This is a genomic window from Enterobacter sp. UPMP2052 (assembly GCF_053709675.1).
In genome coordinates this window covers 576,717-692,059 of record NZ_JBSKJR010000001.1, presented here as the reverse complement: position 1 = coordinate 692,059, position 115,343 = coordinate 576,717, and the positions used below count along the sequence as shown (strand labels likewise).

General features: G+C 53.2%; 105 protein-coding genes and 1 pseudogene (2 of these 106 cut by a window edge). 40 read left to right on the top strand and 66 right to left on the bottom strand.

What is annotated here, in order from left to right:
- Positions 1–458, bottom strand: partial view of a protein-serine/threonine phosphatase gene (pphA, locus tag ACWKX3_RS03140; RefSeq protein ID WP_454541251.1) — the 5' portion only. 187 nt of this gene lie to the left of the window's left edge; the window shows 458 of its 645 coding nt (coding positions 1–458); it begins with the start codon at positions 456–458; the stop codon falls past the left edge of the window.
- 169 nt (positions 459–627) lie between these two features.
- Between pphA and ACWKX3_RS03135 the strand changes: the two genes are divergently transcribed.
- Positions 628–1,569 carry a VirK/YbjX family protein gene (locus ACWKX3_RS03135; RefSeq protein WP_058610200.1) on the top strand — a complete coding sequence of 314 codons (942 nt, stop codon included), beginning with the start codon at positions 628–630 and terminating at the stop codon, positions 1,567–1,569.
- Positions 1,570–1,976: 407 nt separating this feature from the next.
- Here ACWKX3_RS03135 and ACWKX3_RS03130 read toward each other — a convergent pair whose 3' ends face one another.
- Genes ACWKX3_RS03130 through yobA form a run of 3 tightly spaced genes read right to left on the bottom strand, consistent with a single transcriptional unit; the run spans position 1,977 to position 3,572 of the window.
- Positions 1,977–2,315: a YebY family protein gene (locus ACWKX3_RS03130; protein ID WP_153688203.1), complete on the bottom strand. Its 339-nt coding sequence runs from the start codon at positions 2,313–2,315 to the stop codon at positions 1,977–1,979.
- Positions 2,316–2,329: 14 nt separating this feature from the next.
- A complete protein-coding gene (gene copD / locus ACWKX3_RS03125; protein WP_454541250.1) occupies positions 2,330–3,199 on the bottom strand; it encodes a copper homeostasis membrane protein CopD in 870 nt (289 codons plus the stop codon).
- A 1-nt stretch (position 3,200) separates the two neighbouring features.
- Positions 3,201–3,572 (bottom strand): CopC domain-containing protein YobA, encoded by a 372-nt coding sequence (gene yobA / locus ACWKX3_RS03120; RefSeq protein WP_368747387.1) that lies wholly within the window; start codon positions 3,570–3,572, stop codon positions 3,201–3,203.
- A 137-nt stretch (positions 3,573–3,709) separates the two neighbouring features.
- Between yobA and ACWKX3_RS03115 the strand changes: the two genes are divergently transcribed.
- The 3 genes from ACWKX3_RS03115 (at position 3,710) to exoX (ending at position 5,387) form a co-directional block, all read left to right on the top strand.
- Positions 3,710–3,940 (top strand): DNA polymerase III subunit theta, encoded by a 231-nt coding sequence (locus ACWKX3_RS03115; protein ID WP_006176029.1) that lies wholly within the window; start codon positions 3,710–3,712, stop codon positions 3,938–3,940.
- Positions 3,941–4,050: 110 nt separating this feature from the next.
- Complete coding sequence (locus ACWKX3_RS03110; RefSeq protein ID WP_088208266.1) at positions 4,051–4,701, top strand: carbon-nitrogen hydrolase family protein; 651 nt, start codon at positions 4,051–4,053, stop codon at positions 4,699–4,701.
- A gap of 23 nt (positions 4,702–4,724) precedes the next feature.
- Positions 4,725–5,387, top strand: coding sequence for an exodeoxyribonuclease X (gene exoX / locus ACWKX3_RS03105; RefSeq protein WP_454541249.1), 663 nt, complete (start codon positions 4,725–4,727; stop codon positions 5,385–5,387).
- Here the strand turns inward: exoX and ptrB are convergent.
- Positions 5,384–7,444 (bottom strand): oligopeptidase B, encoded by a 2,061-nt coding sequence (gene ptrB / locus ACWKX3_RS03100; protein WP_101737470.1) that lies wholly within the window; start codon positions 7,442–7,444, stop codon positions 5,384–5,386. The genes exoX and ptrB overlap by 4 nt on opposite strands.
- Positions 7,445–7,531: 87 nt before the next feature.
- Positions 7,532–8,188, bottom strand: coding sequence for a tellurite resistance TerB family protein (locus ACWKX3_RS03095; protein WP_058610195.1), 657 nt, complete (start codon positions 8,186–8,188; stop codon positions 7,532–7,534).
- Between the two features lie 171 nt (positions 8,189–8,359).
- Here ACWKX3_RS03095 and purT point away from each other — a divergent pair, with 171 nt between their 5' ends.
- The gene (gene purT, locus ACWKX3_RS03090; RefSeq protein ID WP_454541248.1) at positions 8,360–9,538 is read left to right on the top strand and encodes a formate-dependent phosphoribosylglycinamide formyltransferase; all 1,179 of its coding nucleotides are present in this window, start codon (positions 8,360–8,362) and stop codon (positions 9,536–9,538) included.
- A 41-nt stretch (positions 9,539–9,579) separates the two neighbouring features.
- On the opposite strand, the gene kdgA is transcribed toward purT, so the two are convergent.
- The 3 genes from kdgA to zwf all read right to left on the bottom strand — a co-directional run bounded on the left by kdgA (position 9,580) and on the right by zwf (position 13,781).
- Positions 9,580–10,221: a bifunctional 4-hydroxy-2-oxoglutarate aldolase/2-dehydro-3-deoxy-phosphogluconate aldolase gene (gene kdgA, locus ACWKX3_RS03085; protein ID WP_006176036.1), complete on the bottom strand. Its 642-nt coding sequence runs from the start codon at positions 10,219–10,221 to the stop codon at positions 9,580–9,582.
- A gap of 39 nt (positions 10,222–10,260) precedes the next feature.
- Positions 10,261–12,072 (bottom strand): phosphogluconate dehydratase, encoded by a 1,812-nt coding sequence (gene edd / locus ACWKX3_RS03080; protein WP_006176037.1) that lies wholly within the window; start codon positions 12,070–12,072, stop codon positions 10,261–10,263.
- 233 nt (positions 12,073–12,305) lie between these two features.
- The gene (zwf, locus tag ACWKX3_RS03075; RefSeq protein ID WP_006176038.1) at positions 12,306–13,781 is read right to left on the bottom strand and encodes a glucose-6-phosphate dehydrogenase; all 1,476 of its coding nucleotides are present in this window, start codon (positions 13,779–13,781) and stop codon (positions 12,306–12,308) included.
- 358 nt (positions 13,782–14,139) lie between these two features.
- Here zwf and ACWKX3_RS03070 point away from each other — a divergent pair, with 358 nt between their 5' ends.
- The gene (locus tag ACWKX3_RS03070) at positions 14,140–15,009 is read left to right on the top strand and encodes a MurR/RpiR family transcriptional regulator (protein WP_006176039.1); all 870 of its coding nucleotides are present in this window, start codon (positions 14,140–14,142) and stop codon (positions 15,007–15,009) included.
- 122 nt (positions 15,010–15,131) lie between these two features.
- Entirely contained in the window at positions 15,132–16,574 is a 1,443-nt protein-coding gene (gene pyk / locus ACWKX3_RS03065) for a pyruvate kinase (protein WP_006176040.1), read from the top strand.
- 59 nt (positions 16,575–16,633) lie between these two features.
- Here pyk and lpxM read toward each other — a convergent pair whose 3' ends face one another.
- From lpxM to znuA, 3 genes are all read right to left on the bottom strand, one after another.
- Positions 16,634–17,605, bottom strand: a complete 972-nt coding sequence (gene lpxM, locus ACWKX3_RS03060) for a lauroyl-Kdo(2)-lipid IV(A) myristoyltransferase (RefSeq protein ID WP_058610194.1) — start codon at positions 17,603–17,605, stop codon at positions 16,634–16,636.
- Between the two features lie 118 nt (positions 17,606–17,723).
- Positions 17,724–19,043 (bottom strand): murein DD-endopeptidase MepM, encoded by a 1,320-nt coding sequence (mepM, locus tag ACWKX3_RS03055; protein ID WP_042320057.1) that lies wholly within the window; start codon positions 19,041–19,043, stop codon positions 17,724–17,726.
- Positions 19,044–19,058: 15 nt separating this feature from the next.
- Positions 19,059–20,003, bottom strand: a complete 945-nt coding sequence (znuA, locus tag ACWKX3_RS03050) for a zinc ABC transporter substrate-binding protein ZnuA (protein ID WP_454541247.1) — start codon at positions 20,001–20,003, stop codon at positions 19,059–19,061.
- 77 nt (positions 20,004–20,080) lie between these two features.
- Between znuA and znuC the strand changes: the two genes are divergently transcribed.
- Both znuC and znuB read left to right on the top strand, forming a co-directional pair.
- The gene (gene znuC, locus ACWKX3_RS03045) at positions 20,081–20,836 is read left to right on the top strand and encodes a zinc ABC transporter ATP-binding protein ZnuC (protein WP_006176044.1); all 756 of its coding nucleotides are present in this window, start codon (positions 20,081–20,083) and stop codon (positions 20,834–20,836) included.
- Positions 20,833–21,618, top strand: coding sequence for a zinc ABC transporter permease subunit ZnuB (gene znuB, locus ACWKX3_RS03040; RefSeq protein WP_006176045.1), 786 nt, complete (start codon positions 20,833–20,835; stop codon positions 21,616–21,618). The genes znuC and znuB overlap by 4 nt, the downstream gene beginning before the upstream one ends.
- A 94-nt stretch (positions 21,619–21,712) precedes the next feature.
- Here znuB and ruvB read toward each other — a convergent pair whose 3' ends face one another.
- The 6 genes from ruvB to aspS all read right to left on the bottom strand — a co-directional run bounded on the left by ruvB (position 21,713) and on the right by aspS (position 27,091).
- Positions 21,713–22,723 carry a Holliday junction branch migration DNA helicase RuvB gene (ruvB, locus tag ACWKX3_RS03035; protein WP_454541246.1) on the bottom strand — a complete coding sequence of 337 codons (1,011 nt, stop codon included), beginning with the start codon at positions 22,721–22,723 and terminating at the stop codon, positions 21,713–21,715.
- Positions 22,724–22,731: 8 nt separating this feature from the next.
- Positions 22,732–23,343 carry a Holliday junction branch migration protein RuvA gene (gene ruvA / locus ACWKX3_RS03030; protein WP_006176047.1) on the bottom strand — a complete coding sequence of 204 codons (612 nt, stop codon included), beginning with the start codon at positions 23,341–23,343 and terminating at the stop codon, positions 22,732–22,734.
- 203 nt (positions 23,344–23,546) lie between these two features.
- The gene (gene ruvC, locus ACWKX3_RS03025; protein ID WP_006176048.1) at positions 23,547–24,068 is read right to left on the bottom strand and encodes a crossover junction endodeoxyribonuclease RuvC; all 522 of its coding nucleotides are present in this window, start codon (positions 24,066–24,068) and stop codon (positions 23,547–23,549) included.
- Between the two features lie 37 nt (positions 24,069–24,105).
- Positions 24,106–24,846 carry a YebC/PmpR family DNA-binding transcriptional regulator gene (locus ACWKX3_RS03020; RefSeq protein WP_006176049.1) on the bottom strand — a complete coding sequence of 247 codons (741 nt, stop codon included), beginning with the start codon at positions 24,844–24,846 and terminating at the stop codon, positions 24,106–24,108.
- A gap of 27 nt (positions 24,847–24,873) precedes the next feature.
- A complete protein-coding gene (nudB, locus tag ACWKX3_RS03015) occupies positions 24,874–25,317 on the bottom strand; it encodes a dihydroneopterin triphosphate diphosphatase (protein WP_006176050.1) in 444 nt (147 codons plus the stop codon).
- A 1-nt stretch (position 25,318) separates the two neighbouring features.
- Positions 25,319–27,091, bottom strand: a complete 1,773-nt coding sequence (gene aspS / locus ACWKX3_RS03010) for an aspartate--tRNA ligase (RefSeq protein ID WP_006176051.1) — start codon at positions 27,089–27,091, stop codon at positions 25,319–25,321.
- Positions 27,092–27,355: 264 nt separating this feature from the next.
- Here aspS and ACWKX3_RS03005 point away from each other — a divergent pair, with 264 nt between their 5' ends.
- Genes ACWKX3_RS03005 through cmoB form a run of 5 tightly spaced genes read left to right on the top strand, consistent with a single transcriptional unit; the run spans position 27,356 to position 30,936 of the window.
- Positions 27,356–27,922: a hydrolase gene (locus ACWKX3_RS03005; RefSeq protein ID WP_101737464.1), complete on the top strand. Its 567-nt coding sequence runs from the start codon at positions 27,356–27,358 to the stop codon at positions 27,920–27,922.
- Positions 27,919–28,737, top strand: a complete 819-nt coding sequence (locus ACWKX3_RS03000; protein WP_058610189.1) for a DUF72 domain-containing protein — start codon at positions 27,919–27,921, stop codon at positions 28,735–28,737. The genes ACWKX3_RS03005 and ACWKX3_RS03000 overlap by 4 nt, the downstream gene beginning before the upstream one ends.
- 51 nt (positions 28,738–28,788) lie before the next feature.
- The gene (locus ACWKX3_RS02995) at positions 28,789–29,184 is read left to right on the top strand and encodes an MAPEG family protein (protein WP_006176055.1); all 396 of its coding nucleotides are present in this window, start codon (positions 28,789–28,791) and stop codon (positions 29,182–29,184) included.
- Positions 29,185–29,224: 40 nt separating this feature from the next.
- Positions 29,225–29,968 carry a carboxy-S-adenosyl-L-methionine synthase CmoA gene (gene cmoA, locus ACWKX3_RS02990; protein ID WP_006176056.1) on the top strand — a complete coding sequence of 248 codons (744 nt, stop codon included), beginning with the start codon at positions 29,225–29,227 and terminating at the stop codon, positions 29,966–29,968.
- A complete protein-coding gene (gene cmoB / locus ACWKX3_RS02985) occupies positions 29,965–30,936 on the top strand; it encodes a tRNA 5-methoxyuridine(34)/uridine 5-oxyacetic acid(34) synthase CmoB (protein WP_006176057.1) in 972 nt (323 codons plus the stop codon). The genes cmoA and cmoB overlap by 4 nt, the downstream gene beginning before the upstream one ends.
- 194 nt (positions 30,937–31,130) lie before the next feature.
- On the opposite strand, the gene cutC is transcribed toward cmoB, so the two are convergent.
- Positions 31,131–31,874: a copper homeostasis protein CutC gene (gene cutC / locus ACWKX3_RS02980; RefSeq protein ID WP_006176059.1), complete on the bottom strand. Its 744-nt coding sequence runs from the start codon at positions 31,872–31,874 to the stop codon at positions 31,131–31,133.
- Positions 31,875–31,943: 69 nt separating this feature from the next.
- The gene (locus tag ACWKX3_RS02975; protein ID WP_454541245.1) at positions 31,944–32,513 is read right to left on the bottom strand and encodes a VOC family protein; all 570 of its coding nucleotides are present in this window, start codon (positions 32,511–32,513) and stop codon (positions 31,944–31,946) included.
- 239 nt (positions 32,514–32,752) lie between these two features.
- Here ACWKX3_RS02975 and argS point away from each other — a divergent pair, with 239 nt between their 5' ends.
- Positions 32,753–34,486 carry an arginine--tRNA ligase gene (gene argS, locus ACWKX3_RS02970; protein ID WP_454541244.1) on the top strand — a complete coding sequence of 578 codons (1,734 nt, stop codon included), beginning with the start codon at positions 32,753–32,755 and terminating at the stop codon, positions 34,484–34,486.
- A 122-nt stretch (positions 34,487–34,608) separates the two neighbouring features.
- Positions 34,609–35,931, top strand: coding sequence for an IS4 family transposase (locus ACWKX3_RS02965; RefSeq protein WP_454541243.1), 1,323 nt, complete (start codon positions 34,609–34,611; stop codon positions 35,929–35,931).
- 32 nt (positions 35,932–35,963) lie between these two features.
- On the opposite strand, the gene bglB is transcribed toward ACWKX3_RS02965, so the two are convergent.
- The 5 genes from bglB to flhB all read right to left on the bottom strand — a co-directional run bounded on the left by bglB (position 35,964) and on the right by flhB (position 42,564).
- Complete coding sequence (gene bglB / locus ACWKX3_RS02960; RefSeq protein WP_454541242.1) at positions 35,964–37,103, bottom strand: beta-galactosidase BglB; 1,140 nt, start codon at positions 37,101–37,103, stop codon at positions 35,964–35,966.
- Between the two features lie 4 nt (positions 37,104–37,107).
- On the bottom strand, positions 37,108–38,691 hold the full coding sequence (locus tag ACWKX3_RS02955) for an MFS transporter (RefSeq protein ID WP_006176064.1): 1,584 nt from the start codon (positions 38,689–38,691) through the stop codon (positions 37,108–37,110).
- A gap of 261 nt (positions 38,692–38,952) precedes the next feature.
- A complete protein-coding gene (flhE, locus tag ACWKX3_RS02950; protein ID WP_236346240.1) occupies positions 38,953–39,345 on the bottom strand; it encodes a flagellar protein FlhE in 393 nt (130 codons plus the stop codon).
- On the bottom strand, positions 39,345–41,423 hold the full coding sequence (gene flhA, locus ACWKX3_RS02945) for a flagellar biosynthesis protein FlhA (RefSeq protein ID WP_006176067.1): 2,079 nt from the start codon (positions 41,421–41,423) through the stop codon (positions 39,345–39,347). Before flhA ends, flhE begins: the two co-directional genes overlap by 1 nt.
- Entirely contained in the window at positions 41,416–42,564 is a 1,149-nt protein-coding gene (flhB, locus tag ACWKX3_RS02940) for a flagellar biosynthesis protein FlhB (protein WP_006176068.1), read from the bottom strand. The genes flhA and flhB overlap by 8 nt, the downstream gene beginning before the upstream one ends.
- 236 nt (positions 42,565–42,800) lie before the next feature.
- Here flhB and dgt point away from each other — a divergent pair, with 236 nt between their 5' ends.
- Positions 42,801–44,249, top strand: coding sequence for a dGTP triphosphohydrolase (gene dgt / locus ACWKX3_RS02935; protein ID WP_454541241.1), 1,449 nt, complete (start codon positions 42,801–42,803; stop codon positions 44,247–44,249).
- On the top strand, positions 44,212–44,964 hold the full coding sequence (locus ACWKX3_RS02930; RefSeq protein WP_199862048.1) for a hypothetical protein: 753 nt from the start codon (positions 44,212–44,214) through the stop codon (positions 44,962–44,964). Before dgt ends, ACWKX3_RS02930 begins: the two co-directional genes overlap by 38 nt.
- Positions 44,965–45,004: 40 nt before the next feature.
- On the opposite strand, the gene cheZ is transcribed toward ACWKX3_RS02930, so the two are convergent.
- From cheZ to ACWKX3_RS02875, 11 genes are all read right to left on the bottom strand, one after another.
- Positions 45,005–45,649 carry a protein phosphatase CheZ gene (cheZ, locus tag ACWKX3_RS02925; protein WP_042320066.1) on the bottom strand — a complete coding sequence of 215 codons (645 nt, stop codon included), beginning with the start codon at positions 45,647–45,649 and terminating at the stop codon, positions 45,005–45,007.
- A 10-nt stretch (positions 45,650–45,659) separates the two neighbouring features.
- Positions 45,660–46,049 (bottom strand): chemotaxis response regulator CheY, encoded by a 390-nt coding sequence (gene cheY / locus ACWKX3_RS02920; RefSeq protein ID WP_006176072.1) that lies wholly within the window; start codon positions 46,047–46,049, stop codon positions 45,660–45,662.
- Positions 46,050–46,065: 16 nt separating this feature from the next.
- Positions 46,066–47,115, bottom strand: a complete 1,050-nt coding sequence (locus tag ACWKX3_RS02915) for a protein-glutamate methylesterase/protein-glutamine glutaminase (RefSeq protein ID WP_006176073.1) — start codon at positions 47,113–47,115, stop codon at positions 46,066–46,068.
- Positions 47,112–47,978 (bottom strand): protein-glutamate O-methyltransferase CheR, encoded by an 867-nt coding sequence (cheR, locus tag ACWKX3_RS02910; protein ID WP_058610181.1) that lies wholly within the window; start codon positions 47,976–47,978, stop codon positions 47,112–47,114. The genes ACWKX3_RS02915 and cheR overlap by 4 nt, the downstream gene beginning before the upstream one ends.
- Before the next feature lie 19 nt (positions 47,979–47,997).
- On the bottom strand, positions 47,998–49,605 hold the full coding sequence (tap, locus tag ACWKX3_RS02905) for a methyl-accepting chemotaxis protein IV (protein WP_454541240.1): 1,608 nt from the start codon (positions 49,603–49,605) through the stop codon (positions 47,998–48,000).
- A gap of 44 nt (positions 49,606–49,649) precedes the next feature.
- The gene (gene tar, locus ACWKX3_RS02900) at positions 49,650–51,317 is read right to left on the bottom strand and encodes a methyl-accepting chemotaxis protein II (RefSeq protein WP_454541239.1); all 1,668 of its coding nucleotides are present in this window, start codon (positions 51,315–51,317) and stop codon (positions 49,650–49,652) included.
- An 83-nt stretch (positions 51,318–51,400) separates the two neighbouring features.
- Positions 51,401–52,363, bottom strand: a complete 963-nt coding sequence (locus tag ACWKX3_RS02895; protein WP_042320074.1) for a Csu type fimbrial protein — start codon at positions 52,361–52,363, stop codon at positions 51,401–51,403.
- Positions 52,360–54,744, bottom strand: coding sequence for a fimbria/pilus outer membrane usher protein (locus ACWKX3_RS02890; protein WP_454541238.1), 2,385 nt, complete (start codon positions 54,742–54,744; stop codon positions 52,360–52,362). Before ACWKX3_RS02890 ends, ACWKX3_RS02895 begins: the two co-directional genes overlap by 4 nt.
- Positions 54,720–55,481, bottom strand: coding sequence for a fimbrial biogenesis chaperone (locus ACWKX3_RS02885; RefSeq protein ID WP_102890620.1), 762 nt, complete (start codon positions 55,479–55,481; stop codon positions 54,720–54,722). Before ACWKX3_RS02885 ends, ACWKX3_RS02890 begins: the two co-directional genes overlap by 25 nt.
- Positions 55,482–55,497: 16 nt before the next feature.
- Positions 55,498–56,046 carry a Csu type fimbrial protein gene (locus tag ACWKX3_RS02880; protein WP_006176080.1) on the bottom strand — a complete coding sequence of 183 codons (549 nt, stop codon included), beginning with the start codon at positions 56,044–56,046 and terminating at the stop codon, positions 55,498–55,500.
- A 12-nt stretch (positions 56,047–56,058) separates the two neighbouring features.
- The gene (locus tag ACWKX3_RS02875; protein ID WP_006176081.1) at positions 56,059–56,631 is read right to left on the bottom strand and encodes a Csu type fimbrial protein; all 573 of its coding nucleotides are present in this window, start codon (positions 56,629–56,631) and stop codon (positions 56,059–56,061) included.
- A gap of 427 nt (positions 56,632–57,058) precedes the next feature.
- Here ACWKX3_RS02875 and ACWKX3_RS02870 point away from each other — a divergent pair, with 427 nt between their 5' ends.
- Positions 57,059–58,318: a dicarboxylate/amino acid:cation symporter gene (locus ACWKX3_RS02870; RefSeq protein WP_236346230.1), complete on the top strand. Its 1,260-nt coding sequence runs from the start codon at positions 57,059–57,061 to the stop codon at positions 58,316–58,318.
- A gap of 62 nt (positions 58,319–58,380) precedes the next feature.
- Here the strand turns inward: ACWKX3_RS02870 and cheW are convergent.
- The 6 genes and pseudogenes from cheW to flhD all read right to left on the bottom strand — a co-directional run.
- A pseudogene (gene cheW, locus ACWKX3_RS02865) lies at positions 58,381–58,881 on the bottom strand (chemotaxis protein CheW); the annotation flags it as partial.
- Positions 58,882–58,900: 19 nt separating this feature from the next.
- Complete coding sequence (gene cheA, locus ACWKX3_RS02860) at positions 58,901–60,931, bottom strand: chemotaxis protein CheA (RefSeq protein WP_101737454.1); 2,031 nt, start codon at positions 60,929–60,931, stop codon at positions 58,901–58,903.
- A 4-nt stretch (positions 60,932–60,935) separates the two neighbouring features.
- Positions 60,936–61,865 carry a flagellar motor protein MotB gene (motB, locus tag ACWKX3_RS02855; protein WP_006176085.1) on the bottom strand — a complete coding sequence of 310 codons (930 nt, stop codon included), beginning with the start codon at positions 61,863–61,865 and terminating at the stop codon, positions 60,936–60,938.
- Positions 61,862–62,749 carry a flagellar motor stator protein MotA gene (gene motA, locus ACWKX3_RS02850; protein ID WP_008500417.1) on the bottom strand — a complete coding sequence of 296 codons (888 nt, stop codon included), beginning with the start codon at positions 62,747–62,749 and terminating at the stop codon, positions 61,862–61,864. Before motA ends, motB begins: the two co-directional genes overlap by 4 nt.
- Before the next feature lie 122 nt (positions 62,750–62,871).
- Positions 62,872–63,450, bottom strand: coding sequence for a flagellar transcriptional regulator FlhC (flhC, locus tag ACWKX3_RS02845; protein WP_006176087.1), 579 nt, complete (start codon positions 63,448–63,450; stop codon positions 62,872–62,874).
- A 3-nt stretch (positions 63,451–63,453) separates the two neighbouring features.
- On the bottom strand, positions 63,454–63,804 hold the full coding sequence (flhD, locus tag ACWKX3_RS02840; RefSeq protein ID WP_042320082.1) for a flagellar transcriptional regulator FlhD: 351 nt from the start codon (positions 63,802–63,804) through the stop codon (positions 63,454–63,456).
- An 802-nt stretch (positions 63,805–64,606) separates the two neighbouring features.
- Between flhD and uspC the strand changes: the two genes are divergently transcribed.
- Positions 64,607–65,035 (top strand): universal stress protein UspC, encoded by a 429-nt coding sequence (gene uspC, locus ACWKX3_RS02835; RefSeq protein WP_006176089.1) that lies wholly within the window; start codon positions 64,607–64,609, stop codon positions 65,033–65,035.
- A gap of 15 nt (positions 65,036–65,050) precedes the next feature.
- Here the strand turns inward: uspC and otsA are convergent, their stop codons facing one another.
- The 6 genes from otsA to ACWKX3_RS02805 all read right to left on the bottom strand — a co-directional run bounded on the left by otsA (position 65,051) and on the right by ACWKX3_RS02805 (position 71,875).
- Positions 65,051–66,475, bottom strand: a complete 1,425-nt coding sequence (otsA, locus tag ACWKX3_RS02830) for an alpha,alpha-trehalose-phosphate synthase (RefSeq protein ID WP_006176090.1) — start codon at positions 66,473–66,475, stop codon at positions 65,051–65,053.
- Positions 66,450–67,253: a trehalose-phosphatase gene (gene otsB, locus ACWKX3_RS02825; RefSeq protein WP_006176091.1), complete on the bottom strand. Its 804-nt coding sequence runs from the start codon at positions 67,251–67,253 to the stop codon at positions 66,450–66,452. The genes otsA and otsB overlap by 26 nt, the downstream gene beginning before the upstream one ends.
- 176 nt (positions 67,254–67,429) lie before the next feature.
- Entirely contained in the window at positions 67,430–68,410 is a 981-nt protein-coding gene (gene araH, locus ACWKX3_RS02820) for an arabinose ABC transporter permease AraH (RefSeq protein WP_042320084.1), read from the bottom strand.
- A 14-nt stretch (positions 68,411–68,424) separates the two neighbouring features.
- The gene (gene araG, locus ACWKX3_RS02815; protein ID WP_137848867.1) at positions 68,425–69,939 is read right to left on the bottom strand and encodes an L-arabinose ABC transporter ATP-binding protein AraG; all 1,515 of its coding nucleotides are present in this window, start codon (positions 69,937–69,939) and stop codon (positions 68,425–68,427) included.
- A 71-nt stretch (positions 69,940–70,010) separates the two neighbouring features.
- Positions 70,011–71,000 (bottom strand): arabinose ABC transporter substrate-binding protein AraF, encoded by a 990-nt coding sequence (gene araF / locus ACWKX3_RS02810; RefSeq protein ID WP_006176094.1) that lies wholly within the window; start codon positions 70,998–71,000, stop codon positions 70,011–70,013.
- A 317-nt stretch (positions 71,001–71,317) separates the two neighbouring features.
- Entirely contained in the window at positions 71,318–71,875 is a 558-nt protein-coding gene (locus ACWKX3_RS02805; protein ID WP_058610172.1) for a DJ-1/PfpI family protein, read from the bottom strand.
- A gap of 518 nt (positions 71,876–72,393) precedes the next feature.
- Between ACWKX3_RS02805 and ACWKX3_RS02800 the strand changes: the two genes are divergently transcribed.
- Both ACWKX3_RS02800 and ACWKX3_RS02795 read left to right on the top strand, forming a co-directional pair.
- Positions 72,394–72,897, top strand: coding sequence for a non-heme ferritin-like protein (locus tag ACWKX3_RS02800; RefSeq protein ID WP_042320087.1), 504 nt, complete (start codon positions 72,394–72,396; stop codon positions 72,895–72,897).
- A 156-nt stretch (positions 72,898–73,053) separates the two neighbouring features.
- The gene (locus tag ACWKX3_RS02795; protein ID WP_454541237.1) at positions 73,054–74,397 is read left to right on the top strand and encodes an anaerobic C4-dicarboxylate transporter; all 1,344 of its coding nucleotides are present in this window, start codon (positions 73,054–73,056) and stop codon (positions 74,395–74,397) included.
- 81 nt (positions 74,398–74,478) lie between these two features.
- On the opposite strand, the gene ACWKX3_RS02790 is transcribed toward ACWKX3_RS02795, so the two are convergent.
- Entirely contained in the window at positions 74,479–74,730 is a 252-nt protein-coding gene (locus ACWKX3_RS02790) for a DUF2766 family protein (protein ID WP_006176098.1), read from the bottom strand.
- A 105-nt stretch (positions 74,731–74,835) separates the two neighbouring features.
- A complete protein-coding gene (gene azuC, locus ACWKX3_RS02785) occupies positions 74,836–74,919 on the bottom strand; it encodes a stress response protein AzuC (protein WP_014832437.1) in 84 nt (27 codons plus the stop codon).
- A 212-nt stretch (positions 74,920–75,131) separates the two neighbouring features.
- Between azuC and ACWKX3_RS02780 the strand changes: the two genes are divergently transcribed.
- Positions 75,132–76,556: an MFS transporter gene (locus ACWKX3_RS02780; protein WP_454541236.1), complete on the top strand. Its 1,425-nt coding sequence runs from the start codon at positions 75,132–75,134 to the stop codon at positions 76,554–76,556.
- A 37-nt stretch (positions 76,557–76,593) separates the two neighbouring features.
- Here the strand turns inward: ACWKX3_RS02780 and ACWKX3_RS02775 are convergent, their stop codons facing one another.
- Positions 76,594–77,232 (bottom strand): RpiB/LacA/LacB family sugar-phosphate isomerase, encoded by a 639-nt coding sequence (locus ACWKX3_RS02775; RefSeq protein ID WP_006176101.1) that lies wholly within the window; start codon positions 77,230–77,232, stop codon positions 76,594–76,596.
- Between the two features lie 247 nt (positions 77,233–77,479).
- Here ACWKX3_RS02775 and ACWKX3_RS02770 point away from each other — a divergent pair, with 247 nt between their 5' ends.
- The 3 genes from ACWKX3_RS02770 (at position 77,480) to ftnA (ending at position 80,781) form a co-directional block, all read left to right on the top strand.
- Positions 77,480–79,636, top strand: a complete 2,157-nt coding sequence (locus tag ACWKX3_RS02770) for an HD domain-containing phosphohydrolase (protein ID WP_454541235.1) — start codon at positions 77,480–77,482, stop codon at positions 79,634–79,636.
- A 104-nt stretch (positions 79,637–79,740) separates the two neighbouring features.
- Entirely contained in the window at positions 79,741–80,079 is a 339-nt protein-coding gene (gene yecR, locus ACWKX3_RS02765) for a YecR family lipoprotein (protein WP_058610169.1), read from the top strand.
- A 204-nt stretch (positions 80,080–80,283) separates the two neighbouring features.
- Positions 80,284–80,781, top strand: a complete 498-nt coding sequence (gene ftnA, locus ACWKX3_RS02760; protein ID WP_042320093.1) for a non-heme ferritin — start codon at positions 80,284–80,286, stop codon at positions 80,779–80,781.
- A gap of 36 nt (positions 80,782–80,817) precedes the next feature.
- On the opposite strand, the gene ACWKX3_RS02755 is transcribed toward ftnA, so the two are convergent.
- Positions 80,818–81,054, bottom strand: coding sequence for a YecH family metal-binding protein (locus tag ACWKX3_RS02755; protein WP_454541234.1), 237 nt, complete (start codon positions 81,052–81,054; stop codon positions 80,818–80,820).
- 197 nt (positions 81,055–81,251) lie between these two features.
- Here ACWKX3_RS02755 and tyrP point away from each other — a divergent pair, with 197 nt between their 5' ends.
- Positions 81,252–82,463 (top strand): tyrosine transporter TyrP, encoded by a 1,212-nt coding sequence (gene tyrP / locus ACWKX3_RS02750; RefSeq protein ID WP_454541233.1) that lies wholly within the window; start codon positions 81,252–81,254, stop codon positions 82,461–82,463.
- Positions 82,464–82,495: 32 nt separating this feature from the next.
- Here the strand turns inward: tyrP and ACWKX3_RS02745 are convergent, their stop codons facing one another.
- On the bottom strand, positions 82,496–83,164 hold the full coding sequence (locus ACWKX3_RS02745) for a YecA/YgfB family protein (protein WP_006176107.1): 669 nt from the start codon (positions 83,162–83,164) through the stop codon (positions 82,496–82,498).
- Between the two features lie 417 nt (positions 83,165–83,581).
- Here ACWKX3_RS02745 and ACWKX3_RS02740 point away from each other — a divergent pair, with 417 nt between their 5' ends.
- From ACWKX3_RS02740 to ACWKX3_RS02720, 5 genes are all read left to right on the top strand, one after another.
- Positions 83,582–84,703, top strand: coding sequence for a branched-chain amino acid ABC transporter substrate-binding protein (locus ACWKX3_RS02740; protein WP_042320098.1), 1,122 nt, complete (start codon positions 83,582–83,584; stop codon positions 84,701–84,703).
- Between the two features lie 100 nt (positions 84,704–84,803).
- Complete coding sequence (locus ACWKX3_RS02735) at positions 84,804–85,718, top strand: ABC transporter permease subunit (RefSeq protein ID WP_058610251.1); 915 nt, start codon at positions 84,804–84,806, stop codon at positions 85,716–85,718.
- Positions 85,719–85,729: 11 nt separating this feature from the next.
- Positions 85,730–87,019 (top strand): high-affinity branched-chain amino acid ABC transporter permease LivM, encoded by a 1,290-nt coding sequence (livM, locus tag ACWKX3_RS02730; protein ID WP_088208241.1) that lies wholly within the window; start codon positions 85,730–85,732, stop codon positions 87,017–87,019.
- Entirely contained in the window at positions 87,016–87,891 is an 876-nt protein-coding gene (locus tag ACWKX3_RS02725) for an ABC transporter ATP-binding protein (protein ID WP_220710313.1), read from the top strand. Before livM ends, ACWKX3_RS02725 begins: the two co-directional genes overlap by 4 nt.
- Positions 87,888–88,604: an ABC transporter ATP-binding protein gene (locus ACWKX3_RS02720; RefSeq protein ID WP_101737446.1), complete on the top strand. Its 717-nt coding sequence runs from the start codon at positions 87,888–87,890 to the stop codon at positions 88,602–88,604. The genes ACWKX3_RS02725 and ACWKX3_RS02720 overlap by 4 nt, the downstream gene beginning before the upstream one ends.
- A gap of 60 nt (positions 88,605–88,664) precedes the next feature.
- Here the strand turns inward: ACWKX3_RS02720 and uilS are convergent, their stop codons facing one another.
- The 8 genes from uilS to ACWKX3_RS02680 all read right to left on the bottom strand — a co-directional run bounded on the left by uilS (position 88,665) and on the right by ACWKX3_RS02680 (position 101,242).
- Complete coding sequence (gene uilS / locus ACWKX3_RS02715; RefSeq protein ID WP_088208239.1) at positions 88,665–89,525, bottom strand: UilS family quorum-quenching N-acyl-homoserine lactonase; 861 nt, start codon at positions 89,523–89,525, stop codon at positions 88,665–88,667.
- A gap of 523 nt (positions 89,526–90,048) precedes the next feature.
- Positions 90,049–91,230 (bottom strand): restriction endonuclease, encoded by a 1,182-nt coding sequence (locus ACWKX3_RS02710; protein WP_454541232.1) that lies wholly within the window; start codon positions 91,228–91,230, stop codon positions 90,049–90,051.
- A gap of 104 nt (positions 91,231–91,334) precedes the next feature.
- Entirely contained in the window at positions 91,335–92,462 is a 1,128-nt protein-coding gene (locus tag ACWKX3_RS02705; protein ID WP_124024581.1) for a PD-(D/E)XK nuclease family protein, read from the bottom strand.
- Positions 92,463–92,520: 58 nt separating this feature from the next.
- Complete coding sequence (locus ACWKX3_RS02700) at positions 92,521–94,359, bottom strand: DUF262 domain-containing protein (RefSeq protein WP_454541231.1); 1,839 nt, start codon at positions 94,357–94,359, stop codon at positions 92,521–92,523.
- 58 nt (positions 94,360–94,417) lie between these two features.
- Entirely contained in the window at positions 94,418–95,173 is a 756-nt protein-coding gene (locus tag ACWKX3_RS02695) for a M48 family metallopeptidase (RefSeq protein WP_454541230.1), read from the bottom strand.
- Positions 95,170–98,454 (bottom strand): type I restriction endonuclease subunit R, encoded by a 3,285-nt coding sequence (locus tag ACWKX3_RS02690; RefSeq protein ID WP_454541229.1) that lies wholly within the window; start codon positions 98,452–98,454, stop codon positions 95,170–95,172. Before ACWKX3_RS02690 ends, ACWKX3_RS02695 begins: the two co-directional genes overlap by 4 nt.
- 21 nt (positions 98,455–98,475) lie before the next feature.
- Complete coding sequence (locus ACWKX3_RS02685) at positions 98,476–99,729, bottom strand: restriction endonuclease subunit S (RefSeq protein ID WP_454541228.1); 1,254 nt, start codon at positions 99,727–99,729, stop codon at positions 98,476–98,478.
- Entirely contained in the window at positions 99,719–101,242 is a 1,524-nt protein-coding gene (locus tag ACWKX3_RS02680; protein ID WP_073546500.1) for a type I restriction-modification system subunit M, read from the bottom strand. The genes ACWKX3_RS02685 and ACWKX3_RS02680 overlap by 11 nt, the downstream gene beginning before the upstream one ends.
- 306 nt (positions 101,243–101,548) lie before the next feature.
- Between ACWKX3_RS02680 and ACWKX3_RS02675 the strand changes: the two genes are divergently transcribed.
- The 6 genes from ACWKX3_RS02675 (at position 101,549) to ACWKX3_RS02650 (ending at position 109,211) form a co-directional block, all read left to right on the top strand.
- The gene (locus ACWKX3_RS02675; RefSeq protein ID WP_454541227.1) at positions 101,549–102,781 is read left to right on the top strand and encodes a hypothetical protein; all 1,233 of its coding nucleotides are present in this window, start codon (positions 101,549–101,551) and stop codon (positions 102,779–102,781) included.
- Between the two features lie 402 nt (positions 102,782–103,183).
- On the top strand, positions 103,184–104,314 hold the full coding sequence (locus ACWKX3_RS02670; protein ID WP_454541226.1) for a hypothetical protein: 1,131 nt from the start codon (positions 103,184–103,186) through the stop codon (positions 104,312–104,314).
- Between the two features lie 143 nt (positions 104,315–104,457).
- Positions 104,458–105,585: a tyrosine-type recombinase/integrase gene (locus ACWKX3_RS02665; protein ID WP_454541225.1), complete on the top strand. Its 1,128-nt coding sequence runs from the start codon at positions 104,458–104,460 to the stop codon at positions 105,583–105,585.
- Positions 105,586–105,735: 150 nt separating this feature from the next.
- Entirely contained in the window at positions 105,736–105,936 is a 201-nt protein-coding gene (locus ACWKX3_RS02660) for a helix-turn-helix transcriptional regulator (RefSeq protein ID WP_000281555.1), read from the top strand.
- Positions 105,926–106,564 carry a hypothetical protein gene (locus ACWKX3_RS02655; RefSeq protein WP_454541224.1) on the top strand — a complete coding sequence of 213 codons (639 nt, stop codon included), beginning with the start codon at positions 105,926–105,928 and terminating at the stop codon, positions 106,562–106,564. The genes ACWKX3_RS02660 and ACWKX3_RS02655 overlap by 11 nt, the downstream gene beginning before the upstream one ends.
- 46 nt (positions 106,565–106,610) lie before the next feature.
- Positions 106,611–109,211 carry a hypothetical protein gene (locus tag ACWKX3_RS02650; protein ID WP_454541223.1) on the top strand — a complete coding sequence of 867 codons (2,601 nt, stop codon included), beginning with the start codon at positions 106,611–106,613 and terminating at the stop codon, positions 109,209–109,211.
- Between the two features lie 48 nt (positions 109,212–109,259).
- Here the strand turns inward: ACWKX3_RS02650 and ACWKX3_RS02645 are convergent, their stop codons facing one another.
- Entirely contained in the window at positions 109,260–109,586 is a 327-nt protein-coding gene (locus tag ACWKX3_RS02645) for a hypothetical protein (protein WP_000280683.1), read from the bottom strand.
- A 378-nt stretch (positions 109,587–109,964) separates the two neighbouring features.
- Between ACWKX3_RS02645 and ACWKX3_RS02640 the strand changes: the two genes are divergently transcribed.
- Positions 109,965–110,867, top strand: a complete 903-nt coding sequence (locus ACWKX3_RS02640) for a helix-turn-helix transcriptional regulator (RefSeq protein WP_454541222.1) — start codon at positions 109,965–109,967, stop codon at positions 110,865–110,867.
- 62 nt (positions 110,868–110,929) lie between these two features.
- On the top strand, positions 110,930–111,748 hold the full coding sequence (locus ACWKX3_RS02635) for a DUF726 domain-containing protein (RefSeq protein ID WP_454541221.1): 819 nt from the start codon (positions 110,930–110,932) through the stop codon (positions 111,746–111,748).
- A gap of 610 nt (positions 111,749–112,358) precedes the next feature.
- Here the strand turns inward: ACWKX3_RS02635 and ACWKX3_RS02630 are convergent.
- The 4 genes from ACWKX3_RS02630 to ACWKX3_RS02615 all read right to left on the bottom strand — a co-directional run.
- On the bottom strand, positions 112,359–112,793 hold the full coding sequence (locus ACWKX3_RS02630) for a DUF2787 family protein (protein WP_454541220.1): 435 nt from the start codon (positions 112,791–112,793) through the stop codon (positions 112,359–112,361).
- Positions 112,794–112,865: 72 nt separating this feature from the next.
- The gene (locus tag ACWKX3_RS02625) at positions 112,866–113,396 is read right to left on the bottom strand and encodes a hypothetical protein (protein WP_454541219.1); all 531 of its coding nucleotides are present in this window, start codon (positions 113,394–113,396) and stop codon (positions 112,866–112,868) included.
- Between the two features lie 25 nt (positions 113,397–113,421).
- Positions 113,422–113,793, bottom strand: coding sequence for a hypothetical protein (locus ACWKX3_RS02620; protein WP_454541218.1), 372 nt, complete (start codon positions 113,791–113,793; stop codon positions 113,422–113,424).
- A 376-nt stretch (positions 113,794–114,169) separates the two neighbouring features.
- A protein-coding gene (locus ACWKX3_RS02615; RefSeq protein WP_454541217.1) for a tyrosine-type recombinase/integrase crosses the window boundary here: on the bottom strand, positions 114,170–115,343 show its 3' portion. The gene runs 29 nt beyond the window's last position; 1,174 of the gene's 1,203 nt are visible here — the last part of the coding sequence; the start codon falls outside the window, past its right edge; its stop codon occupies positions 114,170–114,172.

The following is a 115,343-nucleotide window of genomic DNA, read 5'->3' as shown; positions in this document are numbered from 1 at the left end:
TGCGCGCTGACGGGTTGGTTCCAGACATATTCTTTTGCCGGATAGTCTGCATGAGCGACAACGTTCAGGCCATTCGCGCAGGGTATCTCAATAATATACGGCAGCGTTCGACACGCTTCAAATAACGTGATGGCCAGATTTTGCGAAGCTTTATCGAGCCGCGAAAACCACATTCCCCCGTTCAGCGTCCAGAGTGAAAAATCATTATTTTCCAGACTGTCGAGGGCCATTTGCTCATGATTACCCCGCACCGCGCAGAACCATTTTTCATGCAGCAGCTGGAGGCATTTCAGGCTGTCCGGACCGCGATCGATAATATCGCCCACGGAGATGAGTAAATCTTCATAAGGATTAAAATGGCGGCGCTTGAGTTCGTCCATAAGTGTCTGATAGCAGCCATGAATGTCACCCGCTACCCAGACGTGACGCCACTCCTCACCGTTTCTTCGCTGATACATAATGCCCCCTCAAAGAAAGTATAGCCGCCTCAGAAAATAGCATCAGATAAGCCTGAGATTGACAAATCCCAACAAACCGTAAACCAAACGGAAATAAAGATCCGCGCGCTATTAATCCCTTTATATCCCCCCTCTAGAATAGGAAGCGAATAAAACGAGAGGTCATCACGTGTCAAACATCCACCTGCAAAACGATGTGCTTTATCCACATCGTACTCATATCATCTCCGAACTGGTGAAAGGAAAACTCGTCCCCGGCCCCATCTGGCAAAAACGCGAATACCGGCTCAAGTTCTTTTTGCGCTCGCTCCTTTTCTGGTCATCCACCCATCGCATGCTGGAAGCATTATCCAGCCGGGATGATTTTGACAGACTTCTCGCTTCCCAGATTACGTTACCCAGCAAGACGCATCGCCAGTATCTGATGCGCGGCCTTAACGCCAGCGATCGCGCCGACGCGGTGATAAGCCACTATCACTGGATCGATGGGCTGAGCGATCCCACGCTTGCCCATGCGCTGAGTAGCCCGAAAGAGCAGACCATCGCGCAGTTTCAGGCGAAAAATGCTGCCGTTTATACCCTTAACGCTTCGTCTGCCCTGAGCGCCGAGCGTGAGGGTGAAAGCACGCTGTGGTTGCGCGACAACGACAACACGCTGCTCGCCAGCCTGACCTTCAGCGTGGCCCGCAGTAAGGGCCAACCGGTGATAGTCATTGGCGGCCTGCAGGGGCCTCGTCGCCACGTTTCCCGCGACGTGATCAAACAAGCCACCCGCGCCTGTCACGGCCTGTTCCCGAAACGCGTGCTGATGGAAGCCCTGCTGACGCTGGCTAAGCAGACACGTATCACCGCCATTTTTGCCGTCAGCGATGAGGGGCATGTGTTCCGGGCGTTGCGTTACCGGCTGAGTAAAGGGCGACATTTCCACGCCAGCTACGACGAATTCTGGGAAAGTCTGGATGCTAAAAAGGTGTCACCTTTCTGCTGGCAGCTACCGCTGGCGATCAAGCGCAAATCGCTGGACGACATTGCAAGTAAAAAACGGGCCGAATACCGGCGCCGCTTCGAGCTGCTGGATCAGATCGACGCCGCGGTAAACGCGCGCTTTTAGGTTGCCGCCCGCTTTCACCAGCCACACACAAAAATTTAACAAAACAGCTAAAAAGGGCTGGACTTCCGCCTGCCGTGTTGTGGTATGGTTGAAGCAGGCACGGTTGACGTGTCCTTTCTGTGAAAGGCGGTTATGGAATTTTATCGTTTACTTTCTTACAGATAAAAAGAGACCGAACACGATTCCTGTATTCGGTCCAGGGAAATGGCTCTTGGGAGAGAGCCGTGCGCTAAAAGTTGGCATTAATGCAGGCTCAATCGCCTTGCACTTTAAGAATAGATGACGACGCCAGGTTTTCCAGTCCACAGCAAAAGTGGCCTGAAAAAAAGCGTCAGAGCATCATTAAATACAAGAAAACCGCAGTGCTGCATCAGCGTCTGCGGTTTTTTTTATTGGAAACCCGAGGGCTAGCAGAGCGTTTCAGCGCGTGCGATAAACGGCGCAAGGCTCATCTTTTGTCCTGGATTTGCCGGGTCATCAATTTGAATCACGCTGATGGGCTGGCCGTTGCTCTTCCCGCTGGCAACCTGCTGCTTAGCAGTATCGTTCAACGGGTACTGTACCAGCGTGCTGGGGTTAATTGCATACAAAGCGTGGCCTGGACGGCAGGTCAGCATCACCTCTTCGCGATTAAATGCCCACTTATCCTTACCCACCTCAAAACGGCTGACGGTAATAACCTGCGGCGCCGCCAGCGCACTCCCGGTGCAGGCCAGCAGTAAAAAAGAAAGCACTGTTTTTTTCATAAGTCTTAACCTTGTCAGTAAGGTTCCCAGGTGGCAAACAGGCTGACCGTAGCCAGCACCAGCGCACCCAGAACAACCTCTGCCTGTGTCATCCTGATAAAAATCTGTTGTTCTCGCCCGGCATCCGAACGAAAGCGTGGCACCAGAAAATACCGATTCGCCAGCGCAATTACCACCATCATCGCCACCAGCGCACATTTGAACAACAAAAGCTGTCCGTACGCCGAACGCCATGGCAGCTCCCATCCCAGAATAAAGAGCGCGTTGACTATCCCAGTCAGCAGGACACCCGCCACGGCATAATGTCCCACCCGGGAAAAGCGCATCATGGTGTAGATCGCAGCAACCCGCCAACGCCCTTTCGCCAGTTGCATACAAAACAGCAGCGGGAGCAGCCCCCCAACCCAGGTGGCAGCGCATAACAGATGTACGGCATGGTTAAGCCGGTGCAATGCGCCTGCAAGCCCCTCGTTCATGGTTGCATGCCCGACGCCTGCCAGCAGCACGTATTGCCCCATGGCGAGCAGTAACAGCCTTGAGCCTTTCTGCGGCACAAGCCAGGCAACACCCACGGTGACAACGGCAAGGATCATCTGCCACAGCCAGACGCCGCCAAACTGCGTGGTGAGTACGCTGTGCCAGATATCCGGGTTGACCACATCGGGCCAGCCGTTGGCCATCAGTCCCCCCTGAACCGCAAACATTAAAAGCGCAGCCGTCAGGCTGATGACGGCGGCACGCTGCTGCTGAGACTGAAAGCGTCTCGACATCAGACGATGCAGGGAGGAAGGGGCAAACCAGACGCTGTAAAGCGCGTTGCCAAAAATCAGCATCAGCGCGCCAAAATGGATAAAGCGCAGCGCAACGTAGAGCGACGCCAGCATACTATTTCACGCTAAAGTGATAGCTGCCTTTCGTTTTGTGGCCATCTACCGACACCACATGCCAGTCGACCTGATAGGTACCCGCCGTCAGCGGTTGCTCAAGCGGAACAATAAGCTGCGCCTTGTTTTTCTCATCGCGCTTCACCGCGCCCGTTTTAACCGCTTTCTGCTGCTCATCGGTTACGACCACGCCGCTGAACTGCGGTTCGATACCCTCAGAAAAACTCAGCGTCAGGAGCTGCGGTGCCGCAACCTGGGCGTTCGCGGCCGGGGTCTGTTGCTGAAGATGAGCATGAGCCAGCGCGGACGGTGCCACAACGGACGCGACCAGGAAAGCCAGCGCCTGTACTGCACGTGAAGAGGAAACATTCATCTTATCATTCCTTTTTGTTATGCCTGTATGGCAAAGGATAACGCTGTATAATATCCGAGTCGAGGAACATCCTGCGCTGACTTGTCATCATCGTGTAATCGCGGTAACGTTGCCGCCGCATAACAAAGGAGAAGGAAATGAAGACTAATCTGGCTGCCCTTCCTCAGGAGGAGATGGACAAAGTAAACGTCGACCTCGCCGCCGCTGGCGTCGCGTTCAAAGAGCGCTATAACATGCCCATCGTGGCAGAGGTGGTTGAGCGTGAACAGCCCGCACACCTGCGCGACTGGTTCCGTGAGCGCTTAATTGCGCACCGTCTCGCCTCCGTAAACCTTTCCCGTCTGCCGTACGAGCCTAAAGTTAAATAACATTAAAGACTCGTTACACTTCCTTACGCGCATTGTGGCAGGATAAGAAAAACCTTATAGAAATAGGTGTATTCTTAGATCACAGCGACTCAGTGTATAAGGAAATCACGATGTCACGATGGAATATTGCTGCGGCACAGTATGCCCGACAGCACGGCAGTGTTGACGATCATGTTGAACATCACCTCCGCTTCGTCGATCGGGCGGTTCGTTTGCAATGCGATCTGCTGGTGTTCCCGGAGCTCTCGCTCACTGGCCCCGGCACGGCGACGCTTCCCCCGCCGCCGGACGATACCCAACTCGCCCCTCTCCTCCTTGCCGCCCAGACCTACGGCATCACCATTGTTGCCGGGCTTCCGCTCGAAAAGCATGGGCAGCGCCACAAGGGGCTTGCCCTTTTCGCACCCTACCGCGAGTCGATCCTGCGCTACCCTCAGGGCAGCGGTGCGAGCCTGACGCCGGGCGAAAAGCGGTTAACCATTATCGAAACCCCGGCAGACGCCCTCGATCTCGATCCTCAGGCGACGCTCTTTACCAGCAGTCAGGACGTGGGGGATAACCGCTGGCGTCAGTCCATCGGCACGTTACAGCGTTTTGCCCATAAATATGCCATTGCGGTCTTAATGGCTAACGCGCGCAGCGGCAGCGCACTGTGGGATGAGAGAGGGCAGCTCATCGTTCGCGCCGATAAAGGGGAACTGCTGTTAACCGGCTCACTGGACAGACGGGGTTGGCAAGGGGATATCATTCCATTAGGCTAAGCATTTTTGGTCAGGAGCATTCAATGCTGCGCGTCATCGATACCGAAACTTGCGATCTTCAGGGCGGGATTGTGGAAGTGGCCTCTGTCGACGTTGTCGACGGACAGATAGTCAACCCAATGAGTCATCTGGTTCGCCCCGATCGCCCGATCAGCACGCAGGCGATGGCTATCCATCGCATCACGGAATCGATGGTGGCGGATAAACCCTGGATTGAGGAGGTTATCCCTCACTATCACGGTAGCCCCTGGTATGTGGCGCATAACGCCAGCTTCGACCGTCGCGTGCTGCCGGAGATGCCCGGGGAGTGGATCTGCACCATGAAGCTCGCGCGCCGCCTGTGGCCGGGGATCAAATACAGCAATATGGCGCTGTATAAATCCCGCAAGCTCAGCGTCCAAACGCCGGAGGGGCTGCATCACCACCGCGCGCTGTATGACTGCTATATCACCGCCGCGCTGCTGATTGATATTATGAATACGTCAGGCTGGACGCCGGAAGATATGGCGACCATAACCGGTCGCCCTGCGCTGTTAACCACCTTCACCTTCGGCAAATACCGCGGCAAAGCGGTAGCCGAAGTCGCGGACAACGATCCGGGCTATCTGCGCTGGCTGTATAACAACCTCGACAGAATGAGCCCGGAGCTGCGCTTAACGCTGAAGCACTATCTCGGCGAAGCCTAACGTTCTGCACGGCCTGGCAACGTATCCTGCGCCAGACCAATCAGAAACGCATACTCCAGCGCCACCCCTTCATAGGATTTGAAGCGCCCCGATTTCCCGCCGTGCCCGGAATCCATGTCGGTGCAGAGCAACAGCAGATTATCGTCGGTTTTTAGCTCGCGCAGTTTCGCCACCCATTTCGCCGGCTCCCAGTACTGCACCTGCGAATCATGCAGGCCCGTCGTCACCAGCATATGCGGATAGGCTTTCGCCTCAACGTTGTCGTACGGGCTGTACTCTTTCATGTAGCGATAATAGGTTTCATCCTGCGGATTTCCCCACTCTTCGAACTCCCCGGTGGTCAGCGGGATAGATTCATCCAGCATGGTGGTCACCACGTCCACGAACGGCACCTGGGCGATAACGCCCTTGAAGCGATCGGGGCGCAGGTTGATCACCGCCCCCATCAGCATGCCACCGGCGCTGCCGCCCATGCCGAAGCAGAGATCGGGATGGCCATAACCCTGCTCCACCAGCGCATCGCACACGTCCAGATAGTCGTAGAAGGTGTTTTTCTTTTTCAGGAACTTACCGTCTTCGTACCACTGCTGACCCAGCTCGCCGCCGCCGCGAATATGGGCGATGGCATAGACAAAACCCCGGTCGAGCAGGCTCAGCCTGCTGCTGCTAAAGTCGGCGTCCATGCTGGATCCGTACGAACCATAGCCGTAAACCAGGAGCGGGTTTTTACCCTTACTGAAATGCGCCTTGTGATAGACCAGCGACACGGGCACTTCCGCACCGTCCCGCGCGGTCACCCACAGGTGCTCGCTGCGGTAATTGTCAGAGTCGAAGCCTTTCACCTCGGCCTGCTTGATCACCTGACGCTGCCCGGTGTCCATGTCCAGCTCAAACAGCGTATCAGGGGTGGTCATTGACGAATACCCATAGCGCAGCCGCGACGATTCAGGTTCAGGGTTAAAACCAATCCAGGTCACATAGGCCGGATCGTCAAAGGCGATACCCACCACTTCCCGCGTTTTACGGTTGATCTGCCGGATGCTGGTCAGCCCGCGCTGGCGCTCCTCCACCACCAGCCAGTCGGTAAACAGGGTAAAGCCCTCGAGCATGACCTGTTCACGCGCGGGAATAAGCACTTCCCATTTGCGCTCGTCGCGCACCTTGGTTTTATACAACCCGAAGTTCTTACCTTCACGGTTGGAGCGGAGGTAAAAGCTGTGCTGGAAATGATCGAGGCTGTATTCGTGATCTTTGCGGCGAGGCAGGAAGCAAAGCGGCTGCGCGTCGGGAAGTTCCGCATCAAGCAAGAGTACTTCCGAGGTGGTCGCACTGGCCAGGTAGATGATCACATAGTGGCGGGACGATGTTTTATGCAGGCTGACATAATACGTCTCATCTTTTTCTTCATACACCAGTTCGTCGTCGGCAGACGAGGTGCCCACCGTATGCCGCCAGACCTGGTAAGGCAGCAGCGTGGAGGCATGTTTTTTTACGTAGTAGACCGTTTCGGAATCGTTCGCCCAGACAAAGTCCGGCGAGACGTTGTCCAGCATTTCCGGATACCAGTTTCCGGTTTCCAGATTGCGAAAGCGCAGGCCGTACTGACGGCGCGAGAGATAATCTTCCGCCAGCGCCATAATGGCGTTATCCGGCGAGATGGACATGCCGCCTAATGTATAAAACTCGCTGTGGGCCGCACGCTTGTTGGCATCCAGCAAGATGTCCCACTCATCCCACTCGGCGCTGAGCACGGACTGACGCTGGTAGATAGCATACTCGTTGCCAGGCTCATAGACATGGCGATAGCGATAGCCATTTTTAGTCCAGGGCGCGGAAATATCGCGCTGCGGGACACGTTGCACCATTTCGTTCAGCAAACGATCCTGCAGCGCCTGCTGGCTGGCCATGACCTTACGGCCATAGTCATTTTCCTCGTGCAGATAGTCGAGGACATCCGGCTGCGAGCGCGTATCGTCCCGCAGCCAGTAATAGTGGTCAATACGCGTATCTCCATGCGTGGTGATCGCGTAAGCAGTGCGTCGGGCTTTCGGTGGCATGTTCGTTTTACTTTTGAGTTTTACACCCTATAAGGTTGGCAAAACACACGCATGATGCAAGCGAAACATGGCCAGTTTAGGAAAGCATTAGCCCGCCAGGGCCTGTTTTTGCTGCTGAATATCCTTCTCGATGCCTTCCCGCACGTCCTGAGGGATCTTCAGGGCATCGCCCAGCGCATTAAGGTAGCTCCGCTCCATAAAGTGATCGATATCGATAGCCGCGCAGCTCAGGAAATAGAGTTCAAGCGCCTCCTCTTCATTTTTAACGCTCTGGGCCAGTCGCTGCGGGTCAAGCGGCTGTTCGATGGCCTTCGCCACCAGCGCCCTGCCCTGTGCTTCGACGCCCGCCTCGCTCAGCTGTTGTTCAATTGCCGTGCGCTCCTGGTCGTCGATATGTCCGTCGCTCTTCGCGGCGAACACCAGCGCCAGAATCAGCCGTTCCGTACGAATATCCAGCGGCGAGGTATGCTCACCATAGTGCGGCTCATCGTTATGCGCGGTACGCACCTTATCTTTGTATTTGTTCCACAGCACGGAGCCGGCGATGGCCCCGCCGCCCGCAAGCAGCGCGCCAGTGCCGTATTTGGTCAGCAGCTTGCGCGAGGATTTGTTCGCGACCAGTAGCCCTGCCAGCCCGCCCAGCGCACCGGGAACCAGAAGTTTACTGAGCCCCTGCTCGCCCGTCCCCGAAGAGGACGTTTTTTGACCCAGCATGGATTGCAATTGATTCAACCAACCTGACATGATTTCTCTCGCTTAATGGTGAACATGCTTCACAGCCTAAGCGAGTGGACGTCAGGAAATGTCTGTTGGCACTAAAGAAGCGCAAATTTCTTGCCTGTCACCTTTGCCCCTGACAAGACAGACGCAAACGTTTTCGTTTATACTGCGCGCAACTTTTTCAGGGGGATAGTTATGACACGTTTAGGAACCGCGCTGCGTCCGGCAGCGACGCGCGTAATGCTGCTGGGATCGGGTGAACTGGGTAAAGAAGTCGCCATCGAGTGCCAGCGTTTAGGCGTTGAGGTGATTGCTGTTGATCGTTATCCGGACGCGCCGGCCATGCATGTCGCGCATCGTTCTTATGTGATTAACATGCTGGACGGCGAGGCCCTGCGCGCGCTGATTGCCAAAGAAGAACCGCATTATGTGGTGCCTGAAATCGAAGCCATCGCCACCGATACGCTGGTCGCGCTTGAGCAGGAAGGCCAGCGCGTCGTACCCAGCGCAAACGCCGCGAAACTGACCATGAACCGCGAGGGCATTCGTCGCCTGGCGGCAGAAGAGTTGCAACTCCCCACCTCCAGCTACCGTTTTGCTGGCGACAAAGCCGGTTTTCTGCAGGCCGTTGAGGAGATTGGCTACCCGTGCATCATTAAGCCGGTGATGAGCTCCTCAGGGAAAGGTCAGAGTTTTATCCGTGACAGCTTACAGCTGGATAGCGCCTGGGATTATGCGCAACAGGGTGGCCGCGCAGGGGCCGGACGCGTGATTGTCGAGGGCGTGGTGAAGTTTGATTTCGAGATCACCCTGCTGACCATCAGTGCCGCAGACGGTGTACACTTCTGCGATCCGATCGGTCATCGCCAGGAAGATGGCGATTACCGTGAATCCTGGCAGCCGCAGCGAATGAGCGCTCTGGCGCTGGAACGCGCGCAGGAGATCGCCCGCAAGACGGTGCTGGCGCTCGGCGGATACGGGCTGTTTGGCGTGGAACTGTTCGTCTGCGGTGACGAGGTGATTTTCAGTGAAGTCTCCCCGCGTCCGCACGATACCGGGATGGTAACCCTGATTTCACAGGATCTTTCCGAATTCGCCCTGCACGTGCGGGCTTTCCTCGGCCTGCCGGTTGGCGGCATCCGTCAGTACGGCCCGGCCGCGTCAGCGGTGATCCTGCCGCAGTTAACCAGCCAGAACGTCACGTTTGATAACGTCGAGAACGCTGTGGGTGCCGGTTTGCAGGTGCGCCTGTTTGGTAAGCCAGACATCGACGGAACGCGTCGGTTAGGCGTGGCGTTAGCCACCGGTCAGGACGTGGAGGATGCGGTCGCGAGAGCGAAAACAGCCGCAGCTAACGTGAAGGTGACGGGATAAAAAAACGGGCCATCTGGCCCGTTTTTCTTACGGCGGATAGTTTACTGCTTCGCGCCTTCAACCGCTTCGCGAGCAAGCTTCGTGATGCGATCCCAGTCTCCTGCTTCCAGCGCATCCGCCGGAACCAGCCAGGAACCGCCGATGCACAGCACGCTTTTCAGCGCCAGGTAGTCACGGTAGTTCGCCGGTGAGATACCGCCGGTCGGGCAGAAGCGAACCTGTGAGAATGGGCCTGCAATTGCCTGCAGCGCTTTGGTGCCGCCGTTGGCTTCCGCCGGGAAGAATTTAAACTCTTTCAGACCGTAGTCCATGCCCAGCATCAGTTCAGAAACGGTGCTGATGCCCGGGATCAGTGGGATGGTGCCTTCGGTTGCCGCTTTCAGCAGTGGCTCAGTCAGGCCCGGGCTGATGGCAAACTGTGCGCCCGCTTCGGTAACGTCCGCCAGCTGCTGCGCGTTCAGCACGGTACCCGCGCCAATGATGGCATCCGGCACCTCTTTGGCGATAGCGCGGATCGCGTCCATCGCACATGCGGTACGCAGCGTCACTTCCAGAACACGAACACCGCCTGCAACCAGCGCTTTCGCCATCGGAACGGCGTGCTCCAGTTTGTTCACCACGATAACCGGCACTACCGGGCCTGTTGTCAGGATTGCTTCTGCACTTGTTTTCCAGTTTTTCATCAGAGTCTTCTCTCGCCAGATCGTTAAAATCAAGTCGTCTTAAAACGTAATACAGGTTGCGCCCTGCTCCGCGCCGGAAAGTTTCTCACGCAGCGCGCCAAACATTTCACGCCCGGTGCCCACGCGCGACGCGCTCAGGTCAGGAATATGCGGCTTACGTGCCGCCAGCTCGGCCTCATCCACCAGCAGGGTTAACTCACCCGTCTGGCCGTTAACGCGAATGATGTCGCCATCACGGACCTTCGCCAGCAGGCCGCCGTCGTAGGCTTCCGGGGTCACGTGGATCGCTGAAGGTACTTTACCTGATGCCCCGGAGAGGCGTCCATCGGTCACTAACGCAATTTTGAAACGGCGGTCCAATAATACACCAAGCGGCGGCATAAGTTTATGCAATTCTGGCATGCCGTTCGCTTTTGGCCCCTGATGACGGACCACCACGACGCAATCCTTATCCAGAAGACCGGCATCGAAAGCAGGCAATACGTCATGCTGGCTTTCAAACACCACGGCTGGCGCTTCGATAATCTGGTTCTCTTCCGGTACGGCGGAGGTCTTCATCACCGCGCGGCCCAGGTTGCCGCTCAGCACTTTGGTGCCGCCGTGTGGCGAGAATGGCTGTTCAAACGTCGCGATGACGTTCGCGTCGAGAGAAGCCGTCGCCCCTTCGCGCCAGTCCAGCTCGCCGTTGTTCAGCCAAGGCTCCAGAGTGTAACGCTGCAAACCAAAGCCTGCTACCGTGTTCACGTCTTCATGTAGCAGCCCGCCCTTCAGCAACTCGCGCATCAAAACAGGTACACCACCGGCAGCCTGGAAGTGGTTGATATCCGCCGGGCCATTCGGGTACAGGCGCGCCATCAGCGGCACGACGGAAGAGATGTCAGAGAAATCATCCCAGTTAATCAGAATGCCCGCCGCGCGCGCCATCGCCACCAGGTGCATGGTGTGGTTGGTCGAGCCGCCAGTGGCCAGCAGCGCAACGATCCCATTAACGATAACCTTCTCGTCAACCATTTTGCCCAGCGGCATCCATTCGTTGCCGTTTCCGGTCAGGCGCGTTACCTGGCGTGCCGCGGCTTCGGTCAGCGCCTGACGCAGCGGTGCATCCGGCTGAATGAAGGACGATCCCGGAAGCTGCATGCCCATAAACTCCACCACCATCTGGTTGGTGTTGGCCGTTCCGTAGAAGGTGCAGGTTCCAGGGGCGTGATAGGAGGCGGCCTCGGCTTCGAGCAGCGCCTGACGATCGGCTTTGCCCTCGGCATAGAGCTGGCGAATACGCACTTTTTCTTTGTTCGGCAGGCCGCTCGCCATTGGGCCTGACGGCACGAAGATCGCAGGCAGATGACCGAAGGACAGCGCCGCCATCGCCAGGCCCGGGACGATTTTGTCACACACGCCGAGGTAGAGCGCGCCATCAAACATGTTATGGGATAAGCCGACGGCCGCCGACATGGCGATCACTTCGCGGCTCAACAGGGACAGCTCCATCCCATCCTGGCCCTGTGTGACGCCATCGCACATTGCCGGTACACCACCAGCCACCTGCCCCACCGCGTTGACGCTGTGCAGCGCCTTACGAATGATATTTGGGTAGACCTCATACGGCTGGTGCGCAGACAGCATGTCGTTATAGGAGGTAATGATGGCGATATTGTTACGCAGCATGCTTTTCAGCGAGTCTTTATCGTCAGGCTGACACGCCGCAAAACCGTGGGCCAGATTGCCGCAGGCGAGCTGAGAGCGATGTACGGTGTTACTTTTGGCCTGTTGAATGCGGGCGAGGTAGGCCGAACGGGTCTCTTTCGAGCGCTCGGTAATGCGCTGTGTTACGCGTAACAATGTCGGATTCATAAAAGCTCCTCTAATTTATCTGGCCGGGCTCGGGAGTTTGCACTATCTCTTGCGGCTGTTAACAGCGCTGAAACGCTTGGTGTCCGGAGCTCAGGGGCAAAATCACTTCCGGCAGTGTAATAAAAAAAGCTCCGCGGGTGAATCCACGCGGAGCTTAAAAGATTAAAAATTGTGCCACTAACTGTGTTAGATCATGTTACCGGTAAAATAACACCTCTGGGTTAGAGGAAATCTTACTCAAACTCGTTCCAGGAACGACCATCGCGGGTGATCATCGCAACGGAGGCAACCGGGCCCCAGGTGCCCGCCTGATACGGTTTTGGCGCATCCTGATCGGCAGCCCAGGCTTCGGTGATGGAGTCGACCCATTTCCACGCCTCTTCAACCTCATCACGACGCACGAACAGCGCCTGGATACCACGCATGGTTTCCAGCAGCAGGCGTTCGTAAGCATCCGCAAGGTGCGTTTCGTTGAAGGTTTCGGAGTAGCTCAGGTCCAGCTTGGTGGTCTGCAGGTTATGCTTGTGATCCAGCCCCGGGACTTTATTGAGGATCTGGATATCCACGCCCTCGTCTGGCTGCAGACGAATGGTCAGCTTGTTCTGCGGCAGCTCCTGCCAGGACTCTTTGAACAGGTTCAGTTCCGGGTTCTTGAAATACACCACTACTTCAGAGCATTTCGTCGGCAGACGTTTACCGGTACGCAGGTAGAACGGCACCCCAGCCCAGCGCCAGTCATCAATATCAACGCGGATCGCCACAAACGTTTCGGTGTTACTGGCTTTGTTCGCCCCCTCTTCTTCCAGGTAGCCAGGCACTTTTTTGCCCTGCGCAAAGCCTGCGGTGTACTGACCGCGAACGGTTTTCTCACGCACGTTGGAGCGGTCAATGCGACGCAGTGATTTGAGCACTTTTACTTTGGCATCGCGGATGCTGTCAGCCGTCAGGTCAGACGGCGGCGACATGGCGATCATGCAGAGGATCTGCAGCAGGTGGTTCTGGATCATGTCGCGCATCTGGCCGGCCTGGTCAAAGTAACCCCAGCGCCCTTCGATACCCACCTCTTCAGCCACGGTGATCTCCACGTGGTCGATGGTGCGGTTATCCCAGTTGTTCACAAACAGTGAGTTGGCGAAACGCAGCGCCAGCAGGTTCAGAACGGTTTCTTTACCCAGATAGTGGTCGATACGGTAAACCTGGCACTCTTCGAAATACTCTCCCACCTGATCGTTGATCTCACGAGAGGTAGCCAGTGACGTGCCCAGCGGTTTTTCCATTACCACGCGCGCAGGCTTGGCATTGAGGTTTGCCTCGCCCAGACCGCGGCAGATAGCGCCGAAGGTGCTTGGCGGCATCGCGAAATAGTTGATGGTGACGCGGTTTTCCTGGTCCAGCATCTCACCTAAACGGGTAAACGCGCTCACGTCATTCACGTCCAGGTTGCAGAAATCAAGGCGTCCGCTCAGCGTATCCCACAAACGTTCGTCGACTTTCTCTTTCATGAACGTTTCGAGCGCTTCACGCACGACTTTGGTATAAGCGTCCTTGTCCCAGTCGGCGCGCCCCACGCCCAGGATACGGGTATCCGGGTGAAGTTGGCCCGCTTTCTCCAGTTGATACAGGGAAGGCAGCAATTTACGGCGTGCAAGATCGCCTTTCGCGCCGAAAATGACCAGGTCACATGCCTGGGCTGTTTGCGTTACCGCCATGTCATTCTCCTCAGTTGGAATACCCGGTGCTTCTGCCAGGTATCGTTGTAATTTTATTACAATGCACTGTACTGCTTTTACGTCATTCCCGAAACCATTAGCGCTTAACGTCGCGTGCGATACCGCGATTTTTCGCCAGTCTGCGGCAGGTGACGCAGTAATGGTGCGAAAACCGTTGATTCTTTGTACTCATTGACCGCTGTAAAACCCGACAGCGATCAAGTAATGAAAAAAAACAACATCATTTCTTATCGACTGTTACCCTTTAGGGAGGTCACAGGGGTAATATCGACGAAATCGATTCGTGATTTCATCGATTAATGAAATCGTTTCTGCCCTCACGAGCGTCTTGTTAATAATGAACATGCTGGAAAAAATCCAGTTCCAACTGGAACACCTTAGCAAATCCGAGCGAAAAGTGGCTGAAGTCATTCTCGCTTCGCCCGCTCAGGCGATTCATTCAAGCATCGCCGCTCTGGCACAGGAATCGGGCGTCAGCGAACCGACGGTTAACCGATTCTGCCGTAGCCTGGAAACGCGCGGCTTCCCTGATTTTAAACTGCATCTCGCCCAAAGTCTGGCAAACGGCACCCCGTATGTTAATCGCAATGTGGATGAAGACGACAGCGTTGATGCGTATACAGCAAAAATTTTCGAGTCGGCAATGGCCACGCTGGACCACGTCCGTCAGTCGTTAGAGATGGCTTCGGTGAATCGCGCGGTGGATTTACTGACGCAGGCCAAGCGCATCGCCTTTTTCGGGCTGGGCTCTTCCGCCGCCGTGGCGCACGACGCGATGAACAAGTTTTTCCGCTTCAACGTGCCGGTTATCTATTCCGATGACATTGTGTTGCAACGCATGAGCTGTATGAATTGTAGCGAAGATGATGTCGTGGTTCTCATCTCACACACCGGACGCACAAAAAGCCAGGTCGAGCTGGCACAGCTGGCACGTGAAAACGATGCCATGGTGATTGCGCTGACGACGGCGGGCACGCCGCTGGCGCGTGAGGCCACGCTTGCCATTACCCTTGATGTACCAGAAGACACCGACATGTACATGCCGATGGTCTCTCGCCTGGCTCAACTGACGGTAATTGACGTGCTGGCGACCGGTTTTACCCTCCGCCGGGGGGCAAAATTCAGGGATAACTTGAAGCGGGTCAAGGAAGCGCTGAAGGAATCGCGTTTTGATAAAGAATTGCTTATAAAGAGTAACACCCCTTAAAAGTCAAAAATGACGTTGTACGATTCACGGCAACCGGTCAGTTCTCTGATGCTTTGCAGCAGAATGAAGGCCGATTTATTGTTCACGCAACACCAAAGTTGTTTCAGTCAACGGAGTATTACATGTCCAGAAGGCTTCGCAGAACCAAGATCGTAACCACCTTAGGCCCGGCCACCGATCGCGACAATAACCTCGAAAAAATTATTGCCGCAGGTGCCAACGTGGTGCGTATGAACTTCTCTCACGGTACACCAGAAGACCATAAACTACGTGCTGACAAAGTCCGCGAAATCGCGGCTAAACTGGGCCGTCACGTTGCCATCCTCGGTGACCTGCAGGGTCCAAAAATTCGCGTATCCACCTTCAAAGAAGGGAAAGTCTTCCTCAATATTGGCGATAAGTTCCTGCTTGATGCCAACCTGAGCAAAGGCGAAGGCGACAAAGAGAAAGTCGGTATCGATTACAAAGGCCTGCCTGCAGACGTGGTGCCTGGCGACATCCTGCTGCTCGACGACGGTCGCGTGCAGCTTAAAGTGCTGGAAGTTCAGGGCATGAAGGTGTTTACCGAAGTCACCGTTGGCGGCCCACTCTCCAACAACAAAGGCATCAACAAGCTCGGCGGCGGCCTTTCTGCGGAAGCGCTGACCGAAAAAGACAAAGCCGATATCGTGACAGCCGCGCAGATTGGCGTTGACTATCTGGCCGTCTCCTTCCCGCGCTGCGGCGAAGATCTGAACTACGCGCGTCGTCTGGCACGCGATGCGGGCTGCGACGCTAAGATCGTGGCTAAAGTCGAACGCGCTGAAGCGGTGTGCGACCAGGATGCGATGGACGATGTCATTCTGGCCTCTGACGTGGTGATGGTTGCCCGTGGCGACCTGGGCGTGGAAATTGGCGACCCTGAACTCGTCGGTATCCAGAAAGCGCTGATCCGCCGTGCGCGCCAGCTGAACCGTGCGGTGATCACCGCGACCCAGATGATGGAGTCGATGATCACTAACCCAATGCCGACTCGTGCGGAAGTGATGGACGTGGCGAACGCCGTGCTCGACGGTACCGATGCGGTTATGCTGTCAGCGGAAACCGCTGCAGGTCAGTATCCTGCTGAAACCGTGGCCGCCATGGCACGCGTCTGCCTGGGTGCTGAAAAAATCCCAAGCATCAATGTCTCCAAACACCGTCTGGATATTCAGTTCGACAACGTGGAAGAAGCGATTGCGATGTCCGCGATGTATGCCGCCAACCACCTGAAAGGGGTGACCGCGATCATCACCATGACGGAGTCTGGCCGTACCGCACTGATGACCTCCCGTATCAGCTCCGGCTTGCCTATCTTTGCGATGTCTCGCCACGAGCGCACGCTGAACCTCACGGCGCTCTATCGCGGCGTTACGCCGGTGCACTTCGACAGCGCCAACGACGGCGTTGCGGCGGCTAACGATGCGGTGAACCTGCTGCGCGATAAAGGCTATCTGGTGTCCGGCGATATCGTGATCGTGACCCAGGGTGATGTCATGAGCACCATCGGCTCCACTAACACCACCCGCGTTATGACGGTCGAGTAATCGCGACGGCAAGGACGAAACCCTCTCCCTGCGGGGAGAGGGTCAATGCGAAGGGTAATTTACTTCTTAGGGAAAAGCTCTTTGCGTTTATACGGCTCGATTTCCCCAGGCTTACGCGTTTTGAGCAGCTTGAGGATCCACGTGTACTGTTCTTTATGCGGCCCCACCAGCAGCTCCACCTCTTCGTTCATGCGGCGCGCAATGGTCGTGTCGTCGGCGGTCAGTAAGTCATCCATCGGCGGACGTACTTCAATACTCAGACGATGCGTTTTGCCGTCATAAACGGGGAACAGCGGGATCACACGCGCGCGGCACACTTTCATCAGGCGACCAATCGCCGGTAATGTCGCTTTATAGGTGGCGAAGAAATCCACGAACTCGCTATGCTCGGGTCCATGATCCTGATCCGGCAGATAGTAACCCCAGTAGCCCTGACGCACGGACTGGATAAACGGCTTGATACCGTCGTTACGCGCATGCAGGCGACCCCCAAAGCGGCGACGCACGGTGTTCCAGACAAAATCAAAAATCTTATTGCCCTGGTTGTGGAACATGGCCGCCATCTTCTGCCCCTGAGAAGCCATCAGCATCGCGGGAATGTCCACTCCCCAGCCGTGAGGCACCAGGAAAATCACCTTCTCGTCGTTGCGACGCATTTCCTCGATGATGTCCATCCCTTTCCAGTCGACGCGCGGCAGGACCTTCTCCGGCCCTTTCAGCGCCAGCTCGGCCATCATCGCCATCGCCTGCGGCGCGGTGGTATACATGGCATCAATGATTGCCTCGCGCTCGGCCTCGCTCTTTTCAGGGAAACAGTACAGAAGATTAATCTGCGCACGGCGACGCGCGCTTTTGCCCATGCGACCAGCCAGGCGACCGACCGTACCCAGGAACGGGTCCCGCACGGATGCCGGGAGCAACGCTATCCCCGCAAACGCATAAACGCCAAGCCAGGCTCCCCAGTTTCGCGGATGGCGGAAAGATTTTTCATACTCAGGAATGTATTCAATATTGTTTTTTTTAGTTTCCATGCTGATTCCAGGGTCGGGTGACGCAAAAAATTATTCAGATAGTGTAGCGAGGCTGCGGCCCGCGCACAAAAGAAAAAGCCGGCGCACAGGGAGCCGGCTTTGCAGTAAATCAGAGGGCTTAGTCGAAGCGCAGCTGTGGCATCACCTCTTTGACCTGCGCCAGGTAGTCGGTACGATCTTTACCCGTCAGGCCTTCCGTGCGCGGCAGTTTCGCCGTCAGCGGATTCACCGCCTGCTGGTTGATCCACACTTCATAGTGCAGATGCGGCCCGGTTGAACGCCCGGTATTGCCCGAAAGCGCAATGCGGTCTCCGCGCTTCACTTTCTGACCCGGTTTGACCAGCAGCTTACGCAGGTGCATATAGCGTGTGGTGTAGGTACGACCATGACGAACCGCCACGTAATAGCCGGCAGCGCCGCTGCGTTTGGCCATAACGACCTCACCGTCGCCCACAGCCAGTACCGGCGTGCCCTGCGGCATCGCGAAGTCCACGCCACGGTGCGGCGCAATGCGGCCCGTGACCGGGTTCAGACGACGCGGGTTAAAGTTGGAGGAGACGCGGAACTGTTTCGCGGTCGGGAAACGCAGGAAACCTTTCGCAAGGCCTGTCCCGTTACGGTCGTAGAACTTACCGTCTTCGGCGCGAATAGCATAATAATCTTTGCCCGCAGAACGCAGACGCACGCCAAGCAGCTGGCTCTGTTCGCGTTTGCCGTCAAGCATCTCGCGAGACATCAGCACGGAGAACTCATCGCCTTTTTTCAGTTTGCGGAAGTCCATCTGCCACTGCATGGCTTTGATAACCGAGCTGATTTCAGCGCTGGTCAGGCCCGCATCCCGTGCCGCAGAGACGAAGCTCCCCCCAACGGTGCCTTTCATCACGCTGTTGACCCAGTCGCCCTGCTGCATTTCGCTGGTCATCTTGAAACCGTTTGCAGTGCGATCGTAGGTGCGGGTTTCCCGGCGCGACATTTCCCACGTCAGGCGCTGTAAATCACCGTCTGCGGTTAGCGTCCAGGAGAGCTGTTGACCAATCTTGAGGTTGCGTAACTCTTTATCCGAGGCCGCGAGCCGGCTGATATCACCCATATCGATGCCGTACTGGTTGAGCACGCTGCTCAGCGTATCGCCCGTCGACACGACATATTCGTGAATGCCCGCTTCATTGGCGATTTTATCATCCAGCTCATCCTGAGGGATCGCTTCATCTTCCTGCGCAGCCTGATCGATAGGTTCACTGGCTTCAGGCAGAAGAGAACGAATTTCACTCTTTTCAAGCTCGATGGTTTTGATGATAGGGGCAGAACTCGGGTGGTAAACATAGGGCCGCCAGACGGCGACCGCTAAGGTGAGAACCGTAAGCGACCCCAGCATAACGCGATGGGGTCGAGGCAAATTGTTAAATGCCAGGGCGACAGAGCGGGCTATCTGTTGCACGTATTCACTTCCTCGTTAATCTCCTTTCAGGCAGCTCGCATACTGGTTCGCCAGTTGGCTGAGGAACTGCGAATAGCTCGCTTTGCTCAACTGGATGTTCGTTCCTAGCGGGTCAAGGGTACCCATGCGCACGGATGTTCCCCTGGCCACGGCTTCTACGACCGCTGGCCTGAACTGTGGCTCAGCAAAAACGCATGTCGCTTTTTGCTCAACCAACTGTGTTCTGATTTCATGTAAACGCTGCGCACCAGGCTGAATTTCCGGGTTAACGGTGAAATGCCCCAGCGGGGTCAGACCGTAGTGTTTTTCGTAATAGCCGTAGGCGTCATGAAAAACGAAATACCCTTTTCCTTTCAGCGGCGCGAGCTCGTTACCCACCTGTTTATCGGTTGCGGCTAATTGTGCCTCAAAATCCTTCAGGTTGGCGTCAAGTTTGGCTCGACTTTGCGGCATAAGTTCCACTAATTTGTCGTGGATTGCAACCGCGGACAGGCGCGCTATCTCAGGGGAAAGCCACAGGTGCATGTTGTATTCACCATGATGGTGATCGCCGTCACCTTTTTCGCCGTGAGCATGATCGTGACCGTGTTCGTCGCCATCGTCGTCAGACCCTTTCATGAGTAACGGTTTCACGCCAGCAAGTTCAGCAATGGTGACCTGTTTCTGCGCAGGCACCTGTTTAGCCGTCTTCTGCATGAAGGCTTCCATCTCGGGACCAATCCACACAACTAAGTCCGCGTTTTGTAAGCGTTTTACATCAGAAGGACGCAAAGAATAGTCATGCTCAGAGGCACCGTCAGGCAGTAAAACCTGCGTCTCCGTGACACCATCAGCAACGGCGGAGGCGATGAATCCAAGCGGTTTAAGCGAAGCGACAACAGCGGCGTTAACATCTTGTGCTGTTGTACCCCAAAGGGCAGCGGATAATGCTGCGAAAAGAAGCGTATTTTTCTGTAACATAATGCGACTAATCATCGTAATGAATGCGGGGAATGTGATATTATAACATTTCACGACTTCTGCAAGCGTAAATTGACATGACGACTTTGGTTTCTCTCGAAAAAATTTCGGTCTCCTTTGGTCAGCGCCGCGTCCTCTCTGACGTGTCGCTTGACCTGAAGCCCGGTAAAATTTTAACGCTGCTCGGCCCCAACGGCGCGGGTAAATCGACGCTTGTGCGCGTGGTGCTCGGCCTGATAGCACCTGATGAAGGGGTTATCAAGCGCGACGGACAGCTGCGTATTGGCTATGTGCCGCAGAAATTACACCTGGACGCGACCCTGCCGCTGACGGTCAGCCGCTTTTTGCGCCTTCGGCCCGGTACGCGTAAAGACGATATTCTGCCTGCGCTCAAACGTGTCCAGGCCGGTCATCTGATTGACGCCCCCCTGCAAAAACTCTCGGGTGGCGAAACCCAGCGTGTCTTGCTGGCGCGGGCATTGTTAAGCAGCCCACAGCTGCTGGTGCTTGATGAACCGACGCAGGGTGTTGACGTCAATGGCCAGGTTGCCCTCTACGATCTGATCGACCAGCTGCGCCGCGAGCTAAACTGCGCGGTACTCATGGTATCGCACGATCTGCATCTGGTCATGGCGAAGACCGACGAAGTGCTGTGTCTGAACCATCACATCTGCTGCTCCGGCACGCCAGAGGTCGTTTCAATGCACCCGGAGTTTATCTCAATGTTTGGACACCGGGGTGCCGAACAGCTGGGCATTTATCGCCATAATCACAACCACCGCCATGATTTACAGGGACGAATTGTCCTGCGTCGGGGAAATGGACACTCATGATTGAACTGTTACTGCCCGGCTGGCTGGCCGGGGTTATGCTTGCCTGCGCCGCCGGGCCTTTAGGCTCATTTGTTGTCTGGCGCAGAATGTCTTACTTCGGCGATACCCTGGCACACGCCTCGTTGCTAGGCGTGGCCTTTGGCTTGCTGCTGAATATCAATCCGTTTTACGCCGTGATAGTGGTCACGCTGCTGCTGGCCGCCGGGCTGGTCTGGCTGGAAAAACGCCCTCACCTCGCTATTGATACGCTGCTCGGCATTATGGCGCACAGCGCCCTGTCGCTAGGTCTGGTCGTCGTGAGCCTGATGTCAAACATCCGCGTGGATTTGATGGCCTACCTGTTCGGCGATCTCCTCGCGGTGACGCCGGAAGACCTGATCTCGATCGCCATTGGCGTGGTGGTTGTGCTGGGGATCCTCTTCTGGCAGTGGCGCAATCTTCTGGCGATGACCATCAGCCCGGATCTGGCCTTCGTCGATGGAGTGAAGCTCCAGCGCGTGAAGCTGCTGCTGATGCTGGTCACGGCGTTAACCATCGGCGTGGCCATGAAGTTTGTTGGTGCGTTGATCATTACGTCCCTGCTGATTATCCCCGCCGCCACCGCGCGTCGTTTTGCCCGTACGCCGGAGCAGATGGCAGGCATTGCGGTGATTATCGGGATGATTGCGGTAACGGGCGGGTTAACCTTCTCGGCGTTCTACGACACGCCAGCAGGCCCTTCTGTGGTATTAAGTGCGGCAGTGCTGTTTGTCTTCAGTATGATGAAGAAAACCGCACAGTAATCAGTGTTTCCCCGGTGACGCTTCGTTTACCGGGGCGACAAAATCAACAGAATACCCGTAAGCCGGATAAGGCGAAGCCGCCATCCGGCATGATTTATGGCATTGTCGGCGGCGTAATCCCGAAATGATCCCACGCCCGCACCGTCGCCATTCGCCCGCGCGGGGTGCGCTGTAAGAACCCCTGCTGGATCAGATACGGCTCGAGCACGTCCTCAATCGTTTCACGCTCTTCCCCGATTGCCGCGGCAAGGTTATCCAGCCCCACCGGCCCACCGAAGAATTTATCCAGGATCGCCAGCAGCAGCTTGCGGTCCATGTAGTCAAAGCCTTCTGCATCGACATTCAGCATATCCAGCGCCTGGGCTGCAATATCGGCTGAGATCGAACCATCGTGCTTCACTTCGGCGAAATCACGCACACGACGCAGCAGACGGTTAGCGATTCGCGGCGTGCCACGGGAGCGTTTCGCCACCTCGTAAGCCCCTTCTTCGCTCATCTCCAGCCCCATAAAACGCGCGCTGCGCCCCACGATGTGCTGGAGATCCGGCACCTGGTAAAACTCCAGACGCTGAACAATGCCGAAGCGGTCACGCAGGGGCGACGTCAGGGAGCCGGCGCGGGTGGTTGCGCCAATCAGGGTGAACGGCGGCAGGTCAATCTTGATTGAGCGCGCCGCCGGGCCTTCGCCGATCATGATATCCAGCTGATAATCTTCCATCGCCGGATAGAGCACCTCTTCCACCACCGGTGACAGACGGTGGATCTCATCGATAAACAAGACGTCGTGCGGTTCGAGGTTGGTGAGCATCGCCGCGAGATCGCCCGCTTTCTCCAGCACCGGGCCGGAGGTGGTGCGCAGGTTGACGCCCATTTCGTTGGCGACGATGTTCGCCAGCGTGGTTTTCCCTAACCCCGGCGGGCCAAAAATCAGCAGGTGATCGAGCGCGTCGCCGCGCAGTTTGGCCGCCTGGATGAAGATTTCCATCTGAGAGCGAACCTGCGGCTGGCCGATATATTCATCCAGCAATTTGGGGCGGATCGCGCGGTCCACCACATCTTCTGGCATACTGCTGACGGCCGATACCAGACGGTCTGCTTCAATCATCCTTTACCTCACAATGCAGCGCGCAGCGCTTCACGAATCAGAGTTTCACTGCCGGCATCCGGTTTGGCCACTTTACTTACCATACGGCTGGCTTCCTGAGGTTTATAGCCCAGCGCCACCAGCGCGGCAACTGCTTCCTGTTCCGCATCATCCGATGACGGCGCGCCCGGCGAGGTGAGTACCAGGTCAGCGGCAGGGGTAAACAGATCGCCATGCAGGCCTTTGAAGCGGTCTTTCATTTCGACAATCAGGCGTTCTGCGGTTTTTTTACCGATACCCGGCAGCTTAATCAGCGCGGCGGGATCTTCACGCTCAACGGCATTCACAAACTGCGGCGCAGACATCCCGGACAGGATCGCCAGCGCCAGTTTTGGGCCCACGCCGTTGGTTTTAATTAACTCACGGAACAGCATCCGCTCTTGTTTGTTGTTGAAGCCATAGAGCAGCTGAGCATCTTCACGCACCACGAACTGCGTAAAAACTATCGCCTCTTTACCTGCGTCAGGCAGCTCATAGAAGCAGGTCATCGGCATATGGACTTCATAGCCCACGCCACCCACTTCCAGCAGCACTAACGGGGGTTGTTTTTCAAGGATGATGCCTCTGAGTCTGCCTATCACATGACGCTCCTGCGTTCTGGAAAATGTTTGCTGGACATATACCCTAAATAATTCGAGTTGTAGGAAGGCGGCAAGGGAGTGAATCCCCAGGAGCTTACATGAGTAAGTGACTGGGGTGAACGAGTGCAGCCAACGCACATACAACTTGAAGTATGACGGGTATAATAAAAAAAGGCTGGATGTTTATCCAGCCTGATTTACTATTATCGTAACCTGCCTCTCGCCAGATTAAGCCGCGACTCGCTCATCTGCATCGCATTCTGGCTGACGTGGCAATGGGTTATTGCAATCGCCAGCGCATCGGCGGCATCGGCCTGCGGGTTAGCGGGAAGCTTCAGCAAGGTACGCACCATGTGCTGCACCTGGCTTTTTTCCGCGCTACCTATGCCGACCACCGTCTGCTTGACCTGTCTTGCCGCATACTCGAACACGGGCAAATCCTGGTTCACGGCGGCAACAATTGCCACACCGCGCGCCTGGCCCAGCTTGAGTGCTGAATCGGCGTTTTTCGCCATAAAGACCTGCTCGATGGCGAAATAGTCAGGCTGGAACTGGGTGATAATCTCCGACACGCCTGCATAAATCAGCTTCAGGCGTGACGGCAAATCGTCGACCTTTGTGCGAATGCAGCCGCTGCCCAGATAGGTTAACTGGCGTCCAACCTGACGGATGACGCCATAACCGGTGATGCGCGAGCCGGGGTCAATCCCAAGGATTATCGACATCGCGCGTCTCCACTTACGACAAGGTTAAGCCACGCCATTACAGCGTTGCCGCCACCTCATCAGAGATTTCACCGTTGTGGTACACTTCCTGCACGTCGTCGCAATCTTCAAGCATGTCGATCAGACGCAGCAGTTTTGGTGCCGTTTCAGCATCCATGTCTGCTTTGGTAGACGGGATCATAGAGACTTCAGCGTTGTCCGCTTTCAGGCCCGCCGCTTCCAGCGCGTCACGCACGGCACCCATCTCTTCCCACGCGGTATACACGTCGATAGCGCCGTCGTCGTAGGTCACCACGTCTTCCGCACCCGCTTCCAGCGCAGCTTCCATGATCACATCTTCATCGCCTTTCTCAAACGAGATCACGCCTTTTTTGCTGAACAGGTAAGCCACGGAGCCGTCGGTACCCAGGTTGCCACCGGTTTTGGTGAACGCATGGCGCACTTCGGCAACGGTACGGTTACGGTTGTCGGACAGGCATTCCACCATGACCGCAGTACCGCCAGGGCCGTAACCTTCATAAATGATGGTTTCCATGTTCGCGTCTTCATCACCGCCCACGCCGCGTGCGATAGCACGGTTCAGGGTGTCACGCGTCATGTTGTTGGACAGCGCTTTATCAACCGCTGCGCGCAGGCGAGGGTTAGACGCCGGATCGCCGCCGCCCAGACGTGCTGCCGTTACCAGCTCACGAATGATTTTGGTAAAGATTTTACCGCGCTTGGCATCCTGTGCCGCTTTGCGGTGTTTGGTGTTGGCCCACTTACTATGACCTGCCATAAAAAGTTCTCCAAAAATCGCGCCTTCTCAGGCAGCGTTAATTACAAATTCTTCAATCGCCTGCCGGTTGCTCCACGACTTGGTCAGCGCGGCGGCATCCGTCGCGTTCACCCAGCGGTAGGTCAGGTGTTCCGTGAACACGATCTCCCGTTCGTGGGGGAGCGCGAGACAGAACCACGATTCCGTATTGCGCTCAATCCCCGGCGCATAGCGATGACGTAAATGGCTAAAAATTTCAAACTCCACCGTGCGCTGACAGTCCTTCAGGGTCAGTTGCTCACTGGCAACGTCAATCGTGACCTCTTCCTTTACTTCACGCGCGGCGGCCTGCGACGCGGTCTCCCCCTCTTCCAGGCTGCCGGTAACCGACTGCCAGAAATCAGGGTCGTCACGCCGCTGCAACATCAGCACCCGCTTCGTATCTTCTGCATAAATGACCACCAGAACAGAAACGGGACGCTTATATGCCATATCAGTTTTTCTCGTCCTTCTTCACCACTTCAATGCCTAACTCAGCCAGTGAAGCCGGGTTAGCAAAGCTTGGTGCTTCGGTCATCAGACACGCAGCAGCCGTGGTTTTCGGGAAGGCGATAACATCGCGAATGTTGTCGGTGCCGGTCAGCAGCATGGTCAGACGGTCAAGACCGAATGCCAGACCCGCGTGCGGCGGCGTACCGTATTTCAGGGCGTCCAGCAGGAAGCCGAACTTCTCGCGCTGCTCCTGCTCGTTAATGCCCAGAATACCGAACACGGTCTGCTGCATCTCGCCGCTGTGAATACGCACGGAACCCCCGCCCACTTCGTAGCCGTTGATGACCATGTCATAGGCGTTCGCTACCGCCTCTTCAGGGGCCGCTTTCAGCTCTGCCGCCGTCATGTCTTTTGGCGAGGTGAACGGGTGGTGCATTGCGGTCAGGCCGCCTTCGCCGTCGTCTTCAAACATCGGGAAGTCGATAACCCACAGCGGTGCCCATTTGGTTTCGTCGGTCAGACTCAGGTCTTTGCCGAGCTTCAGACGCAGCGCGCCCATCGCATCCGCAACGACTTTTTTGTTGTCTGCGCCGAAGAAGATCATATCGCCGTCCTGCGCGCCGGTGCGCTCAAGGATCGCTTCTACAATGTCCGCGTTCAGGAACTTCGCCACCGGGCTGGTGATACCGTCCAGGCCTTTCGCGCGTTCGGTCACTTTAATATAGGCCAGGCCTTTCGCGCCGTAGATTTTGATGAAATTGCCGTAGTCGTCAATCTGCTTACGGCTTAAGCTGGCACCGCCCGGTACGCGCAGGGCAGCCACACGGCCTTTGGCATCATTAGCCGGGCCAGCAAAGACCGCGAACTCAACGGATTTCACCAGGTCCGCCACGTCCACCAGCTCCATCGGGTTACGCAGGTCTGGTTTGTCGGAGCCGTAGCGACGCTCGGCTTCGGCGAAGGTCATGACAGGGAAGTCGCCCAGCTCAACGCCTTTGACGTCGTTCCACAGGCCGCGCACCAGCGCTTCCATCACTTCACGCACCTGCTCGGCGGTCATGAAGGAGGTTTCCACATCGATCTGGGTAAATTCTGGCTGACGGTCAGCACGCAGGTCTTCGTCGCGGAAGCATTTTACAATCTGATAGTATCGATCGAAGCCGGACATCATCAGCAGCTGTTTGAACAGCTGAGGAGACTGCGGCAGCGCGTAGAACTTGCCTTTATGAACGCGGGACGGGACCAGGTAATCGCGCGCGCCTTCCGGCGTGGCTTTGGTCAGCATCGGGGTTTCGATATCCAGAAAACCGTGGTCATCCATAAAGCGGCGCACCAGGCTGGTGATTTTCGCACGGGTCTTCAGGCGCTGAGCCATTTCCGGGCGACGCAGATCCAGGTAGCGGTATTTCAGGCGTGCTTCTTCGGTGTTGACGTGGTTGGAGTCCAGCGGCAGCGCTTCGGCACGGTTGATGATGACCAGATCGGAGGCCAGCACTTCAACTGCGCCCGTCGCCATCTCTGCATTGACGTTTTTCTCGTCACGCGCACGCACGGTGCCGGTTACCTGGATGCAGAACTCATTACGCAGCTCAGACGCCAGCTTCAACGCCTCTGCGCGATCGGGATCGAAGAACACCTGAACAATGCCTTCGCGGTCGCGCATATCGATAAAGATAAGGCTACCGAGATCGCGACGGCGATTGACCCAACCACACAGGGTAACCTGCTGCCCGACGTGGGACTGACGCAGCTGCCCGCAATATTCTGTACGCATGAGATATCCCTTAATTAGCCGCAGGCTAAATGTTGCCTGATGTACAGGCTACTATGTCGCAGCTTTCTGTATGTCACAACTGGATGAAAAAAGGCGGCTATTATACTGGAAATTCCGCCCGACGATAAGAGCGAAGCACGGTCTGACGGTGGTTTGCTGCGCTCTAATTGCGCATTCTCACAAAAATTAACAAAATTATCCGCCCGATAACAGGGAATAACGTCGTAAGGTGTAACCAAAGCGATTCATTTAACTGGAGTTACTATGTTCACACTTGATGCCACCAAAACTGCACTTGTCGTCATTGATTTGCAGGAAGGGATCCTCCCTTTTGCCGGTGGTCCGCATACTGCTGACGAGGTGGTGAGCCGTGCCGCTCGCCTGGCGGAAAAATGCCGCGCCAGCGGTGCGCCCGTGGTCATGGTGCGCGTAGGCTGGTCAGCCGACTTCGCCGAAGCGCTGAAGCAGCCTGTCGACGCGCAGGCCCCGGCGCACGCGCTGCCGGAAAACTGGTGGACCTATCCAGAGTCTCTCGGTAAACGCGACAGCGACCTTGAAGTGACCAAACGCCAGTGGGGCGCGTTCTACGGTACCGATCTTGAGCTGCAGCTGCGCCGCCGCGGGATCGACACCATCATCCTGTGCGGGATCTCCACCAATATCGGCGTGGAATCCACCGCGCGCAACGCCTGGGAACTGGGTTTTAACCTGGTCATCGCTGAGGATGCCTGTAGCGCCGCCTCTTCTGAACAGCATCAGGGCAGCATGACCCACATCTTCCCGCGCATTGGCCGCGTGCGCAGCACGGACGAGATTTTAAACGCGCTATGATGTACGTGGGCCTGCCTCAGTGGTCGCACCCGAAGTGGGTGCGCCTTGGCATCACCAGCCTTGAAGAGTATGCCCGACACTTCAACTGCGTGGAGGGAAATACCACGCTTTATGCCCTGCCTCGCGCCGAAATTGTCGCGCGCTGGCGCGAGCAGACCACCGACGCGTTTCGCTTCTGCTTTAAATTCCCGGCAACCATCTCGCACACCGCCGCCCTGCGCAACTGCGGTGATTTAACCGAAGAGTTTTTCACCCGGATGTCGCCGCTGGCTAACCGCATCGGGCAGTACTGGCTCCAGCTTCCCGCGGTCTTTGGCCCGCGCGATCTGCCTGCGCTGTGGCAGTTTCTTGATGCCCTGCCCCGGGAATTCACCTACGGTGTAGAGGTCAGGCATCCCGAGTTCTTTGCCAAAGGCGAGGCGGAGAAAGCGCTGAACCGCGGGCTGCACGACCGGGGCATTAACCGCGTCATTCTCGATTCCAGACCGGTACACAGCGCGATCCCCCACAGTGAAGCCATTATTGACGCCCAGCGTAAAAAGCCCAAAGTCCCGGTGCATGCGGTGCTGACCGCCGCTAACCCGATGGTCCGGTTTATCGGCAGCGATAACATGCAGCAAAATCGTGAATTGTTTAGCGTCTGGCTGCAAACGTTGCCGAAATGGGAGCAAACCACCACGCCGTATCTGTTTTTACACACCCCCGATATCGCCCAGGCCCCTGAACTGGTCGATGCTCTCTGGCAGGCCTTGCAGGCTGCGGTTCCGTCTGTCGGCAGCGCCCCCGCCATTCCACAACAATCTTCTCTTTTCTGAAATCACCCCCTATCATAGAGACGTACCATCTGCCAAAAACAGGGAGTTAGTATGGTCAGCGCGCTGTATGCGGTGTTAGGTGCATTACTGCTGATTAAGTTTTCATTTGATGTTGTGCGCCTGAGAATGCAATACCGCGTCTCCTACGGTGACGGTGGGTTCTCTGAACTGCAAAGTGCCATCCGCATTCACGGCAATGCGGTCGAGTACATCCCCGTAGCATTAATTATGCTGCTGTTTATGGAGATGAACGGTGCGGAGACCTGGATGGTTCACGTCTGTGGTTTACTGCTAATTGCGGGCCGGTTGATGCACTACTACGGCTTCCACCAGCGCCTGTTCCGCTGGCGTCGTTCCGGCATGAGCGCGACATGGGCCTCGCTTTTGCTGATGGTGCTGGCTAACCTTTGGTATATGCCGTGGGAGTTGGTTTTCTCCTTGCGTTAGCGCACAATACGCCCCTTTATTTTTCCCGGATTTTTACGTTATGTCAGATCGCGACACGCTTTTTTCCGCGCCTATCGCCAGCCTGGGCGACTGGACCTTTGATGAACGGGTAGCCGAAGTCTTCCCGGATATGATCCAGCGCTCTGTTCCCGGATATTCCAATATCATCTCGATGATCGGCATGCTGGCTGAACGCTTCGTTCAACCCGGCACGCAGGTCTATGACCTGGGCTGTTCGCTCGGCGCGGCAACGCTGTCGGTACGTCGTAACGTTCGCCATGACGGATGCAAAATCATTGCCGTCGACAACTCGCCTGCCATGGTGGAACGCTGCCGCCGACACATCGACGCCTATAAAGCCCCGACACCGGTAGAGGTTGTGGAAGGTGATATTCGCGATATCGACATCTCGAATGCGTCGATGGTGGTACTGAATTTTACCCTGCAGTTCCTGGTGCCTGAAGACCGCCAGCTGTTGCTGGATAAAATTTATCAGGGTCTGAATCCGGGCGGCGCGCTGGTGCTCTCTGAGAAGTTTAGCTTTGAAGACAAGGACGTAGGCGAGCTGCTGTTCAATATGCACCACGATTTCAAACGTGCAAACGGCTACAGCGAGCTGGAGATCAGCCAGAAGCGCAGCATGCTCGAAAACGTCATGCTCACGGATTCCGTTGAAACACACAAAGCCCGACTGCGTCAGTCAGGGTTTGAGCACAGCGAACTGTGGTTCCAGTGCTTTAACTTTGGCTCGCTGGTCGCCCTGAAAGCTGAGGATGTCGCATGATCGAGTTCGGCAATTTCTATCAGCTGATTGCGAAAAATCATCTCTCCCACTGGCTGGAAACCCTGCCTGCGCAGATCGCTACCTGGCAGCGGGACCAGCAGCACGGCCTGCTGAAGCAGTGGTCTAACGCGGTGGAGTTTCTGCCGGAGCTGACCCCGCACCGTCTGGACCTGCTGCACAGCGTCACCGCGGAAAGCGATGCACCGCTGTCCGAGGGGCAACGAAACCGTATTGAAACGCTGATGCGTAACCTGATGCCGTGGCGCAAAGGGCCGTTCTCGCTGTATGGCGTGAACATCAATACCGAATGGCGTTCTGACTGGAAATGGGATCGCGTTCTGCCCCACCTGTCGGACCTCACCGGGCGCACGATCCTGGACGTCGGCTGTGGCAGCGGCTACCACATGTGGCGCATGATTGGCGCAGGCGCGCACCTGGCGGTGGGTATCGACCCGATGCAGCTGTTCCTGTGCCAGTTCGAAGCGGTGCGTAAACTGCTGGGCAACGACCAGCGCGCCCACCTGCTGCCGCTGGGCATTGAGCAACTCCCTGCCCTGAAAGCGTTCGACACGGTGTTCTCCATGGGCGTGCTGTATCACCGTCGCTCCCCGCTGGAGCACCTGTGGCAGCTGAAGGATCAGCTGGTCAGCGGCGGCGAACTGGTGCTGGAAACGCTGGTGGTGGAAGGCGACGAGCACACCGTGCTGGTTCCGGGCGATCGTTATGCGCAGATGCGAAACGTCTACTTTATTCCGTCCGCGCTGGCGCTGAAAAACTGGCTCGAGAAGTGCGGGTTTGTGGATGTCCGTATTGCGGATGTCTGCGTGACCTCCATCGAAGAGCAGCGCCGCACCGACTGGATGATCACCGAATCGCTGGAGCAGTTCCTCGACCCGGACGACCACAGCAAGACCGTCGAAGGCTATCCGGCACCGATGCGCGCGGTGTTGATAGCGACAAAGCCGTAGATTTTGCCCCCTCACCCCGGCCCTCTCCCCAAAGGGGCGAGGGAGAAAAGACCGCACCGTACAGTCCCCTCTCCTCTTTGGGGAGAGGGTTAGGGTGAGGGGGATAAAAAAAGGCCCCTGTTGAAATTGCAGGGGCCTGGTACAAGCAAGCATCATATTGGGCGACATGATGCGCGGTAAAAATCGGTACGTTGCTACACGTGATGACGTTCAATCAGCGATTTCATTACCGCAACCGACTCTCCATCTACACCGTAGCGCGAGTACTCATCCGCTTCAGCATCCGTCGACATAGACAACCCTGTATTGCGATAACGCATGGGTGACGGTATCCATTTCCCCGCTGAGCTGTGAAGCTCTTCTACCCCTGCGTTTAAAAACAGTTCCAGATTGCTGGCGCGTACTCCTGCGCCCGCCATAATGATTGGAACACCGGAATGTGCTTTTAGTTCCGTAATTAATTGCAGTCCTTTTTCAGCGGATGCTTGCTGGCCGGACGTCAGGACGCGGGCCACGCCAAGTTCCGCCAGCGTATCAAAGGCTTGAAGAGGTGCTTTACACATATCAAACGCGCGATGAAAGGTGACGGCCATCCCCTTTGCGGCCGCCATCACCTGGCGCATGCGGGGAAGATCGACATTGCCGTCTTCATCAAGCAGGCCGGTCACCAGCCCAGGGAAGCCCAGGTCGCGCACGAGGGCGATATCATCAAGCATGGCACTGAATTCACCCGCTGTGTAACAAAAATCACCGCCGCGCGGGCGGACGATCGGGTGTACCGGGATCGTGACGTCCCGGCGGGCAGATTTCAGCACGCCGTACGACGGCGTCAGCCCGCCCTCTTTCGGTGCCGCACAGAGTTCAATGCGATCGGCCCCGTGCTTTTGCGCCGTAACGGCACACTCCACGCTGTAACAACAAATCTCCAGCAGCGCCATCTTTTCCTCCCTAAAATCGATTCAACACGCTATCGTGACACGCTCACCGCACGGGGTCTTCGCGTAGCGTCACAACTCTGATGCTTCGCTGGCGACAATCTGCTCTATCGTCCACGGATGAAACTTCACCGTCACCTGCCCGTCGGTGACCGCCAGCGTCGGGTTAGGCAAACGCTCGCGTTCGCCTTTCGGGGAACTCGTTTTGACAAAGATCCCCGGCTTGCTTAAGCCTTCGTCAGATAACAGCGCCAGCGCACGGGCATTCAGGCCGTCAGGATCGCCCGGCAGAACAATTTCGATATGCTCCCAGCCTTCGTGCGGATAGCGTTTTTCACCCGGCCAGGGCAGTTCCACCACCGTGAAGCGCCAGTGCGCCACACAGACCGGTTCATGCAGTTTGAACAGACAAATTGGCCGCCCGTTAATGATGTTTTCAGAAAGCAACTCGCCGCACTGTTCAAATCCACGACGCCAGCGCTCGGCCGTCGCGTTTTGATGGCAGCGTAAAGAGATGTGATCGGCCTCAAGCGGTGCAATATCCAGACCGAGGCGGGTGGCAAGTTCTGTGAACGCCTGGGTGAAGCGCGGTAAATCTGCGGAAATATCATGCAGTTCGTCAATGGAGTGCCAGTTCGCCATACGTCAGTCTCTTTTCGGGTCGCAAAGCCGCTAATTTACTCTGTTGCCCGCCGTCAACCAACCGCAGATTCGGGGTTTTTATTACTGCATGATTATGCACACCTTCTTAGCCTGGATTCTGAGCAATCTTCAGCCCCCGCAGGGCTGACGCACGCGGGCATTTGCAGTATACTCGCGCCCTAAATTCTTTAACTGGTGTGGGTGGATGTTAACCCGCAGCAAAAACGTAAGGTATCCAGGTGAATATTCAGGCTCTTCTCTCAGAAAAAGTCAGTCAGGCACTGATTGCCGCAGGTGCGCCTGCGGATTGCGAACCGCAGGTTCGTCAGTCAGCAAAAGTACAGTTTGGCGACTATCAGGCTAACGGCGTGATGGCAGTGGCTAAAAAACTGGGCATGCCACCGCGACAGCTCGCTGAGCAGGTACTGACGCATCTGGATCTCACCGGCATTGCCAGCAATACCGAAATTGCCGGCCCCGGCTTTATCAACATCTTCCTGGAGCCTGCGTTCCTGGCAAGCCACGTTGACGCGGCGCTGAAATCTGACCGTCTGGGTGTTTCCCAGCCAGAGCCGCAGACCATCGTGATCGACTACTCCGCCCCGAACGTGGCGAAAGAGATGCACGTGGGCCACCTGCGCTCCACCATCATCGGTGATGCCGCCGTGCGCACCAACGAGTTCCTCGGCCACAAGGTGATCCGTGCGAACCACGTGGGCGACTGGGGTACACAGTTCGGCATGCTGATTGCTTACCTGGAAAAACAGCAGCAGGAAAACGCGGGTGAAATGGCGCTGGCAGACCTGGAAGGGTTCTACCGTGAAGCCAAAAAACACTACGATGAAGACGAAGCCTTCGCCGAGCGCGCGCGCAGCTACGTAGTAAAACTGCAGGGCGGCGATCAGTACTTCCTCGAGATGTGGCGCAAGCTGGTGGATATCACCATGTCCCAGAACCAGCTCACCTACAACCGCCTGAACGTCACGCTGACCCGTGACGACGTGATGGGTGAAAGCCTGTACAACCCAATGCTGCCGGGTATTGTGGCGGATCTGAAAGCCAAAAACCTGGCGGTTGAGAGCGAAGGCGCAACGGTGGTGTTCCTTGATGAGTACAAAAACAAGGAAGGCGAACCGATGGGCGTGATCATCCAGAAAAAGGATGGCGGCTACCTCTACACTACTACCGATATCGCCTGCGCAAAATACCGCTACGAAACCCTGCACGCCGACCGCGTGCTGTACTACATCGATTCCCGTCAGCACCAGCACCTGATGCAGGCGTGGACTATCGTGCGTAAAGCGGGCTACGTGCCTGATTCCGTTCCGCTGGAACACCACATGTTCGGCATGATGCTGGGCAAAGACGGCAAGCCGTTCAAAACCCGCGCCGGTGGCACGGTTAAGCTTTCAGACCTGCTGGACGAAGCGCTGGAACGCGCCCGCCGTCTGGTGGCCGAGAAGAACCCGGACATGCCTGCCGATGAGCTGGAAAAACTGGCGAACGCCGTCGGTATCGGTGCGGTGAAATACGCGGATCTCTCCAAGAACCGCACCACCGACTACATCTTCGACTGGGATAACATGCTGGCGTTTGAAGGTAACACGGCACCGTACATGCAGTACGCTTACACCCGCGTGCTCTCGGTGTTCCGCAAAGCCAATATCGACGAAAGCGCGCTGGCTAACGCCACGGTCGCCATCACGGAAGATCGTGAAGCGCAGTTGGCCGCGCGTCTGCTGCAGTTCGAAGAGACGCTGGCGGTTGTCGCGCGTGACGGCACCCCGCACGTGATGTGTTCCTATCTGTACGATCTCGCAGGCCTGTTCTCTGGCTTCTACGAGCACTGCCCTATCCTGTCGGCAGAGAGCGACTCGGTGCGCAACAGCCGCCTAAAGCTGGCGCAGCTTACGGCGAAGACCCTGAAGCTGGGTCTGGATACCCTGGGTATCGAAACCGTAGAACGGATGTAAAAGCAGAACGTATGTAAAAAAAGAAACCCGGCCATGGCCTAATGCCGATCATTTAAGGATCGGTTGACCGATCCGGTGGCTGGTGTAAAAAGGGTTCATGTTTCTGCATGGACCCTTTTTAAATGGAACTTTCACAGGCACTCGGCATTATTAATGTCACCTCCCCTGAGCACGCACGCAGCCTCTCTGATCTCATTCCCGCTGAATTCATTCAGAAGGCGTTAACGCTGACTGATACTGTCACGCTCCGTAAACGCAAACTGCCTCTTGAATCCCTGATCTGGCTTGTCGTTGGCATGTCCATCTTCTGCAATCGTCCCATGACCGAAATCGTGAATCTGATGGATATCACTGACAGGACCGGTGAACCCTTCACCGCCCGCAGCTCAGTCATTCAGCGCCGAAAAACACTCGGGGAAGATGCCGTGCGGGAGTTGTTCAGCATTACGCAGCAGCACTGGAATGAACAGGCGGCCCATCCGAAATGGCACGGCCTGAACCTGTTTGCCGTGGATGGTGTCGTCTGGCGTACACCAGACACGCCGGAAAACAGCGCAGCCTTCAGCAGACCTGCCGGGAGCAACGGTCCCGGTGGCTATCCGCAGGTCCGGATGGTCTGCCTGATGGAGCTCAGCAGTCATCTGATTAACGCCAGCGCCTTTGACAGCGAAAACGTCAGCGAAATGCGGCTGGCAGCGCAGCTGGCAGAGAAAGCACCGGATACAAGTATCACACTGTTTGATAAAGGATTTTACTCCCCGGGACTGCTTCATCACTGGCAGATGTCAGGAGAAAAACGCCACTGGCTTCTGCCGCTGAAAAAAAACACACAATATGAAGTCGTGCGCAAACTGGGACGTGGCGACGAACTTGTGGAACTGAGAACCAGCCCGCAGGCCCGGAAACAGTGGCCTGCGCTCCCCGAACGGTTCACGGCAAGGTTGCTGACCCGAACGGTTGACGGCAGGGAAAGACAGGTCCTGACATCCCTGACAGACCAGAATCGCTATCCGGGCAATGATATCAGTGAGTTATATCGCCACCGGTGGGAAATTGAACTGGGTTACCGGGAAGCGAAACAGGGGATGCTGGACAGCCGCTGGACGTTACGGAGCAGGTTGCCGGAGCTGGTGCGGCAGGAGTTATGGGGTGTGCTGCTGACTTACAATCTGGTGAGGTACCAGATGGTAAGGATGGCGTTCGAACTGAAAGGCGATTATCTGCCTTATCAGCTGAGCTTTAGCGGCTCAGTAAGTGAAATCACCAGGCTGCTGATAACGTTACCCTGGGCTTCACCGGGTAAGATGCCGGGCGAGTTAAGGACGTTGTATGAAAAAGCAAAATGGCTGGTATTACCGGGAAGAAGAGACCGAAGTTACCCCCGGGAAATAAGAACAAAAGCCCAGAAATATCCGGCGAGAAAAAATGCTGGTCACCTTAAGTGACCAGCATTAGGCCATGGCCGGGTTTTTTATTATCAGAAGTACTTTCGCAAATATTCCGTTAAACACAAAATCGCCATCGCCTGCCCGTACGGCATCGACGTCAGCGGGATCTGCCGGTAGAACTCAAGATCGCTGCCCATCCCCGTCCCGAACGACGTTTGCAGCAGCTCCCCTTCCGGCGAGATATTGTTCACGATACCGCGAATCGCTTTATCGGCGACCTCCGCATACTCCGCTCCGACATAGCGCTTACGCACCGCTTTAAGGATCCCGTAGGCAAACCCTGCCGTGGCCGACGCCTCCAGATACGAGTCAGGATCGTCGAGCAGCGTATGCCACAGCCCGCTGTCGTCCTGACATTTCGCCAGCGCCGCAATTTGTGCATTCAGCACCTGCACCAGATACCGACGCACAGCGTTGTTTTCAGGCAGATCGACCAGCTCAAGGAAGTCCGGGATGACGATTGTCAGCCAGCTGTTGCCGCGCGCCCAGCGGGCACGGGCAAAGTTGTGGTTGCCGTCGTAGTTCCAGCCGTGGAACCACAGGCCGGTTTCCCTGTCCATCAGGTTCTGGACGTGCAGCAGGAACTGATACACCGCCTCTTCCACGTACTCCGGTTTGTTGAGCAGCTTGCCGATTTTCGCCAGTGGTAGCACCGTCATCATCAGCGTGTCGTCCCACATCTGCTGGTGGTTCTCTTCCGCCAGCGTGATGTGCTGCATACCGCCATGCTTGGTACGTGGCATCTCATTCATCGCCCACTCCGCCCAGCTCTCCAGCCACGGCAGCCAGGCCGGATTGCGCGTCTCTTCATAGCGGTAGGCCAGGGTCAGAAACGGCGACATGGTATTGACGTTTTTGGTGGTCGCGCCTTCGGCAAAACGCGCGTCAAACCAGCCGTCAATAATGTCGCGCATCGTCTCGTCGCCGGTCTGGCAGTAGTACTGCCAGATTCCGTACAGCCCCACGCCGTGCGTCCACTCCCAGCCTGCCCAGCCTTTGGTATCGATCACGCGCCCGTCGTCCAGCCGCAGCAGAAACTCGCCGGTTTTGTCGTGGATGTTCACCAGGTTATGGGTCACCTTGTGAATCAACGATTTCAGTTCATCCCGCGCGATAAAACGCGCTGGCTGACACAGTAATGGGCTATGTTTGACAGGCCAAACTTTCATCATCTTAACCTCTGTTGTATGTCGAATTCAGTACCGCGCGATCCTTCAGCGAAGGCGCCGCCGGCTTATTGCGATTCAGATAACCGATGTTGTTATTGCCCCACAGCGATTCGTACGGCATACCGGCCAGCATCTCGACGGTTGCGCGGGCCTGCGGCGTGGCCGTCTCCGGCATGGCGCGCCCCGTCTCGCGCATTTTGGCGGTCTCTTCGCGCAGCGTGCTGTGCGTCTGCAAATTCAGTCTGAAGCGCAGGGAAACCAGGAAGCCGCAGAACAGCACCAGAATGGTTCCCACGCTCAGGATCATCAGAATGGTGTGGCTCACTTCGGCAGGTTGCACCTTCTGCCCGCTCACAAAGCCGGACATCTGCATCACGATACCCACCAGCATCACCGCACCGGCCTGGGAGGCTTTACGGGTCAGGGTCATGATCCCGGCAAAAATCCCCTCACGGCGCTGGCCGGTGATCACTTCATCCACGTCAGCAATGTAGGTGTAAGTGTTCCACGGAACGTAATTGATGCCCCCGCGCCCCAGACCGGCCACGGCTGAAACCAGCAACAGCAGCGAGTAGATATCGCTCAGCCCGGCGTAATAGAGCATCGCGTAGGAGAGCGAGGCCAGCCCAAAGAGCACCACCACCATCCGGTAAGACGGCGCAGGACCAAAACGGATGCACAGCGGGATCATCGCTATCACGGCGATAAACTGGAAAATCGCCATGGTGCCCAGCAGGTTAGAGGCCATTGACGCCTCCTGCATCAGCACGAACACCACGTAATAGGTGAAGACGGCGTTGAACACGTCCTGGGCGATGTAGCCGCCCAGATACATCCCCAGATGCTGGCGGAAAATTTTGATGCGCAGGGTCGAACTTAACTCGACGAAAAGGCGGTTGAGGCTCTGCCCGAGCGTCAGCTTTTTCTTCTCTTCTTCGGCGCGCAGTGCCGCTTCTGACCACTCCTCACGCGGGCGCTCCCAGGTAAAGAACCAGACGAAAATCAGCATCAGCGCGCACAGCACGGAGAAGACCAGGCTTGCATAGAAGAAGGAGACGGCGTTGTCTTTACCGAAGTGGGTCAGCAGAATACCCGGCAGGAAGGAGGCCAGAATGGCGGACATCTGCGCCATAGAGATACGCGCGCCGGAGAACTTGGTTTTCTGTTTGAAGTCATCGGTCATTTCCGGCACCAGCGTTTCGTACGGCACCAGGATCATGGTGTAGACAATATCAAACACCAGGTAGGTCAGCAGGTAGTACCAGAAGCTCATATCCCCGATCCACATCAGGGAGTAGCTGAACACGCACGGAATACCCAGCAGGATAAAGAACTTACGGCGGCCAAAGCGTTTGCCAAGCCAGGTGGTGCCAAAGTTATCGGTCATAAAGCCCATCAGCGGGCTGACAACGGCGTCCAGCACCCTTGCCGCAGCAAAGATAAAGGTCGCCTCGATAGGGGAAAGTCCGCAGAAGGTCGTATAAAAATATAAAAGCCAGGCAGCCGTCAGCGCAGTCGTCCCTGCCCCGAGGAAATCACCTGACCCATAAGCAAGATAATTTGCGAGTCCGATTTTACGTGTTTTCATTGCCGTCAGCCCTAATCAGTTTTAGGAGACTCCCTGTAAGCAAACCTCGTCCGGGAGTTTTTACACGGCTACAGTAAAAGTATCGACCTGTTGAAACCTTTCTGTTTCTGCCATCGCTTCGTCGCGGATGGCAAAAATGCAAAGAGTGTCGTCACGCGTGTCACTGATTTATAAAACAGCGTTTCTATTGCATCAAAAGGCGAGGTCATTTTTGCGAGCCAGCCATCAGAATCGCGCCATGGCTGGCTAAAAGACAGGCAGTTAGCGGTAGTTAACGATGACTGACGTACGCTGAATCTTCAGCGCCGGGATTAAACGCCCACCGCCCGGCACTTCCCAGATAAAGCGTAACGGTTCCACCGCCGGTATGCCGTTGAACGCCTGGGTCGTGCCATTTTCACCGTCGATTTCGGTACAGCGCGTCTGGGAGCACAGACGCACCCGCAGCCCGGCAGGCGTTGGGCCGATCAGCGAGTAATCCCACACCACCAGGGTCATCAGGCCGGAGGCCGGTTCAGGGGGTGCCAGCGGACGTGAGGACATCGCCTCCCCGCGATGGTTCAGCGTCACGCCAACGCTGCTGGCCTGCCACGACCCTTCGCCAGCGGCCTGCGCCACCAGCGGGAAAAGCATGATCCATAGCCACTTACCCATCAGTTCCCTCCTATGGTCGCCGTCATGCGAATATGGCGATTGTCCGACAGCTCAAGGTTTGACAGCACGACCAGCTGATTCAGGCTACGACGCAGGAAGCGAGACAGCAGCGGACGCAGCGCGTGGTTAACCAGCAGAACCGGCGGCGCACCCAGCATCTCCTGGCGCGCCAGCGCCTCCTGCGTCTGGGCCAGCAGACGGTCGGCGAGACCCGGCTCCAGCCCGCCACCGCCCTGCAGGGCCTGCAGCAGCAGACGTTCAAGCGGCGTATCGAGGCCGATGACCTGCACTTCGCCAGTGCCCGGGAACCACTGCTGGGTAATTGCGCGGCCCAGCGCCACACGCACCACTGCCGTCAGCTCGTGCGGGTCGCTCTGAAGCGGCGCATGCTCGGCCAGGGTTTCCAGAATGGTACGCATGTCGCGGATCGGCACCTTTTCGTCGAGCAGGTTTTGCAGCACCTTGTGCAGGGTTGTCAGCGTCAGCACGCCAGGCACCAGGTCTTCGGTCAGCTTCGGCATCTCCTGGGTAACGCGATCCAGCAGCTGCTGCGCCTCCTGACGGCCAAACAGTTCGGCGGAGAACTGGCCGATAAGATGGTTAAGATGGGTCGCCACCACGGTACTGGCTTCCACCACCGTGTAGCCCTGGATCTGCGCCTGCTCTTTCAGCGCGCTCTCGATCCAGATTGCCGCCAGCCCGAAGGCCGGGTCGATCGTCTGCTCTCCGGGCAGCGTGCCCGCCGCCGTGCCGGGGTTGATCGCCAGCCAGCGGCCAGGGTAGGCATCCCCGCTGCCAATCTCCACCCCTTTCATCAGGATGCGATAGCGCGCAGGCGGAAGATCCATGTTGTCACGAATATGAACAACCGGCGGCAGGAAGCCCATGTCCTGAGCGAATTTCTTACGAATACTGCGAATGCGGCCAAGCAGCTCGCCGTCCTGCTGGAAATCGACCATCGGGATCAGGCGATAACCCACCTCCATGCCCAGCGAATCTTCCAGCTGCACGTCGTTCCAGGTTGCCTCCACCGCCTGCGTATTTTCCGGCATTTTGACCGGCGCAGGTTCGGCGGCAGGCGTCATTTCACGCCCGCGCATCCACCAGGCCAGGCCCAGCAGCGCGGCGGTAAACAGCAGGAACACCAGGTTCGGCATTCCCGGCACCAGGCCCAGGAGGCCCAGTACCGCAGCAGCCAGCAGCATTACGCGCGGGTTGCTGAACAACTGCCCCACCATCTGCTCGCCCACGTCCTGATCGGTGCTGACGCGAGTGACGATAACGCCCGCTGCGGTTGAGATCACCAGCGCCGGGATCTGCGCAACCAGGCCGTCACCGATGGTCAGCAGCGTGTAGCTTTCTGCCGCGTGGCCCATGTCCATGCCGTGCTGCAAAACGCCCACCAGCAGGCCGCCCACGACGTTAATCACCATGATCAGGATGCCGGCGATGGCATCTCCGCGCACGAACTTACTCGCACCGTCCATCGAGCCGTAGAAGTCCGCCTCCTGCGTCACCTCCGAGCGGCGCTTTTTGGCCTCATCTTCGGCGATCAGTCCGGCGTTCAGGTCGGCGTCGATCGCCATCTGTTTGCCCGGCATCCCGTCCAGGACGAAACGCGCGCCCACTTCTGCAATACGCCCGGCACCTTTGGTGATGACCATAAAGTTGATGATCACCAGAATGACGAACACCACAATACCGATGGCGAAATTGCCGCCCACGAGGAAGTGGCCGAACGCCTCAACGACCTTACCCGCCGCCGCCGCGCCGGTATGCCCTTCCATCAGGATAATACGGGTGGATGCCACGTTCAGCGCCAGGCGCAGCAGCGTGGTAAACAGCAGAATGGTCGGGAACGCCGCGAACTCCAGGGTGCGCTGGGTGAACATCGCCACCAGCAGCACCATGATGGACAACGCAATGTTGAATGTGAACAGCAGATCGAGGATAAATGCCGGCAGCGGCAGCACCATCATCGACAGAATTAGCAGGATCAGAATCGGTCCGGCAAGGATCTGCCATTGGGTCGATTTCAGGTTGCCGGGCAGGCGCAACATTGCCACCAGATTAGCCATCAGTGTCCTTCTCGTTCAAAAAATCCAGCGCTTCAGGCACCGGTAGGTTCTCAGGTTTCACAGGCCGCTGACCACCGGCTAAACGCCAGCGCTTCAGCTGCCATACCCAGGCCAGCACTTCCGCGACAGCGGCGTAGAGTTGGCCGGGGATCTGTTGTCCAATCTCCGCATGACGGTACAACGCACGCGCCAGCGGAGGCGCTTCAAGAATGGGAACACGGTTTTCCGTGCCGATTTCACGTATACGCAGCGCAATCAGGCCCGCCCCCTTTGCCACCACCTTGGGCGCGCTCATTTTGTTTTCGTCATAGCGCAGCGCCACCGAGTAGTGGGTCGGGTTGGTCACAATGACATCGGCTTTCGGGACGTCTTCCATCATGCGGCGACGGGCAGCCGCGCGCTGCATCTGGCGGATACGCCCCTTAACGTGCGGGTCGCCTTCCATCTGTTTGTATTCGTCGCGGATATCCTGGCGCGACATGCGCAGTTTTTTGAAGTGGCTGTACATCTGGAAGATGACGTCAAACCCCACCATCGGAATGATGCTGAGCACCACCAGCAGGGCGCACAATCCCACCAGGTTCATCGCATTGTTCATGGCGTTGAAGGGGGATTCACTGATAAGGCGCATCATTTCAGGCCAGTGGTGCCAAAGGAAAAACCCGGCGGTACTGCCCATCAGGGCCGATTTCAGGATCGCCTTTACCAGCTCCGCGCCCGTCTGGGCAGAAAACATTTTGGCGATCCCGGGCAGCGGGTTGAGCTTGGAAAATTTGGGTTGCAGCGATTTGCCGCTAAAGACCAGCCCGCCAAGCATCACCGGCGAGACCAGCGCCACCAGCACAACCCCGGAAATCAGCGGAAGCAGCGCAATCATGGCATTTTTCACCAGCAGAATAATTTGGCTCAGGATCAGGTTGGGATCGTTAACCATGCTGTGGTCAAAACGTAATCCGGCAGAGAGCATCCCCGCCAGCCTGCGGGCGAACGACTCCCCTCCCCACCAGATAATGCACACGCCCACCACCAGTATCAGCAGGGATGTCAGTTCTCGGGATCGGGGGACCTGCCCTTCCTCACGCGCTTTTTCAAGTCGGTGGGGTGTGGGGGCTTCCGTTTTGTCGTCGTTATCTTCTGCCACAGTGCCTGCTCGCAGCCCATTAAGTCACGGGTATCATGCCCAAGATTCTTAATTACAATCGTGTAATTAAGCCATCAAAAAGGGGTGAATTATCCCCTTAACGACAATGTTTGTGCTTTCGCCTGACATTTGTTGCGTACTGTCTTCCAATTTTTAACTCATGAGCAGATACAATATCGCCATGCCAGAAAGGGTTTGGTAGTTTATCTAAAAGACCGAAACCAAAAGGATTTCAAATGGAATGGCATAAGTTATTAAACAGCGGCAGGCGGAAAGATAAGAAAAAATCGACAGAGAAACACACTTCAGATCTTGCCTATGGCCGGCAGGAAATAGAGCGGGATTATGATCGTTTACTCTTCGCTGCACCCACGCGCCGACTGGCAGACAAAACACAGGTCTTCCCGCTGGATCTCAATGATAGCGTCAGGACGCGCTTGACCCATTCACATGAGGTAGCAAACTTTGCTCGCGGAATTGGGATGCGTCTCGCCTTTGAGATGAAGGATGAGATTTTCGGTACAGGCTGCGAACACCTTGTTCTTGAGCGTGATGTGCCGGCATTGCTTGCGACAATAGGTCTTGCACATGATTTAGGTAATCCGCCCTTTGGGCATCAGGGAGAAGCTGCTATGCGCACCTGGTTCAGGCGTAATCTGGAACCGTTGGTGAACAGTGTGACCGATACCTCCCTTAAACCTGTATTTAATGATTTTCTGCAGTTTGACGGAAACTCTCAGACGCTACGCCTGGTCACGCGACTTCAGATCATTAATGATAATTATGGTTTGAATCTTACCTATGCCACGCTTGCCGCCATGATCAAATATCCTCACTCGTCCTGGTCAGAAAACAGGCGCTGGAACAAACACGGTTACTTATATTCCGAAGAGCAGGTTGTACATGATATCTGGGAGGAAACAGGTCTTTCTGAGGGTATCAGACACCCCTTCACCTACCTTATGGAAGCGTGTGATGACATTGCCTATTCAATACTTGATGCAGAAGACACCATAAAAAAAGGGCTGGCGTCCTATCAGGATCTCATCAGTTTCCTTGCGGGTTGGGGAGAGGGGCAGGATCCTGTAATTAACAGGTTAATCAATGATGTGGAACGCAAAAATAAAGAGTGGGAACCGCGCAAACAAGATTTATCCCCTGCTGAAATCAATGATATGAGTATGCAGATGTTTCGCGTGTACGCCACAAACGTTCTTATTAAAAGCGTCGTTGAAGCCTTTCGTGAATGTCATAAACAACTTTGTGAAAAAACGGCTGCCATCAAAGATCTCATTAGCATAAGCGCCGGTAACGCACTCTGTTCAGCATTGAAAAAATTCGATCAGACCCGTGGCTATCGGCATCGCACAGTACTGGAGCTCGAACTAAAGGGATCCAATTACATCCAGGGATTGATGGATATGCTTTGGGTGGGCATTAAAGGTCGTAGTAGTGGAAGTCAGTCATGGGATACCCCCTTCGGTCGTTATGCTTATGGGCGGATTTCAGAGAAATATCGACGCGTATTTGAGGATCCGGATAATCAGTTGCCCCCGCTATATAAAGAGGCACAGCTTTTAGCTGACGCCATTTCAGGGATGACAGACAGTTATTTGATACGCCTTCACGATGAGCTAAAATCGCTTTATGAATATGAAAGTCGTGTCCAGCCATCAACGCCTTAGGCTCAGAATCGAAGATTTTTTCGACACCAGCGAAGAGCGGAAGCAAGCCAGAGCACTTATTGATGCTCTGGCCGAGCGAACGCACGCGTGGATTTTTGGTGGAATGATTCGGGACATAGGTCTTTATGGTCGTGGCGGGTTCACATCGGATATCGATTTGGTTATCGATCTTTCGCGGGACGATCTGATTCAGACCTTAAAGTCATTAAACATTGAGCGTATGCGTGTGAATAAGCTGGGCGGGGTTCGCTTCCATTTTATGAGCCTTGATTTTGATATCTGGAGCATCAATGATACCTGGGCCTTCAAAAACAGAATCGTTGAGTTTAAAGACACTTCCAGCTTACTGAACACAACGTTGATGTCATGGGATTCGGTTTTATACGACGTTAAGACCAGGCATGTCATCAGTTCTGATAACTATCTGCACGATCTGCATCATCGTCGTCTTGAACTGGTTCTTCAAAAAACACCCAATGAGGTCGGTTCTGTTATCAAAATTCTGCGCACAATTTACAACAAGCGCGTTCGGGTCCTTGGACCTCAGCTTACCGACTTTCTCTTACAGGCACTGCATAAACACAGTTTCGACCAGCTAAGACAGTATGAATACGCAAGCTACCGCTGCTGTTCTTTTAACGACGAGGATCTCCGGCGTCTGAAGGAAAATCTCTGTCATTCCAAATCCGGATTCGATATCACCATTCGGCTTTAAATCATGGAAGACACCACCTCCGGGAGGTGGTGTCTTTAGATCAGAAGCCGAGGCTGTCCAGCAGGTCGTCGACCTGATCCTGGCTCGCCACCACGCCCGCTTTGGTTGCGTCGAGCTGTGGGCCGTTAAGCAGGCTTTCATTGTCGCGCTTTGGACGCGCAGCCGGTTCTGGCATGTTCTCCAGCAGCACCATCAGCAGCTGACGCTCAATCTCCTGAATCACATCCATCATGCGTTTGATCACCTGACCGGTAAGGTCCTGGAAATCCTGTGCCATCATGATGTCCAGAAGCTGGGCGTTGGTGAAGCTGGTGTGGCCCGGCACATCCCCCAGATACTGGCGGGTATCGGTCACCAGTTCACGGGCATCCGCCAGTTCGATAGGGTTCTCGAACCATTCATCCCAACGTTTGGTCAGCGCTTTCGCGCCCTTCTCCATCGCATCCTGATGCGGCTGTGACGCTTCAACGCTGTTCAGCGCACGTTCTGCCGCCTGAGCAGTCATCTGCACCACATAGTCCAGACGATCGCGCGCGTCCGGAATCGCTTCCGCCGCTTCGGCAATGGCCTGATCCAGCCCCAGTTCACGCAGGCTGTCGCGCAGCATGCGCGTCAGGCTGCCGATGCGGGCAATGATGTCGCTGGGCGAATGTTCTTCAACGGGTTTCATAGCAGGTTGCATCATAACCATCACCTCACATGCCGAGTTTCTCGAAGATCTTGCCGAGCTTCTCTTCCAGGGTTGCAGCGGTGAACGGTTTCACCACATAGCCGCTTGCGCCTGCCTGTGCCGCAGCAATGATGTTCTCTTTCTTGGCTTCTGCGGTCACCATCAATACGGGCAGAGAGGCCATAGCGGCGTCCGCGCGGATCGTTTTCAGCAGTTCCAGACCATCCATATTAGGCATGTTCCAGTCGGAAATAACAAAACCAAACCCGCCAGCCTGCAGTTTGTTCAGCGCATCCACGCCGTCTTCTGCTTCTTCAACGTTGTTGAAGCCCAGCTCTTTCAGCAGGTTGCGCACGATGCGACGCATGGTGGAAAAGTCATCCACAACCAAAAATCTGAGCTCTTTGTCCGCCATAAAACTACACTCCTCATTAAATACGTATTGCCTGTCCGGCACTGATTTTCGCCAGCATCTGCTGGCTTACCTGGCTAAGATCGACCACTTCGCTCACGCCACCCATATTGATGGCCTCGCGCGGCATGCCGAACACCACACAACTTGCTTCATTCTGCGCGATGGTCCAGGCACCTGCCTGGTGCATCGCAAGCATTCCGGCGGCACCGTCGTTGCCCATCCCCGTCAGGATCACCCCAACGGCGTTGCGCCCCGCATGTTTCGCCACCGAATGAAACAGCACATCCACCGACGGACGGTGCCGGTTAACCGGCGGCCCGTCATGAATTTTGATTTGATAGTTCGCGCCACTGCGCGCCAGCTCCATATGCTTATCCCCCGGGGCAATGTACGCATGGCCCGGCAGCACGCGCTCGCCGTCTTCCGCCTCTTTCACGCTGATTTGACACAGCTTGTTCAGGCGTTCTGCGAACGAGCGGGTAAAGCCTGGCGGCATGTGCTGGGTAATCAGAATACCCGGGCTTGAGAGCGGCAATGGCTGGAGTACATGGCGAATTGCCTCTGTTCCCCCGGTTGACGCGCCAATCACCAGCAGTTTTTCCGAGCTGAGTAGCGGGCCTGCTTTCAGGGTCACCGGGGCCGCCATCGGTTTATGGGCGGCCAGCTTCGCGCGCGACGCGGTGCGAATTTTTTCCGCAATCAGCTCGCTGTACGCCAGCATCCCTTCGCGGATACCCAGCTGCGGCTTGGTGACAAAGTCCACCGCTCCCAACTCCAGCGCACGCAGGGTGATCTCTGAGCCTTTTCCCGTCAGGGACGAGACCATCACCACCGGCATCGGGCGCAGGCGCATCAGTTTTTCCAGAAAATCGATGCCGTCCATGCGCGGCATTTCGACATCCAGCGTTAGCACGTCGGGGTTATATTTTTTGATTAAATCCCGCGCGACCAGCGGATCGGGCGCTGTCGCCACCATTTCCATATCGCTGTGGCTATTGATGATTTCCGTCATGATCTGGCGCATCAGCGCCGAATCATCAACGGACAATACCCTGATTTTACTCATGCTTTTTCCTTACTCAGCGCATAAACCGTCTGCCCACGGAGGCTAAACTCGCGCGCGAGGTTGCTAAAGTTTTCCGAGTGCCCGGCAAACAGTAAACCGTCAGGCTTGAGCAACGGAACAAAGCGACGCAGAATCTCCTGTTGCGTCGTTTTATCAAAATAAATCATCACATTACGGCAAAAGATGGCGTCAAACGGCCCCGGCACGTTGTACTGCTTGTCCAGCAGGTTGACCGGCGCAAACTCAACGCAGTTCGCCAGCTCCTGACGAACGCGCACCAGCCCTTCGTGCGGGCCGGTACCGCGCATGAAGTAGCGCTGTAACTGCTGCGGTGACAGGGTTTTCAGTTCGTCCTGGCGATAGACGCCGTTGCGCGCTTTTTCCAGCACCTCGGTGTCGATGTCACTGGCGTACACTTTCCAGCGCCCCGGCGCCATGCCGAGCGTATCGGCCAGGGTGATCGCCAGCGAATACGGCTCCTCGCCGGTAGACGCCGCCGCACTCCAGACGCGGTACTCCCCGGTACGACGGCGCGCGTGCTCCGCCAGCACCGGGAAGTGATGCGCTTCGCGGAAAAACGCGGTCAGGTTGGTGGTTAATGAGTTAATAAAAGCCTGCCATTCAGCGCTGTTCTGGTTCGCTTCGAGCATGCTCAGATAGCGACCAAAATCATCCAGCCCGAGCGTGCGCAAGCGCCGCACCAGTCGGTTGTAAACCATGTCTCGCTTATGATCCGCAAGCACAATTCCCGCACGCTGGTAGATCAACTGACATATCCGACGAAAATGCGCGTCGGACAGCGCGAGGCGCTGTGTCATCTGCTGCAATAATGACGTTTGCCCTGAGGGCATGGGTGATGTCATAGCGCCTTCTATATTACTTTCAGGATACAACCGGTACGGCCTGCGACCGTCCGACATCTGTTTCTGCTTCTGTTTCAACGTGCTCTTTAACCGTAAATACCGCCACCAGCCCGGTCAGATGATCTGCCTGATTGGCCAGCTGATCGGTGGCGGCGGCCGCTTCTTCTACCAGCGAGGCGTTCTGCTGCGTCACCTGATCCATCTGACTCACCGCCTGGGCAACCTGCTCAATGCCACGACGTTGTTCATCGGACGCGGAGGCAATTTCGCCCATGATGTCGTTCACCCGGGTGACGGAGGTGACGATCTCGTTCATGGTCTGCGCCGCCGTATCCACCAGCGCGGAGCCTTGCTGAACGCGTGAGACCGACTCTTCAATCAGCCCCTTGATCTCTTTCGCCGCGTTCGCACTGCGGCTCGCCAGGTTGCGTACTTCGCCGGCGACCACGGCAAACCCACGCCCCTGCTCGCCTGCCCGCGCAGCCTCTACGGCGGCGTTGAGCGCCAGGATATTGGTCTGGAAGGCGATGCCATCGATAACGCTGATAATGTCGCCAATCTTTTGTGAGCTGGCGGCAATCTCCTGCATGGTGCTGGCAACGTGAGATGCCTGATCGCCCCCTTTCTTCGCCGTGGTTGCCGCCTGTTTTGACAGATCCGACGCCTGACGCGCGTTGTCGGCGTTCTGGCTTACCGTCGCGGTCAGTTGCTCCATGCTGGCCGCCGTCTGCGCCAGCGAGGCCGCCTGCTGCTCGGTACGGGAAGAGAGATCGTTGTTGCCCGCCGCTATCTCTGAGATCCCGGTGTGCATGGCGTAACTGCCCTGCCGCACCTCGCTAACCGTTTCCCGCAGCGCCCCTTGCATGGCCTTGAGGCTGGCAAAAATCGCTGAAATCTCGTTCTTCCCGTACACCGCCACCGGGCGCGCCAGGTTGCCCTTCGCAATGCTGTCAAAGTGGCTGCTGATGATCGCCAGCGGTTGCACAATCATCCGGCGCGACCAGAGCAGCGCGCCGCCGGTCAGAAGTGCCGCCAGGATCACCACCGCGGCAAAAATGGCCCCCGACATGTGGTAGCTTTTACGGCTGCCGGTTCCGGCACGTTCAACAAACTGGTTAATGTCCTGCTGCCAGGCGTTAAAGCTGCCGTCAAACGCCGCCTGCGACTCCTGCACCGGCGCGGTCAGGAAGTCAGAAAGCTGGTTGTTCTCAAGCCAGGTCGCCTGATGCTCCAGATCCGTATGCCACGCGGTGAAGTTCTTCTGCATCGCGGCCTTCAGCGCCTTGCCTTTCTGACTGACCGTCTCCTGCGAGGTGAAGGCGCTAAACTGCGCGTTGGCCTGTTTAAGGCTGTCGCGCGCCGTCACCATCAGCGCTTTGATATCATCCGGCGGATAGCTCAGCGCCGTTAAGGTTCCCGCCTTGTTCAGCGCCGTACTTGCCTGCAAAAGCACGGCACGCGTTTGTGCCAGTGCGGAGCGCTGCTGATTACTCGTCTCGACTTCCTGTAAATTCTGATAACCATCGCGAAACGCCCAAAAAGACAACCCGTTACTGCCAACCTGCAAAACACCACTGAGGATCAGAATCAAAAACAGAGTGGTCGAGATACGAATACGATTTAACATCCACGCTCCCATCAAGCGGCCAGCAGCCGCGGTTCAATTGTCAGTCAAAATGTTTCCCAGTTTTCATCTTGTCCGGCTACCGCTGCGCGAGGGCGAGACGCCACCGTCACAGGGGCTGACTCGCTAAGCAACGCACGCGAGCTGGCCGGGTGTTGTGTTTTGGAAGTAAGACGAAACGCCGAGACGGCCATCTTGAGACGGCTCGCCTGGTCCTCCAGCGCAGCGGCCGCCGCGGCGGACTCCTGCACCAGCGCGGCGTTTTGCTGTGTCACACGATCCATTTCCGATACCGCCAGGGCGACCTGGTCAATACCCCGACTCTGCTCATCCGATGCAGAGGCGATTTCACCCATGATGTCCGTCACGCGGGTGACGGCATTCACGATGTCATTCATGGTCTCACCCGCGCTTTCCACCAGCACCGAGCCGGTATCCACGCGGGAGACTGAATCTTCAATTAACGCTTTGATCTCTTTCGCGGCGTTGGCGCTGCGGCTCGCCAGGTTGCGCACTTCGCCTGCCACCACCGCAAAACCGCGGCCCTGCTCGCCCGCACGCGCCGCTTCTACCGCCGCGTTAAGCGCCAGGATGTTGGTCTGGAAGGCGATGCTGTCGATAACGCTGGTGATATCGGCGATTTTCTTCGAGCTGTCGGCGATGTCGTGCATCGTTTTCACGACGCCATCCACCACGCGTCCGCCGCGCTGCGCCGTTTCGGAGGCGCTTTCGGCAAGCTTAGAGGCCTGACGGGCGTTATCCGCATTCTGCTTCACGGTGGCGGTGAGTTGTTCCATGCTGGCCGCCGTCTCTTCGAGGGCGGACGCCTGCTGTTCGGTGCGGGAAGAGAGGTCATTGTTGCCCGTCGCGATTTCGCTGGTACCGGTGTAAATCGCCTCGGAACCTTCGCGCACGTTGGCGACGGTATCGATTAACGAGCGCTGCATATGGTCGACGCTGCTGGCCAACTCGCCGATCTCATTGCGCCCGGAAACGGTCAGCGTTTTAGTCAGGTCGCCGCCGGCGATGTCGCGAATATGGCTAATCACGCGGCTCAGCGGGTTAAGCAGGATGTGTCGGATGCCGTACCACACCGCCACCAGCACGATCGCCAGCGCCAGGGCCAGCACCGCCATCTGTGCTTTGGCAAAGCGGTAGTCGTTCTGACTTTCGGTAAACGCCGTGTGATACAGCTCGCTGCTGGCTTTGGCATACTCGCCGAGCGCCGCACCAAGGGCGTTTTGCATACCCTGGGTAGGCTGCGCAAAATAGGCGTCCATGTTGCCGTTCTCCAGGAACTGCACCAGTTCGGTTAGCCCGGCAAAGTAGGCCGCGTATTTTTCATCAATATTCTGGCTCACCTGCTCCATCGCAGGCTGCGGCGCAATCTGTTTAAAGGCTTCGTAGTGTTTCGCGGCGTCGGCAAGGGTGGTACGCGCGTTCTTCAGCAGATCCGTTTTCGCGCTGCTCTGCTGGTTGGTGGGGTCCATCATCATACGTGCAGACGAGCGGCTCAGGTTGATGCGCGTTTGCAGCATTAAATCCCAGGTCGAGGTGAGCTCACTTTGCTGCATGCGCAGGTCATTCGAGGCGGCAAAACTCGCCTGATTCTGTTTTAACGACGAAAAAAATAGCCCACCAGAAACGAGCTGAAGAAGTGCGAAAATGACCAGCACCATCATCAGCAGTGTGACAACGCGGATACGGTTCAACATACAACACCTTCTCTTAGATTTATTAACGGTGTTATCGGCACAGGCCGCAGGAACTTTACATTTGCGAAAGGGAAAAGCGGGACTCAGAAGGCGACGTCAACGATCAGGGTGTCGCTGTAGGTTCCGGCAGGGGGTGTTGCCTGGTTGGTGAGCACTTTTGCAGTGTAGTTATAGGTACGCAGAAGCCCATCGGAGCTGACCTGCGAGGAAGCCGCGCTGGCCCAGCGCTCGGTCCCGCTGCCGCCCCAGCGATTGGTGGTGGCCTCTTTGTAGATGTCATAACTCATATAGTTGCTGCCGCTGACCATCCTGCGCACGTTGTTCAGGGCGTTTGCACCATTGTTAATGCCGATGGTATACGTGCTGCCTTTTGTGCAGGTGACCGCGATGGCCTGCGAGACGGTCGGGAAATTTTGCACCAGCGGCGCGCTGTTGAAACTGACGTCCGGCGTGGACATCGTGCTGCAGTCATTGGTGACGTTCATGTTGAGCAAAATGCTGGTCGTCGCCGTGCCGGTTTGCGGCGTCAGGCAGAGTCCAACAGCGCCAACCGAGCAGACGTTGTAGTTGATGCTGAAGGTAAGCAGAACCTGATACGGCCCTGCCGAGACGTTTTGCCCGGGCACCGTGCGGAAATAGAGCGGAATATTGTACTGCTTCGCCCCCAACAGGCTGAGCAGCGAGTTGCCGCTCCAGGTGTAGGCTTTGCCGATCTGCACTTCACTGCTGGTCGCGCAGCCGGACAGGCCACACAGGCGCGTGGGGATCACATCGGTGATGGTGGCGTTGTCGGTGCGCTTCATGGTAGCCCGACTGCTGCCGGAGACCGAGGCGGTGGTGTAGTTCAGCGTCACTGAATCGTTAGTCAGCAAATTAAGCACCGCATCGCAGGCGACCACCAGCGTACCGGTAGTTTGCACTTCCCCCGTCCCGCTAAGGGCAAACGAGGTGACGCTGCCAAAAGAGGCATTGACCGTGCTAACGGTACAGGCGGCCCAGCTGCCGCCGGAAAACAGCAGCAGGAGCCCCAGCAGCAGGCGCATCACGGTGCCTCCCGGCAGACCAGCGGGCCGTAGGTTTGCAGCTTGTGTTGCGGGTTCGCGCCGACGGTCAACGTGGCGGTGCACTGTTTTCCGTCAGGCAGGATCACGTCGAGCGCGTTCACATCGCTGAGGTTCTCAAGCCAGGCAATGCCGTCGTATCCCACCACGGCGCTACTGCGCGACGCGCGTCTCACCTGGCTTCCCACCGGGATCGCCTGGCCCCGCGCATCGTGCAGAATGACGCTCGCCACCCGCTCCTGCTCCATCGGGAAGTCCACCAGATAGCCGCTGTGGCGGCGGATAGCGATGCGACGCTCGGTTTCTTTCAGCCGGGTATCGGCCGGAAGGTTCAGGGTATCGATGCTGTAGCTGGCCGGATAGTAGGCCGACACGCCGCTCACCAGCAGATAACCATTGTTATTGGTTTTGCCTACCGGCTGGTTTTCATAGTTTACCGGCACGTCCGGATGACCATCGGTACTGATCACCACGAACGCATCGTTGATTTTATTGGCCGCAAACAGCTCGCCGTCCATCAGCACCAGCGAGCCCATCGCCTCGCCCCACCAGGTCATCATATCTTTCTCACCGTAACCGCCGCCCTGCAGCTCGATGTTATTGTTGCGCCAGCCCAGCGTCGCCTGCTGATAGCTTCTGGACTGCGACTGGTTGGCCCACGCCATGTTCCAGCCAAATCCACCGTCGGACGGCATGGAATGGTTATAGTTGATGCGCTGCGTACTGCCCGAATCGGGCGTTTTCTCGAAGGTGACGGCGGCGCTGTCCCGCTCGCCCAGCGGCACCTGAAACGACAGCGCAAAGGTCCAGTCTCCCTGCTGCTGGTCGCGGCTGGCAGCCAGATAGATACTGCTGGCGCCCCACAGGTTGCGGCTCCAGGAGAGGTTCAGCAGCTCGGTTTTTTGATTGTCGAAGCTCTCGACGCCTATCCATGCGGCGCCGATATTGCCGTATTGCCCCATGTTGAAGGTCAATGAATACTGATCGGTATTGCGGCTGAAGCTGGCGATGGGTTTGTCATTTGTATCGTAGACGGTGGGCTGGTCATACAGCGCCAGGTTGCCAAATTTCTGGTCACGCCGGGAGTGCTGGGTCGCCACGCTGAATGCGCTGGTGCTGTACTGGTACCCCCAGCCAACTTGCCCGCCGCTGTCCCCACGCATTCGGCTGCGGGTATATGACGAGTTCACCACGCCAAAACGCCCCAGCTTAAGCACGGTTCCCGCGCCGGTGAGCGCCAGATCTTCTGCCGCTTCGCCATGGCCTTCCAGGGTTAACCAGTCCGTCAGACCATAGCGATATGAGCCGCTTCCCGCAGCCGGGCCATAGTCAAAATTCTTAATTCCGTAGTTGCGTCGCAGGCTGCCCAGCGTGACCGCGCCGTCGCTCAGCCCCTGCTTGAGTAAATCGCTGGTGACGTAAAACGGCAGCGTGGTGCTCACCTGGCGGCCCAGCGCATCGGTGGTGATCAGCACCGCGTCGCCCGCGCCGTTGATATAAGGCAGATTGGTCAGGGTAAACGGCCCCGGCTGCAGCTGCGTGGAGCCGGAGCGGTAGCCGTTGATAAACAGATCGACGGAGGTGGGCACCGCCGCTTCCCCCGAGAACGCCGGTAGCGGCCAGGTCACCAGATCCGGGCGCAGTGAGAAATCCCGGCCATAGCTAATGCCGCCCATGCGCACGCTGGTGCTCCAGCTCAGGGCATCGCTGATCACATCCCCCACGCTCCAGGTGGTGGCTTCATCTTCATTGGTGACGAGCAGCGTGGTGTCGTAGCGGACGTACCCCTCCTGCTGTCCGTTATTACCGCTGAAATCTTCCCGCGCATAGCCCGTAGAAGAGAACGAGCCGTTCTCATCGAAGTAACGAAATTCGTGCCATATCGAGGCCTGGCCGCCGATGTTGCCCGTGTGGTTGGTGTAAAAGTCGTAGTTCAGCAGCGCCCCGCGGCCATAGTGGGGCTTGCTCCGGGCGTTACCTCCGCCAAAAGAGGTCACGCGCGCCGCAACCCAGTCGCGGGGTACTGACAATAAAAGACGCTGTGCGGCGCTGTCGTACTCCACCCGCACCTGCGAGAGCGTGGAAAGATTCACTTCACCCGTGGGGACATGCTCCGGCGGAAGACCGGCGCGCAGCAAATCGGCGCTGGAAATATACAACGCCCCTTCCCGCTGCGTGACGGGCACCACCAGTCCCGTGTCGTAGTGGTTCAACACGAGAGAGAGCTGGAATACCGCCTCGCTGTTTATCGCCTGTGCTTCAGGAGGAGGCGGTAAACTGTCATCGCCGGGTTCGGCCCAGACGCTGGTACTGACGCAAAGCAGGATCATCATCGTCGGTTTCAGTTGACGGGCGTCGACTGCCATTGCGTATCCCTGGCATTAATTTGCGCACTCATCTGGTTCGGCTGGCGTATTCCCGCCGGGATCGGCCAGCTACGCGTGCTGTTCGGCAGGACATAGCCCAGCAGCCCGTCCGCAACCGTACGTTTCTGGCCGCCCTGCTCCAGTGCGACCTGGCTTAGCCTGACGTGTACATCCCCCCGATTACGGACCTCAAGCTCGGGCTGGCCCCCGTCCTGCCTGATGCGCCAGCTCAGGTTTCGGGTATCCACCAGTGCATGGTGTGCGCCCTCTTTGATAGTCGGGATCCCCTGCCCGTACACGAACAGCGGAATGGAATAGCGCATCTGCAGTTTTAGCCCGATGGTCGGTTCGGCTTTGGCGCCAGACTGGGGGATTTCGTCCACGATGATCCGGTAGGCTTGCTCGACGCCCAACGGGATAGTGCCCTGTTTAATCAGGCGGATAAGCTGCTTACTGCCCTTGCCAATGGTGACAATCGGCGGGCTGGCGACCACCTCCTGCTGGGCGGTATAGCGTTCGTATCCGCCCTCCTGTTTCCAGCGCACAATGCGCACCTGCATTGTCGTGGCGCTGTTACCCTGATTCTGGATCCACAGTTCCGTTGCGTTGGCGTCGGCGGGAAGCCAGGGGTCGATGGGCCATAACAGAATCGTCGCTGCGGCGTGAGCCTGCCCCGTCGCAACGGCCGACATCCCAAACATACTCACCAGGCAAAGTTGCCTGAAAAATGGCTTCATCGAACGTTCTCCCTTTTCACCATGACAAGGTCACGGTGAGTTGATCTGAATACGTACCTGCCGGGCTAAACCCGGTCAGAAGCGCCACGCCAAAAAGCGGCAGCGCAATGTTATTGCTGTTGGTATAGGTCACCGGAATCGCCTGGTTGACCCCTATTTCACTGTTCGCGGCCAGAGAGCTGCTGCTGTAGAGGCGATAGGCCACCACATCGGTTCCGCCGCTGCGCGTCATCCGTCGCACCGAGGCGTAGTTTTGCCCGCCGTTGATGCTCATGCTCAGCGCCACCCCTGGCGTGCAGGCAATCGACAACGCGCCATTGGGGACGAAGCTGGTGTTCACCGGCGCACGCTCAACGCCGGTGTGCGTGCCGAAATCGAGCCGGCCTAACACCCCGCCCGTGCCGGTGGTCACCGAGCAGCCCGGCACAATCGTCGCGCTCACCCTGAACGATTGTGACGTGACTGCCCCGGCAGAAGGCACCGCCAGCACACCCACCAGGAGCGCAAAAAACGGCTGCACGATCCCCTCTGCGCGCGGGCGCAGACACAGCAAGGATGCCCTCATGGCTGCGTTAGACTAGTAAGTTACGCTAACGTTAATGGTGTCGGTATAGGTGCCCGGCACGACGGTCACGCTGTTGCCCCCGCCGGTGATCCGCCCGTACAGGGTATAGCTGTCGATCCCGTTTGCCGTTGAGGCGACGGGCAACGCCGCATTGTTGGCAATAACGTTATTGAAACCGCTGTCGCTGTAGAGGCTGTAGGCCACGCCCTGCGCCGCATTCGCGGAGTTGATCAGGTAGCGCGCAGGCGTGCCTGGCGTCCCCACAACGGTGCCGGGCGCGGTGGAGTTGGTATTACCGGTAATCGCCACCGTATAGCTGGCGGTCGTACACTGAATGGTAAAGGTGTTTCCCCCGCTGGCACCGGTCAGCTGCGTGGTGAGCGTGGAAAACGTTGCGGGATGGGTCCCAAAATCCAGGGTCCCGAAGTTAATGCCGTTTTGCGTTGGCGAGCCGTTAATCAGACAGCCATTCGTGAGTGTCAGCGTCGCACCGATAGTCCCGTTACTGGTGACCGCCAGCGCCTGATGGGCCGGGATAATTGACAGCAGCGTACCTGCACAGATTAAAAGGCGTATTCTTTTCATTGACCACCCTCCAGAAGATGTCGCCATTCGCTTTCCACATTTTATTTAATGCACTCAATATGTTAGCCCCGCTTAACATTCCACCGAGGGGGTTATGGAGAATTTAGTTTATGGCGTTCGCTTCAACCACTTTTGCCATTTACCCCCATACCTTTGCCGTATTGACAGACTATTTCATTTAAATACAAACGATTACCTTCTCTATGCAGAGTTTTTATAGTCATTTCCCGAGGATATATCGCCTACAGTGTGATGTACGTCACAATATATCGTCAGGCGTTGCACAACTAATTTAATAAAAATTAAAAAGGAGTTGTAACTCCCTCCGCTTTAATCCAATTTATGTGCCGAATCTTTTCCTGCGCTTAAATAAAAAATTCATATGCATAAGCGCCGGTGAAACCTTAAGCACACAGAGGGTCTTTTCGTGGCAAGTGCAAACAAACTCACGCTCTTCATCGTGATATTCATGCTGGCGGGTATTCTTTCAGGGGCGGTTATTCATGAATATGCGCCAGCGGAGGCGGTAAAAGCCTGGTCGGAGAACATTACGCTGCTGACCGATATTTTCCTGCGGCTGATTAAAATGGTGATTGCGCCGCTGGTGTTCAGCACCTTAACGGTAGGGATCATGAAGCTCGGCGAAACCTCAACCATCGGGCGCGTCGGCGGTAAAGCGATGGTCTGGTTTATCAGCTCCTCCGTGCTGTCTATTCTGGTGGGGTTATTTATCGTGACCCTGGAACATCCCGGCAGCGGCCTCAATCTCACCATTCCGACAGAAGCGGTGGATACTGGTCTGGCGGTGGGCGGCATGACGCTGAAAGCGTTTCTCTCCCACACCATCCCGACCAGCATCGCCGGGGCGATGGCGGATAACGAGATCCTGCAAATTGTCGTGTTCTCGCTGTTCTTCGGCATTGGTGGCGCGTCGCTGGGGCAAAAATTCAACGCTCCGCTGGTTGCCGCGCTTGATGTGGTCTCCCATATCATGCTGAAGGTCACCGGCTACGTCATGTACGTCGCCCCGCTGGCTATTTTTGCGGCTATCTCGTCGGTGATTGCCACCCAGGGGCTTGGGATCCTGCTGAACTATGCCTCGTTCATCGGCGGCTACTATGTGGCTATCCTCCTCACCTGCCTGGTGCTGCTGGCGGTGGGCTATATGGTGCTGAAAAAAGAGATATTCCGCCTGGTCAGCATGCTGAAAGATCCGGTGCTGGTGGCGTTTACCACCAGCAGTTCTGAAGCGGCATACCCTAAAACGCTGGAACAGCTGGAACGTTTTGGCTGCTCGCGCAATATTGCCTCGTTCGTCCTGCCGATCGGTTACTCCTTTAACCTGGTGGGATCGATGGTGTACTGCTCATTTGCCTCAATGTTTATCGCCCAGGCTTACAATATTCACCTGAGCTTTACGGAAGTGACGGTGCTGATGCTGACCCTGATGCTGGCCTCAAAAGGGATCGCGGGCGTACCGCGTTCTTCGCTGGTGGTGCTGGCCGCAACGATCCCGAGCTTCAATATTCCGGTTGCCGGTATTCTGCTGCTGATGGGTATCGATCACTTCCTCGATATGGGGCGTTCAGCCATTAACGTGCTGGGGAACGGGATTGCTACGGCGATGCTGTCGCAAAACGAAGGTGCGCGGGAAGCGGAAGCTGAGCTGGTGGAACAGGAAGCGTAAGGGTGTAAAAAAGCCGGGTGGCGGCTTCGCCTTACCCGGCCTACAAATGGCTCGAACATATAGGCCGGGTGGCTCGCCGCGATATCCAGCAGCGCCATCTCATCGCTGTTCAGCAGCTTCTCAATGTTCACCAGAATCAGCATACGTTCGCCGAGCGCGCCCAGCCCCGTCAGGTATTCGGTGGACAGCGTGACCGCAAACTCCGGTGCCGGACGGATTTGATCGGCGGTGAGCGACAGTACATCGGACACACCATCAACCACAATCCCCACCACGCGCTGGCCGAGGTTCAGCACAATCACCACGGTATTATCGTTGTATTCTACGTCGCCCTGGCTGAACTTCACGCGCAGGTCAACGATAGGCACGATGACGCCGCGCAGGTTAGTCACGCCCTTGATAAAAGCAGGCGTGTTGGCAATGCGCGTAACCTGATCGTAACCGCGGATCTCCTGCACCTTAAGGATGTCGATACCGTACTCTTCATCACCTAACGTGAAAACCAGGAATTCCTGTCCTGATGGCTCGCCCGCCAGTTTCGTTACATTACTCATACCGGTCATGTTTTTACCTTCTACTTAATCAGGCGGCTGTGTACGCCACACGTTGTTCACGATTTAATCCCTGAAGCGCCGACACATCGACGATCAGCGCCACGCTGCCATCCCCGAGAATGGTGGCAGCAGAAATGCCTGGCACTTTGCGATAGTTGCTTTCGAGGTTCTTCACCACCACCTGGTGCTGACCAATCAGCTGATCGACCAGCAGAGCATAGCGGCGACCGGCGCTTTGCAAAATCACCACGATACCCTGCGTGGCCTCGGTTTTTGCACCGTCCACTTCAAATACTTTCCACAGCTCGACCAGCGGCAGGTACTCCCCGCGCACTTCGAGCACGCGCTCGCCGCCCGCCAGCGGATGCAGATCTTCTTCGCGCGGCTGCAGCGACTCCATCACCGCGTTCAGCGGTAGAATAAAGACCTCGTCGGCCACCTTAACGGACATGCCGTCGAGGATCGCCAGCGTCAGCGGCAGCAGGATGCGGATGGTGGTGCCGGCCCCCTGCTTAGACTTGATCTCGACGTGGCCGCCCATCTCCTGGATGTTACGTTTCACCACGTCCATGCCCACGCCACGCCCGGAGACATCCGTCACCTGCTCGGCGGTAGAAAAGCCCGGCGCGAAGATCAGCATGCCGACCTCTTCATCGGTCATGTTTTCGTTCACCGCCATGCCCTGCGATACCGCTTTCGCCAGGATACGCTCACGGTTCAGACCGGCACCGTCGTCGGTCACTTCGATGCAGATGTTACCGCCCTGGTGTTCCGCAGAGAGAATCAGGTTGCCCACCGGGGATTTCCCCGCTGCGATGCGGTTTTCCGGCAGTTCAATACCGTGGTCAAGGCTGTTACGCACCAGGTGCGTCAGCGGATCGATAATGCGTTCGATCAGGCTCTTATCCAGTTCGGTTGAGCTGCCCATCAGCGTCAGCTCAATCTGCTTGTTAAGCTTACCGGCCAGATCGCGCACCAGGCGCGGGAAGCGGCTGAAGACATATTCCATCGGCATCATACGAATGGACATCACCGATTCCTGCAGATCGCGGGCGTTACGTTGTAACTGGCCCATGCTGGTAATGAGATCGCCGTGGGTGACCGGGTCCAGCTCGTTAGAGCGCTGGGCCAGCATAGACTGGGTGATCACCAGTTCGCCCACGAGGTTAATCAGCTGGTCGACCTTCTCAACGGCCACGCGGATGCTGGTGGATTCGCTGGAGCGCGCCGCCGGTTTTTCACCGCGGCCAGGCGCAGCCGGCTCTTTCGGCACGGCTTTCAGCGCAGGCGCTGCAGGCACTACTGCAGGCGCAGCGACCTCAGCAACACCCTCTTCCACTGGCGCCGGGGCGTCAGCAACGGGCGTTTCGGTTTCAAAGGCGATCTGGTCGGCTTCGATAACAAAACACAGGACCGCCACGATGTCGTCCTGGCCGATCCCGTCGTCCAGCGTCGCCGCCAGGCTGTCTTTGCCTTTCACTACGTTGCTTAAGGTCGCCAGGTTACCCAGCTCTTCTTCCAGCAGATTGACTTCATTCTCTTTCAGACGAGAGAGAACCACGCGCAGTTTTGCGGGCTGCCCGGCGGCAGGCGTGGCATCGGCTGGCGAAACCGCATCGACAACGCTCAGTTTCGCAGCAGGGACGGCAGGCGCGGCGGCCTCGCCTTTTGCTTCCAGCGCAAGCTGGCGAAGCGCATTGCAGATGTATTCAAAGCTTGCTGCATCAGGCTCTGTCGAACTTTTATAGGCGTCGAGCTGTTCCTGCATAATATCTTTGGTTTCCAAAAACAGGTTGATAATATCGGTATTGAGCTGCATCTCACCGCGTCGTGCTTCATCGAGCAGGTTTTCCATTAAATGGGTCGTTTCCTGCAGGATGGTAAAACCAAAGGTTCCGGCGCCGCCTTTAATGGAGTGCGCTGCCCGGAAGATGGCATTCAGCTGCTCTGAATCCGGTGCTTCAGGCACCAGATCCAGTAGGTGTTGCTCCATATCAGCCAACAACTCGTCGGCTTCATCAAAGAATGTCTGGTAAAAATCGCTAATATCCATGCTCACGCTATCACCTCGGATTGGCTGGTGGCGATGTTGGAACGGCAGCCGAAGGGACGGCCCCAGGCTGTTTTAAATCGTCCAGTGACTCATTCTGACTTTCGGCGTTTTCATGCAGGATGGCCTGCTCCGCCTGCTGGTTCAGCACTAAAAGACTGATACGACGGTTGATGGCGTCATCCGGCCCGCGGTCGGTGAGGCGCATGGTTGCTGCCATGCCGACCACGCGCAGGACCTTGCCATCATCAAGCCCACCCGCCACCAGCTCGCGACGCGAGGCGTTGGCACGATCGGCAGAAAGCTCCCAGTTGCTGTACCCTTTCTCGCCATTGGCATAGGGGAAATCATCCGTGTGCCCGGAGAGGCTGACCCGGTTAGGGATGCCGTTCAGCACTGGCGCAATCGCCCGCAGAATGTCGCGCATATAGGGTTCCACTTCCGCGCTGCCGGTTTTAAACATCGGGCGGTTCTGGCTGTCGATGATCTGAATGCGCAGCCCTTCCTGCACCAGGTCAATCTTCAGGTGCGGACGTAACGCGCGCAGCTTCGGATCGGCTTCAATCAGTTGATCCAGATCCCCGCGCACTTTTTTCAGGCGCGCCTGCTCCATCCGTTTTTTCAGCTCGTCGATGTTCGGCTCTTTTTTTACCTCACCCTTTTGCTGGGTGTAATCATCGCCGCCGCCCGGAATGGGGCTATCACTATTAGAAATACGCTGCCCACCGGTCACTGCCGTCGCCAGCGGTGTTCTGAAATATTCCGCAATCTGAATCAGCTCTTTCGGGCTGGAGATGGAGATCAGCCACATCACCAGAAAGAAGGCCATCATGGCGGTCATAAAATCGGCGTAAGCAATTTTCCAGGAGCCGTGCGAGCCGTGCCCGTGCCCCTTATGCTTGCGCTTTTTTACGATGACGATCGGATGGGACTGGTTTTTCATGCGTCCTCAGTGGTCGTCTGTTGGTTTGGATTTTTCACCGCGCGCACATGTTCTTCCAGCTCGATGAACGACGGACGTTCGCTGGAGTACAGGGTTTTACGTCCGAATTCCACGGCGATAGGCGGCGCGTAACCGTTGAGGTTGGAGAGCAAGGTTATCTTCACGCACTGCATCATTTTGGTGGTTTCGGCGCTTTTCTGGCGCAGCACGCTGGCCAGCGGGGAGATAAAACCGTACGCCAGTAAAATACCGAGGAAAGTGCCCACCATAGCGTGGGCAATCAGCGCCCCCAGCTCTGCCGCCGGGCGATCCGCCGAGGCCAGCGCGTGAACCACGCCCATTACCGCCGCGACGATACCGAATGCAGGCAGCGAGTCACCCACCAGCGCCAGGCTGTTCGCCGGCACTTCGGATTCACTTTCGTGGGTTTCGATCTCTTCGTCCATCAGCGCTTCGATTTCGAAGGTGTTCATGTTGCCGCTGATGATCAGGCGCAGGTAATCGACGATGAAATCCAGCATCATGGCATCGGCCAGAATACGCGGGTAGCTGGCGAAGATTTCGCTCTCTTTCGGGTTTTCGATATCACGCTCCAGCGAGAACATCCCCTGCTGACGCGACTTCGCCATCAGGCGATAGAGCAGTGCCAGCAGGTCCATGTACATGCTTTTGGTGTATTTCGAGCGACGGAACAGCAGTGGAATAGCTTTCAGCGTCCCCTTGATCGATTTACCGTTGTTGCCAACGATAAAAGCCCCTACCCCTGCGCCGCCGATGATAATAAGTTCAGCCGGTTGATAGAGTGCTCCAAGGTGCCCGCCGGTCATCATGTAACCGCCGAAAACTGTACCGAGAACTACCAGGTAACCTAATAAGATAAGCACGACATCATCCTTCCGCTAGTGACTATGGCAGGACGTTCATTTCGACAGTGTGCCCAAAATGCGGGTAAAAAAAAGCAGCGGTAATGACTTACCGCTGCTGGAATCTTGCCCACAAGGTCGGGTTAAACAGCCTGTTCGATCTGTTCATCCAGCAGTTGTGGAATAATATCGGCAGCATCCCGGGAAAGTTTACGTCTTTTTACTGCCCTGGAAGGCGGCTGACATAAACTGCAGGCAAAGCTGCCTACGGGCTGATGTGCATGGGTGATAAAATTGCCGTCGCAGCAGTTGCAGCGCGACAGTTGCAGCATTCCGCTTTCAACAAAACGCACCAGCGTCCATGCGCGGGTTAACGCCAGCAGAGGACCTTCTTCCTGCTGTGGGCATTGCTCAAGGTAAAGCTTATAGGCTTTGATCACGGCGTCGACGCCGGTGCACAGCCCCGTCTTCAGAAGATACTGCCATGCGTTGCAGAACATAGACGCATGAATGTTCTGCTCCCAGGTCATAAACCAGTCGGTCGAAAACGGCAGCATGCCTTTCGGCGGTGGGCTACCACGTAACTCTTTATACAGTTTAATAAGACGGCCACGGCTCAGCTGCGTTTCGCTTTCCAGCATCTGTAAACGCGCACCCAGCGTAATGAGTTCCATTGCCAGCTGTATGTCACGGGCTTCCTGAACAATGCTTTTCTCGCTCATTTTTTATGCCCTTTTCTTACGGGCAGCGTCATCAGGCTGGCTGATTTCGGTGAGCAAGCGGGTGGAAAGGAGAATACCGGTGTGGATCTGCTGGAGATCGTCTACGCGGGAATCCTGGGTCAGACGCGTAATGGTCTGCGGACTGTCAAAGCGGAACTGGCAAACAAGCTGATTGGTCTCTGCCAGTTTTACCATTTGCGGGAGCGTTAATCCGCCCAACATGGTGGCCATCTCTTCGTTAATACCCAGACGAAACATTGCGGATGCTTTGTCCTGACTAATCAAACGCTGTGCCAGCAATAAATACGACAAGTTGATGTCATAGATATGTTTTAGCAACTCGGATGTATGCATTTTCCCCATCCCGAATAACCAACTATTATTTTTATGCGGACAGACCGCACCCCGTGATGTCGCCGGGAAATCACCCGGTATAAAAGAAAAGGCCAAATGCATAGTTGAATTAAGATTTGTATGCTTATGCAGTAAAACGCGCAGTGACCCCGACACGTCTTTACGCATCGCTTACGCCTTTTATCATTTCTTACAAATAACTAAGATTTTTCCTAATTCGACGCAAACTCTACTCGTCAGTTTTGCCACATACAATCCAGCCTCCCCCGAATTTTAAAAAAATGTGATCTGCGTCACATAAATTGAGTGAATATACTCCATAAACCCATCAGCGAGACTTGTAAGTTGGTTAATAATTGAGCAAATCACACTGTTTTATATTCTTTATGATCGAATACTCATGCAGAAGTGTGAACAAATGGGTATGTGGAAGGGCTTTTTAGTGCTGTTAAAGTTGCATTAATGTTAAAAACGTCTACCCCCTCACAGGTATTATTGTTTATTACTGTTAATCAGTAACTTACACATCTACGCTCTACAGGTAATATCATCAGGCAATTATCACCCATGCGTTAATAACGCTTCAGAATGATTCAGCCGCACAAGCATTTAATTTTGTGATTTGTATTAAGTTGTTAATTTTTTTCATTTAGACATACTTTTCAGTTATTCTTCTTATAAGAATAATTAATGAATAATTATGATAAGCGTCACACTAATGACATGGTCCCCTCTTGCAGACTCGGGAGTTTCGCGGTAATGCTGAACGTATACCGTTTCTCAGACGCCAAAGGAGTGTGTGATGAGTTACTCCCATCTTCTTGTTTCCGTTGCTGTTTCCCCGGAAAGCCACCAGCTTGTTGCCCGTGCGGTCTCTATCGCCCGGCCTAACAACGCCCGCATCAGCCTGATTACCCTTGCCGCCGAGCCGGAAATGTACAACCAGATGGCCGCCCCGATGCTCGAAGATATTCGCGACGTGCTGCAGGAAGAAACAAAAGCCTTTCTGCGGGAGCTGGTAGAGAAAGCGAATTATCCGGTTCATGAAACCGTCATTGCCACAGGCGAATTAAACGAACACATACTGAGCATGTGTCGTCATCAAAATATTGATTTGGTGATTTGCGGGAATCATAACCAGAGCTTTTTTTCCCGGGCAGCCTGCTCGGCGAAATCGATTGTTGGCTCAAGTCTGGTAGATGTTTTGCTGGTGCCTCTCGGGGGCAGTTAATGCCCCCGAGAATAATCACGCCAGTTTAGGGAAGGTCGCGATCTTTTTTTGCAGATGTCCCTCGCTGTCCTGCGGGGTAATGGCGCGTAAATCCTCAATGAACCGCGCCTGCCAGTGATTGATATCATTCTTGCGAATGGTTTCCATCATCTCAGCGTGGCGTGAAATACGTTCCGTCAGCGGCATGGTCAGAGCGCGATCCAGCGCGTTGGCGACGTCATCCCGGTCGTAAGGGTTGACGATAAGCGCAGAGGTGAGCTCATTGGCCGCACCGGCAAATTGCGACAGCACCAGCACGCCAGGGTCGGCAGGATCTTGTGCTGCGACATACTCTTTTGCCACCAGATTCATCCCGTCACGCAGCGGCGTGACCAGGCCGACATCCGCATAGCGGAAGACCTTCATCAGGATCTTACGATCGAAGTGCTGATTGAGATAGAACAGCGGCGTCCAGCCCAGTTGCCCGTAGCGGCCGTTAATCCGTCCGGCTTCGGTTTCTAACTGGTGACGAATATCCTGATAGGCCTGCACTTCCCCGCGCGAGGTTGGCGCAATCTGCGTATAGCGGATCTTACCGTGGTGCTGCGGGAATTTTTCCAGCAGGGTCTCGTAGGCCAGGAAACGCTCCGGCAGCCCTTTGGAGTAATCCAGGCGCTCTACCGAAAAGATGTTTTTCACGTGCTTGAGTTCGTTCTTCAGCTGCGCCAGTTTTGGCGGCAGCGGCCCTGACGCCTGTTCGGCAATCTCGTCAGGCTCAATTCCGATAGGATACACCTCGGTGTGGAAGGCTTTGCCCCACGCGGTGTGGGATTTGCCCTCATGGGTCACCAGACGCGTTTTACCCGAGATGCTGTCGAGGAAGGCCAGCCTGTCGTTTTCGGTCTGGAAGCCGAGCAGATCGTAATCCGCCAGTGCCTCAAGGATCTCGTCGTGCTGAGGCAGCGCGGTGAAGATTTCCGGCGTCGGGAACGGGATATGCAGGAAGAAGCCAATCCGGTTATTGACGCCCCGTTTACGCAGCTCTCTGGCAAAGGGCAGAAGATGATAATCGTGGATCCATAAAATATCGTCTTCCTCGATTAAAGGCAGCAGTTTATCCGCCAGCAGGGCGTTCACCCGCATATAGCCTTCAAAGCCCTCGCGCTGAAACTTAACGAGATCCAGACGATAGTGAAAAGCGGGCCACAGCACGGCGTTGGAAAACTCCGAGTAGTACTCGTCATAGTCTTTTTCGTTCAGGGCGAACGAGGCCCAGGTGATGTTGCCGCGCGTGACTTTCTTCAGCGGTTTCTCTTCATTACTGATATCCCCACTCCAGCCGAACCAGAGGCCACCGGCGGCTTTCAGGGCACCTAACACCCCTACCGCCAGGCCACCTGCGCTGGCTTTTTTATCATCCGGCGGTGCGATGCGATTAGAGACGACGACTAAGCGACCCATAATGATTTCTCCCGTTGTTTTGCGCTATTTGTTGTTGTTGCTGGTTAGCGACGTCAGATATCCACTGCCAGACGCTGGCGACACTTTCCAGCCGCCATTTGGCACGTGTTTCACCAGGACCGACTTTGACAGACATTCCTCCGGCCTGGTTTACCACACTGAACCCGGCCTCATCGGTCAGGTCATCCCCAAAAAATACCGGCGTCCTGCCTTTAAAAGGGGGCTCAGCCATAAATGCAGCAATGGCGGCGCCTTTATTTATCCCTTCAGGTTTGATTTCTACCACGCATTTACCCGGCTGGAGCGCAAGCTGAGGGTGTGCATCAGCCAGGCTGCGGGCAATGGAAAATATCGCAGCTTCATGGTGAGGTGCCTGGCGATAGTGCAGCGCAAAGGCCATGCCTTTGGCTTCCAGTTCGGTGCCCGGAAGCTGTGCCAGCGACGCGATAAGCTCCGCATGCAGCGTGTTAATCAACGCCTCAGGAAGCGAGACAATATGCAATTGATCATGGATGTCGCGGCGCTCCGCTCCGTGTACTCCAGCCAGCGGAAAGTGGTAAGGCCCGGCGAGCATATCCAGCTCAGCCATAGAGCGCCCTGAAATCAATGCCAGTGCTCCAGCGTTCATCTGCGAGAGCTGATGCAAATCCTCTAACACCGTATCCGGGACCACGACATCGTCAGGATGCGGCTGGATCCCGGCGAGCGTGCCGTCGAGATCAAAAAACCAGGCATATTTACCGGGTAGTACAGGCGGTGCAGTTAACAAGTCAGCCACCCTTTTCCTCCTTACAGTTGACGAGGGGCAAACGCCTTTCCCCCTTTCATAGCCATGTAAGTATAGACAGTGTGACGTCGCTCGCCATTTAGCAACCGCCCCGCCAGCAAAACTGGCGGGGCGGCAGGAGGCTCAACTATGGTTAATAGTTGAGCAGGTTTACGCCAGGAAAAAACTCAGACCGTGCGCTTCGCTTTTTGCTTGTAACGGTCGAATATCACGGCTGCCAGCAGGATCAGGCCACGCACCACATACTGCGAGAACGGTGAAATATTCAACAGGTTCATGGCGTTCTCCACCGTCCCCAAAATCAATATCCCCGCCACCACATATGAGATTTTTCCGATGCCTCCTTTCAGCGAAACCCCGCCCAACACGCAGGCTGAGATGACAATCAGCTCATAACCGATGGAGGTCATTGGCTGGCCGCTGGTCATGCGCGAGGCCAGAATAATCCCCGCCGCCGCCGAGACCAGCCCCGAGAGCACGAAGATGATGATTTTGGTGCGCACCACAGGTACGCCCGCCAGACGCGCCGCCTCTTCATTACCGCCAATCGCCAGGGTATTGCGGCCAAAGGTGGTGCGGTTCAGCAGGAAACCAAACAGGATCAGGCAGGCAACGGTCAGCCAGATGGGCGCAGGCAGGCCCAGCCAGTTGGCATAGCCCAGGGTGAAGAAACGCTCGTCTTCAATCCCGACAGCTTTACCGTCAGAGATAATGTAGGCCAGGCCGCGAACGATCTGCATGGTGGCAAGGGTGGTGATCAGCGCGTTGATCTTCAGCCGGGCGATAACAAACCCGTTCACCAGACCGCTCAACACACCCAGCATCAGCCCTGCCAGCACGCCGATCCACAGGCTTTCGGTCAGGTTGATCACCACCGCGGCGGTCACCCCCGCACAGGCAATGACCGAGGCCACAGACAGGTCAAAATCGCCGGAGGCCAGACAAAACAGCATCCCGCAGGCCACCATACCGGACATTGAGATAGCCAGCCCGAGTCCCTTCATATTGATGAAGGTAGCGAAGTTTGGAACGAATATGGCGCAGGCGAGGAACAGCACGGCAAAGACCACCAGCATGCCGTACTGATCCCAGATGCGCCCAAAACTGAATGCCGTCTTCGGCGCTCCGGATGTAGTAACAGAGGACATCATTGACTCCTTACTCAGGCGACAGCCTGGCTAACTTTAGGCATGGCGAGACTCAACGCCAGTTGTTCGTTCGCCTGTTCATGCAGCAATTCACCGGCGATTTCCCCTTCACGCATCACAACGATGCGATCGGCAACGCCGAGGACCTCTGGCAGATCGCTTGAGGCGAATAGCACCGCCACGCCCCGTTTTGCCAGCTCATAAATGACGTTATAGATTTCGTGCTTCGCCCCCACGTCGATGCCGCGCGTCGGCTCGTCGAGCATAATCACCTTCATGTCTTCCGACAGCCAGCGGCCCAGGATCGCCTTCTGCTGGTTTCCGCCTGAAAGGTTCATGATCAGCTGTTCGGCACCCGGCGTTTTGATATTCAGCGAACGGATGTGGTGTTCGGCGTTGCTCGACTCCCAGCCGTCGTTGATCAGGCATCCGGCGCGGATAAACTTGCGGCGAGCAGAGATATTGATGTTGTCGCGAACCGAGTGCACCGGAATAATCCCTTCAGCCTTGCGATCTTCCGGGCAGAGCATGATGCCGGCGGTGATGGCGTGGGCAGGCTTCTGAATATCGACTTTTTTCCCGTCGACCAGAATCTGCCCCTGGGTAATGCGCGTACCGCCAAACAGCCCTTTCAGCAGCTCGCTGCGCCCTGCCCCCACCAGGCCAAACAGCCCGACAATTTCACCGCTGCGCACCGAAAGCGAAATGGGCGTGCGCACGCCGGGCGCTTTCACCGTGTCCAGACGCAGGCGTTCCGGCCCGTACTCGCGCGGTTTCCAGTGGTAGATATCCCCGAGATCGCGCCCGACCATCGCCTGTACCAGCTGGTCATGGTTGACCTGCTGCATATCGGTGAAGGTGCGCACGTAGCGGCCATCTTTGAATACCGTGATGGCATCGCTTAAGGCGAAAATCTCCTCCATGCGGTGAGACACGTACAAAATGATGCGGCCTTCTTTGCGCAGCTCGCGGATCACCCGGAAAAGATTGTCGATTTCCCGCGCGGATAACGAACTGGTTGGCTCGTCAAAGGCAATGATTTTGGCGTTACGCGCCAGCGCTTTGGCGATTTCCACCATCTGCCACTGGCCGATGGAGAGATACTTCAGGGGCGTTTGCGGATCGACGTCCAGCCCGAGGTGTTTTAACTGCAGGCCCGCTTCATAGTTCAGCAGCGAGCGATTGACCACGCCGCTTTTATGCGGCAACTGGCCTAAATAGATGTTTTCCGCCACGGTCATCTCAGGAATAAGGTGCAGCTCCTGATAGATGATGGCAACGCCCGCGTTGAGCGCCGCCGTGGTGTCGGCAAAGGTGACCTCTTCGCCGCGAATAGCCAGCGTGCCGGTGGTGGGCGTGTAGTTACCGCTGAGAATTTTGAGCAGCGTGGATTTTCCCGCGCCGTTCTCCCCCATCAGGGCGTGAACCTGGCCGGGATAGCAGTCGAAGCTGATATCGGTCAGCGCGTTTACACCGGGGAAGGTTTTACCGATGCCGCGAAAAGAGAGATACGGTAAGGACTGTTGCATAACGACTCCGTGATACCTGTTGTGTGTACGTCAGGCCCCTTACGGCAAGTAAGGGGCACAATCACAGCCTGTTATTTACCGCCCAGTCCTTTTTTCGCCAGCTCCTCTTTGAAGTTATCGCGGGTGATCAGCACCACGTCGGTCACTTCGGTGAATTTCGGCGGCTCAGCCCCTTTGGTCACCCAGTTGTAGAGCATCTCGCTGGATTTGTAGCCGTGAACGTCCGGGCTTGGCAGCAGAGAACCGTAGAAGCCCGTCGCCTGCGCTTTCGACAGTTCGCTGACGGCATCGACACCGTTGATACCAATGCCGATCACGTCAGGCGCTTTAAAGCCCTGGCCTTCGGTTGCACGCACGCCACCCAACACGGTGTTGTCGTTCATGCCGACCACCAGCCAGTGTTTAACCTCCGGATGCTGCACCAGCATTGAGTTCGCCGCATCGAATGCGCCCGGGATATCGTTAGATTTGGTGGGCACTTTGTAGATCTGTTTTTCCGGGAAGCCGGCGGCCTTCAGGGCATCCATAGAGCCGGTAGTACGACGACGCGCGGTATCCAGCTCGTCGGCGGTAATGGCCATTACGCCGGTCTCTTTAACGTCCCAGCCGCGTTTTTGCATCTCTTTATATAATTCCTGGCCCTGGCGCTCGCCGATTTTAGTCGCGGCCATCATCACCAGCGGGACGGTATCCATCGGTTTGCCTTTGGCATTGACGAACTGGTCATCAACCGCAATCACCTTCATGTCGTACCCGCGCGCCTTGGCGACAATCGCGGACCCAAGCTTAGGATCGGGCGTGCAGATAACGAACCCTTTCGCGCCGCTGGCCGCCAGGCTGTCGATAGCGTTCAGCGTTTTTTCACCGTCCGGCACGGCGATTTTGATCACCTCAAAGCCTAAATCTTTCCCGGCTTTATCGGCGAATTTCCACTCGGTTTGGAACCAGGGTTCTTCAGGTTGTTTAACCAGAAAACCGAGTTTTACATTTTCTGCCATAGCGGATTGTGACATAACGGCAGCCAGGCCGATGGCCGCCAGCGCTTTAGTAAATTTGTGCATGGTAAACTCCAGCTTTAATATTCTTTTCTGTAGGGATTAACAGCGTGCTTTTTATTTAATCGGACATAAAACAAGACATTAGCGCTTACCTCGTCATAAGCGGTCGTGCTGCAGATAGTTTTAGCGGGAAATTAATCATCCATAAGAGAGCAATATCACACCGCAGAATTACAGTAATTGCGTACATAAATTCAGCGAAAAAAGACATAAAAACGGCAGGAATTGTCTGACAAATCGGAAGGGGTTAAGCAGAATAATCCATAAGACCAGCTCAGAAGTCCCTGTAGGCCGGATGCCCTTAGCATCCGGCACGGACATTACCAGGTGTAGTAGATGTGTTCAGCGTGATCGCGAACGGGCGCCTCGTCGCCCAGCAGGCGAGCAGACAGCGTTAGCGCAAAGTCGAACGCATGGCCCAGACCTTTGCCGCTCAGCAGATTTTTATCTTCCACCACCGGCGCATCAACGTATTCACCGTCTTCAACCGATTGCCATAAATCGCCAGAGCAGACGTAGCGGCGGCCCTTCAGCAGCCCGTTGCCGCCCAGCACGCGCGCGGCTGCCGAACAGAGAGGGCAAATCCACTTTCCACACTCATCGTGCAGGGAAATGAAACGGATAACCTCGCGATCGGCCGCAAGGTTCACGCTGCCCTGCGGCCCGCCGGGGATCACCACGGCGTCATACAGGGTGTCACGCCGCTCAGACAGCGTGCTGTCGGCCACCATGGGAATGTTGTGGTAACTCACGACCGCGCGGGACTCTGCACACGCCAGGGTGTCGACGTCGATTGCCAAACGGCGCAGAATATCAATGGTGATGATGGCTTCCGCTTCTTCAAAACCGGGTGCCAGCAGAACTGCAACTCTTGCCATGTCAAACCTCTGTAGCTTTCACAATTAAAACATTGTTTCACTTTCCCACATCTGGCAAGAACAAACTTCCGCGACGATCACAGTTCAGGTGAACGCGACAAAACTGATCTGACTCAATAAGAACAAGCTCAATATATTCTCAAGAATTAACCTGGATAAGGTTTCAAAAAAAGCGCCCTTTAACCTGAGATAAATTATTAATTAGCACAATCTCCACCATATTTTTTAAAATCTTTATATATCAATAACTTATTAAATTAAAATTTTCCCGTCACGTTTAAAAATTTGAACTATATTAAACTTTGTAATGTTAGGTTAACACCACGTGATTAAGAGTTTTCTTAATCCAGCGACAGGGCTATGCTTTTTATATCGAACACAGGAAGTGAACATTCGGTCAGTACGCGCCACAGCAGAAAACCTGTTTCTGAAAATAAGATCTCTTTGGTCTGTATCACAACCTGCCGGGTCAGGTTAAGCAGCGGACGTTATGTCCCAGCATCAATAAGGATATGAGTATGGCTACCCAAACGATGATTCAAAAACTGAATGCCCAGATGAACCTCGAGTTTTATGCCTCTAATCTGCATCTTCATCTGAGCGAGTGGTGTTCTGAAAAAAGCCTCAATGGTACGGCTACCTTTTTCCGTAGCCAGGCGCAGAATAACGTCACCCATATGATGCGCGTCTTCGACTTTATGAAGGATGTCGGGGCAAATCCCATCGTCACCGCGCGCGCAATGACGGAAGAACACTACGCCTCCCTCGAAGAACTCTTCCAGAAAACGCTGCAGGAATATGAGCAGCGTTGCGACACCTTAAGCAAACTGGCGGAAGAAGCGAAGGCGCAGCAGGACAGCACCACGCTGAATTTCCTGCGCGACATGAACAAAGAGCAGCAGCAGGACGGCATGCTGCTGAAGGCGCTGGCGGATGAGATTCGCAACGCCAAACGTGAAGGTCTGTGCCTCGAACAAACCGATCGTCACCTGCTCGACATTGTTACCTGCCAACAGCACTGAGTCGTCATTGCCTGCCCCCGCAATAGGGGCAGGCTCCCCTCTCACAGCAACTCCCTGCTTTCTTTAAGATTTAACAAATCCGATCCCGCTCCCAATGAATAACCCTGCTTCATGTAATGATTTAGCCAGAGACTTTATCATTGACGAGGGAGCATCATGATCACCATTGAGTTTGTTGTCATTATCCTCTGCCTGCTGGTCGGCACCCGCTTCGGCGGGATGGGGCTTGGGCTGATAAGCGGGATTGGCCTGTTTATTCTCAGTTTCGTGTTTGGGCTTCAGCCCGGCAAACCGCCGGTCGACGTGATGCTGACCATTCTGGCCGTTATCGGCTGCGCCGCCACGCTGCAAACTGCGGGCGGCCTGAACGTGATGATGCAGTTCGCCGAGCGGCTTTTGCGCAAACACCCGCAGCACATTACCCTCCTCGCGCCCTTTACCACCTGGACGCTGACGTTTCTCTGCGGCACCGGGCATGTGGTGTACACCATGTTTCCGATTGTGGCCGATATCGCGCTGAAAAAAGGGATACGGCCAGAGCGCCCGATGGCCGTGGCATCGGTTGCCTCTCAAATGGCGATCACCGCCTCCCCCGTTTCGGTAGCCGTCGTTTCACTGGTGTCGATCCTCGGCGCCCAGCACGGGATTGGGCACGCGTGGGGGATCCTCGAAATCCTGGCGGTGTCCGTTCCCGCATCGCTGTTCGGAGTAGCCGTCGCGGCCCTGTGGAGCCTGCGTCGCGGTAAAGATTTGGCGGATGACGCCGAGTTTCAGAAAAAGTTAAGCGATACGAAACAGCGCGAGTTTATCTACGGCGGAACGGAAACGTTGATGAATCAGCGTTTTCCAAAACAGGCCTACTGGTCGACATGGATCTTCTTTGCCGGGATCGCGGTGGTTGTCCTGCTGGGTGCGCTGCCAGAACTGCGGCCGGCCTTCGAGGTAAAAGGCAAATTAACCGCCCTGTCGATGAACCTCGTCATCCAGATGATGATGCTGATTGCCGGGGCGGTGATGCTGATAGCCTGCAAGGTCAACGCCTCTGCCATTTCGAACGGTGCGGTCTTTAAAGCGGGGATGGTCGCCATTTTCTCGGTGTTTGGCGTTGCGTGGATGAGCGACACCTTCTTTCAGGCGCATCTTGATGAGCTGAAAATGGCGCTGGAGGGGGTGGTCAAAAGCCATCCGTGGACCTACGCCATCGTCCTGTTTCTGGTGTCGAAGCTGGTGAACAGCCAGGCGGCGGCACTCACCGCCGTCGCCCCGATGGGGCTGATGCTGGGCATCGATCCGAAAATGCTGATCGCCTTCTTCCCGGCCTCCTATGGTTACTTCGTGCTGCCAACCTACCCGAGCGATCTGGCCTGCATCGGGTTCGACAGGTCAGGAACGACTCGCATCGGCAAATTCATCATCAACCACAGTTTTATTCTGCCTGGACTTATCGGCGTGAGCTGCGCGTGTGCGGCCAGCTATCTGCTGGTACAAACGTTCTTCTGAATCCTTCTCCGGGCGACGTTCAGCGTCGCCCTTCGCCGTTTGAGCAGAAAACGGTTTCTAAATTCAAAACATCGGTTTATTTTAGTGAGACTCACCCTGCGGCGTGAAACGCAACTCGATCAGCGCGATGGCTTTTTGGATCGCGCGAAGCGTGACCGGATCGGCCGCAGCAGGATGGCTGGTGAAATCGATGTTTTTCAGTTGGGTGGACATCTTCTCGCGCACTTCTACCGGCGCGATAACGTCAATCACATCAAGGATTTGTTTGATAACCAACTGGCATGCGACGACGTCAGATACCAGTTCCTGATCGGCGCTCAGGTTTTGTGACATGGGGTTTCTCCTTTTTTAAAGGCCGCCATAGTAGCAAAACGTACGCCCTTTCATCTCCCTCTCGTCGCCAGCAGACATAAAAAAACCTGCCGAAGCAGGTTTTTATCAGAACATCGCACCCGGTGGGACGTCTTTGAAGGTGTTGCAGTAGTTTGCCCACATGCTTTTCAGGATTTTACGCAGTTTCATTTGATGCTCCAGTAACGTGTTATGCAGGTGTTATTTTCACTGCGCTTATAATATGACCACCATCACAAAAATCAATGATTTTGTGATGCGTATCACAGTCAAAAACGGGCGCAATGCTGCTGTATTGTTAAAAAAGCATCGGTAAATCCGTGAGTTATGGTTCTATAAATTCCAGTAAATTTTTATCATTTTTTTTGATACGGCAGGACAGGATGAGTGAAAACATTACCGGGAAAGCGAACCGAGGCTTATCGCCTGCGGCGCTTTTAGTTGCCGGCGCGTTCTTTATGGAGTTTCTTGACGGCACGGTCATTGCCACCGCCCTGCCGGACATGGCAAAAAGCTTCGGCGTGCAGGCCGTGGATCTGAATATCGGGATCAGCGCATACCTTATTACCCTGGCGGTGCTGATCCCCGCCAGCGGCTGGATTGCGGACCGTTTCGGTGCGCGCAAGGTCTTTGCCCTCGCGCTGGCGATCTTCACCCTGGCCTCGGTTTTTTGCGGTCTGTCGACAACCGTTGACACGTTTGTGGCGATGCGGGTGCTTCAGGGGATGGGCGGCGCGCTGATGGTTCCCGTCGGACGCCTGGCCGTACTGCGCACCACGCCAAAACACCAGCTGATCGCCGCCATCGCCACCCTCACCTGGCCGGCACTGGTTGCCCCGATTATTGGCCCGCCGATGGGCGGGTTTATCACCCACTTTGCTGACTGGCGCTGGATTTTCTTCATCAACGTCCCGTTAGGCATTGCGGCTATTCTTCTGGCGTTGCGAATTATTCCCGATCTGCGGGATGAGAGCCGTCGTCCGTTCGATACACCGGGGTTTATAGCCACCACTGTTGCCATGGTGAGCCTGGTTTACGCCATGGAACTGATGGGCGGGGAGCACGTCAGGATGGGACTGACGGTATGTTTGTTCATCGTGGGCGGAGTGGCACTGGGCGTTGCGCTGCGCCATTTCCGCCGCGCCGCGTGGCCGATGATAAGACTCGATGCGATGCAGGTTGCCACTTTTCGCGTCACGATGTACGGCGGCTCGCTGTTTCGCGCCTCGATCAGCGCCGTTCCCTTTCTGCTGCCGCTGATGTTTCAGGTGGGGTTCGGGATGGACGCCTTTCATGCAGGCCTGCTGGTGCTGGCGGTGTTCGTCGGCAATCTCACCATTAAACCGGCGACCACGCCGCTTATTCGCGGCCTCGGGTTTAAGCGGTTACTGCTGATCAACGGCGCGCTGAACGTGCTGGCGCTGCTGGCCTGCGCGTTTATTACCCCCACAACCCCCGTCTGGCTCATCATGCTGATCCTCTATCTCGGCGGCGTCTTCCGCTCCATTCAGTTTACTGCGGTAAGCACCCTCGCTTTTGCCGATGTGCCTTCCGCACAGATGAGCTATGCCAATACGCTGTTTTCAACCGCCACGCAGCTTGCGGTGGGATTAGGTATCACCCTGGGGGCCATTGGCATTCGTCTCGGAGAGAAGATCGGCGATGCTTTCGGACTCGCAGCCGTTCCCGGCATCAGCTTTCGGCTTGCGTTTGTCGTTATCGCGGTGATTTGTCTGGCAGGCATGTTTGACACGCTGCGCCTGGCAAAAGATGCAGGCAGCGCGGTTTCGGCGAAGCCGTCGTCATGAAAACCGGGCGAGCGTTGCGCCGCCCGGTAAAGCACCGTTAGCCCACAATGCCACGGACGAAAGCTTCAATCTCTTTGTCCTGGCAGTTTTCAAAGAAGCACTGCTGGAAGCGCTGGCCGGATACGGCGGTTTTCACCAGCTCAGGGTCAATCGCGCGCAGCGTATCAAGGTAGTTCTCTTTCACCACGGCCGCTTTCACCTGGTTGAGGATCCCGGCGTTGCGTACCTGAGGCTCTTTACGTTCTGGCGGATACCCTTCGCCGTTGCGACCGGTGAAGGCTTTCTCAAAGATGAAACGCACGTTCAGCTCGGCACCCCAGCCAAACCCTTTGGCGAACGGCAGTGCAAGGGCGTTGCCGTTGTTGATCTGGGCAAAGAGGAAGGCATCAGCCGGATCAATGCAGTAGCCGCAAACCACGCCGGGATGAATGTTGAGCGACATCAGCGCACCCTGACCGGTACCGCAGCCCGTCACGACGAAATCGACGGCTTTGGAATTGAGCAAAATACTCGCCATAATGCCCAGGTGAATATAGGTAAGGTGGTGATCGTTCTCATCGCTCATCCCCACGTTATAGACAGGGAAGCCTTTTTCGTCCGCGACGGCCTTTAGCTCATTGAGGATGATGGGATTCTTGGCTGCCTGGCTGTTTTCCATCATCAGTGCAATTTTCATCTTTTCTCTCCTGAATACGTGGCGGGTCTTCCCGCAGTGGGTAGCGTTTCATCTTCACCTTACTATCAAACAAACACGCTTTCAAATTAAGTGAAAACTTGTTTTAAAAAACAAAGATGCGCTCACAATTTCAGACTGCCCGGCTGCCCTGCGCAGCGTTAACAGAAAGTTAAAAAATCCCTACTCCATCCCCACGCCGTTAGCTAGACTTCAGCAAAAGACAATAAAAACCACATGGGGATCACCTGTGCACCTGCGCTGCCGGACGCCACGCATCGTCTTATTATTGCTCATCGCCTTTTCCTGGGGGACTCCCACTGCCCTGCTGGCCGCAGAGCCGGTGCCTGTCTGGATCTATGACGCCAATAATTTTGAATCCTGGCGGACACCGCAGGGCGAGCTGCGCGGTTTTTATCCCTCCCTGATCCAGGCCATTAACCGCAGGCTGGAAATTAATCTGGTGCTAAAGCCGCTTTCCGGGAGCGAGATTGGACAGCGTTTCGCCAGCAATCAGTACGGCGTCTACGCCGGGGTGTTACGCACCGAAAAACGCGCCCGGACAAAAATCCTCTCCGCGCGGTTGTTTGATAATGAAGTGGTTGCGGCCAGCGCGTCGATGACGGTCACCCATGCCGATCAGCTGAACCACACCCGCGTGCTGTTTCGCCGGGACGATGCCACCCTCGAAGGGGTGAAGCAACGCTACCCGGACCTGCGGTTCCGCTCCCTGCGCCTGGTCGAGACCAGCGAGGAGGCGTTCCGACTGCTCGGCGAACATCAGGCCGATTTCTATATCAACGATGCGTCAGAGATGGAAAACACCCAGCGGCACTACCTGATCTCGCACCCTTTTCCCGAACTACGTATTCCGGTGGTGCTGGGGTTCAGCCCGGAACTGCTTCCCTTGCGTGAGCAGATTAACGCGTTCATCGGGGAAGCGTATCGCAGCGGTGAACTGCAAAGAACGCTTGAGGAGAGCAAACGAAACTATCTGCTCAGCCGCATTGTGGTCTCCGACAGCGAACGGGCGTGGATTGACCATCACCGCTTAGCGATTACGCTGCCCGGGAATGAGAATTACGCGCCGCTTATCTGGAAGGACCGACGGGGCTACCACGGGACGGCGATTGACTTAATCAATGACATGCGTGACCTGCTGGGTCTTAAGGTCGACGTTACCTTTATCGATAACTATGCCAGCAACCTGCCCCGCGAGGCGTGGCCGGTACGTCTGGTGGATATTTCGGAGCGTGACGATGCTGAACATGCCCGGGGGCGCATTGGCCCGGACATTGTCTGGCACAACGTCTACTACAATGCCATCGGCAGGCCGTTTTTATGGGATGAGGAGAGCATTCGCAGCCAGCGCGTCGGGGTGCTGGAGGGATCTTTCGCCGCCACCTATCTGCCGCAGCGGTTTGGCAGCGATGCGATCGTGGTGACGCGCCGCAGCATTGACGAGCTGATCGATGCGATTGAGGATAACAAAATCGATTTTATCCTCGGCGATCTTAGCTCGCTTGAAACGACACTTCGCGGGAATGAGCTGTTTCGTGGGGTATTAAAGGTGGCGGGCGTGACCCGCTCAGAATATATCATCGGTCCGTGGGTCGACCCCGATCATCCACTGTTTCACCTTCTGACCCAAATCCATCGTCTGTCGGAGTTCCGAACGCAGATTGAACGGCGTGCGGACGATAGCCCCTTCCCGAGCCTGACGAAAAACACGCTTAAAATCATCAGCGTGATTTTGCTGATCGCCGCACTTTTCAGCCTCGGCATGCTGATAATGATGCGCCGCCATATCCGCAAAAGCCGTATCGTTAACCGGAACATGGTGCAGGCTCTGGAGAGGGTCAACCGCGCCCACGACGACGAAACCGGCAGCCATATTCAGCGGGTGGCAAAATACTGCGGGCTAATGGCCCGGGAATTGGGGCTTTCAGGCCAGACGGTGCGCGACATTGAGCACTTTGCTTCTTTACACGACGTGGGAAAAATCGCGGTGCCGGACCGCATCCTGCGCAAGCAAGGCCCGCTAACCGCCGAGGAGTTTGCCGAAATGAAGCTCCATACGCTGAAAGGCTGGCGTATTATTCAGGGGCTTGAACTGGGCGCGGTGGCGGAGAATCTTATCCATTTTCACCACGAAAAATGGGACGGCAGCGGTTACCCGGAGGGGCTGCGCGGGGAGCAAATCCCACTTGAAGCGCGGATCCTCGCTCTGGCCGACGTGTATGACGCCCTGCGGCAAAAGCGGGTCTATAAGCCGAGTTTTTCTCACGAAGAGGCGTGCGAGGTGATCTTCAAGGGGGCCGGGCGGCATTTCGATCCGCAGCTTGTCGCGCTGTTCCGTCTGCATCATGAGCGGTTCAGGACGATTTTTGACGAAATGGCCGACTAATACCCTTCGTTGCAAAGAGAAAGCGCTGTTTGGCTGGCTATTCCTGGCATTGCTGTGGTCATCAATCGGTACGATAACCTCTTTACAGTCATGTAGAGCGAACCATGAAAAGACTTTTCGTTGCCGGTACAGTTTTGCTTCTTGCGGGATGCAGCGTAACCCGTCAGGCCCAGGTAAGCAGCCTGGACGCGCCAAACGGCGTCGTTCGTCTGGACTACGGTCAGGCGCCGTTGCAGAACGCCCATTATGACGAGTATGTCACTCACGGCACGGCGACCAAAGCCTGTCAAAGCATGGGATATTCCGCCGCCTCCGCCTATGGCCAGCCCATTAAAACCTGTACGCTGATCGGCGGCTCCCTGTGTTTGAATGAAACAGTGACCATTCAGTACAAATGCATGGGCTATGCGATTAACCCTGGCGTCACTAATCCGTGGTATTAATTCCTGCTGCCAGTGACCGCTGGCAGACTCTTTTATCAGGAACAAAAACAATTCTCATTAATATAAATTAATGGAGTGCCAATGCGTGTTATTCCCATTCGTATTTTTAATAAAAATCTATTTATTTTACTTTTTGCAAATATTTAAATAACAAATTATAGTGACGCTCATCCTGAACCCGAAATAATAACGTGGAGCGGCACCGTGCTTAAACCTGAAATGATCGACAAGCTCAATACCCAAATGAACCTCGAGCTTTATTCCTCCCTGCTTTATCAACAGATGAGCGCCTGGTGCAGCTATCACAGTTTCGAAGGTGCCGCCGCGTTTCTGCGTCGCCACGCGCAGGAAGAGATGACGCACATGCAGCGCCTGTTTGACTATCTGACCGATACGGGCAGCCTGCCGCGTATTGATACGGTGGCCTCGCCGGTCGCGGAATACGGCTCGCTGGATGAACTGTTCCGCGCCACGTACGAGCACGAGCAGCTGATCACGCAGAAAATTAACGAACTGGCGCACGCCGCCATGACCAGTCAGGATTATCCAACCTTTAATTTCCTGCAGTGGTACGTTGCTGAGCAGCATGAAGAAGAGAAGCTGTTTAAATCGGTGCTGGATAAATTATCCCTGGCCGGTAAATCGGGTGAAGGTCTCTACTTTATTGATAAAGAACTTTCCACGCTTGATACCCAGAATTAATTCCACAAACGGTGCTGATCCTTCAGCACCGTTTTTTTAATGGCGGCAGATTTTACTTTCGTGCGTTGAGAAGCCCTCAGCAACGGGAATAAATTTACCCCTGGCCGCGAGAAATGCGACTAACTCCGACGCCGTCATATCCGATGCCGAACAGGTATGAAAACGCGCAGCTTCACCAAAGCGCGCATGAATAGCCTCAATCAGACTCTTCTCAGAATACTGCTCACCTGACTCAATCATCATCGTGAGTACGTCGTGCCCGTGAATTGACATCTTAACCTCCTCAAAAGAAACCGCGAGACTACCCTTACTACGTCACGCGCGCCTTGCGCTGGCTCAGGTTTCGCTTAACGCCTCACACTGTAATTAATGCTTTACACACCTTGTAACGTGGATTTGACGAGCCAGCGCTTTTCCCTTACTCTGCGCCGCAGATTGGGTCGCGATATCGAATGGCTGTAGAGGAAAGTGTGAAGAACAGAACCCTGGGAAGTATTTTTATCGTCGCCGGAACCACAATTGGCGCAGGAATGTTGGCGATGCCGCTGGCGGCGGCCGGTGTGGGATTCAGCGTGACGCTACTGCTGTTGGTCGGGCTTTGGGCGCTGATGTGCTATACCGCTCTGCTGCTGCTGGAGGTTTATCAGCATGTGCCTGCCGACACGGGTCTGGGTTCGCTGGCTGCCCGCTACCTTGGGCGATACGGTCAGTGGATCGCAGGCGTTAGCATGATGTTCCTGATGTATGCCCTGACCGCCGCCTACATCAGCGGGGCCGGAGAGCTGATTGCCTCCAGCATTAACGACGCGTTCGGTTTCAACATTTCACCCGCAACCGGTGTGATCTTCTTTACCCTTATCGGCGGCGGCGTGGTGTGCGTGGGGACATCGCTGGTCGATCTGTTCAATCGCTTTCTGTTCAGCGCCAAAATTCTCTTTCTGATTGCCATGCTGGTGCTGCTGGCACCGCATATCCACAAGGTTAACCTGCTGACGTTACCTCTTGAAAAAGGGCTGGCCTTGTCCGCCATCCCGGTCATTTTCACCTCGTTCGGCTTCCACGGCAGCGTGCCCAGCATTGTTAGCTATATGCAGGGCGATATCCGTAAGCTGCGCCGCGTGTTTATTATCGGCAGTGCCATACCGCTGATCGCCTACATTTTCTGGCAGCTGGTGACGCTGGGGAGCATCGATTCCTCAACCTTTATGGGCATGATGGCCGAACACGCCGGGCTGAACGGGTTGCTGGTGGCTCTGCGTAACGTCGTGACCTCTTCACACGTCGAGCTGGCGGTGCATCTTTTCGCCGACCTGGCGCTGGCGACCTCATTCCTCGGCGTCGCCCTCGGCCTGTTCGATTATCTGGCGGATCTGTTCCAGCGCCGAAATAGCGTTGCCGGACGTTTGCAGACGGGGGCGATCACCTTCCTGCCACCGCTGGCCTTCGCGCTGTTCTACCCGCGCGGGTTTGTTATGGCGCTGGGGTATGCAGGCGTCGCGTTATCCGTCCTGGCCCTGCTGCTGCCGTCGCTACTCGCCTGGAAAAGCCGGGAGCAGCATCCTCAACAGGGCTACCGCGTGGCGGGCGGTAAACCGCTGCTGTGTCTGGTGTTTGCCTGTGGCGTAACGATTATTCTGGTGCAGTTCCTGATCGTTGCAGGGCTACTTCCGGAAGTTGGATAACGAAAGGGGCTCAATGTGAGCCCCTTTTTTGATTAATGCAGACAGCAGCTTTTAAACTTCTTCCCGCTTCCGCAAGGACAAGGATCGTTACGTCCGACTTTGGTGCCGTTGACGATCGGCTTTTTCGCCTCCGGCTCTTGCGGGTTCGCCATCCAGTAGTTGTACAAGCGCAGCGCCGCAGGCTGAATGCGCTCGATGCTGGCGAAATACGCCTCTTCGGTCAGTTCATCCAGCTTCTCGCTGTTCTCTTCCGTTCCGTGCAGTGCGATAACGTCCAGATCGGCTTTTAGCTCTTCAGGTAACGCCGACCAGTCGGTTAAGGCCACACCGCGCATATAGCCATAACACCACTCTTCAACCACGGTGAAGCTCTGCCCGTCCACGTCGTTAAAGCCAAACATTGGCTCAAACTGATCCGGGTACTCGCTCAGGCGCTCGGCAATGTCGTTCATATGCTTAAAGCAGAGATCGATGAACCGGTTCATTTCGCGATCGTTTTTCCAGCGCGGAATGTACTTCTCGCCGCCCCATACCGCCACCAGCCAGGTGTCGGGTTCAGGTACAACGGGGCCGGAAAGCACGGCGGTAAGCATACCGTCCAGTTCAGACACGTCAATGACCGACGCATCGTCATGGCCGTAAGACATTAAGGTCTCTTCAAGCCATGTCATTTCGCTTTCATTTAATGGGCCTTCAGTCATCGCTGACACTCCTGATCAAAAAAGGAAAAGATCCTGACACATATCGCCGCCCGTGCCTATATGAAGTTTAGGCCTTTATTGCTGCAAAAACGTGCAAATCGTGACGCTTGCACAACTTATGGGCTTTAGTGTTAACGAGATGTGATCTCCGCTGTAATTTCACCTCATCCCGCAAGGCGGGATAAAACGGCACTCTATACTCAACATGTCACAACCCGGTCAAGGGACTAACCATTCTGGCAACGTTTTTGCTTAATGTTCTGCGTGCTAACTGGCACAACGAAACCTCGCCGTATTACGCGCTGTGTTGCCTGGATTTCGTGCGTTTTGTTCTTGCTTTTGTTTTTGGATTAACGACGTCATCAGGCGTTCGGGTTAATACCTGATGCAAAAACCTCTATGCTAAGGAACATCATAATGTCGCTGAAATTTATCAGAAGTCCCCTTTCTCTCGTGCTGGCCGGCTGTCTGGTGACGGCATTTTCCGCACAGGCCGATGTCGTGATTGGGGTTGCTGGCCCGTTCACCGGGCCAAACGCAACCTATGGCGATCAATACTGGCACGGTGCGACGCAGGCCGCGGAAGATATTAACGCCGCCGGTGGCATCAACGGTGAGAAAATTAAACTGGTTCAGGGCGATGATGCATGCGAGCCAAAACAGGCAGTCGCCGTCGCCAACCGCCTGGTTGACCAGGATAAAGTCAACGCCGTTGTCGGGCACTTCTGCTCCTCGTCAACCATGCCCGCCTCAGAGGTATACAGTGACGCGGGCATTCTTTCTATCACCCCCGGCTCGACCAACCCGCTGATTACTGAACGCGGCATGAGCGATATGTTCCGCATGTGCGGGCGCGATGACCAGCAGGGCCAGGTCGCCAGCGATTTCATTATCGACAAGCTGAAAGCGAAACGCGTGGTCATCATCCACGATAAAGATACCTACGGCCAGGGGCTGGCGGATGCGACCAAAGCGGCGCTGGCAAAACGCGGCGTTAAGGACGTGATGTATGAAGGGCTGTCGCGCGGCGAAAAAGACTTTAACGCGCTGGTGACCAAGATCGGTGCGCAAAAACCGGACGTGGTGTTCTTCGGCGGATGCCATCCTGAAGCCGGTCCGCTGGTGCGCCAGATGCGTGAGCAAGGCGTACAGGCCAGTTTCTTCTCCGGGGACTGCATCGTCAACGAAGAGATGGTTACGGCGGCCGGAGGAGCGAAGTACACCAACGGCATCTACATGACCTTTGGTAAAGACCCCCGCCTCATCCCGGACGGCAAAGCCGTTATCGACAAATTCCGCGCCGGTAAGTTTGAACCCGAAGGCTATACCCTCTACGCCTATGCCTCCATTCAGGCCATTGCCGCCGCATTCAACGCCACAAAAGGGACCGATTCCGCCAAAGCCAGCGAATGGCTGAAAGCCAACGCCGTGGAGACGGTGATGGGCAAAAAAGCCTGGGATAGCAAAGGCGACCTGAAGGTCTCTGACTACGTGGTTTATCAGTGGGATGACAAAGGAAAATATAAGGAAGTTCAGTAACGGGACGGAGTCACGCTCAACGCCAGCGGGCCTGCCTGCTGGCGCCAACGACACATCAGGCTGCGCCAGCTGCGCTGGCCTATTACACGAGCGCGCAATGATGAGCACATTCTTCCTGCAGCAGTTAATTAACGGATTAACCCTCGGTTCCGTCTACGGACTCATCGCCATCGGCTATACCATGGTTTATGGCATCATCGGCATGATTAATTTCGCGCACGGCGAAGTCTATATGATCTCGGCTTACCTTTGCGCCATCGGCCTCGCGCTGCTGTCGTTCTTCGGCTTGCAGTCGTTCCCTTTGCTGATCCTCGGCACGCTGGTCTTCACCATCGTCGTCACCGGCGTGTACGGCTGGACCATCGAGCGGATAGCCTACAGGCCGCTGCGCAACTCCACGCGCCTCGCGCCGCTGATCTCCGCCATCGGGATGTCCCTTATTCTGCAAAACTACGCCCAGCTCAGTCAGGGGCCACGCCAGCAGGGCGTGCCGACGATGCTGGATGGTGTGCTGCGGTTTCATCTGGGCGATGGCTTTGTTCAGATCACTTACACCAAGGTGTTCATTCTGATCGCGTCGTTCGCGGGCATGCTGCTGCTCACCTGGATAATCAGCAGCACGCGCCTGGGGCGGATGTGCCGGGCGGTACAGCAGGATCGCAAAATGGCCTCCATCCTCGGGATAAACACCGACCGCATTATCTCGCTGGTGTTTGTGATTGGCGCCGCGATGGCCGGGCTGGCCGGGGTGTTGATCACCATGAACTACGGCACCTTTGATTTCTACGTCGGCTTTGTGATTGGCATTAAGGCCTTTACGGCAGCGGTGCTCGGCGGCATTGGCTCGTTACCCGGAGCGATGCTGGGCGGGCTGATCCTGGGGGTCGCCGAAGCGCAATTCTCCGGGATGGTGAACTCGGATTATAAAGATGTGTTCTCGTTTGGATTACTGGTGGTGATCCTGATTTTCCGTCCTCAGGGGCTGCTGGGCCGCCCTGTCGTAGCCAAAGTGTAAGAGAGAAAGCAATGACGACACTCACGGTTGCCTCTGACGGTTTTTCCCTTAAACGCTGCGTCCTTGATGCCATCTTCTCTGGCCTTGTGGCGCTTATCATTTTCGGCCCCATCGCGGGCGTTGTGCTGGACGGCTACAGCTTCAACTTCGAATGGCAGCGGCTGGTGTGGATTGTCGCTATCGTGATGCTCGGGCGGTTTGTACTGAGCGTTTTTTTAGGGACATCCCCCGGCAGACGTTTTCAGGCACGCTTTGAGGCCGACAGCGCGGGGGTGTACGTTCGTCCCCCGGAATACAAAAGCCGGATGCGCTGGATCATTCCCCTGATTATCGCCCTGGCGATCTGCTTTCCCTTTGTCGCGACCAAATACGTGCTGACGGTGGCGATCCTCGGGCTTATCTACGTGCTGCTCGGCCTTGGGCTGAACATCGTGGTCGGGCTGGCCGGGCTGTTAGATCTCGGGTATGTCGCCTTTTATGCCATCGGTGCCTATGGTCTGGCCCTCGGTTATCAGTATCTGGGGCTGGGGTTCTGGACGATGCTGCCTTTGGCCGCCCTGATGGCCGCCGCCGCGGGCGCGCTGCTGGGATTCCCGGTGCTGCGCATGCACGGCGACTACCTGGCGATCGTGACGCTCGGGTTCGGAGAGATTATTCGCCTGGTTCTTAATAACTGGCTGACGTTCACCGGCGGCCCAAACGGCGTTTCTGCCCCTCCTCCCACCTTTTTCGGCCTTGAATTTGGACGGCGGGCGAAAGAAGGCGGCGTGCCGTTCCACGAATTTTTTGGCCTGACCTACAACCCCAACATGAAATTCATCTTTATTTACGCGGTGCTTTTTCTTGTCGTGCTGCTGGTGCTGTATATCAAGCATCGCCTGACGCGAATGCCGATTGGCCGGGCGTGGGAAGCGCTGCGCGAGGATGAGATCGCCTGCCGGTCGATGGGGCTGAATCACGTGCTGGTCAAGCTGTCGGCCTTTACGCTGGGGGCATCGACTGCCGGTATCGCCGGGGTGTTTTTCGCCACCTACCAGGGCTTCGTGAACCCCACCTCTTTCACCTTCTTTGAATCCGCGCTGATCCTCGCCATTGTGGTGCTGGGCGGAATGGGTTCCACGGTGGGCGTGGTGCTGGCGGCCTTTGTTCTCACCGTCACTCCGGAGCTGCTGCGCAGCTTTGCCGAGTACCGCGTGCTGCTGTTTGGCATGCTGATGGTGGTCATGATGATCTGGCGGCCTCGCGGTTTAATCCGCATTAACCGCAGTGGGTATGCGGTACGCAAAGGAGTCGCACCATGAAGGAGACGATACTGAGCGTGGAACACCTGATGATGCATTTTGGCGGAATTAAGGCGCTCAACGATGTCAGCCTTTCTATTCAGCGCGGGTCCATCACCGCCCTGATTGGGCCAAACGGGGCGGGAAAAACGACGGTGTTTAACTGCCTGACCGGATTTTATAAGGCATCAGGGGGGAACATTCTGTTCAGCACGCGGCATAAGACCACCAACGTCATTCAGGTGCTCGGCCAGAAATTTCAGCCCGGCGACTGGATAAACCCGGCGCAGTTCGGACAGCGGCTGTTTTATAAGATGTTCGGCGGTACGCATCTGGTCAACCGTGCCGGGCTGGCGCGCACGTTTCAGAACATCCGTCTTTTTCGTGAAATGTCGGTGGTTGAGAACCTTCTTGTTGCCCAGCATATGCGCGTTAACCGCCATCTTCTGGCCGGGATACTGAACACGCCCGCCTACAGACGGGCAGAAAGCGACGCGCTGGACCGGGCCTTTTACTGGCTGGAAGTGGTGGATCTGGTGGATTGTGCCAACCGCCTTGCCGGCGAGATGTCTTACGGCCAGCAGCGCCGCCTCGAAATCGCGCGGGCGATGTGTACCGGCCCGGAAATGATCTGTCTGGACGAACCGGCCGCCGGGTTAAACCCGGTTGAAACGCACAAGCTGAGCGATATCATTCGCTTCCTGCGCGACCATCATGACATCACCGTATTGCTGATCGAGCATGACATGGGCATGGTGATGGAGATATCCGATGAGATTATTGTGCTCGATCACGGCGACGTGATTGCCCAGGGGAAACCGGAGCACATTCAGCATGATGAAAAGGTCATTGCCGCCTACCTCGGCACCGACGAAAGTGAGGTCAGCCTGTGAGTGAGCCGATGCTGGAGTTTCGCAATGTCGATGTCTATTACGGCGTGATCCAGGCGCTAAAGCAGGTTTCTCTTGAGGTTCATAAGGGCGAGACCGTGGCGCTGATCGGAGCCAACGGCGCGGGGAAATCCACCCTTCTGATGTCCATCTTCGGGCAGCCGCGTATTCGTCACGGGCAGATCCTTTTTTGCAATGAGGACATTAGCCACAAGTCCACGCACTACGTTGCCTCCGGCGGCATTGCGCAGGCACCTGAGGGACGGCGCATCTTCCCGGATATGACCGTTGAAGAGAACCTGCTCATGGGCACGATCCCTGTCGGCAATCAGTATGCCGCCCAGGATATGCAAAGCATGTTTGAGCTGTTCCCGCGTCTTAAGGAGCGGCGCAACCAGCGGGCGATGACCCTGTCCGGCGGCGAGCAGCAGATGCTAGCCATCGCCCGCGCCCTGATGAGCCGCCCCAGACTGTTGCTGCTGGATGAACCAAGCCTGGGGCTGGCCCCCATCGTCGTGAAGCAGATTTTCCAGACGCTTCGGGAGTTGGCCCGTAACGGGATGACCATTTTTCTGGTCGAGCAGAACGCCCACCATGCGTTAACCCTTTCGGACCGGGGGTATGTCATGGTGAACGGGCAAATTCGTTTAAGCGGCAGCGGCGCAGAGTTATTGGGGAACCAGGAGGTCAGGAAGGCGTATCTGGGCGGGGCATAACGCGGTTTGGGTAGCGGAAAGCCCCGCCGTTGCGGGGCTGAATTAAACGGCTGGCTCCGCTTACAGGCGGCCTTTGAGCCATGCCAGCTGCTGGTTGATCACATTGTCGAAGTGCTTGCCATCATACAAATCGTAATGCTTAGCGCCATCTTCAACGTATAAGGTTTTATCATCAGCTTTCACAGAGTCATATAACGCCACGCCCTGCTGCGGTTCATTTACCGTATCGTTGCCGGCTACAACCACCAGCGTTGGGCAGTTAACCTTTTCGGCATTCTGGTACGGTTTATAATTGAGCGTTTCATACACCGTGAGGAACGGGATTTTGATATCCATCGATGGATAGCGCTCTTTATTGGCCTCAAAGAAGGCTTTCGACTCTTCATCCCCCAGCACTTTGGTAATGGCAACGAACATTTCCTTGCCCAGACGCTCGCGTTTTTCCACCATCTTGTCGAGCGTTGCGACAAATCCTTGCTTCTCCTGCTCGTCCATCTTGCCAGTGACGATGGCCTCGCCATCCGCAAAGCCCATCTGACTGATGATGCCTTTGATCCGGGGGCGTTCAACCGCAGCGGCGAAGACATGGCAGGCGCCCAGCGAAGTGCCCCACAGCGCTATGCGGTGCCCGTCGATCTCTGACTGCGCCTCAGCCCAGTCGATAACCGAACAAATGTCTTCGATTTGCAGCGCAGGAACCAGCCTTCCGCGTTCCCCTCCGCTTTCACCAAAGCCCCGATAATCGAAGGTGATGGTGGCAAAGCCCGCCTGAGTAAACGCCTCAGCATAGCGTGGCAGTAAAATTTCCTGAATACCGCAAAATCCATGGCAAAGGATCACAACCGGAGCCTTAACAGAATCAGCGGGGCGGCGTAATGTTACAGCGATATCATCTTTTAATTTATGTTTAGTCAATAACATACATACACTTCCCTTACTATCGGAGCAGAAAGCGTATCAGTTTGCCCGAGAGCGTTTTTTGACATTCATCCAAGTTATGATTAATCAAATGTTTATAAATCAACAATATGTATTATGAGATGTTTCAGCGTCAGGGATTTTTATTGGTGAAGGGAATAAGGTTTGGGGGAGGACGTAAAGCGGTGCAGTTAATTAAAGCGGTGGAAAAAAAGATATAAAAAAACCGCCTTAGGGGCGGTTTCACGACACTGCTTATTGCTTTGATTATTCTTTGCTTTCCCATGGTAGCCGGAGTGGGACTTGAACCCACACAGCGCGAACGCCGAGGGATTTTAAATTCTACGCAGGATCAATGAGTTACATAGCAGTGCATTGCGAAACTTTGCTGTAATTGTCCCTCTACTTTACTGTAATTAGCAGTAAATAGATAGAATTGGATAACGCTGAGCACAGAATCTGCACAGGTAAGTCCCCCTCTCACGGAGGCCTACCTGTCCTTTGCTATATCTATATGACTGCAAAGTTACGAGTTTGACTGGAAATCTTCGATTATCTTCTGATTGTAATCATCCAGATACTTTTGCAGTTCATCCCTGTCGATCAGACGTACCAAGGCTGACTCAGCTAACTCTTTAGCAGAGCGTGTGAAGTAGGAATTAGTCACAACCATCGCCTCATCACAACCATAGAACGTTTTAGCAGAGATCACCTGCTGCACCGCCGAGTTACCTACAGAACCAGAATAATTTTTCGCCTGAATAACCATATCCTTACCAAATCGAGTGACGAAAAGATCTGCACCCTGATCTTGCGTTCTCTTGGTTTCTTTGACGTCGTAACCCATAGTCTGGAATATTTCCACAAGGAAATCTTCGAACTGGAAACCGTCCATTGCATCAACTAAATACATGGTGACGAATTTATTAGGGTTAAAATGCTCAAGGCGTGTAGCTAATCTATCAACCAGAATATCAAAATAAATACGTTCGCACACAGCCAAGTATTTTTTAACTTCATCAAATAAAACCAAAGGGACACCAGGCGTGGCCTCCGCTTTTTCATTGAATTCTACTGATGAGAACTCTATCTTATTACTCCATATATAGAATAGAAATAATGAAAGATCTGCCCGAAAAGTGGTGCCCGCTTCCTCAATCCATGACTTCAAGGATTCAGTAAGTGTAGATTTAATATGCCGTTTAACTTCCTTAGCGAAACCATAATAAAGAGCGTTAAATGACGTGGTAAGGAGTAATTTATCTAATAGCTCAGGTAACTCCTCAAGCTCATTGAACCCTTTTCTGACCAACACCTCACGGAAAAGTTGTAATTCGGAGTATGTGCCATTATCTGTTGAGAAATCTGCTTCCGATTTATTATTATGTGAGAATCTGGAAGTGTAAATGAAGTTAGTAAAATATGGATCTTTTAAATTGGAGTATTTTTCGAGAACATTTTCAAGCAATTGATTAAGCTGCGTTTGTTCTTTCTTTTTCCCAAATAGATCTTTCAGAACCCCCTTTGAACGATACTGAAATTCGGGATAAAACGATGGATTCAATGGTGTCATACGTTGTATATCTATTGCTTGTGAGGTCGATGATGCTGAACCCCATGCAGACGTTTTTACAGGCGAAACTCCACTACACCATGGACAATGAATCTCAAAGGTCGTTCTACTGCAAGTATCACACTGATAAATCATTTGAATATTCTCCTTTTATTCCAATATCTGTCTATTCGGCGCTTCAATTACCAGCCTAATAATCCACAATATAAAAAAGATCGTCATCGCTCAGTCATATTACTTTATGTTCTTATTTTTGAGTCCATCCACTTAGTCATATCCTTCAGAAGAACCAGTGCATCTTTTTTGCTTCTCGTATTCCCCCAAAAACTCAGTTCAAGCACTTTCCCCTTCCCAGTAATTGATACTTCGTAGTCCTCAGGGCTAGCTGTTGGAATGAAATCTCCAGCACTTAAAGCAACTCTTATTTCTTCTTTTAGTACATTAACTTCAGGGTAATCATCTGAATGTATCCAGCCATATACGTAGAACTCCGCTTCATCTCGTCCATCCACTGAAGGGCGATAAACTAACGTAATTCCTGTTTTACCTTGTCCCCAGCATCCCGGCATCAGATGAATTGCTTTATAGTAACCCTTCCAGTTATTAATACCTGTTGCAATATGAATATCAGGCAAGACCTCTGAGACAACCGATTTAGCTTCCTCGGTGATAGCATTTTGGTACATTTCCAGCAATTGAACCGATTTTATCAAAGCTGTGAAATTTTCAGTGACAAACTCCACATTTTTATCAGAAACCTTATCCATACTAACCTCACTCAATTTTTTAAGATGACTTAAAAACTCCTGATAAAAAAAAGTCCACTTGCTGAACTCTTGATTCATCATCTCTAACCCCAGACGTCGAATGGCGGTTTCCAGCAGCAGTGAATAATTGATCAGTTGCCAACCGTCTACGCCTTTAGCGCTGTTACCGTCAGGCTTTAATATACAGCGAAATAGTTTTTGATTGTTGCCGCCGTAACTATCAATGAGACTTACATAGCTGGGAAAAGGATTATATGTATCAGCCAGAACTTTATGCTCAATACCTATAATGAATTCATCATGTCTGATAAGAATATCAATATATTTCCCATCTTCTGTTCGGGCCTCTCTCATTAGCTCCAGAGAAGTGAAATCAATTTCATCAACATCGAGGGAATCATCCAGACAACATAGCAATGCTTTGAGCAACCATGGCGGCACCATTTTCTGGGCTCCCATAAACAAAGCCATCAAATCCGTAGTTGGATTTTCGAGATATCCGGAACCACCCAATTCAAAAAAATTGAATTCAACATCATCCTCAACCGAAATGCCTTTCAGTTGTTCAATAAATTTGACAAAAAACGTTTCAGAACGCAATTCAACCTCCTTTTAAAAATCATGATGCCATTACAGATTAATTAACACCCTAACTTTGCTATAAATTATGGTCCCAAATATTCTCACAAATTATTTTATACAAAGACTGTCGTTCATCGACATCTTGTTTTTTAAATGAATCATGTGGTTTGAAAGGCAATCCGAATACATTTCTCAACTGATTGAAATTAGGGTTATTCATATATGCCAATGGGCATAACGATTTAGCCAAGAGATTCTCTTTGATGTAATGAGGTTGCTTTTGATCGTAACACAAATCACCATATGACTGGTTTGAGCCTCTAGGTAATAAAACCAAATCACCTAAGCGATTTCTGTAATTGTTAAATTCGTGCTCTTGTTCAAACTCATCAGAGTAACGTTCATATTTATCGGCCCAAATATGCTCGACTTCAAATGGCTTACCGTGTTCTGGCTGATAATATGTAATGAAGGTTGTACTCATTCCAGCTTGCTGCTCAACCCACGCAGTTGTACGAGAAAGCAAAAACTTCACAAAACGATAGTTTTGACCATGGAGACGAAACTCTTCCATTCCTGCAAAAGTATCTGGCATTTCGGATAACTTCTTAGATAATAAATCTTTTAATTCTTCAAAACTTTTACCACGAATCTCTTTAACAAGACTGTACATTGTGTAACGAATAGAACTGGCAGAGAATTTACGGAAATTGACAGAACGGCGAACAACAAACGTTTCAATATAGCGAGCCACCAGGTTTATTTTGGCTCTCGCAACTTCAGAACTGTCACCAACATTTAATGGAGCCAACATCAAAGGGAAACTTAAAGTAGGTGCAATACCCCAATGGTGGATATAAAATACATATTCCAGTTGATGCGTTAATGCTCTCTCAGCATTCAGTATTTGTGTATAAGCATTTAAATAAAACAAAAAGTTTTTTTGTATAAATCGTTCAAATGTCTCTCCATTATCTGGGTCCAATCCCACCGCCTGAAGATTATCTCTAACCCAACTATGAAAACGCGTACCTATTTTTTCAAAGTCTTCATTTTTTGAACCAGCTTTACCCGGGCGTATTGTATCAGCATATTGAGCTCGCAACCATGACTGGAAAAAACGTTGGTCTTCATCTTTGTCATAGTTTTTTAAATCCATCATCGCTTTTTTCCAGAGTTCATTTGCCTTTTGGCGTTTATCTCCCTGATGAAAGCGTGAAAGTAAAAAACCTTTAAGCATTTCGGACGGAGTAAGATTCAATCCTCGGTCATTCATAGTCTCAAAGATGGTATATGCGTTTTCATCTGAATAGGCAACTATCTCAACCATAATAACGTTATACTTAAGCCAGTCGATAAAAAAAGGAAAAGCCTGACCTTTTAACTCATCAGGAAAAGCATCTGTGATATTCTGATATCTCTCCACCATGTTATGGGTTGACTCATCATCCCCATCAACTAAACTATAGCTACCAAAATTAAACAATGCTTCCATGCAAGGAATTCTGTCTTCAACTACTATATTGAATGATTTGCTGCCACGTAGCTCGGAGAAAATCATTGATTCTATTTTCTCTTCATATTTAAGTTCTTTCTGAAGGTTATGGAGGTAAATTAGAAATAAAGTTAATGAAGTCAGTCGTTGCTGACCATCAATAATACTCCGTTTCCCATCTTTACTACTCACAACAAATGGTCCTAAGTAATAATTATTGTAGTTTTCACCCTGCTCCCGAGAATCACCGACTGTGTATTCATTGAGAAACGCAGATGTTAAGTCTGTAACCAACTCTTCAATATGTTTCTCACCCCAGCTATACTCGCGCTGAAAGTAATCAACGGTATATTTTTGCGCATTTAGAACATCAAACAAATTACGATGGCGTGCTTCAATTTTATTATCTAACTTACTCATTATTATACTCCCTGCATTAACGAGACTGACCAAACCCTTAAGAACTCATATTGATAAGTTACATATCAGCCAACAACATCCCAGCCATCCCATCCAGTCGTTTCTTGACCTTTTCCCACCCCGGCATAACCTGCCCCATCAAGCGGTAAAACTCCTCGCTGTGGTTGTGCTCAGCCACATGGCATAGCTCATGCAGCAAGACATAATCGATGCATTCTGAGGACGCTTTCACCAGCCATGGATTCAGGGTCAGACAGCCTTTTGCAGAACAGTTACCCCATTGCGTTTGCATCGCCCGCAGACGTATCGGCGGACGCTCACTGACCCAAAGGGTCTGTGGTATCAATAAATCAAGCCTGCGTTGAAAGACATCTCTGGCGCGTTCCCGATACCATTCGGCCAGCAACACTTTTACCTTTTCTGCCGATTTGTGTCTGACAGTCACTTCCAGACGCCCACGCAGCATTTTCACTCGTTGCGGTACAGTAGCGTCTTCTGTCACTTTCAACTGATATTGCTTGCCAAGATAGTAATGGCTTTCTCCGCTGACATACTGGCGCAGAACAATGTGTGTCTGCTGCTCCCTGAAATCACGCAGTTGCTGATAGATCCAGCGCCCTCGTTTTTTCAGCGCAGACAACACCTCGTGCTCCGGTGTTTCTGGCGGTACAGAGGCCACAACCCGACAGTCGGGATGTACCTTGATGAGTACTCTGCCCTTTACGACCTGACGCGAAACACACTGTACGACGATGACCTCATCACCATAGACAATGCGTAACGCTTTCATTGCTGGCGATTCTTTTTCACTCATGATTTCATCAAACCAACGCGCAGTATCTGGATGATAGTTTCCACAATACGGTTAACCTGATTCATTCCGGCACCAATTTCCCGGCAGGCCGTAAACAGCAGTGGTAGCAGACTTGTCTTAACGACTTTCTCAATGTCCTGAGGGTTCAGGGAATTTTCTGCCACTGCTTTGACGATAATGCTGTCCACCTCAAAGGCCAGCTTCGTCCACTTCTCCTGCACCTGAACGTCGTTTACCGCAAAAACCTCCGGTAGCTCTTTTTTAAAAACACCGTAATACGCCTGAGCATGTTTGTTTACCGCCAGTGCATCCGGGATATCGCTGAGCTTACGGGCTTCAACCTGTTCTTCAAACTCACGGAACAAGAGGTACTGCTTCAATGGATGGTCGAACAGTTTTTCAGCCTCTTCGATTGCCATACGCAGGAGTTTGGAAAAGGCCTCCTGAGCATACGGATCATCACGCAGCTCCTGCTCAATCATCTTCGTCACGCGGGTTTTAATGATGTCGGTTTCATTGCGGGTTTTATTGTTGTCCCACTCTTCGGGCTTTTCGCTCTTGCCCATTTTACCGACTTCATACACGCCATCCGGTTCACGCACCTCAACGCCGGTGACATGCTTATCCAGCAGTTTTTTCACCTGCTCAGCGTAGTCGTCATAGTTGACCTGCTCGCCACTGACCTGCATTGTCCACTGGCGCAGGCTGGACATCTGTTTTACGGTTTCTTTATAGAGATTTCGGTCTTGTTCCGTAAAACTCTTGTCGGTGAAGAAGGTGGCGGACTGCAATGCCACTTTCAGGCATCCGGCAAAGGCCGTTAACGCCTCGAAGAAATCATCGCGGGTTTTCTGATGGATATCGACCATCTCTCCGTCACGCTCTTCCATTTTAGGCACCAGAACCGCACGCAACTGCTCAGTATCATTCTTGTTTTTAACACCGGCAAAAATGGCCCACAACTGGTTATGCAGATGCGGCAGACGTTTGTATTCAGAACTCATGGCGCTGTACAGCCCGTCAATATCCTTGATGTCGTATCCTCCCTGAGTTCGGGAGGCGAGATCCTGATATTTGCCGATCGTCGTGTCCAGTTCAGCCAGAATGCCGCGATAATCAATCAGCAGGCCAAACTTTTTAAGTGGATGCAGTCGGTTTACCCGGGCAATCGCCTGGATAAGATTATGGGATTTAAGCGGCTTGTCGATATACAGCACGGTATTCTTCGGTTCATCAAACCCGGTGAGCAGTTTATCAACGACAATCAGCATTTTGAGCTTATCATCTGTATCGAAACGGCTAATGATATTGCGGGTATACACGGACTCATCCTGCGTGCCGACATTATCCTTCCACCACTTCGTCACTTCCGGCAGTTTACTTTCATCAACCTCGGTATTCCCTTCCCGGGTATCCGGCGGGCTGATAACTACAGCCGACTCAAACAACCCGGCTTCATCAAGATACTTTTTATATTTGATGGCGGAAATCTTGCTGTCGCAGGCAAGCTGGCCTTTCAGCCCCTCATCAATATTCTTCGAGAAGTGTGTGGCGATATCGAGTGCGATCAGCCGGATGCGGTCATCTGCACTGTAAACCTCACCCTTTCGGGCATATTTACGCTTAAGGTCGGCTCTTTGCGCTTCGCTTAATCCATCGGTAATACGGTCAAACCAGGCATCTATTGCCCGGTCGTTTACCTCAAGATCAGGAATACGTTCCTCATAGAGCAGAGGCGTCACGGCCTGATCTTCTACCGCCCGCTGCATGGTATAAGCGTGGACAATCGGCCCGAATTTATTGGTGGTCTTATCTTCTTTCAGCAATGGCGTACCGGTAAATGCCACAAAGGCGGCATTCGGCAGGGCCAGTTTCATTCGCACATGGTTCTCCCCCCCCTGGCTCCGGTGTCCTTCATCAATCAGAACGATGATGTCGGGGCTGGTATTGACGCATTCAGGCAATTTTGTCGCTGAGTTAAATTTCTGGATAAGGGTAAAGATTATACGTTCTTTACCAGAGCCAATCTGCTGTGCCAGCTTCTGACCTGAGGTCGCCAACGCTTTGGCCTTATCATCCTTCCCTGCCAGTTCGCCACCAGAGACAAAAGTGCCGCTGAGCTGCCCTTCAAGGTCCACGCGGTCCGTCACCACCACAATACGACACTGCTTCAGGCTGTCATGAAGGATCAGCGCCTTGCTGAGGAACACCATGGTGTACGATTTACCTGACCCCGTGGTATGCCAGATCACCCCACCTTCCCTGCCCCCATCCGGTCTGCGAGTACTGATGCGTTCCAGCAGTCTTTTTATGCCGAACACCTGCTGATAGCGAGCGACTATCTTCCCTGTCTTTTTATCAAACAGGGTGAAGAAGCGGGTCATCTCCAGCAGACGTTCCGGCGAAAGCAGGCTGATAAGCAACTTATCCTGTCCACTGACAGCCAGTTCACCAGCGGCGATTAACTGCTGGTACCAGTCGAGATCGGCTGAAGGACGATGATCAAACAACGCATGAATTTGTTCCGTCGATAACTGATGGTTGCGCAGAGCATACATCTGAGGATCGGTTATATCCTCTTCGCGCCATGCCGCCCAGAATTTCATTGGTGTATGACAGGTACCATAGCGTCCGTCATGCCCGTTAATTGAAAGTAATAACTGGCTATAGACAAACAGCTGCGGGATTTCATCGTTGAACTGGTTGCGGATACTCTGGGATATCCCCTCGTCAATGGTTGGCCCTTTCTTGCCATGACCAGCCGGGCTTTTCGCTTCAATAACAGCCAGCGGGATACCATTAACAAAGCAGACAATATCTGGCCTCCGGGTTTCAACACCACCTGACCGCAATACCGTAAATTCTTCAGTAAAATGGAACTGGTTATTTTCCGGATGTTCCCAGTCAATCAGCGCAATGGTGGGGTTCACCTTCTTGCCATCGACAAACTCCGTGACGGCGATACCGTAGAGCAGATGGTTATACATCCGTTCATTGGCTTTGAGCAGCCCTTCATTCAGCGCCGGAGAACAGACCTGTGATATCAGGTTATCCAGTGCTTTTTCCGATAACTGGCAGGTTTTGCCACCCGCCATAAATGAACGCTTCGACAACACTTCACGCAGAACCGGACGCAGCACTACCTCATCCTGTTTATAACCCCGATAACCCATAATCTGTTTCGGGGATAAAAACGTCCAACCAAGGCTGGTTAGTAATGTCAGCGCCGGAATTTTGGCACTGTATTCTTCCTGAAATTTTGGCGTGTACGTCTGGTTCATTAGCTTTCCTTGTTCTTAGCGTTAAGCACTCACGGCTTCTTCAGCTTCTACTTTGACACGACGCTTTCCGGTCAGTAATTGCTGCATCAGGGCTTTTTTCTCATCTTTCAGGCAAGCGAGTTTTTTCTCCAACATGGACATTTCGGCATCGGCTGCGGACAGGACTGCGGCTATTTTTTGTTGTTCCATTAGTGTAGGTAATGAAAATGAGAAGCTACATAGCGCGTCAAATCCGACTGAGTCTCGCACAGAACCTTGAGTGCTACCTGCTATACGCTGCTTAGCTTCATTAGAGCTCATCCAGTTCAGGAAATAATCGCTATTTAGCCGTTCATGGTTAATACTAAAAACGACGTACATTGGGCTTAGCACACCTTCATCATAATTGTCTAAACGGGCGAAAGAACCAACGTTTAAACGAGAGGGGTTATAGCCATACTGATTTTTTTTCACTATTTTGTACGTACTAACATCTTCGCTAGCTACTCGCTTTGAGAACTGCTCCTCAGGTAAAACAAAACCGCTGTGGTTCGTTACACTAAGAACTCGCTGAATGTGGTTATCTCTATTACGTTTTTTTTCTTCATGTATTAATTGCTTTAACCGAACAACCTCCCACTTCCCACTAAACCTCACGCCATTATCATCTAGCAAGCGTTTTTTCCCGGTAAGCAATTGCTGCATCAGGGCTTTTTTCTGCTGCTGACTGTTGGTGAGAAGCTTTTCCGTCACCGAAATCGCCTTATCCCAGGTTGACAGGATTTGGGCGATTTTCTTTTGTTCGGGGAGGGAAGGTAAGATGAATTTATATTTAAAAAGATCAGCCAAAGTTATAGAGACTTGGTTTGCATTACCACGAACCAAGTTTGAGATGAATTGTATAAATTCCTTTTTTTTAAGCATGCTAAAAAGATACTCATTTGTTATTTTTGTTTTCTTCGGTATGAGTTTAACAAGATTCTGATTAAGCAAGCTATTATGTGCACTGCGCGGAACCTTTACAGCTTTACCAACCATGGAGTCCAGTAAATGTGGTCGAGATCCCACAGTAGAGAGTATTATATCGTTTTCGAAAAGACTGTATTGCTCTAAACCTTCGACATTCCCGCCAGCAATAAAAACAGGGTTGTCAGAATGGATGGAGTCCCTAGTTGTGTCCGAAATTCGAACAATCCGTATCCCTTCCTCTGCATATAATGATGAATTAAATGCATAGCCTTTTTTATATGTAACCACTTCACCAAGATAACTTTCACTCCACCCCTTAGGCACCATAACCCAACTCCTTCAGATAACCCGCCATCTCCGTTTCCAGATTCGCCAGTTCCACCTTCAGTTGCTCACGTTCAGCACGCACGACCAGTAAATCAATCTCGTCTTCTTCCTCGAAAGTATCAACATAACGTGGAATATTAAGGTTGTAATCGTTGTCCTGAATCTCTTTCAGGCTGGCAAGATAGGCGTATTTATCGACGTTATCGCCATCACGATAGGTCTTGACGATTTTCTCGATGTTTTCTGCGCTGAGCTGGTTCTGGTTTTTTCCAGCCTTAAATTCACGGCTGGCGTCGATAAACAGCACCTTGTCATCCACTTTCTGCTTTTTGAAAATCAAAATCGCAGCGGGAATACCTGTACCGTAGAACAGTTTTTCCGGCAGGCCAATGACGGCATCCAACAGATTTTCATCGATCAGTTTCTGGCGAATTTTACCTTCGCTGGAGCCACGGAACAGCACACCGTGTGGAACCACCACGCCCATACGACCCGTTCCCGGTTTCAGGGTTTCGATCATATGCGAGATAAAGGCGTAATCCCCTTTAGTTTTCGGCGGTACACCGCGACGGAAACGACCAAATTTATCGTTCTCGGCCTCGTCATGGCCCCACTTATCGAGGCTGAAAGGAGGGTTAGCGGTCACGATATCAAACAGCATCAGGTCGCCGTTTTTATCGAGCAGTTTCGGGTTACGAATGGTATCGCCCCACTCGATTTTGTGGTTGTCTTCGCCGTGCAGGAACATGTTCATTTTCGCCAGCGACCACGTGGAGCCAATCGCTTCCTGACCGAACAAAGCATAGTTACGGCTGTCATGCCCGGAGACGATTTTACGCCCGCACTTCATCAACAATGAACCCGAACCACAGGCCGGATCGCAGATGGTATCACCCGGTTGCGGATCAAGCAGTTCAGCAATCAGGTCCGAAACTTCCGGCGGGGTATAGAATTCCCCGGCTTTCTGCCCACCGCTGGCAGCAAAGTTTTTGATCAGATATTCGTAGGCATTACCGATAACGTCCAGCGTACCTACACGGCTCGGCTTCAGGTTAAGATCTTCACCCGCAAAGTCTTCCAGTAACTGGCGCAGGATGGTGTTCTTCTGTTTTTCTTCACCCAAGCGATCGGTGTTAAACGAAATATCCTGGAACACGCTTTTCCCGGCATCTTTCAGTTTGGTGCCGTTGGCTTCTTCAATCGCATGCAGCGCCTGATCGATCCGCTCGCCGTTGCCCGGCTCATGACGGCGCTCATACAGCGCATAGAAACTGGCGCTTTTCGGCAGCACAAAACGCTCGTTCGCCATCATGGCTTCAATCAGTTCCGGCGCATCACCATATTGCTCTTTATATTCGTCGTAGTGATCTTGCCAGACATCCGAAATGTACTTGAGGAACAGCATGGTAAGGATAAAGTCTTTGTAAGTATCAGCACTGATGGTGCCACGGAACGTATCACACGCGGCCCACAGGGCTTTGTTGATCGTGTCCTGACTGATTTTGTCGTTCATGAATCATCCTGGTCTAAAGAAAAAGCTAGCGATGCAGGGCTTTGCATCTTAAAAATTGCGGTAAATGATACCGTAAGATGCCTCTCCTGACACGCCAATATCGCAGCATTCCGGTTGGCATCGTCCCCATCATATCGACATGCCACAAACTGACACAACCTGTCTCGCCACTCGCAAAAAACCAATTATCTTAGTAAGATAACATCCATATTAGCCATGGTGTAAAACTGCCGTTGGGGTAATGATGATCCATATATCACCCGTTCTGGTGTGTGAAGCTGACATGATCCATAATCGGCAACGTTGATGCCCTTTGATTGTAATAGTGGCCGTCAATGTGATTCCCTTGTTGACTGGAGGTCTCCGGATAGTATGAGTATTGCTAATTGCGTTATCGGCCCACTTTACGATGAGCAAATAAAAAAAACACTCATGTATGCTGACCATAAATTCAAGCGGCTAGTGAATACACGAATCTCGTTACTCGAACATTTATCACCCCACTATGACTTATCTTCCATGTTCAGCTATGAGTTGGAGGGAAGAGTTTTCCGGATTAAATTGATCAAGCCTGAGATTAAATTATCTCGCCAGCAGTTGATCTTCTCCTCACTCTTTTTAGAGCAAGATTTTCTAAAAGAATATAAAAAACACATCTCAAATACTCTACAAAAAACAATCAAACAGTGCATTAAAAAATACAAACAAAAAATCAAAATCGAGCCTTCTATTTTAGATTACATATCAGCGTCACCCCGCAATACGTCGAGTTATGTATTACATGAGATAGTTTTTGAATCTAAACATTGCGATGAAATTCGCAATATTAAAAATGATATATTGCTTGATGAACTAACGTTGAATGGCCGGATCACTAATATTTCAAAATACATTAAAAATAGTCAAGATAAAATCGTCGAACATATAGAATTCTGCACTCATAAATTTGTCAATATAAGTCGTAAGAATCGGCACATTTTCAACACCACCACAATCTCTGGCAGAAAACCTAACATCACTGGTGTTTTACTTTGCCTTTCAGAATTGATAAGCAACCTGCATATTTATCCAACTGCAATTAATAATATAAGTAACGCCATAATTTTAAGCATTGTTTACTCTGTACTTCAACATCTTCAATCCGGAAGAAAAACAGAAAAAACAAAAACTTCTCCAGCACTGGATTTCATCCCCACCATCATCGCACCTCATGTTTTCTACCTGGCGAAACGCGAAAAATCCTCTCAATATAAATACATTGAAAAAGAATATCTTCTAGGCCAGTTACTTATATTTTTGATGTATAAAACAGTTTACTACTCGATTCATAGCATCAGGGTAAGCCGTAAGCATTTCTATAACGATATAAAACCAAAATTAATGGCATTAAAAAAAGAAAGCTTATTAAGCACCAATTTCATGAAAAATCGAAGTGAGATTAGAGGTGAAGTCTTTGGTGATGTTGGTAGTATTGAGGTTGATTTGAGGGAAATCAGCACATTGATTCATCGGCGAAAGGCTCTGTTTATTTCCTTTTAATCTTTAGAGAACACTATATCATCGTGAAGCAGAGCTAATTTCAGCCTTGCATAGATCATTATCAATGCCATAGACAGTGTTAATCATATGACATCGTTCCGGTATTGATACTGATTATCAGGCCTTGGTTTTATGTAATTTAAACACCACCATCTCTGAAACCTCATAGTGCTCATATTTTAACCATAAAAACTAACCGATTTACACCCGCCACACACCGTCATAACTTATTGTATTTAAATAGCTATAAGCCTCTAACTCACTGATTACACCATTAAATTCAAGCCATATCCTTACGCAGATTCAAGCTTGCCCCTGCTGCCATTCACGTTTTAGGATTACCTCGCTAACACGACATGCTACTTTTTAAATCAGTGTAATAATTCAAACGAGGATAAAATTATGTTCGAGAAAATGAAAAACAGTGTAACCCGTATGCCGGGGAATTTAACCAAAATTAATCAATACCAAAAAGACATTGATCACCTGTCTAAACTATTTTCTGAACAGCAATTACTGGAACTAATGACGACTACCGAATCCGATCAAATATTGCAAATGAAGCCTGCTGTAGATATTCTTCATGTACTATCTCCATCAGCATCTACTGCTAAGCATATCAATTTTTTTCAGCACGTCCCAGTGCTCGAACAATGGTTAAAAAAGGAGTGCACTGCCTTTAATTTACTGGCAGTACATTTCTATTCACAGCAATCCCGTAAAAATGTAATTCCGAAAGAAATCTGTATGCTACTGGATGCATTTATTGAAACTGAACTTTCATCTGCGGTTAATGGTAATAATAATGCCGAACTCCTTTCTTGTTTTCAAAACACGCTGGATAAAATGTGCAATACACTAACATTTATAGACCACACAGTTACGGAACAATCTGGTCAAGTAGCAATGCTTGATTTCAGCGCAAAAATGCATGAATATACTGTTGAAATCAGGACCTTTTTGAAGTCTGAATACTGGCTAAACAAACTACCTAAGGATATTAATATTCCAGCCATTGACCTATCCTGGCTTGTGTTTTGTTACTTTTGCTCTGAATATCTTTTTGTATTTATTCAAACAACACTCAATACAATGAAGACAGGAAAAATCATTCGTGATAACTACCTTTATCATCCTAAAATGATTGCATTGATCATTTTATCTATGCTGCCTTATGAAGTCATTCATAACGATGGATCACTGAATAAGTTTAAAACGCCTTTAACCAGCCCTGATGAGTTCATAATCAAATCTATTTGCATTAAAGGTAAGCAAAACACTACAGGGCATAAAAAAGATATAGAACAATTGCTTCGTAAGACATATATCTATATTGCATTACTCTTAAACCCTGAGTGGGCACCATCTTCCAAGGAGTTGATTTCCTTTTTATCAGGAAAGTCCACAGTGATAAGTGGTTCAATGAATTTCCAGTCAACGTCCAGTGGTCTGGGTGTTCAAACTAACAATATCACTCTTCTTAAGAATGAGGTTTACTTCGAAAAAATAGCGAACAAGATCATGAAACTGTAGTTTCTTAATATAATGGCGACATGGAATTGTGTTGCCATTATATCCGAATCAGCATTTTTCACCTGATGAACTGTGAAAACTGAGACTGGCAGACAGTAATCTCGCACCGTATTTTTTCTGTGTTATTTTACAGGAGAAATACGATGCCTATTCTGGATCTGCGTTTCAGCAACAAATCACTTCACCAACTTCCACATCCCCTCACGGGTTGTCAGGAATACCGTGATATTCAGTGCCAAAACCTGCGTGCACTGGTATATCCAAAACGGATCACGCTGGCCTTTCGCGCCACCATCAACAATCAACGTATATATGAAACACTGGGTGAATTCCCTCAGCTCTGCGTTGAGGATGCCCGTCAGCATGTGATGAAACTGCTTGCTGATAAAAATCGTCTTGCGGTTCAGTCCCGTCGATTCACTGTGGAACAGGCCATCAATGACCTGTGGCTACCGGATTTGCAGTTGTATAAAAAGAGTCCTCAGTCAGAGTTGTCAAAACTCAACCTCTACGTTCGCCCGTTCTGGGGCAAGCGGCAACTTCGCGACATCACGGCAGGAGAACTAGAACAATATGCTGCTGGCTTACGGGAAAAATTACGTCCGTCAACAGTAAACCGTATCCTCGCAATATTGTCCAAAATATGCTCTCTGGCAGTACGTGCTGGATGGATCACGCATTCCCCGATGTCACATGTCCGCTATCTGAAAGAAAATAACATTCGCTATCGCACACTGTCAGCGACAGAAATCCCGCGCTTTATTGACGCGGCAACAGCGCTGCAAACACCGGCAGCTGATTCTATATTGCTTGCTCTTTATACGGGGATGCGTATTGGTGAGGTATGTACCCTGAAATGGGAGTACTGGCACCCGGATATGCATCAACTCATACTGCCTGATACAAAGTCCGGACACCCTTTCACCTGCCCACTTGCACCTCCAGCCATTGCAGTTGTCCAGTGCCAGCAGGACCTGATGCTCAGCAAAACTTACATTTTTCCACAACTAACCGACAATGCCCGCCCTCTGGCATATCCGCGTGCAACCTTTGCCCGTATTTGTCGGGATGCCAACATTGATAACCTGCGGATGCATGACCTGCGCCGTACCTTTGCCACCCGGGTACTACAGGCGACCGGGGATATTGCAATCGCTTCCCATCTGCTAAATCACCATTCACTCACGGCGACCCGTCGCTACGCTTTTCACAATGCAGCGACATCACACGCAGTGGTTTCTCAGGTCATAGAAAGTTATGACACAAAATGAACCTATGATCTGTGATTCGTGATTGATGCAACACTCGTTTAAGGACGGTATTGTCATTGCATGCTTCTGCAGGGCCCTGCATTAAGTCATCACAGAATGTGGATTGATATTAAATCCGCGTGGCTTCTTATTCTCTGAAACCGGAGGTTTATGTATTTAACCATTAAGCAGTTCGCAGAAAGATTTAATCTTTCTGCATCCACGGTTGCGTCAGATATATCGCGCAACCCCGGAAAACTCCCGCCCTTCATCAGAATTGGGCGGGCTATACGATTCTCTCTTGACGATATTGTTGAGTGGGAAAATGCACATCGTCAAAACAAACTTAAAGGTGATATAAATGGTTACTAAGAACACGGAAAATAACGCTAATAATGCACTGAACATTATTCCCGAATCAGCAAGCACAGCTGTAGACAACGATGAAAAATATCTGTCCTTTGCATTAGTTCTCGCTATCACGATTATGGGCAACTTAGTAAAGCTCATCGGCACAGATGGCTTCGTACTTTATACCTACACCCTGCAGGACACGGCTACTGCTCGTGCTGTTTTTAATGAATTAGCCAGGCGTCTCAAAAATTTCAATCGTCAGGAGGAGGTCTACACCACCGATTCCCTCACCTTTCGAATGAAATACATTTACGGTGTTACCCTGTTCGAACATGATAGTAAATCTATCCTTAACCTCTTTGATAAGAAGGGTTATCCGGTATTGAGTGAATCAGGAGAACCCGGTTCTCTTGATGATATGTATCTTGACATTCAAGCCCGATTACATGGCGGCTACGCCTCAAAAAAGTTTCTTCATTTACATGAACATTGTCTGTTATCTGCACACGTTACCCCGTCTGTGGAAAAGACGCAACGTGGCATCCTGATTAAAGCAGGCAGGAACCTCGTTTCATTTATCCATGCAGATGATGAATCACACAAAATCGATATTTTCAAAGCTGTAGTAAATGTTATTAAATCTTGATTCTTTATGCCGGGACACAGCTCCCGGCATTTTTTCGGAGTTAACTATGAGCCATAATTTGCAGGATATCCTCGCTGCCGCCTCGGGGTATCAGTCCGTGACTTCAGAGCCAGCGCTCAATCGTAAAAGACCTAAAACGCTTGATGATTATCCTGTGATGCCACCTGCATCAAAAAACGTGTCTGTGATTTCAAACGACCTGACGCTCCATATCGGTTTTGATACCGAATATGTTTTCAATCCTGAAACACAACAGAATGATATTCTGTCATATCAGAGTTATGTTGTCTTACCCGATAATACAGGTATATCGAACATTATCTATCCACCTGACTCACAGAAAAAATCCCGGCTGTCTTTTAAGGAATTTCTCTTTCAAACGATTACACCGCTTCTTGAAACGGGTGTGATTACAAAATGGCCCGGTATTATTAATATATATGCGCATTTCATTCGTGCGGATATCGCCTCCTTTGCCAATTTCTGGTCAGACTACAAAATTCTTCTGAAAGGAATACGCGGTACTGTCAGCAGCTTCAAAAATCGTTACGGTATCGATTTTGATGAACAGCAGGAACGTCGCGTAAAGACTGAACAGATAATGTTTGACAAACGAACTTCCCCTCCGCGTTGCAGTAACGTAGCTTTCATCGATACACTGCTTATCACTCCCGGGGGTATGGGTCTGGCTGAATGTGGTGAATTACTGGGTCTTCCCAAACTCACCATTCCTGCACCTTATTCCATAACCAATATGCGTGAATATCTTCTGGGCGACAGAGCAGGGTTTGAAGCCTATGCTCTGCGGGATGCCGAGATTGCGGTTCGTTATGCTTTACAGGTTCGCAATTTTTGCGCCCGGGAGCTGATGATTGATCGTGTCCCCGCCACCATCGGGGCGATGGCAGTTTCACGGTTCACCAAAACACTTAAAGAAAACAATATGTCTCCTGAAGTCTGCCTTGGGACACACATTAAAACCCGTGAACTCTGGCTCACGGAGAAACAGGCATTCCGGACGATTAAAAACCCCGCCAGTGTTCCTTCAAGAGAGCTGTTTGAAACGTTCCCGATCAACTGTTACCACGGCGGACGCAATGAGTGTTTTATGATGGGGGTTACACCGTCAGATCACTGGTATGACTACGATCTGGCTGGAGCGTATACCACCGGGCTATTAGATATCCTCACACCCGATTACGGGAACATCCGCCTCAGTAAAAATCCTGACGATTACTGTGGGCATGTAATGGGATTTGCGCTTGTCACATTTCGGTTCCCGGAATCAGTTCCCTATCCCAGCCTGCCGGTTCGGACCGATCAATATGGGTTATTCTTTCCATTAAGTGGCGAATCATGGGCAACGGCACCTGAAATCGAACTTGCTCTGTCGCTCGGGGCAGAGATGACGATCCATAATGGGATCATCGTCCCCTGGATCTGTGACACCTCCCCACATAACAGCGAATCAACATCGGTGTTTCTTCCCTTTGTTCAACAGGTCCGTGAGAACCGTAATCGCCATATTAAAGGTTCTCTGGAGGAGAAATTCTGGAAAGAAATTGGCAACTCGCTTTATGGCAAACTTGCTCAGGGCCTTCGCGCCAAAACCGCCTTTGATACTGCCCGTGGATTAAACAGATCCCTCCCACCATCATCGGTTACTCAGCCATTCTTTGCTGCGCATGTGACGGGATTTATCCGCGCCGTTGTCGGGGAACTCATGAATGCTTTGCCTTCTGATTCATCGGTTGTCAGCGTCACAACCGATGGCTTTTTGACAAATTGCCCACTTGACAAGATAAACATGAGCGGTCCACTGTCTTCCCGCTTCCAGTCGCTGTGCGATATTGTTGATCCGGGTTCATCAATGTTGACATGTAAGCATGAGGTCAGCCAGCTTATCGCCATGAAAACCCGGGGGCAGTTAACCTATAGAGCTATTCAGGGAAAACCTGTTGTTCATGCCAGGGCTGGCGTCAAACCTCCTGCCGATATTCCACGCAGTGACTATAACGACTATATGGTAGATCTTTACCTTAATCGTTTACCCGGTCAGACGTTATCCCGAAGTACGTTGATATCAACGCGTGAGATGTGGCTGTCGGAAAGCGATCTGGTATCCCGGGAACAGGATATCCGTCTTAATCTGGAATTCGATTTCAAACGCCAGCCCGTACAGCCCGCCATGAATGAAGGGCATTTACTGATGTTTTCCCGCCCGTGGGATAATATGGAAGAGGCTCTGCAGCAACGCTCTCTTTTCGACGACTGGCGGCAAACGCATACACTGAAGACCCTGGCTGACTGGGATGACTGGTGTGATTTTCTCTATTGCCGGACGGTGTTTTCTGATATGAAACTAAAAGTCGGAAGCAAACGTAGTGATGATATTTTAGTCAGACTATTTCTCCGGGCGCTGACTCAGTGCCAATGGGGGCTTATGCTGAAAGATAAAAAAAGTTATTCCTGTAAAGAGGTTGCTGAATGGCTGACGTCAGAAGGCTATTCAGTAACGGTGACTGATGTAAAAAATGCGGTAAGAGCAAAAATACCCCAAATGAAATTTAGTTCTGTAACACCGCGAATGAAGTCACTGATGGATATCATAGCCCGTAAATATCCGACATTCTGTCTTCCAGTCTGATAACCGTTAAATCTCCCCCAACTCCTTTAACAGAAGTTGGGGGCTTAATCACAGGCAATCGGCATCAAAACAGTGAAATAACTGCCGCGCGTCAGGATGACCATTTACATGATAGATCCGCATGGCATGACAGGTGATACTCTGGAGATTCGCCGCCAGCCTTTTCCCCATATTCACCAGTATGCCGTGTGGTATTTTACTGCTTGTACTGTTTACTGTCAGAGTAAAACAATTTGTTTCAACGCTGACCTCAATAAAATCATTTCCAAATAATGTACCGACAACCTGCCTGATTGTTTCTTCATAATCTGTCAGATCAATGACATCACGCCATCTCGCATTTACGAGTTGATACTTTCTGATATGTAAATACATAGAACCGCCTTTATGTTATTTCAACTAAAATGATGTTCTCCGATATTATGAAAATATTAATCATCATTGTAATTGCTGATAACCTCTCTAACCTTCGTATCTTACGTTCCCCCCTGCCTCTCCAACTTGATGGCAAAGTGCATGGTCAAATATGCAGCAAAAACAGGTCATGTACAGGTCAGGATGATAATTATCACCCTGAACGTAAAAATACACATGGACAGGATGAGTCCACATGTTATTCGATAATTCCAGCAATGTTTTAATATATTGATAATTAATGAGTTAATTTTTTTCTCCGTCACAGTAAAAGTGGACTCATCCTGTCCGTTACTTTGCTGAAAATATCCTCTTCGCTGGCATTAACCGGATAAACGAATGGGTAAGCATGATAAACTTGGATATCGACTCGGATTGATATTAACTCGCCTGAACAATGGTGAGTCACTAGCCGTCCGGGAGCTATCTGAGGAATTTAACGTTTGCGAAAAAACTATCCGTCGTGATCTTACTCAGCGCCTGTCCTACCTTAGTCTGATTCGACAAAATGGTCGCTATCGCCTGTCTGACGGTGTTCTCGGTCAACGCAGCAATGCTGATTTACGTCATTTCACGCGCATCCTGGGTATTGAAGGGCTGTTCCCTCGCTGGGATGACAGACTACTGAGTATTTTGTTAGGCAACACGAAAAACAATCCGTTTCTGATAAAACAACGCCCATACGAAAACTGCGGATCATTCATGTCAATTCTGAATGTATTATCCGACGCAATCCTGTCACAGAAGAGAATAAATTTCATTTACAACGATAAAGAGTTTCGGGCTGTTGAGCCATACAGGCTGGTTAATGACAACGGATTGTGGTATCTCGCAGCCGCCCATGACAGTACATTAAAAAGCTTTGTTATCTCATCTGTCAAAGACGTTTGCATGAGTAATATCGCTTTCAGGATAACCCCCGAAATTAATGAAAAAATAGAAAAGACAGATGGTATCTGGTATAGCGAAGACCTTATCGAAGTTCTCATTTCAGTTTCCGCACATGTTGCTCCGTGGTTTACCCACCGTCATCTATTGCCAGGACAGGAAATAATTCATACTTCCCGGTCTGGCGATTTACTGGTGATATCACGTGTAACACACACAGATCAGATAATGCCTTTAATGAAATACTGGATACCGGATGTCGAAGTAATACAACCAGCCTCAATCCGTCAACAACTTGCTGAAGATATACAATCCGCACTTAAACGTTACACCCAGCCAGGTAACGCCCCGTAATGACACGGATAATATAATTTTCATTGAGTGCTATTTTTGTAAGCTAAAAAAATGGAGTTACCATGAAAAAATGCCCGGTTCTTCTTGTTGTATCAGGGTTTCTGACCGAAAATGATATGTCATGGTTTAACCGAATTAAAGCAGGGTGTGGCCTTGATGTCAGATACTATAAATGGGAATCGGCAAATCTACTATCCATATTAAGTACTGACATAGCGAACAAGTGGGGGTTATATACTCTCCTCCCCCTGAGAACATCTCCTTTATTGTCATCAATCTCCATCCCATTTAAAGCGCGTCAAGCCTGGTATAATGCAACCAAAGCAGCAGTTAATAACAGAGAAAAATTAGCACGCGTAATAAACGAGATATACGTTAACGAAAAGCGTAATGTGATCATAATGGGTCATTCTTTAGGGACTCGATTAATAAACAATACATTACCCTATATTAAGAATGATAATATTCTCTTAACAATCTCTATGGCCGGAGCCACCCCAATAACAAGTTATACAGAGAACATAATGAAAATGGCTTACGGTTCAAAAATGGGGCATTTAAATATCTACAGTGAACATGATAAAGTACTTAACACGATATACCCTCTCGTTGAGTCAGTAACACCAATTGGGGTTCGGGAGGTGAGATTCAGACCTGCTCGGACAATCAACTGGAAGTGGGATGTTGGTCACACTGAATATATTACTTCAAACAGGATTGATTCATTAACACACTGGTTAAGTGTTACCTGTGCCGATTTAGCTGATCCAGCCGTAGAAATCACTGACGACGACATGAAATCATTTCATGATATTATTAATCTTGCAAATTCAACACATCATAAAAACACTGTCATACCTAAATTAATATCATTTGAGTAGTTAAAAAAAGGTTGCATTATAACGGGAGTATATATTTACTCCCGTTAATTTTCATATTTTATAGTATTGATATGGATTCGATTAAAAATTTCGTCTAACTCGTTCCCTTATCAAACTTGCCAGCCTTACCCTTCCAGGTGAAATAGTTTCCGTTACAGTTTCAACTCTCAACAAATCACGCTGTCCGGTTCGGCGACTGACCGCGAAACGCTGACATATATCATTAACCGATACCGTATTACCGGTATACAGTTGAAGTAATATCCAGCACAGCCTTTCTGCGATCCTTTCACCGCGAGTTTTATACATCTGTAAAACCTTCAGTTATCGTCAACGATGACATAGCCCACCTCAAAACCCACATAACTGACTGTATTCATGAACATTTATTACCGGTGTAATACTGTCGTTGGGGTAATGGATTAACCGTTATCACCCTGCTACAGGAGAATGCTCCATAGGGGGCAAAAACCACGAGGGATCTGAGATCCCCCGTGTCTGCACATGTTTATGCGAACAGCCCGGAAAAAACGGCATCATCCTCATGCTGTGATGTGCTGCTCATGAAGTGGATTACAAAGATACCTGCTTTCTTCCTGTTCATAACGGGTCAACAACTTTCCTCTGTTACCGTTATCCGGTAAATATCCATAGAGAGATATTCCATAAAATTACTCTCCCACAATGACCAGAGTTCATTCTTCTCTGCTGCAAGTGAAATATCTCCAGCGAGATAATGAAAGACATAATGACCCGACCAGCAAAAGTCTATTTCCTTTTCCAGTTCCGGGTAGACTCTCCCCATGAAACTAAAGTCTGTGACATAATCGAAATACCATTCGTCATCCTTGTGGATGAACCTCATTTCAACAGGATGAAAGCCACCGGATTCTACGCTGTAATCCGGATCACGGAAATTAATGACCACCGCCCTTACCTTCGTTTTCAGCGCGTGCTCTGACAGAAGAGTCGCAATGTGCTGCTGAAATTGTTTTGTTACAGGCAGCGTTAATCCTGCCTGTTTTAAGACATCCTGGGTTTGCATAATGGATTTTCCTGTAAAAGGTGAGTAGAGATGTGTTGCAGTTTCTGGTTGTATAGCAGCTCTAGTAAAGAATTAATCCTCCGTAATCGTTTCCTGAATATCGATTGCACTGAGTTTATTCAGACGATCCCGCCAGTCAGAATATAAAACATGCGTAAATAACTTATCCGGATGTCCCTCCAGCAAACATATATCCGGGGAACGTAAAACTGCAGCCAGAAAACCTGCGTTATTGGCACTTGCCCCTTTGAAGAGCGATTTGAATACTCCAGAAGTGAAACCCGTTGCAGGTTGATTTTCCAGTACACTTTCAATCTTCGTAATTGGTACCCAGTCTTTTGAGAATAACCCTCCGCTGCCATTTGCAATCAGTCGGAGATAAAGCTCATTATCTGCTTCAGATTTTGCCAGTTGCCATGTCAGCATGCCACTGGCTTTAGGGCTGATTTTTTCCGCCTGACCTGATTCAATGAGCAGCTTATAACTATCTTCAGGTAATATTTGCCCATCTTCAGTGATACCTTTTTCAATATCACTTAAATCATTATTTAACTCCAGCGCCTCGTGTTCATTATTATTTTTTCCTGACTTTGATTTTCTCATTTTCATCTCCTGATTTTAATCTGATTTACAGACGGAATTCCGACATAGACATTAATTTATCAATCCCACCCAGAGGACAATTGGGATGAAACAACAGATAAATACCATTTCCATTATCTTCTGTAATTGATAGCATCAAGTAATATTCATCTGTCAGATGGACCACGAACTCAGGGTTTGCAATTAAACGAAGAATTACATCCAGTACGTGTCGTTTAATATCTTCGGGTACATCACCGGGCTCAATGTACATTAATGTTACACCCACCTCTCCCCAAAAATTCATTGCGGCAAGTTCATCATCAAATGGAAGTATCAGTTCTTTTCTCAAGACAGTCATAACTGAATCGGGAAGAAGGAGCGACGGCAGGTCTTGCCAGTTCGAGATAAATTTCATTGAATAATCCTCATAAACAAAAAACCCGATACGTTTTAAGTATCGGGGTTACATAGACAGGGTAAAGAATCTGGAATTGCCTTCAGTGGTCATCTATATTCTTTCATAATATCCACAATCCTTGCAGATAAGCACTGGAGCATTATTCCTTTCACGCTGTTCAAGGAATCCAAAGAGACGCTGTATCGCCCTGATGATTTCTTTAAGCAATTCTGGTAATTGATCCGGGCTAATATAACCGGATGTTGATGTCAGAAACCGGTCATCGCGAGCCACCTTTGCTATATTTCCGGCAGTTTCTGTGACTGTATTCCGACTGCCGCACTTAGGGCACTTTAACGGCATAATCATTCTCCACGTTTAAGAGATGCAAAAATCACTGTTCTTTACTGGTAGCTACAGGGGTTAAAAGAAGGTCGGTAACACCCTGCCCGGTCTGACGCATTCGCTCTGGTGTCAGTTTTGCGTAGCGCTCCGTACTCTGAATACTGGCATGCGCCAGCTGGGCTTTAACGTCATACAGACTGTACTGTCCGCTGGAGACAAGTAATGATGCGACGGAATGGCGCGTGGTGTGGAAACAGACTTCACTTTTATCTATCCCGCATTCTGCCAGTATTTTTTCATAGGCCCACCGGGGTTCTGATATCGGTTTTCCATTATCTTTTACGGCAAACAGATAGGGGTTGCTGCCAGCCCGTGGGATCGAATTAATAATGGATAATGCAACATCACTGAGATACACAGTTCTGCTGCGACCATTCTTAGTATAAGGAATGAATAACGACCTGTTATCCCGATCAATATGTTTGTGCATGACGTTCAGCATTTCTGATTTGCGTGTACCGGTTAACAGCAGCATGGCTATCAGTCCCCCGGCTGCCTTATTGGGGTATCGTGCCGCAGCGTCGAGGATCCTTCTGATCTCATCGGCGTCAAAAAAGCGCGTCCGCTGATTATTCTCCTTAAGTAAAGGTATCTTATCGGCTTCATTCTTCTCCAGGACATCCTGTCGTAGCGCATAACGCCCCATAGTTTTCAGAATAGCCAGTGCCCTGTTACAGGTAGACGGTGCATACTGCTGGCCATGAATACGACCCTCAAGCATGTCGAAAAGCACCTGCTGGATTTCCCGGGCCCGAAGGTCGCAGTAACGTATCTTTCCCAGACGAGGTTCAATGTATTGCGTGAAACGCTGAACATCCTTATCCCAGGACTTTTTATGGCGCTTGATGAACGGAACATAGGTCAGGTGAAAAAACTCACTAAGCGTTGGCATCGCACGATAATTATCGCGCTCTGCCTTAGGGTCATTTCCCAGTGCAATCGCCTCCTTATGACGGCGAGCTATCTGGCGAGCTGTCCCCACATCAATTTCAGGGAATCTGCCAATACTGATACTTTTTTTGGTACCGTGGAATGTGTAGCGCAGGAGGAAACGTTTGTTACCCGTTCGACCTGAGAGGCATTTGAGGCCAATGACCTCGGTATCAGATACCTCAAGCTCTGTAGATCGGGTATCTGTGTTTGCCGGAAGGGCTTTGATGGAT

Excerpts from the sequence above, each read along its gene's own strand:
- ACWKX3_RS02660 (WP_000281555.1), top strand. The coding sequence starts at position 105,736 with ATGTATTTAACCATTAAGCAGTTCGCAGAAAGATTTAATCTTTCTGCA.
- ACWKX3_RS02630 (WP_454541220.1), bottom strand. The coding sequence starts at position 112,793 with ATGCAAACCCAGGATGTCTTAAAACAGGCAGGATTAACGCTGCCTGTA.
- ACWKX3_RS02880 (WP_006176080.1), bottom strand. The coding sequence starts at position 56,046 with ATGAGGGCATCCTTGCTGTGTCTGCGCCCGCGCGCAGAGGGGATCGTG.
- ACWKX3_RS02645 (WP_000280683.1), bottom strand. The coding sequence starts at position 109,586 with ATGTATTTACATATCAGAAAGTATCAACTCGTAAATGCGAGATGGCGT.
- edd (WP_006176037.1), bottom strand. The coding sequence starts at position 12,072 with ATGAATCCGACATTGTTACGCGTAACACAGCGCATTACCGAGCGCTCG.
- ACWKX3_RS02885 (WP_102890620.1), bottom strand. The coding sequence starts at position 55,481 with ATGAAGCCATTTTTCAGGCAACTTTGCCTGGTGAGTATGTTTGGGATG.
- ACWKX3_RS02795 (WP_454541237.1), top strand. The coding sequence starts at position 73,054 with ATGATCACCATTGAGTTTGTTGTCATTATCCTCTGCCTGCTGGTCGGC.
- araH (WP_042320084.1), bottom strand. The coding sequence starts at position 68,410 with ATGTCCTCTGTTACTACATCCGGAGCGCCGAAGACGGCATTCAGTTTT.
- ACWKX3_RS02995 (WP_006176055.1), top strand. The coding sequence starts at position 28,789 with ATGGTCAGCGCGCTGTATGCGGTGTTAGGTGCATTACTGCTGATTAAG.
- cutC (WP_006176059.1), bottom strand. The coding sequence starts at position 31,874 with ATGGCGCTGCTGGAGATTTGTTGTTACAGCGTGGAGTGTGCCGTTACG.
- ACWKX3_RS02695 (WP_454541230.1), bottom strand. The coding sequence starts at position 95,173 with ATGAGTGAAAAAGAATCGCCAGCAATGAAAGCGTTACGCATTGTCTAT.
- ACWKX3_RS02965 (WP_454541243.1), top strand. The coding sequence starts at position 34,609 with ATGGAACTTTCACAGGCACTCGGCATTATTAATGTCACCTCCCCTGAG.
- ACWKX3_RS02875 (WP_006176081.1), bottom strand. The coding sequence starts at position 56,631 with ATGAAAAGAATACGCCTTTTAATCTGTGCAGGTACGCTGCTGTCAATT.
- tar (WP_454541239.1), bottom strand. The coding sequence starts at position 51,317 with ATGTTGAACCGTATCCGCGTTGTCACACTGCTGATGATGGTGCTGGTC.
- flhA (WP_006176067.1), bottom strand. The coding sequence starts at position 41,423 with ATGGCTAATCTGGTGGCAATGTTGCGCCTGCCCGGCAACCTGAAATCG.
- ACWKX3_RS02655 (WP_454541224.1), top strand. The coding sequence starts at position 105,926 with ATGGTTACTAAGAACACGGAAAATAACGCTAATAATGCACTGAACATT.
- ACWKX3_RS03115 (WP_006176029.1), top strand. The coding sequence starts at position 3,710 with ATGAAGACTAATCTGGCTGCCCTTCCTCAGGAGGAGATGGACAAAGTA.
- ACWKX3_RS02745 (WP_006176107.1), bottom strand. The coding sequence starts at position 83,164 with ATGACTGAAGGCCCATTAAATGAAAGCGAAATGACATGGCTTGAAGAG.
- cheY (WP_006176072.1), bottom strand. The coding sequence starts at position 46,049 with ATGGCGGACAAAGAGCTCAGATTTTTGGTTGTGGATGACTTTTCCACC.
- ACWKX3_RS03005 (WP_101737464.1), top strand. The coding sequence starts at position 27,356 with ATGTTCACACTTGATGCCACCAAAACTGCACTTGTCGTCATTGATTTG.
- ACWKX3_RS02625 (WP_454541219.1), bottom strand. The coding sequence starts at position 113,396 with ATGAGAAAATCAAAGTCAGGAAAAAATAATAATGAACACGAGGCGCTG.
- ACWKX3_RS03110 (WP_088208266.1), top strand. The coding sequence starts at position 4,051 with ATGTCACGATGGAATATTGCTGCGGCACAGTATGCCCGACAGCACGGC.
- ACWKX3_RS03000 (WP_058610189.1), top strand. The coding sequence starts at position 27,919 with ATGATGTACGTGGGCCTGCCTCAGTGGTCGCACCCGAAGTGGGTGCGC.
- cheZ (WP_042320066.1), bottom strand. The coding sequence starts at position 45,649 with ATGATGCAACCTGCTATGAAACCCGTTGAAGAACATTCGCCCAGCGAC.
- flhE (WP_236346240.1), bottom strand. The coding sequence starts at position 39,345 with ATGGGTAAGTGGCTATGGATCATGCTTTTCCCGCTGGTGGCGCAGGCC.
- ACWKX3_RS03070 (WP_006176039.1), top strand. The coding sequence starts at position 14,140 with ATGAACATGCTGGAAAAAATCCAGTTCCAACTGGAACACCTTAGCAAA.
- ACWKX3_RS02735 (WP_058610251.1), top strand. The coding sequence starts at position 84,804 with ATGAGCACATTCTTCCTGCAGCAGTTAATTAACGGATTAACCCTCGGT.
- bglB (WP_454541242.1), bottom strand. The coding sequence starts at position 37,103 with ATGAAAGTTTGGCCTGTCAAACATAGCCCATTACTGTGTCAGCCAGCG.
- flhD (WP_042320082.1), bottom strand. The coding sequence starts at position 63,804 with ATGCATACATCCGAGTTGCTAAAACATATCTATGACATCAACTTGTCG.
- purT (WP_454541248.1), top strand. The coding sequence starts at position 8,360 with ATGACACGTTTAGGAACCGCGCTGCGTCCGGCAGCGACGCGCGTAATG.
- ACWKX3_RS02740 (WP_042320098.1), top strand. The coding sequence starts at position 83,582 with ATGTCGCTGAAATTTATCAGAAGTCCCCTTTCTCTCGTGCTGGCCGGC.
- ACWKX3_RS02650 (WP_454541223.1), top strand. The coding sequence starts at position 106,611 with ATGAGCCATAATTTGCAGGATATCCTCGCTGCCGCCTCGGGGTATCAG.
- ACWKX3_RS02930 (WP_199862048.1), top strand. The coding sequence starts at position 44,212 with ATGAATATGAAAGTCGTGTCCAGCCATCAACGCCTTAGGCTCAGAATC.
- ACWKX3_RS02755 (WP_454541234.1), bottom strand. The coding sequence starts at position 81,054 with ATGTCAATTCACGGGCACGACGTACTCACGATGATGATTGAGTCAGGT.
- ACWKX3_RS02975 (WP_454541245.1), bottom strand. The coding sequence starts at position 32,513 with ATGGCGAACTGGCACTCCATTGACGAACTGCATGATATTTCCGCAGAT.
- yobA (WP_368747387.1), bottom strand. The coding sequence starts at position 3,572 with ATGAATGTTTCCTCTTCACGTGCAGTACAGGCGCTGGCTTTCCTGGTC.
- ACWKX3_RS03130 (WP_153688203.1), bottom strand. The coding sequence starts at position 2,315 with ATGAAAAAAACAGTGCTTTCTTTTTTACTGCTGGCCTGCACCGGGAGT.
- ACWKX3_RS02635 (WP_454541221.1), top strand. The coding sequence starts at position 110,930 with ATGAAAAAATGCCCGGTTCTTCTTGTTGTATCAGGGTTTCTGACCGAA.
- copD (WP_454541250.1), bottom strand. The coding sequence starts at position 3,199 with ATGCTGGCGTCGCTCTACGTTGCGCTGCGCTTTATCCATTTTGGCGCG.
- ruvB (WP_454541246.1), bottom strand. The coding sequence starts at position 22,723 with ATGATTGAAGCAGACCGTCTGGTATCGGCCGTCAGCAGTATGCCAGAA.
- yecR (WP_058610169.1), top strand. The coding sequence starts at position 79,741 with ATGAAAAGACTTTTCGTTGCCGGTACAGTTTTGCTTCTTGCGGGATGC.
- exoX (WP_454541249.1), top strand. The coding sequence starts at position 4,725 with ATGCTGCGCGTCATCGATACCGAAACTTGCGATCTTCAGGGCGGGATT.
- aspS (WP_006176051.1), bottom strand. The coding sequence starts at position 27,091 with ATGCGTACAGAATATTGCGGGCAGCTGCGTCAGTCCCACGTCGGGCAG.
- ACWKX3_RS02675 (WP_454541227.1), top strand. The coding sequence starts at position 101,549 with ATGCCCTTTGATTGTAATAGTGGCCGTCAATGTGATTCCCTTGTTGAC.
- znuA (WP_454541247.1), bottom strand. The coding sequence starts at position 20,003 with ATGTTACAGAAAAATACGCTTCTTTTCGCAGCATTATCCGCTGCCCTT.
- uspC (WP_006176089.1), top strand. The coding sequence starts at position 64,607 with ATGAGTTACTCCCATCTTCTTGTTTCCGTTGCTGTTTCCCCGGAAAGC.
- ACWKX3_RS02685 (WP_454541228.1), bottom strand. The coding sequence starts at position 99,729 with ATGGTGCCTAAGGGGTGGAGTGAAAGTTATCTTGGTGAAGTGGTTACA.
- ACWKX3_RS03020 (WP_006176049.1), bottom strand. The coding sequence starts at position 24,846 with ATGGCAGGTCATAGTAAGTGGGCCAACACCAAACACCGCAAAGCGGCA.
- ACWKX3_RS02775 (WP_006176101.1), bottom strand. The coding sequence starts at position 77,232 with ATGAAAATTGCACTGATGATGGAAAACAGCCAGGCAGCCAAGAATCCC.
- ACWKX3_RS02680 (WP_073546500.1), bottom strand. The coding sequence starts at position 101,242 with ATGAACGACAAAATCAGTCAGGACACGATCAACAAAGCCCTGTGGGCC.
- flhC (WP_006176087.1), bottom strand. The coding sequence starts at position 63,450 with ATGAGCGAGAAAAGCATTGTTCAGGAAGCCCGTGACATACAGCTGGCA.
- ACWKX3_RS02640 (WP_454541222.1), top strand. The coding sequence starts at position 109,965 with ATGGGTAAGCATGATAAACTTGGATATCGACTCGGATTGATATTAACT.
- ACWKX3_RS02780 (WP_454541236.1), top strand. The coding sequence starts at position 75,132 with ATGAGTGAAAACATTACCGGGAAAGCGAACCGAGGCTTATCGCCTGCG.
- cmoA (WP_006176056.1), top strand. The coding sequence starts at position 29,225 with ATGTCAGATCGCGACACGCTTTTTTCCGCGCCTATCGCCAGCCTGGGC.
- ACWKX3_RS03095 (WP_058610195.1), bottom strand. The coding sequence starts at position 8,188 with ATGTCAGGTTGGTTGAATCAATTGCAATCCATGCTGGGTCAAAAAACG.
- pyk (WP_006176040.1), top strand. The coding sequence starts at position 15,132 with ATGTCCAGAAGGCTTCGCAGAACCAAGATCGTAACCACCTTAGGCCCG.
- azuC (WP_014832437.1), bottom strand. The coding sequence starts at position 74,919 with ATGAAACTGCGTAAAATCCTGAAAAGCATGTGGGCAAACTACTGCAAC.
- ACWKX3_RS02890 (WP_454541238.1), bottom strand. The coding sequence starts at position 54,744 with ATGGCAGTCGACGCCCGTCAACTGAAACCGACGATGATGATCCTGCTT.
- uilS (WP_088208239.1), bottom strand. The coding sequence starts at position 89,525 with ATGTTATTGACTAAACATAAATTAAAAGATGATATCGCTGTAACATTA.
- znuC (WP_006176044.1), top strand. The coding sequence starts at position 20,081 with ATGACGACTTTGGTTTCTCTCGAAAAAATTTCGGTCTCCTTTGGTCAG.
- lpxM (WP_058610194.1), bottom strand. The coding sequence starts at position 17,605 with ATGGAAACTAAAAAAAACAATATTGAATACATTCCTGAGTATGAAAAA.
- ACWKX3_RS02790 (WP_006176098.1), bottom strand. The coding sequence starts at position 74,730 with ATGTCACAAAACCTGAGCGCCGATCAGGAACTGGTATCTGACGTCGTC.
- ACWKX3_RS02670 (WP_454541226.1), top strand. The coding sequence starts at position 103,184 with ATGTTCGAGAAAATGAAAAACAGTGTAACCCGTATGCCGGGGAATTTA.
- ptrB (WP_101737470.1), bottom strand. The coding sequence starts at position 7,444 with ATGCCACCGAAAGCCCGACGCACTGCTTACGCGATCACCACGCATGGA.
- motB (WP_006176085.1), bottom strand. The coding sequence starts at position 61,865 with ATGAAAAACCAGTCCCATCCGATCGTCATCGTAAAAAAGCGCAAGCAT.
- cmoB (WP_006176057.1), top strand. The coding sequence starts at position 29,965 with ATGATCGAGTTCGGCAATTTCTATCAGCTGATTGCGAAAAATCATCTC.
- ruvC (WP_006176048.1), bottom strand. The coding sequence starts at position 24,068 with ATGTCGATAATCCTTGGGATTGACCCCGGCTCGCGCATCACCGGTTAT.
- zwf (WP_006176038.1), bottom strand. The coding sequence starts at position 13,781 with ATGGCGGTAACGCAAACAGCCCAGGCATGTGACCTGGTCATTTTCGGC.
- ACWKX3_RS02800 (WP_042320087.1), top strand. The coding sequence starts at position 72,394 with ATGGCTACCCAAACGATGATTCAAAAACTGAATGCCCAGATGAACCTC.
- ACWKX3_RS02620 (WP_454541218.1), bottom strand. The coding sequence starts at position 113,793 with ATGAAATTTATCTCGAACTGGCAAGACCTGCCGTCGCTCCTTCTTCCC.
- ACWKX3_RS02710 (WP_454541232.1), bottom strand. The coding sequence starts at position 91,230 with ATGATTTATCAGTGTGATACTTGCAGTAGAACGACCTTTGAGATTCAT.
- ACWKX3_RS02725 (WP_220710313.1), top strand. The coding sequence starts at position 87,016 with ATGAAGGAGACGATACTGAGCGTGGAACACCTGATGATGCATTTTGGC.
- ACWKX3_RS02915 (WP_006176073.1), bottom strand. The coding sequence starts at position 47,115 with ATGAGTAAAATCAGGGTATTGTCCGTTGATGATTCGGCGCTGATGCGC.
- tap (WP_454541240.1), bottom strand. The coding sequence starts at position 49,605 with ATGTTAAATCGTATTCGTATCTCGACCACTCTGTTTTTGATTCTGATC.
- kdgA (WP_006176036.1), bottom strand. The coding sequence starts at position 10,221 with ATGAAAAACTGGAAAACAAGTGCAGAAGCAATCCTGACAACAGGCCCG.
- ACWKX3_RS02700 (WP_454541231.1), bottom strand. The coding sequence starts at position 94,359 with ATGAGTAAGTTAGATAATAAAATTGAAGCACGCCATCGTAATTTGTTT.
- ACWKX3_RS02805 (WP_058610172.1), bottom strand. The coding sequence starts at position 71,875 with ATGGCAAGAGTTGCAGTTCTGCTGGCACCCGGTTTTGAAGAAGCGGAA.
- cheR (WP_058610181.1), bottom strand. The coding sequence starts at position 47,978 with ATGACATCACCCATGCCCTCAGGGCAAACGTCATTATTGCAGCAGATG.
- araF (WP_006176094.1), bottom strand. The coding sequence starts at position 71,000 with ATGCACAAATTTACTAAAGCGCTGGCGGCCATCGGCCTGGCTGCCGTT.
- dgt (WP_454541241.1), top strand. The coding sequence starts at position 42,801 with ATGGAATGGCATAAGTTATTAAACAGCGGCAGGCGGAAAGATAAGAAA.
- ACWKX3_RS02665 (WP_454541225.1), top strand. The coding sequence starts at position 104,458 with ATGCCTATTCTGGATCTGCGTTTCAGCAACAAATCACTTCACCAACTT.
- nudB (WP_006176050.1), bottom strand. The coding sequence starts at position 25,317 with ATGGCATATAAGCGTCCCGTTTCTGTTCTGGTGGTCATTTATGCAGAA.
- livM (WP_088208241.1), top strand. The coding sequence starts at position 85,730 with ATGACGACACTCACGGTTGCCTCTGACGGTTTTTCCCTTAAACGCTGC.
- ACWKX3_RS02955 (WP_006176064.1), bottom strand. The coding sequence starts at position 38,691 with ATGAAAACACGTAAAATCGGACTCGCAAATTATCTTGCTTATGGGTCA.
- znuB (WP_006176045.1), top strand. The coding sequence starts at position 20,833 with ATGATTGAACTGTTACTGCCCGGCTGGCTGGCCGGGGTTATGCTTGCC.
- araG (WP_137848867.1), bottom strand. The coding sequence starts at position 69,939 with ATGCAACAGTCCTTACCGTATCTCTCTTTTCGCGGCATCGGTAAAACC.
- otsA (WP_006176090.1), bottom strand. The coding sequence starts at position 66,475 with ATGGGTCGCTTAGTCGTCGTCTCTAATCGCATCGCACCGCCGGATGAT.
- ACWKX3_RS02690 (WP_454541229.1), bottom strand. The coding sequence starts at position 98,454 with ATGAACCAGACGTACACGCCAAAATTTCAGGAAGAATACAGTGCCAAA.